The following is a 113,417-nucleotide window of genomic DNA, read 5'->3' on the forward strand; positions in this document are numbered from 1 at the left end:
ACCGCGTCGCGGTCGCCGAGCCAGATGTTGTCGCCCATGCCGATCTCGTCGCCGTAGTAGAGGATCGGGCTGCCGGGCAGGGAGAGCAGCAGGGCAGTGAACAGCTCGATCTGGTTGCGGTCGTTGTCGAGCAGGGTGGCGAGGCGGCGGCGGATGCCGATGTTGGCGCGCATGCGGGGGTCTTTGGCGTATTCGGCCCACATGTAGTCGCGTTCTTCGTCGGTGACCATTTCGAGGGTGAGCTCGTCGTGGTTGCGCAGGAAGATGCCCCACTGGCAGTTGGTCGGGATGGCGGGGGTCTTGGCGAGGATCTCGGAGACGGGGTAGCGGCTCTCCCTGCGGACGGCCATGAAGATGCGGGGCATGACCGGGAAGTGGAAGGCCATGTGGCACTCGTCGCCGCCCGCGGCGTAGTCGCCGAAGTAGTCGACGACGTCCTCCGGCCACTGGTTCGCCTCCGCCAGCAGCACGGTGTCCGGGAACATCCGGTCGATCTCCTTGCGCACCCGCTTCAGGAAGCCATGGGTCGCGGGGAGGTTCTCGCAGTTGGTGCCCTCCTCGGCGTAGAGGTAGGGCACCGCGTCCAGCCGGAAGCCGTCGATGCCCAGGTCCAGCCAGAAGCGCAGGGCGGCCAGGATCTCCTCCTGCACCGCGGGGCTTTCGTAGTTGAGGTCCGGCTGGTGGGAGAAGAACCGGTGGAAGTAGTACTGGCCGCGGACCGGGTCGAAGGTCCAGTTGGAGGTCTCGGTGTCGACGAAGATGATGCGGGCGTCCGGATAGCCCTTGTCGTCGTCGGCCCATACGTAGAAGTCGCCGTAGGGGCCGTCGGGGTCCTTGCGCGACTGCTGGAACCACGGGTGCTGGTCGCTGGTGTGGTTCATCACGAAGTCGATGATCACGCGCATGCCGCGCTGGTGGGCGGCGTCGACGAACTCGACGAAGTCGGCCAGGTCGCCGAACTCCGGGAGCACCGCCGTGTAGTCGGAGACGTCGTAACCGCCGTCCTTGAGCGGGGACTTGAAGAACGGCGGCAGCCACAGGCAGTCGACGCCGAGCCACTGGAGGTAGTCGAGCCTGGCGGTCAGGCCCTTCAGGTCGCCGACGCCGTCGCCGTTGCTGTCCTGGAAGGAGCGGACGAGGACCTCGTAGAACACGGCACGCTTGAACCACTCCGGGTCCCGGTCCCTGGCCGGGGCGTCCTCGAAGATGTCAGGGACGGGCTCGTTGACAGTCATGGCGCTGGGGGCCCTCCGATCTCGGACGAGGTGGACGATCGCTGGACATGGAGCACGTGCGCGGGCCGTTCGCCCGGTTGCAGGCGTACGTAGTTGGCCCTGCCCCAGTGGTAGGTCTCGCCGGTGAGCTCGTCGCGCACCGGCATCGACTCGTGCCAGTCCAGGCCGAGTTGCGGCATGTCCAACGAGACCGTGGCCTCCTGGGTGTGGTGGGGGTCGAGGTTGGCGACCACGACGACCGTGTCCGGCCCCTCGCTCTTGCTGTACGCGATCACGGCATCGTTGTCGGTCGCGTGGAAACGCAGGTTGCGCAGGCGCTGCAGCGCGGGGTGGCGTCGGCGGATGTCGTTGAGCTTGGTGATGAGGGGGGCGATGGTGCGGCCCTCGCGTGCGGCGGCCGCCCAGTCGCGGGGTTTGAGCTGGTACTTCTCCGAGTCGAGGTATTCCTCGCTGCCGGGTTTGAGGGGGGTGTTCTCGCACAGTTCGTAGCCGCTGTAGATGCCCCAGGAGGGGGCGAGGGTGGCGGCCAGGACGGCACGGACCTCGAAGGCGGGACGGCCGCCCTGCTGAAGATAGGCGTGCAGGATGTCGGGGGTGTTGGCGAAGAGGTTCGGCCGCATCCAGGCCGCCGCCTCGCCCGACAGTTCGGTCAGGTACTCGGTGAGCTCCTGCTTGGTGGTGCGCCAGGTGAAGTAGGTGTAGGACTGCTGGAAGCCGATCTGGGCCAGGGTGTGCATCATCGCGGGCCGGGTGAACGCCTCCGCCAGGAAGATCACGTCGGGGTCGGTGGCGTTGACGTCGGCGATCACGCGTTCCCAGAACACCACCGGCTTGGTGTGCGGGTTGTCGACGCGGAAGATCCGCACCCCGTGGTCCATCCAGTGCCGCAGCACCCGCAGGGTCTCGGCGATCAGGCCGTCCATGTCGGCGTCGAAGGCGACGGGGTAGATGTCCTGGTACTTCTTGGGCGGGTTCTCGGCGTAGGCGATGGTGCCGTCGGACCGGTGGTGGAACCACTCGGGGTGCTTGTGCACCCAGGGGTGGTCCGGGGAGCACTGCAGGGCGAAGTCCAGCGCCACCTCCAGGCCCAGCTCCCGGGCGCGGGCGGTGAAGTGGTCGAAGTCCTCCAGGGTGCCCAGGGCGGGGTGGACGGTGTCGTGGCCGCCCTCGGGCGAGCCGATGGCCCAGGGCACGCCGACGTCGTCGGGGCGGGCGTCCAGGGAGTTGTTGCGGCCCTTGCGGAAGGTGGTGCCGATGGGGTGGATCGGCGGGAGGTAGACCACGTCGAAGCCCATCGCGGCGATCGCGGGCAGGCGGCGGGCGGCGGTGCGGAAGGTGCCGTGCGGCTGCTCGGGCGTGCCCTCGGAACGGGGGAAGAACTCGTACCAGGACCCGTACAGCGCCCGCTCCCGCTCCACCAGCAGGCCGAGCGGCTCGGAGGCGGTGACCAGGTCCCGCAGCGGATGCCGGGCCAGGACCTCGTCCACCTCCGGCGTCAACGCCGCCGCCAGCCGGGTCATCACCGGAAGCGCGTCGTCCTGGAGGGCCGCCACGGCGGCGAGGACGGTGTCCCGCTCGGGGCCCTCGGGCACTCCCGCTGCCGCCCGGGTGTGCAGGGCGGCCCCCTCCTCCAGCACGAGACCGGCGTCGATGCCGGCCGGGACCTTGATCTGCGCGTGGTGCCGCCAGGTGGTGACCGGGTCCGCCCAGGCCTCCACCTGGTACGTCCAGCGGCCGGGCGCGCCCGGAGTGACCTCGGCGCCCCAGCGGTCGCTGCCGGGGGCCAGTTCACGCATCGGGGTCCACGGGCCGGCCCGGCCCTCCGGATCGCGCAGGACGACGTTCGCGGCCACCGCGTCATGGCCCTCACGGAACACGGTGGCGGTGACAGGGAACGTCTCTCCCGCGACCGCCTTGGCCGCTCGCCTGCCGCCCTCGACGGCCGGACGGACGTCCCGCACCGGGATGCGGCCGATCGCCGGGGCCGTCCTGAAGGCGGGACTCGGGGCCGTACTCGGGACGGGACCTGAGGCCTTGCTCGCGGTCGAACTCATGGGTGTCACCTCCACCGTGCTCGAGGCCGGGCTCGCGCCCGGCCGGGGATCGGGTCGCACCGGACGGTGGCCTACCGCCCGGCGCGGGAACGCTTCTGCGCCGCCTTCGGCGGGCCCCTGCGGGGGACGGCGCTCCGGTGCGGCCGGCCGCTCTGCTCCCGCAGGTAGGTGACGAGGCTGGTGCACAGATAGCGCTCGGCGGCGTCCGCGGCCTCCCGGGCGCAGCGCTTCCCCATCAGCACGCACAGGGTGTAGCCGGAATCCTCGAAAGTGGACCGCACCCGGCGGTCGTCCGGTGACGCGAGCATCGCGCGTTCCCACGCCCGGTAGCGGCGCAGATGCCGGGCGACTTCGGCTTTGGCGGGTAGCAGCATGGCGCCATTCACCTTTCGGATGCGCTCGATGGGCCCGTTCCCCCGACAGCCGGGGCGGCGACCGCGCACGCGTGGGCAGCGGTCCCGTTGACGGCGCTCGAGACTTCACTCATGGTGCACGTTCAACGACACAGCGTCCTGTTGGATCTTCAACAAGCCTGCTGACCTGGTCGTGTTGCACGAATGGCGTAGCGCGCGCACTGTTGATCCTACTCAGAGGCAACACTCGCTCACGCTTCGTGTTCGGGGCTCCTCGCTCATCATGCGGGAGAGGAGCGTGGGCCTCGCCGGTGAGGAGCCAACGACGATGAAGACCGCAGTGCCCTGTTACTACCACCTCGACGTGGAAGTCAGCCCGGAGCGGGTCGGGCAGGTGAGGCGCATCCTGGCCGCGCACCTGCGCTTGTGGGATCTGGAGGACCTCGTCGAGCCCGTGTGCGGGGGTGCCGAGATGCTGCTGAAGGCCATCGACGAGCACGCCACCGACAAGCGCACCTCCATCGAGATGTGGTGGACCGGCCAGCACCTGATCACCGCCGTCGCGGAGAACAACCACGATCTGCGCCCCGACCAGGACATGCGCGGCTGCCTGGCCCGTATCGCGGCGACCAGCGACGGCTGGGGCTGCTGCGCCGCCGAGACCGGCAGCAAGGTCATCTGGTTCTCGCAGCGGGCCCGCGCCGGGGTGCGCGTCCCGCTGGTCCCGACGGCTCCGGCCCCGACCCTGCGCGAGGGGCTGAGGACGCCGCGCGAACTGCCGGTCACGGCCCTGGCCTCTCCGCTCAGCGGGCCGCAGGCCGTGCTGGAAGCGGCCCCATGAGCGGGCGAAGACGCCGGAAAGGGGTACCCGTCTGGAGCGGGTACCCCTACCCGCTGGGGGCGGTGTACGACGGGAAGGGCACCAACTTCGCGCTGTTCAGCGAGGTCGCCGAGCGCGTCGACCTCGTCCTGGTGGATGACGCGGGCACCCACCGAGGGGTGCAGCTGACCGAGGCCGACGGCTTCGTGTGGCACGGCTATCTGCCCGGTGTCGGGCCGGGGCAGCGCTACGGGTACCGGGTGCACGGGCCCTGGCACCCGTCCGCCGGCCACCGGTGCAACCCGAGGAAACTGCTCCTCGACCCCTATGCCACGGCGGTGGACGGGCAGATCGACAACCACCCCTCGCTCTACGAGCGGGCCGCGCACGGTCCCGACCCGGCCGACAGCGCCGGTCACACCATGCTGGGCGTGGTGACGGACCCGGCCTTCGACTGGGGCGACGACCGCCCGCCGCGGCGGGCGTACTCCGACACCGTGATCTACGAGGCCCATGTACGCGGCCTGACCCGCACCCATCCCGAGGTGCCGCGCGAATTGCGCGGCACCTACGCCGGGTTGGCGCACCCGGCGGTGATCGAGCATCTGACCTCGCTGGGCGTGACGGCGGTGGAGCTGATGCCGGTCCACCAGTTCGTGCACGACGGTGTGCTCCAGGGCCGGGGCCTTTCCAACTACTGGGGCTACAACACCATCGGCTTCTTCGCGCCGCACAACGGCTATGCCGCCGGCGGTACGCGCGGGCAGCAGGTCGCCGAGTTCAAGTCGATGGTCAAGGCACTGCACGCGGCCGGGCTCGAAGTGATCCTCGACGTCGTCTACAACCACACCGCCGAGGGCAACGAGAAGGGCCCGACGCTGTCCTTCCGGGGCATCGACAACGCCTCGTACTACCGCCTGGTCGACGGCGACTGGGCGCATTACTACGACACCACGGGCACCGGCAACAGCCTGCTGATGCGCCACCCCTACGTATTGCAACTGATCATGGACTCGCTGCGGTACTGGGTCACCGAGATGCACGTCGACGGCTTCCGTTTCGACCTCGCGGCCACGCTGGCCCGGCAGTTCCACGAGGTGGACCGGCTGTCGGCGTTCTTCGACCTGATCCAGCAGGACCCCGTGATCAGCCGGGTGAAGCTGATCGCGGAACCGTGGGACGTCGGCGAGGGCGGCTACCAGGTGGGCAACTTCCCGCCGCTGTGGTCGGAGTGGAACGGCCTGTACCGGGACGCCGTACGGGACTTCTGGCGCGGCGAGGAGCACACGCTCGGCGAGTTCGCCTCCCGGCTGACCGGCTCCGCCGACCTGTACGCCCACAACCGGCGCAGACCGCGCGCCAGCGTCAACTTCGTGACCGCGCACGACGGGTTCACGCTGCGGGACCTGGTGTCGTACAACGACAAGCACAACGAGGCCAACGGCGAGGGCAACCGGGACGGTGAGAGCGCCAACCGGTCCTGGAACTGCGGGGCCGAGGGCGACACCGACGACCCCGCCGTCCTGGAACTGAGGGCCCGCCAGCAGCGCAACTTCCTCGCCACACTGCTGCTTTCACAGGGCATCCCGATGCTGTGCCACGGCGACGAGCTGGGCCGCACCCAGGGCGGCAACAACAACGCCTACTGCCAGGACAGCGAGGTCTCCTGGATCGACTGGCCGCTCACCGACGAGCAGCGTGAACTCGCCGACTTCACTCGGTACTTGATCGCTCTGCGCGCCGCCCATCCGGTGCTGCGCCGACGCCGCTTCTTCCAGGGGGAGACGGCGACCCGGTCCGACCAGCCGCTGCCCGACCTGGTGTGGCTGCTGCCGGACGGCGGCGAGATGACGGAGGAGGACTGGCAGCGTTCCGACGCGCACTCCGTCGCGGTCTTCCTCAACGGCGACGCCATCGCCGAACCCGACCGGCAGGGCCGCCCCGTGGTGGACGACTCCTTCCTGCTGCTGCTCAACGGCTACTGGGAACCGGTCGACTTCCGCCTCCCCGGCCCCGCCTACGGCGACCGCTGGACGACCCTCCTCGACACCGCCGCCCCCCTGGATCCCCCGGACGAGACCGAACACAAACCCAGCGCCACCCTCCGGGCGGACCCCCGCAGCCTGATCCTCCTGTCCCGACCCCCGAAGGCCCCTCGCTGACGGGGGGGCCTCCGCGGCAGGCGGGTGCTCGTCGGGACCGGGCCGGCGGCGGCTCCCCGGCGATGCGGTCCGCGCCGGGGGGTTTCGTTCCGCGCCGCCCCGCGCACCGCGCCGGGCGGCGGCCGGGCCTGTTGCCCGTCGGGGCGCCGAGCGCGAGCGCCGGCCGCAGGTCCCGGTCCGCGCCGGTGGTCAAAGCGCGGGTCCCGGGGCCGGGACCCGTCCTCTCGGGGCCTCCCGGCGGCGTCCGCCGGGAGGCCCCGCCTGCCCCCGAGCGCATTCGGCGCGGTCAGGCGTGTGCGGGTCCGGCCGGGCTGGGTCCTGACGTCGCGCCCGTCCTGCGGTCCGCGTCGAGCAGCGGCGCGCGGCTCGCCCAACGTGAGCCCCGCCGTGCTCAGCCCCGACCGGACCGACCCCGTGGCTCACCGCCTGTTCGTGATCGCGCCGCGCCGCGTGGGCGCGCGTCATGGGGGAGCCCGGTACCCGCCTCCGGCGTTCAGGCCTCGCGGCGGGACGTCACCGTGAACTGCGCGCCGTCCGGGTCGCGGAGTACGGCCTCGTCGGGGCCCTCGCGCAGGACACTGCCGCTGTGTGCCTCCGCGGTGCGGGCGCAGGCGGCCACGTCGGCCACGCGGAAGTGGATCTGCCAGTGCGGGCGGATCGTGGGGTCGGGCGCCGCCTCCAGCGCGCCGGACTCGATGCGCGCCACGATCTCGCCGTGGCTGCGGAGCACCACCTCGTCGCCCTCGTAGCGGACCTCGCAGCAGCCGGGCCGCCGTGAGGCCCAGTCCAGGACCTCGCCGTAGAAGATGGCCGCGTCGAAGGCGTCGCGCGTGTGCAGCCTGATGAAGGCCGGCGCGGCCTTGCGCCAGGTCTCCCAGTCCGTGAAGAGGTCACCCTCCCAGATCCCGAAGGTCGCGCCGTCCCGGTCCGCCAGCAGCGCCGCCCGCCCCGGCGGGAAGGAGATCGGCCCGACCGCGGCCGTACCGCCGCGTTCCTGCACCCGCGCGACGGCCTGATCCGCGCTGGGCACGGCGAAGTACGGCGTCCAGGCGACCGCCATCTGCCACATGGCCGCCACCGCGCCGATGCCCGCGACCGGGGCGCCGTCCGCGAGCGCGATGCGGAAGTGGTCGCCGAGTCTGGCCGGCCGCCACTCCCAGCCCAGCACCGCCCGGTAGAAGTCCTCCGTGGCCTGGAGATCGCGGCTGGTCAGGCTCACCCAGCAGGGTGCGCCGCACACCGAGTGCGTGGAGACGACGTCGGGAGAGCTGCCGGAAGGTGTCCTGTCGTGGTTCATGGCCCGTCCTGGTCGAGTCAGACCGGTCTCCACCAGCCTGACACCAGTGTCCGACCGGCGCGCGGAAGACGCCTGCCGAGTACCCGCGGCGCGCCGCCGAAACGGCGCGGACCTGACGGCCCGCGACCGGGCGGCGCGGCGCCGCGCCGCTCAGCCGGCCTCGGTGAGCAGTTCCTCACGCAGATGGGCGAAACACCCGCTGAGCAGGCGCGAGACATGCATCTGCGAGATGCCGAGCTGCTGCGCGATCCGGCTCTGTGTCATGCCCCGGAAGAACCTGAGGTACAGGATGGTCCGCTCGCGTTCGGGCAGCGCCTCCAGACAGGGCCTGACCGCCACCCGGTCCACGACCAGGTCGAACCGCGCGTCGGCCTCGCCCAGCCCGTCGCCGAGCGCGTAGCCGTCCGTACCGGGGACCTCCGCCTCCAGGGACAGCGCGGCGAAGCAGTCCAGGGCCTCCATCCCGGTGTGCACGTCGCTCACGCTCAGGTGCGCGTACTCGGCGATCTCGGCCACGGTCGGCGTCCGGCCGGGCGTGGTCTGCGCCAGCTCCTTCGTGGCGCGGCGCACCCGGTTGCGCAGATCCTGGACCCGGCGCGGCACGTGCAGCGTCCACATGTGGTCGCGGAAGTGCCGCTTGATCTCCCCGGTCACCGTCGGCACGGCGTACGCCTCGAACGCGTAGCCGCGTGCCGGGTCGTAGTGGTCGACGGCCTTGACCAGACCCAGCGCGGCGACCTGGTACAGATCCTCCAGGGCCTCACCGCGCCCGCGGAACCGCACGGCGATCCGCTCGGCCATGGGCAGCCACACCTGAACCAGCTCGTCCCTCAGCGCCTTGCGCTCGGCCCCCTCGGGCATGCGGGAGAGCCGCTCGAACGCCTCGGCGGTGTCGGGGGCGTCGTCATGCGGATGGGTCTTCGTTCTGCCGGTGGTACGCATGCGCTGCGCCTCCCTCAGCAGGTGCTGGATGGACGGACACCTTGGGAGGGGCGGGGCTCGGACCGTGCGGAGATGAACATCGGGGCCCGGCGCGCCGGCTCCCACGGACGTGCCTCCTGTCCGAAGCACTGGACTCGGGATTCCCGAAGTCGGCGATTAGGAAACTGTTCCGGGAATGCGGTGACGATATGCAACCGCATGAATCTCAATTGTTGTCCAGAATCAGGAGTGTCGCCACCGGAGGAAATGCGCGCATTTCCATGGCGGTGCGAATGCGGGTCCGGCCCGGCGGTTCCGCGCCGCGCCGGACCCGTCTCCCGGCTCGCCCCGGCACGCCTTCGCGCGCGCCGGGGCCCCACCTCTGCGCACCGCCCGCCGCATCCTTGACCGGCTCTTGGGGTGATTACCTCTGCTACAGAGGTAATCTGACAGGCGTGACTCCGGAGACCTTCCCCGAAGAGCTGGCCGACGCCCTCGTCGGCGTCCAGCGGCTGATCCGCCGCCGGCTGCGCGCCGGGACGACCCGGCACCGGCCGCGCGGCGCCGAGATCGAGCTGCTGCGCCTGGTCGAGGGCCGCCCCGGCACAGGCGTCTCGGAGGCCGCCAAGGAGCTGCACCTGGCGGGCAACTCCGTGTCGACACTGGTCAACCAGCTCGTCCGGGACGGTCAGTTGATCCGTGAGACGGACCCCGCCGACCGGCGGGCCGTGCGCCTGCTGCTGACGGAGGCCGCCGTGACCCGCCTGCGCGACTGGCGGGAGCGCCGCGCCGCCCTCGTACGCCATCAGGTGGACCGGCTCGACGAGAAGGACCGGGACGCGCTGCGCGCGGCGATCCCCGCCCTGCGCAGACTGGCCGAGAACCTGCACGAGGAGGCCGATCGCCCATGACCCGGAACGCTGCCGCCGAACCCGCCGAGGACGCGGTCGCCTGCACCCGGCTCGCCTACGCCTTCGGCGACACCAACGCCGTCGACGGCGTGGACCTGTCCGTGCGCCCCGGCGAGGTGTTCGGGCTGCTCGGCCCCAACGGCGCCGGGAAGACCACGGCGATCCGCTGCATCACCACCCTGCTGCCGGTCCCCTCCGGCATGGTCCGCGTCTTCGGCCACGACACCGCAACCGAGCGCATGTCGGTGCGCCGCATGCTGGGCTACGTCCCGCAGCAGCTCTCCGCCGACGCCGCCCTCACCGGCCGGGAGAACGTCACCCTGTTCGCCCGCGTCTTCGACGTCCCGCGCCGCGAACGCGCCGCCCGGGTCGCCCAGGCGCTGGCCGCGGTCGGTCTGGCCGACGCCGCCGACCGGCTGGCGAGCACCTACTCCGGCGGCATGGTCCGCCGCCTCGAACTCGCCCAGGCCCTGGTCAGCGCACCCCGTCTGCTGATCCTCGACGAGCCGACGATCGGCCTCGACCCGATCGCCCGCACCGGGGTGTGGGAGCACATCGGCGCCGTGCGCGCCGCCACCGGCATGACGGTCCTGGTGACCACCCACTACATGGACGAGGCCGACATGTACTGCGACCGGGTCGCCCTGATGCACCGCGGCCGCATCCGGGCCCTCGGCACCCCGGCCGAGCTGCGCGAGGGACTCGGCGAACGCCGCCGTGCCCGGGGCGCCCCGGCCACGGACCCGCTGCCCACGCTGGAGGACGTCTTCCGCGACGTGGCCGGCAGCGGCCTCGACGACACCTCAGGAGACTTCCGCGATGTCCGAAGCACCCGCCGCACCGCGCACCGCGTCGGCTGACGCCGTCCGCGCCGACGACATCGACCTGCTGCTGCGGCCGCCGCAGCCCCGAGCCGGCTGGCGGCTGCTGCCCGCCCGGGTCGTCGCCATGTGCGCGGTGGAACTGCAGAAGCTCCGCCACGACCGCACCGAGCTGTACACGCGAGCGGTGCAGCCCGCCCTGTGGCTGCTGATCTTCGGTCAGACCTTCACCCGCATCCGGGCGATCCCGACGGGCGGCATCCCGTACATCGACTTCATGGCCCCGGGCATCATCGCCCAGTCCGCCATGTTCATCGCGATCTTCTACGGCATCCAGATCATCTGGGAACGCGACGCGGGCGTCCTCAACAAGCTCCTGGTCACCCCGACCCCGCGCTCCGCCCTGGTCACCGGCAAGGCCTTCGCGGCCGGGCTGAAGGCACTGATCCAGGCGATCGTGGTGATCGTCATCGCCGCCCTGCTCGGCGTGGCACTCACCTGGAACCCGCTGCGGCTGCTCGGTGTCGTCGCCGCCGTCGTCCTCGGCTCGGCGTTCTTCTCCTGCCTGTCGATGACCATCGCCGGCATCGTGCTCAGCCGCGACCGGCTGATGGGCATCGGGCAGGCGATCACCATGCCGCTGTTCTTCGGTTCCAACGCCCTGTACCCGGTCGCCGTCATGCCCGGCTGGCTCCAGGCCGTCAGCAAGGTCAACCCGCTGAGCTATCAGGTCGACGCCCTGCGCGGGTTGCTGCTCGGCACCCCCGCGCACCTGGCCGCCGACTTCGGCGTCCTCGTGGTGGCCGCCGCGCTCGGCATCACCGCGGCCTCCGCCCTGCTCGGCCGGCTGGCCCGCTGACGGCGCCCGGCGGACGCCGGCAGCGTCGCCCGTCAAAGTGATGTGCGGCACGCTCGGCGGACCGCCCCGACGGCCCGCCGGCGAATTCCCGCTGCCCACGGCTTGATCAGCGATCAAAGACAGTGAATTACCCGGCCACGGCGCATTCCGCACATTTGACAGTGCGCTGAGCGCGCGGATAGGAAGCAGCTCTTGGAAGTCGAGAGGTGCATTGTGTACGAGCCGAACGTGGTCGGTGACTGGCAGGAGTACGAGGAGCATGCCGGTCTGCGAGTCCGCGTCCACCGACTGGAGCGGTCCGAGCCGCCGCGGGGGCGCGACGAGGCCGCCGAGGGGCTGACGTACTTCCGCCTCCGCGTCACCGTCGAGAACCGCGGCACCCGCCGTTTCGGCGTCCACCTGGAGGACGGGCAGATCGACGTGCGGCTCGGCCCCGACGGGGAGGGCGCGTTCGTCGACTGGCGCAACTCGCAGTTCATCGAGGGCTACGACGTCTATCCGCTGCGCCGGGTCACGGCGGTTCTGTACGCGGCGGGGCCGGAGGCGGCCCTGTCCCAGATCGACGCGCAGATCCAGCTGCGGGTCGACGACGAGTGGACCTCCCGCGCACTGTGGACCGGCTGCGTCGACGGGCACGAGGAGTCCGCCGCGACCGGCACGCACACGACCGCCGGGCAGGGCGGACTGGCACACCAGATCAGCACCTTCCTCCGCGACCAGGCGGGCCCGGGCACCACGAACTGACCGAGCCACCGCACCGGGCCCGCGCCGCGTCTCGCTGCCCTGCCGTATTCCGCCGGGCTCGCACGCGGACTGTGCCGCCACGCCGTCCGCCGCGCCGCGCGTGCCGCGCCCGCTGGCGCGCCGGGTTCGCACCGCGCGTGCCGCGCCCGCTGGCGCGCCGGGTTCGCACCGCGCTCCGCTGCGGGGCCGCGCCTGCGCGCACTCCGCTGTCCCGCGGTGCTTGTGCCGTGCCTGCTGTGTTTCGCGGGGCTCGCGCCGAACTCCGCTGTGCCGCCGCGCTCGCGCCGTGTCTCACTGCCCTGCCGGGTTCGCGCCGCGCTCGGCGGCGGTGCCGCGCTCGCGCGCACTCCGCTGCCCCACGGTGCTTGTGCCGTGCCCTGCCGTGTTCCGCGGGGCTCGCACCGAACTCTGCCGCCCTGCCGTATTCCGCCGGGCTCGCGCCGTACTCCGCTGCCCTGTCGCGCTCGCGCCGTGTCCCGCTGCCACGCCGTCCGCCGCGCCGCGCGTGCCGCGCCCGCCGTATCCCGCTGCCCCGCAGGCTCGCACCGCGCTCCGCTGCGGTGCCGCGCCCGCGCGCACTCCGCTGTCCCGCCGCGCTCGCGCCGGGTCCCGCCGCACTCCGCCACGCCCGAGCCGTGCCCTGCCGCCCCCCGGCACACCTCCGCCGTACCCCGCCGCCCCCGCGTCGTACTTCGGGGGCCCCGTCTCCTCAGTGCGGGATGCCGTCGATGATCTCCCGGGCGCCCTGGCGGAGCAGGGCGACGGCGACCGACGTGCCTAGGGTGGCCGGGTCCAGCCGGCCCGCCCACTCGTGGGCGTTCAGCCGGATCTTGCCGTCGGGGGTGAACACACAGGCCCGCATCGACAGTTCCCCCGCGCGGTCGACGTGCGCGTACCCGGCGATCGGGCTGTTGCAGTGCCCCTGGAGCACATGCAGGAACATCCGTTCCGCGGCGGCCGCGCGATGGGTTCCGGGGTCGCCGAGCGGCCCGACCGCCTCGATGAGTTCGCCGTCGTCCTCCCGGCACTGCAGGGCGAGGATGCCCGCGCCGATCGGCGGCATCATCGCCTCCGGGGACAGCACCTCGCTGATGACGTCCGCGCGCCCGATGCGTTCCAGACCGGACGCGGCCAGCAGCAACGCGTCCGCCTCGCCCGCGGCCAGCTTCTCCAGCCGCCGGTTGGCGTTGCCGCGGAACGGCACGCAGTCGAGGTGCGGATGGGTCGCCGCGAGCTGCGCGACGCGGCGCACCGCGGACGTGCCGACGCGGGTTCCGGCCGGGAGCCGGTCCAGGGTGAGCCCGCCGGGGTGGACGAGGGCGTCACGGACGTCGTCCCGCTTCAGGAACGCGGCGAACGTCGTGCCGGCCGGCAGCGGCCGGTCGGCCGGCACGTCCTTCAGGCAGTGCACGGCGAGGTCCGCCTCGCCGGCCAGCAGCGCGGCGTCGACCTCCTTGGTGAAGGCGCCCTTGCCCTCGACCGCGGACAGATCGCCCAGCCACTTGTCGCCGGTGGTCCGCACCGGGACCACCTCGGTGCGCACACCGGGGTGCGCGGCGGCCAGTTCGGCGCGGACGCGTTCCACCTGGGCGAGCGCCATGGGGGAGTCGCGGGAGACGATACGGATCAGTTCGGGGGCGGACATGCGGGACACCATAGACCTCGGCGCGGAGGCACCCGTGCCTTTCCAGACGTTCCGGCGTACCTTCCGGCGTACGGAAATTGACGTACTGTCACCTCTCCGGGTCGGGCGGATCCACCACCGCGGCCTCCTCGGGGGTGAGGTCGGGACGCAGCCGCAGCCAGGACGGCTGGCGCAGCATCCCCGCCCGGGTGCGCACGCTGTAGCGGACCTCGCCGACCAGGCGCGGCAGCACCCAGTGCGCCCCGCGCACCGCCGGTACGGGGTCGAAGGGGCACACGTCGGTCGCCAGGACCGCGAGCAGCGCGGCGAGCCCGGACCGCTCCGCCTCGCTCCAGCCGGTGCCCACACTGCCCACGTAGCGCAGCCGCCCGCCCGCGAACCGGCCCATCAGGACGGCGCCCGGCAGGCCCGTGAGCCGTCCCTTGCCGGGCAGCCAGCCGCCCACGAGGACGTCCTCGCTGCGCATGTTGCGGATCTTGATCCAGGCCCGGGAGCGCACCCCCGGCTCGTACACCGAGTCCAGCCGCTTGCACACCAGGCCCTCAAGACCGTGCTCGCGGGTGGCGGCCAGGGCCTCCGCGCCGTGGCCGACGACCGCGGAGGGAGTCGACCAGTACGGACCGGTCAGACCGAGGCCTTCCAGGTGCTCGCGGCGCCGGAGGTAAGGGAGGGCGAGCAGCGGGCGCGCACCCAGGTGCATCACGTCGAACAGGACGAGGTGGACGGGGATCCGCGCGGCCCGGCGCGCGGCCCGGCCGGGGGCGTGCGCCAGCCCCATGCGTCCCTGGAGCAACTGGAAGCTCGCCCGTCCCCGCTCGTCCAGCGCCAGCACCTCCCCGTCCAGGATCGCGGGCGTGGCGCCGAGCACCCGGCCGAGGGGCCCCAGTTCGGGGTAGGCGGCGGTGATGTCCTCGCCGGAGCGGGCCCGCAGCAGCAGCCCGCCGTCGCCGGGCAGGTAGGCCACCACGCGCTGGCCGTCCTGCTTCGTCTCGTACGCCCACCGCGCGTCCTGGGCGGCCGACGGGAGGGAGCCGGGCGTGGCGAGCATGGGAGGGATCAGCGGCAGGGTCACGGCAGAGATGTCGACGGACCAGCCTGCCGCCACGCGCGTCACCCGCCACTTTCCCCTGAAAGGGTCCCGGCGGCAGCCCGGGGGCGGGCCCGCCGCAGACAGGGGAGGGGAGGGCCCTGTCGCCGGGCACGGAAAACGCTGACACGATCGGCGGTGACCGTTACGACGACCATTTCGGAGCGCGGGGATGACGACGGACACGGGCACAGCGGGCGGGCGGCGGACCGGCGGGATCGAGGTCAGGCCCGTCGCCGGTCACATCGGGGCCGAGATCAGCGGAGTGGATCTGGCCGGGGAGTTCGACGACACCGTGGCCGCGGAGATCCGCGCGGCGGTGCTGCGCTGGAAGGTGGTGTTCTTCCGCGGGCAGCGGCTGGACCATGTCTCCCACGTGGCCCTCGCCCGCCGCTTCGGTGAGCCGGTGGTCCTGCGGCGGCGCGGCGGCGCCTCACCGCCCGACGTGCCCGAGGTGGAGACCACGGCGGACCGGCTGGAGCTGGGCGGGCGGTTCGGCATGGACCACGAGGAGTGGCTGCGGCGCCGCCGGCACACGCTGCTGCGCGGCTGGCACTGCGACCACGGCGCCCGCGTCGACCCGCCGGCCGCGACGATCCTGCGCGCCGAGACCGTACCGCCCTACGGCGGCGACACCACCTGGGCCAACCTGGCCGCCGCGTACGCCGGGCTGTCGGCGCCGGTGCGCGCCTTCGTCGACGGATTGCGCGCCGAGCACCGGCTCGGGGTCGGCTACCAGCCGAGGCCCGGGGACGACGCGTACGTCCGCCACCTGATGGACCACCAGATCGCCACCGTGCACCCACTGGTACGCGTCCACCCCGAGACCGGTGAGCGGGTGCTGTTCGTCAACGGCTACTACGTCGAGCAGATCGAGGGCCTCTCCCGGGTGGAGAGCGCGGCGATCCTGGAGATGCTGCTGGAGCAGGCGGTACGGCCCGAGTACACGGTCCGGTTCCGCTGGGAGCCGGGCAGCGTGGTCTTCTGGGACAACCGCGCCACCATCCACCTGGCGCCCGGCGACAGCGCCCACCTCGGCCACCCGCGGATCATGCACCGGGTGATGCTCGCCGGCGACGTACCGGTCGGCGTGGACGGCGCACCGTCCGAGCCGGTCACCGGCAGCGAGCCGGGCCGCTGGTGACCGGCCGACCGGTGACCGGCCGACCGGTGACCGGCCCGCGCGCGGCCGGTACGCCACCGGTCAGTTCAGGGGGATGACGACCTCGTCCTCGACGGGCGGGTCGATCTCCTGGGCCCGTCCGCCGGTCGCCGCGAAGCAGCGCAGCCGGACCGCCTCCCCGGTGACGTCGAGCCGCAGGAACGACTTGAAGAACGGCGGGCTGAACGTGGCCGAACCCGGCGAGAAGAGCTGGGTGTAGAGCTTGCGCACCGGAAGACGGAAACGGGCCCGGCGCTCCGGGCGGCGGCCGGCGCCGAGCAGACTCGCCACCAGACGGACGCGCCGGGTGACCCGTACGGGCTCGCCCCCGGCACGCACGGACGGGACGCCGAGCCGCTCGGCGACGACGGCCATCGCCTCGGCCTCGCTGAGTGTGAGGAGGCGCCGCAGCCGCAGCCGGCGGGCGTACACCCTGCTGTAGAAGGCCAGGGAGTCGCCGCGCAGCGGGTAGCAGCGGAACTCGGACTCGGTGACGTTCGCGACGGAGACGCGCGGGATGGTGTGCGTGGCGTGCATGAACGCCCCCCCGCCGCCGGAGACGACGTACTGGAGGGTGCGGCCGTCCACGTCGACCGGGTAGCGCTGGTAGTTGTGGATGTCGCCGCCGATCGCGGCCACATAGCGGTGGGCCGGGTCGCGCACGATGTCGTCGACGGTGCCGCCGCCGTCGATGGGGCAGGGATGGTGCTCGCCGTCCACGTACAGCGGCGACCCGGTGAGGAGGATCTTCGGGCGGGGCCCCCGCGAGACCTCCCGCAGCCAGGCGCCCTGTTCGGCGTCGATCGTGCCGAGCAGGCCGGTGTCGATGCCGACGATCCGGACCGGACCCGCGTCGATCGCCCAGTACGGGCCCGGCTGGACGGCCTGTTGACCCGGATGCGACCTCAACTTGCGTGCCTCGGTGAGGCGTTGCTCGTCCACCGGACGCGGCCGGTGCCACAGCAGCGCACGCCACCAGGCGCGGCCCAGCGGCCGGGGTTTCGGCTCGGGCGGCAGCGGCGGGGCGTCGTCGCAGAAGACGCGCATGAAACCGCCGAGGTCCTCGTACCAGTCGTGGTTCCCCGGTATCGCGTAGATCGGGGCCGGATAGTCCTGGTACGGGCGGAAGAACTTGGTGCCGTAGTCGTCGGTGCTCCCGACCGGGTAGATCACATCGCTGGCGATCACGGCGAACGACGTGTCCCGGCCCGCCTTCAGCAAGCCGGGTACGACCGCGTACTGGGAGTCGTCGCCCGCGCCCGTGTCCCCGATGACCAGGAAGGAGAAGCCGTCGCCCTCCGGTCGCCGGATCACCTTGTCCGCAGGGGCGCCGGTCGCCGCCCGCTGCGCCACCCACCGGGACCGGGTACGGCCCGTGGGGTCCCCGAACCAGGAGGCGACCACCCCGTTGCGGGCGGCCCACAGGACGCGTGGGTCGAGCCAGGACAGCTTCCGCACCCTGGCGGGCAGTAACTGCCGGTAGGAGCCGGGTTCGGCGCCCGTCCAGCCGGCGCCTTCGACGGTATCGCGTGAGGAGTCAGACACGCGGTGCACCGTAACAACGATCACGCCCGGCGCACGAAAGGGGTCCGGCGCATCGAGCGCCGGACCCCCCGCGGTCAACTCGCTTTCTAGTTCAGGGGATCGAGGGTCAGGTAGGCCTGCTGCGGATCGCCGTCGTGGACCAGGGACTCCTGGTTGCCGACGTCGTCGAAGGCGAAGGCGTAGGCCTTGGAGTCGGCCATCCGATCATGGATGATCCGCGCGTAGTGGTTGGTCACCGCGTCCTGGTAGAAGTCGGCCGACGAGGTGTCCGGCTGCTCGGAGTTCACCAGGAGCGTGGAGCGGTTGAAAGCGGCGCACAGGGTGCGGGAGATGGGGCCGCGCACGTCGTCGTTCGGCGCGTCCAGCTGCTTGTGGCAGCCGAAGACGCTGTCGGCGTCCGGCTTCGGGAAGCTGGTGACGACGGAGCCCGAGGTGTCGGTGAAGTTCATGACGTCACCCGAGACCCGGCCGTAGTAGCGGATGTCGGGCCGGTCCCCGAAGGGGGTGACGGTGAGCGTGGTTCCGGCGTACTTCTGCCACACCCGGTTGACGTAGTCGTCCATCACGTCGCCCGGCAGGTCGCCGTTCTCCATGCCGTGCCCGGGTGCGAGCACCCGCAGCTCGGTGCCGTCGGACCGGGTCTGGATCAGACCGCCCCAGCCGCCGCCCTGCGCCCGCAGGGCGTCGAACACGGCGTGGTAGCCGCCCGCCTTGAGGCGCCCGGTGGTGAGGGTGCTCCCGTCGGCGCGCCGGACACCCACCGAGTACGGCGCCGAGAACATGTCCACCTGCGTGCTGTTGAGCCACAGCCCGGCGTCGTTCAGCGTGTACTCGGACCAGTTGAAGAGGATGTCGTGGTTGGGGTCGCTCGGGTTCTGCACGGCGGGCTGGACCAGTCCGCCCGTGGTCAGCCTGAAGTCGAGCTTCTGGCCGTAGGAGAAGTAGATCCGGCCGGAGAACTTGGGGATCCGGATGGTCGCCGACTGCCCGGCGGCCGGCCCCGGGATCGAGGCGTCGGGCGCGGGCGTCGGCGGGTTGCCGCCCTCCGGCCAGGCGTGGAAGGTGCCGTCCGCGTCGGCCCAGCCCTGCTGACCGGTCGCCAGGGACGTGCCGATGTCGTAGATGTACAGCTGCTCGCCGCGGCCGGAGTCGTTGGTCACCTCCAGCGGGATCGTGTCGGGCACCGCCGCATCGGCCGTCGTGGGGACGCCGAATCCGAGCAGGGCGCCGACGAGGGCCGTCGCGGCCCCTGCCGACGCGAGCACCTTGAGTCTGCTGAGCACGCTCCACCTCCGTGGGGGATTGGGGGGATACGGAGTTGGTTGGTCCGTACCTGAAGTGAGAGCGCTCTCAGAATTCCGTCCAGGGTGCGTTCATGTCAATCCAAGCCTGTTGTGCACTCCCACCACCGCAGCCACAGCGTGCAGACCCGGGCCCCGCACATCTACCTGCGCTGGCGCAACGCCAACGCCCGCCACCCCGGCGTACTCGCTGCCCAGCACAAGGAACACGCCCGCATCCGCAGCGAGAAGGGCATCCGCTGGGGCGGACAGGCCAGGGCAACCGCAGCCTGATACTGGAGCCGGTCGGCGTCGACAGCGGACGACTAGGGCTCAGACCCGCAGGCGGACCGGTACTCGTCCAAGAGACGGAAGAACACCGTCAGCGGGTCCTCTCCATCGGCATGCCGCTCGATGGCATCAGCCCAGCCATAAGACATTGACCAGCCTCGACGAGCGCGCAGCCACTCGGCGAACGGACCACCGGGCGACAGAGCGAAAGGCTCGTCGACCCCGTGAACGGACAAAGCCGTGGCATAGCCGATCAAGATGTTTTGCAAGTCCCGCAGGCACTCCTGGCGAACCCACATGGACGGACGCAGCCGGATCTGGTCCAGGACGTCCTGGACGTCCCGGCACTGGTCGATTGGTCGCGGACCTTGCCCCTGGTCAACTGACACAGACCGGACTCTACGACCTGACCCGGTGAACCTTCCCGGTCACGGCACTAGATGATCAATTCCAAGGGATACCTGCGGAGGGTGTGGGGTGGGCGGCGGCCATAGCCACCGCGAGACGGTCAGGTGGCGTGCTGCCGGTCCTGGTTGTCGAGGTGGCAGCGGGCAGTCAGGCGTCAGGGTCGACTTCGGGGTGCGTAAACCGCACGGGCTTGCTCAGCGACCGGGCGTAGGCGATTTCGGCTCGGGTGCTGTCTCCGATGTAGTCGCCGACTACGAGCACCTCATCAGCGAGCCGGATCTTCGCCCGGTGCAGATCGTCGAGTCGAACCTTCAGCGCCTCAGCCTCGACAGGATCGGACCAAAGTTCGTGCGGCGACTTCATGTCACAGCCCGGTTTGACGACAATCTTTCCGGCTTTGGTCTCCCGCAGATCGGCCTCGGTCATCTCGGTCATGAAGCGGGTGGAGCCGCAGATCACGACGATATGCGGGAGGCTCAGCTGCTTCTTCGCGTCGGCGAGCTTCTCCTCGGGGGTGAGCAGTTGCGTGTATGACACTGGTTCCTCCTGGTGGTGTGGTCCAAGGGGTGCCTGCGGAGACGAGAACGAGGGTGTCCAAGATCGTTTTAATGACGAACGATGTGGACACCCGTTCATATGTCAGCACCAGCCCTGATGGTTTTGGTGACGAGCCGTCACATGTGGGGCCCGGTGCTGTTGAGCACCCGCCCCGCTGGAGGACTGCAAGCCTCCGGTGAGGCGGGTTATTGCTGTGTGCGGTGCGCCGTTCGATCGCGCAGTAAGAGCCACGTCCTGGTGGGGCCCCGCCCGGTTGGTCGGCTGCGTCCAGGAGCGTGGCGTAGGCGGGCGGGCCTGCTTTCCTACGTGTGCGCTCTTCGTTCGGGACCGGGCCGTGGGCGGGGCGTGTCCGGACGCCCGTAGCCACGGGCCGCCCGCCCCGCGCCCAGCGCTCCCTATTCGAACCGCGAGATGTCGCCCGCGCCCCGCCGTACGATCTCCGCCTCGCCACCGGAGAAGTCGATGACCGTGGTCGGCTCGGTGCCGCAGTCACCGGAGTCGACCACCGCGTCCACCACGTGGTCGAGCCGGTCCTTGATCTCCCAGCCCTGCGTCAACGGCTCCTCCTCGTCCGGCAGCAGCAGCGTGCTGGACAGCAGCGGCTCGCCGAGCTCCGTGAGCAGGGCCTGGGTGACGACGTGGTCGGGGATGCGCACCCCGACGGTCTTCTTCTTGGGATGCTGCAACATGCGCGGCACCTCCCTCGTGGCGGGGAGGATGAAGGTGTAACTGCCGGGCGTGGACGCCTTGATGGACCGGAAGACGTCGTTGTCGATCCGCACGAACTGGCCGAGCTGCGCGAAGTCCTGGCACACCAGGGTGAAGTGGTGCCGGTCGTCCAGGTGCCGGATCGTCCGGATCCGCTCGATACCGTCCCGGCTGCCCAGCCGGCAGCCCAGGGCGTAGCACGAGTCGGTCGGATACGCGATCAGCGCGCCGTCGCGCACGCTGTCCGCGACCTGACGGATCGCGCGCGGCTGCGGATTGTCGGGGTGCACGTCGAAATACTTCGCCATCCGCCGAGCTTAAGCCGAACCGCCCGCACGGCTGCGCAGGGGCCTGCCGATGGCCGGTACGCGCCGCGGAGCCGCTGTGCGGCCACCACGGCACTCGCCCGCGCCGTGTCAACTGCTCGCGCTTGGAATTCACAGGCGTACTTCCCGGATCCGGGGGAAGCAGGGTTCTGGAACCGCTCGGGAGCTGTCCCCCCGGCCTCGGGCGTGCGGCTTCGCCGGTGTTCACCACCCCCCCCGTGAACCGCCGGCGAAGCCGCCTTTCCGTGCGCTTGCCCGATCGTGCGGTGCGCCCTGGTCCGGACCGGAGGGATACCGCCTGGTAACGTCGCCGACCGGAAACACCGAGGTCAAGGCCACGGACATGGGACGGATGAGGAGAGGGCCGACAATGGCCGGGCGAGAGGACGGGACCGACGGGGCCGCCGGAGTGCACGGACGGGCCGACCGGGCGTCCTGGGCCGAGGGACTCCTCGACCAACTGCGGCCGACCGGCCGGGACGTGCGCAAGGTCGTCGCCTGGCTCGCGGCGTCCGTACAAGGAACCGCCTGCCTGCTGGACGGCGGCGGCACCCTGCTGGCGGGGGAGCAGGTGCGCCTGGACGAGGGCGTGGTCGCGGACATCGTCTCCGGCCGGATCGCCTCCGCCGCGTTGGAGGACGGCGGACAGCATGTCCGCCTGGTGCGGGTGGGAGGCCCGCGTCCGCAGTCGGCCCGGACCCGGGTCCTGGCCGTCTGCCGCGCCGAGCCCTTCGACCGGCAGACCGCGGAGATGGTCACCCATACCGCCGGAGTGCTCGAACTCCTGCTGCGGGCCCACGAGTCGACCGTCGCCGGGCACCGGCTCGAAAAGGCGACGGCGGCCCTGCGGCTGGCGATCCTCCAACTGCTGATGGTGGAGGACACCGTCTCCGCCCGCCGGGTGGCCGCGGGTCTGTGGCCCGGACTGCTCGACACGGACGCCGCCTGGGTCTACGTCGTCGAGGCCCACCGCGCCGAACGCGACCGGCTGGCCGCCGAGTGCCTGGACGCCACCGAAGAGCGGGCCCTGGTGGTGCTCTGCCCGGCGGTGGACGAGCACGTGATCGTGGTCGTGCCCGCCGAGGCCGACGGCAGCAACCTGCGCTCACTGGTGGGCACGCGTCCGCGCACGTTCCTGGGCGGCAGCATCCGGCACAGTCTGGCGCGGACCGCGACCGCGTACGGGCAGGCCGTGAGCGCCCTCGCGGTCGCCCGGTTCCGCCCGGAGGGGGCCGCCGTGTACGCCGAGCGCAGTCACCCCGAGCGCCTGATGGACCCCGAGGCGCTGCGCGCCTGGTCAACCCGGCTGCTGCGGCCGCTGGACACGCTGGCGCACCACACGCGCGCGGAACTGCTCGCCACCACCCGGCTGGGCCTGGAGTTCACCGCGGTGAGCGCGGCGAAGGTCCTCGGAGTGAGCCGCAACACGGTACGGGCCCGTATGGAGCGGGTGGAGGGACTGCTCGGCGCGGACTTCGGCAGCCTGACCGCCCGGGCCGCCGTCCACCTCGCCCTGAACACCCAGGCCGGCCTGGACCACCAGCCGGCCGCGGGCCCGGCGCCGCGGACGGGCCCGGTCCGCTTCGGCGACCTGCTGGCCGGACCGGCGCTGCGCACCTGGGCCCGCGAACTCCTCGGCCGGCTGACGGCGGACGCGCGTGACCTGCGCGGCACCCTGCGCACCTGGATCACCGCCGGCGGCAACGCCGAGCGCGCCGCGCAACTGCTCGGCGTGCACGCGCAGACGGTCCGCGAGCACGTCCGCGGTGTGGAACCCGTCCTGGAACGCCAGCTCCTCGCCGCCGGCAGCGACCTGTACGAGGTCGTCCTGGCCCACCTGGCACTGGGCGACCTCGAACCGCCCGCCCTCGGCGCGGAGTAAGACGGGCATTCCGGACTCACTTGTGCACGGGTGAGCCATCCGTCGGACCGAGGGAGCATCGGCGCGATACCCAACCGCTGCCCGGTACACATAGGTTCAACGAGCCGCGGCCACGGGACCGGAACGGGGGACCGGTCCCGTGGCGGCCGGACGCCGGCAATTCTCTTTCGGCGCTCGATGCTTTCACCCGCTCCACCAGCAAGGACGTCCTGTCGGTGCGATGGGAGAGCCTCCGGGCATGAGCTACGACTTGGCTGTATGGGAAGGGGAGCACCCAGCAGACGACAGGACGGCCGCGCGAACGTTCACGGATCTCTACGACCGTTACGTCGACACGGACGTGGAGCATCCGCCGGCCGACCGCATAGCGGCCTACGTCGCCGCGCTCCTGGAACGGTGGTGTGACCTGACCGAGGACGAGGAGGACACCTCTCCATGGTCGACCGGACCGTTGATCGGAGAGGCGCGCGGCCCGCTCGTCTACTTCCCGATGCGGTGGAGCATGGCCGAGGAAGCCTCCGCCTATGCGGCGACCCTCGCGCACTCAATGGGACTGGTCTGCTTCGACCCTCAACAGAACCGGCTCAGGCTCTGAAGTCGAGGGGCACGCTCCTCTCAGTTCCCGTCTCATCCAGCCAAGCAGCACGCTCAGACTGATCGAGCTGACCCCGGCGAACCTTCCCGGTCACAGCACTAGGCAGAGCCCCAAACACCTGCAGCAAGCTTCTAGGCCCTGTCGGCCTGGGCGCCGCGGGCCTGCAACCGCCTTGCGGCCAGCAGGAGTTCGCGCGGCGAGCCGTCCGGTGTGCGCACCAGCATCCGGCCGATCGTCTCGCCCTCGTGGTAAATGACGAGGACCTTGCCTTCGGCGGTCAGACGCAGTGTCCGCCACGGGTGGCTCCACAACTGCGTGGTGCCGTCCCACATCTGCAGCCCGCGGTTCGTCACCCGCAACTCGAAGCGGACGGCGTCATACCGTGACGTGGGCGCGCTCATGTCGTACGGGGACCGCACCTCGTACGCGCTCAGCAGGTGCTCGCGGCGCCCGATCCCCTCGTCGCGGGTTCGGGTGACCCGGCCCGCCCGCGCCGCCCGCCACCCCGCGAACGCGCCGCACACCAGGGCGAACGGGACGACCAGCCACCACCGCAGCGGCGTGACGAACCCCTCCACCAGCAGCTGCGCGACCACCATGCAGCCCACCACCGAACCGCTGCTCACCGCGGCACGCCGAATCCGCCGCCGACGCGCGACCCCCGGATCCCCCACCTGCCCCATACGGCCCCCCTCCGAAGCACTGCGATCGTAAACCGTGGACCTACGCCCTGGGCCTGACCTTGAAGGCGTACGCACACCTCATACCGAGCAGCCGCGAGCGGGCCCGGAAGGCTCTGGGGCGAGCGCTCCGGCCGCAGGATCCGCCGCGCTGCGATCTTGTTCCACTTCGAAGTGCCCGGCGGTAGATGACAGACCGTGATGGTCAGGCCGGTTTCGGCGGCCAGCCGGGCGAGGTGGAGTTTCCAGGCCCGGCTGCGGTAGCCGTTGGAGCCGCCCGCATCGGCAGTGATCAACAGTCGTGAAGCCTGCGGGTAGGCGTCGCGGCCCTGGCCGTGCGGATCGACTCCACCGTGGACGCGGCAGTGTCATGGTCGGTGCCGACTTTGACCCAGCCGGTGTTGGCCGCCAGGTCGTAGATTCCATAAGGGACGGCCTTGCCCAGCTGCGGGTCGGCGAAGTCGTGGACGCGCACTGGCATCGGATCGCCCGTCGGCCGCCAGGAAAGGCCGGGGTTTTTGAAGTCGCCGACCAGTTCCATCTTCTTGGTGTCCACGCTGATCACGGGCTGGCCGGCATCCCGGTGGTCACGTGCTCGCTCGTTGATGTAACGGAACTGGGCATCCCGGTCTGCATGCTGACTGCCCTCGAGCGTCTTGGCATTGGCCTGCAGACGGAAACCCTCCTCCCGCAGCAGACCGGCGACGGTGTCGGCACCGACCCTGTGCCCCTGGCGGGTCAGCTCGGCCGCCAGCATAGCGGGTCGACTTGGTCGTCCACCGCAACGGCGACATCGGATCCCCGCGCTCGTCCGGCTCGACCAGACTCAACAGCGCAGTCCGCAGCCCAGGGTCGAGGTCCGCGACGCGTTTGCGTCCGCCGCCCGGCCGCCGCACCCGCCCCAGCAGGGACTCGCCCGCTTCCAGGTCGGACACACCCTTGCGGACCGTTGTCTCGCTTACCCCGGCCGCCCGAGCCACGGCCCGGACACCGCCATGCGCCAGCCCTCGGGCTTCCGCGGCCATCAGCAGCCGCCGCTGCCGTTCGTCCAGGTGCGGGAGCTAACACTGCGAACTTCACAGCAAGTTGATCACGAGTCGTCCGGGATGCGCATACGACATCAACGAGCCCCAGCCCCGAAAGCAACACCTTGATGATCGGCAAGTCCCTAGGGCATCTCGACGCCTTGTCGATCACGCCCCCCGCGCTGGCTCACCACCATCACGATGAAGCCAGTCAGCACAAGCGCGATGCCGGACAGTGCCCACCACTGCCGAAAGTCGAGGTTGAGGGTGTCGGGGGCACTGAGCACCCAGCCGAAGAACAGCTGCCAGCACAGGCCGAAGGCAACCACCAACTGGCCCCAGGCATAGAGGCGCACGCGGCGAACTCCACGCTGGTACTTGGGGAGCACCAAGCCACCCACTTTCATGGGGATCACCCAGCCACGCGTAATCTCCAGTACGCCGGAGACGGCGAAGATCGACGCCCACAGAACAACAGGTATGGTGAAAGTAGGACAGAAGGGCCGGCTCAGGAGGGGGTTCCCTCGCAAGCCGGCCCTTCGTTCAATGCAGCGCGACGCTCGCCTTGGTGGGGGACAGGTGACGGAGGGGACTCGGGTCGTGCTCCGTCAGCATGACGCGGGCGGGATGCTCTGGTCGTACTGGAAGACGTTGTGCGGGTCGTACTTCGCCTTGATCTTTCGCAGCCGGCTGTAGTTGGACTCCCAGTAGGCGGTCTCCCACTCCTGCATGCCGATGTTCGGCACGTTGACGTAGGCGCCGTCCACGTAGGGGCGCAGTGCCTGGCTGAATTCGGCGATCCAGGCCTGTGCCTGCGGGGTGAGCGGGTCGCAGACGCCCGGCTGGTCACTGCGCTTGCCCCAGCCGGCGCCCGGCTCGGCGTAGAAGAGCGCGTCGCGGTGGGGGAACGCCGTGCCGCCGCGGGGACTCTTCCTGACCGCTCCGCCGAACGCCTGAACGAAGTAGTTGCTCTCGTCCGTGGGGGCGTGCTTGATGAACGAGGAGACCACTTCGATCGCCTTGGTCGGGAACGGCTTCCTGGTGAACTGCGAGTAGAACTTCCAGTTCGCGGGCTCGTTCGCGATCGGGGTCTGGAATCCCGCGTACACGTCACCCCAGTTCCCCACCTGCGTCGAAACCTGGGGGCTGCCGATCGACAGGATCGGGGCCAGCAGCTTCTTCGCCTCCGTGGGTGTTCCCTCCGCGAGGACCCCGAACAGCAGGATCTGGTTACGGTGGGCTTCGAGCTGGGTGCCGAGGCGGTCGTTGGTGTGCGGCGCGGTGCGCTGGTAGGCCTCGAAGATCCTGCGCAGGTCGCGGGTCCCGTCCCACGTGGCCTGCAGATACGTGACGCTCTTCAGTGGGGCCAGTTTGTAGGTGAGTGAGGTGACGATTCCGAAGTTGCCGTTCCCCGCTCCGCGCAGCGCCCAGAGCAGGTCCGGGTTGTGGTTCAGATCGGCCTTGATCACCTTGCCGCACTCGGAGCCTTCCGCGACGACGATCTCGGCGCCGATCAGGCTGTCGCAGGCCATGCCGAGCCAGCGGGTGAGGAAGCCGAAGCCGCCGCCGAGCGTGGCGCCGGACAGGCCCACGCTGCCTTCGGTCCCCGTCGTCACCGCGAAGTTCCGCTTGGCGAGCGTGGTCACCGCTTCCAGCTGGTTGAGTCCGGCGCCGACCGTCGCGACACGAGCGGAGCCGTCGATGTGGACCGACTTCAGCTCGCTGATGTCGATCACGAGGCCGCTGTCGACGTTCGACCAGCCCTCAAGGCAGTGGCGGCCGCTCCGGATCCGCAGCGCAACGTCGTTCTGCCGCGCCCACGTCAGCGCGTTGACCACGTCCTGGGTGTTCTGAGCAAAGACGATCACCAGCGGATAGTGGGAGAAGAGCTGGTCCCAGCCGAGCCGCGCGTCGGTGTACGCGGGGTCGTGGGGGCGGACGATGCGGCCGGTCAGCTTCGCCGGCCGGCACTTCGTCGCGTGCCCTTCGGGCCCGGCAACCGCACCGGGGGCTTCGGCGGCCGCGACGCCCGGCACGACGATCGCGCCGGCACCGGCGACCGCCGTCGCCCTGAGCATTCTGCGACGGGAGAGGTCGTTCATGGTTTGTGTCCTTTCGACCGCCAGTGGGTGCGAATCGGCCCTTTAGGGAGCATTTACGCGAAGCGGACGTTAGCAAGGGTGACCACGGTGGACTGTCTCGACACGCTTGTGACCATGGCCGAGGAGACTGACGCCGCAGGTCCCGGCACGAGCCGGACGCGTGTCGCCTCTCAACGGACGCGGCGATGAGTTTTCCCGGACCGGAGAGTCTCACCACTGTTGTCCGACAACACAGGAGGAATCCGTGGCTCAGCTCTTGAGAGTCCCGAACTTCAACGTCTCGAGTGACGGCATCGGCGCCGGCGAGGACCAGAGCCTTGAGAGACCGTTCGGCCACGTCGATCCCGGGAGGCTGTTCGCATGGGCCGGCGCCACGGCGAGCTGGCCCATGCGCACCGATCCCGGGGGGAGCCGGGGCCTCGACGACTACTTCACACGGGACTACGCACGCGACATCGGTGCCGAGATCATGGGCCGCAACAAGTTCGGGCCCCAGCGCGGGCCCTGGCAGGATCATGAGTGGCGCGGTTGGTGGGGTGACGAGCCGCCGTTCCGCACCCCGGTGTTCGTCATGACGCATTACAAGCGTCCGTCGTTCACGCTCTCCGACACCACGTTCCACTTCGTCGACGGCGACCCGGCCGCGGTCCTCGAAGAGGCGCGGGAGGCGGCGCTGGGCAAGGACGTCCGACTCGGCGGCGGGGTCAGCACCGTCCGGGAGTTCCTCGACGCCGACCTCGTCGACACCATGCATGTGGCGGTCTCGCCGGTGAAGCTCGGATCCGGACTACGGCTCTGGGAGTCACCCGAGGAACTGCTCGACCGGTTCCACCTCGACGTCGTGCCCAGCCCGAGCGGCGTGACGCACCACCTGTTCTGGCGAAAGTGACACAAGGGATGCGGGGACGACGCCGTTCATTGGAGAGCGTGTGCCGCGGCCTGAACGGCTCGGGGCTGGTTGAGCAGATCGGTGCTGTCCGTCCACTGGTCCATGCTTCCCACGAGCGCCGACGTCCGAAGGTCCGGGTCCGTGACCGTCCGAGCGAGCGCCTGCGCGAAACGCTCGGCGCGCAGAACCTGGAACGGGCGCGAGTGGTAGGGCCGCCGCTTCGGGTCCACTGGCGCGTTGAGCCCCGACGCGTTCTGAAGAGCGGCGACAACCTCATAGGCATCGCACAGACGCGCTTCCCGGGTCCGGTAGTCCGTCGCAGCCAGCGCACCCCGAACAGCCGGCTCGAGCGACTTCGCCGCGGGGAGCCGGCCGAAGGCGCTGCCGAGCCACTTGCTGTAGGGGGCGTAGCGGCGCTCCAGCAACAGGCAAAGGCGCATCAGGTCACGTACCAGACGAGCAGCCACGACGGCCGAACCGATGTCGTCACCGACTTCCGCGCAGCGCCCCACGAACGCTTCTTCCTGCGAGACGCGCTGCCACTGGCAAGCCAGCAGATACCGCCATACCTGGTCCGGATACCACGCCAGCCGCCGCCGGACGTCGGTGAGAGTACCGAGCCCGTCATGGAAGACCGCTCCGCCCGTGGTCTCGGCAAGCCGCTGCTGCGGCATCGCCAGCCATGCACGAGTGGTCAACTCCGCACCGGCCGAACGCACTCCGAGCTGCTCCGCCAGCCATCCGTCCACGTCGTGCACGTCTACGCGATGGTTCACCGGGCCGTCTGTCGACCGCATTCGGCCGACCGGGTCCAGCGGATCGTCACTCTCCTCGAAGTGGGTGGGCCAGCCGCGGATTTCCTTCGGCAGCCGTTCAGCCAGGGTGCGGCGGATCGCGGCACCGTGCTGAGCCCGGTCCTCGGCGGTCAGGAAGATCTCCAGCCGCGGGCCCCACTCATGATCTGCCGACCGCGGTGTGTCGAAGCCCAGCACCTCGGAGCCGCTGCCGACCCGGGCAGCCGCGTGACGCAGCCCCGGAAACGCGTCTCGAAGGACCGGCTCCACCGCCTCCTCGTACAGGACCCTGGACAACTCGATGCCAGGCACGAACGGGGCCCCGGGGATCGTCATGGCCCAACTGTGCTGGACCTACTCACCTTGAGGCCAGCGGATATCCGCCGGGGTGTGCCGGCCGAAGGAGCGGCGGTAGGCGGCCGGTGTGGTGTGCAGCAGGGTGTGGAAGCGTCTGCGGAGGTTGGCTGCTGAGGACAGGCCGACCTTGGTCGCGATCGTCTCCACGGGGAGGTCCGTCTCCTCCAGGAGGACGCGAGCCCTTGTGACGCGCTGCTGGACCAGCCATCGGCCGGGGCTGGTGCCGAGCTGGTCGGCGAATCTCCGGGCGAGGGTCCGGGGCGAGAGGTTGGCCTGTGCGGCCAGGTCGTCGACGGTGACGGGTCCGTGTGGCGCGTGCGGGCACGGGCGGTCAGGCCCCGGCGACGTTCCTGCCCGGCATCGGCTCCGCCAGCGCCGTCCGCCACTCAGGTGCGCCGAAGGCGTCCGCGAAGTACTGCGTCTCGTGCACCACCCACCCCTGGGCGAATTCCATGATGCTCACCGAGTAGGCGGGCACCCCGTCGTACGTGATGACGCACTCGCTCACCCACAGATCTCCGCCGCCCATGATGCGGTGGACGGTGAAGTGCCGACTGGCGGGGTGCCCGCCACGCTGCGCCGAAATCGTCGCGCGGCCCCGGAACCGTTCACCCGACTGGGGATAGTCGAGGACGGCGTCCGCAGCGTAGATGGCGTGCTCGGCCTCGGTGTCCCCACGTTCCGATGCCCGCCAGTGTTCCTCGAGGGCGGCCCTGGTCCGGATGTCGGCATCCATCGCACTGTCCCTTCCGCACGCGGCCGGGCGGGTCGCCCGCCGACCGCACGCCCCATGCGCACGCCTCCACGACCCCGCCCGAACCCCCGCGCACCACGACCGCCCCCGGCCTGGCCGGAAGCGCGCTCACCCGCCGGGCGGGTTCCGCCTCCCCGCGCGGAGGACTCTCCGGACCCGGCGACGGCCGCACAGGGACGTACACCCAGGGAACGACCCGCCGACCTCATCGGCAAGGCGGGCGCCGGCCGTGCGACGAAGGGGCGCTCAGGAGCGGGCAATCCGGTGGCGCGCGTTGGCCTACGCTGGGGCGATCCGGCCGGGAGAGGGAGAGCGACGCACGTGGACGAGATCGACCGGGCCATCCTGCGCGAGTTGCAGACCGACGGACGGATCGCGTACGCGGATCTCGGCCCCAGGGTCGGGCTGTCCGCGTCCGCCGCCCGCCAGCGGCTCCAGCGCCTGCTGGACTCCAAGGCCGTCCAGGTGGTCGGCGTGACCGATCCCATGGCCATGGGCGGACAGGCCATGGCTCTGCTCGGCATCGGCGTGGACGGCGACCCGCGGGCCGTCGCCGACGAACTGGCCGGACGCCCCGAGGTGGTCTACTCGGTGCTGACCTCCGGCGGCTTCGACCTGTTCGCCGAGGTGGTCGCGCCCGGCCCGCGGGACCTGCTGGACTTCGTCAACGACGTGGTCCGTCCCATCGAGGGCGTACGGCAGGTCCAGTCGTTCCCGTACTTCGGCATCCACACCCACCGGTTCCTGTGGGACGTGGGCTGACCGGGACCCCGCCGGAATCAGCCGCCCTCCGGGAGGTGGGGCGCGAGCACGAGCATCGTCACGTCGTCGCTGACGGTGCCGCAGTGCGCGAGGAGGTCCGCCATGACCCGGTCGGCGAGCTCGGCCGGATCCACGGCGGAGAGCCGGGGGAGCCGGTCGAGCAGGGGGTAGAACGCGCCGGCCGCGTTCCTGGCCTCGGTGACACCGTCGGACGCGAGGAACAGCACGTCACCGCGGCGCAGGGTCAGGACGTGCCCGCCGGGCCGCGGGACGCCGTCGGACAGACCGAGGCCGAGGGGTGTCCACGGCACCAGGTCGACCTCTTCGGCGTGCCCGTCGCGCAGCAGCACCGGCGGGGGATGGCCGCAGGTCACCAGCCGCACCGACCGCGCGTCCCCGTCGAACTCCAGCAGCACGGCGGTCGCGAACAGCTCCGCGTGGCGCACCTCCTGCGAGTCCACCACGAGGCGGCGGTCCAGGGCGGCGGCCACCCCCGGCAGGTCCTTCCGGTCGAGCACCGCCTCCCGGAAGCTGCCGAGCAGCGCGGCGACCGTGGACACGGCGGCCAGGCCGTGCCCCTGCACATCGCCCATGACCGCCCGCACCCCCTCGGGGCCCCGGCGCACGTCGAAGAAGTCCCCGCCCACCAGCGTGCCGCGCTGCGCGGCCAGGTACAGGCCCGCGCACCGCACCGGACCGACCCGCTCGGGCAGCGGCGGCACGACGGCACGCTGCGCGGCCTCGGCCACCGTGCGCTCCAGGTCGAGCTGCGCGTCCCGGCGGCTGCGTACGTAGGACAGGAACACGCTCAGCACGGCGACGAAGGTGACGGTCTCCAGGTCGGTGTTGCCCGGCCGGTTGAGCTGGAAGGCCGGCACGTTCAGCAGGGTCACCACCGTGCAGCCCAGCAGCGCGGTCGCCACCGGCCCGTACGACAGCACCGCCAGTGGCGGGATGGCGCCGAGCAGGAAGCCGATGTCGAGCGGGCTGGGACTCAGCAGCGTGGCCACGCACACCACGAGAGCCAGTACGACCGGTAGCGCACGCACCCAGCGCGGCGGTGGGGCCCCGCGCAACCAGCCACGCCGATGCGGATCCCGACGCCGGACCGGCCCAAGCAGCTTCACCACATCACCACGCTGCTACGCCGGACCGGCACCCGCACGCCGGAACCCACTTCCGCGGCCGGAATCACGTCCCGTGGGCCCGGACCCGGCCCTGCCCGCCGGAGCCTTCGGCGCCGCTTCCGACCGCGCCGCCCGGGCCGCAGTGGTCACTCCGTGTCGCGGGTCAGTTCCGTCTCCGCTGCCGCGAGTATCTCCGTGACTCGGAGGCCGAACGCGGCGTCGCAGGGGTGGGGGCGGCCGGTGCGGGCGGCGGCGAGCAGTGCGTCCGTCGCACGGGCGCAGGCGGCCACGGCGTCCTCGGATGTCTCGGGAAGCAGGGTCACCCCGGCCTCACCCCGCAGCTCGACGGTGGCGCCGGCGGCCGCCGGGGGAGCGGTGAGACTCAGGGTGAGGGTGCTGGACGCGCCGCCCACGTGGTCGAGGACCGCGTGCACCGTGTCGCCGGGACCGTGCGCGGCGGCCGTCACCCGCCGTACGTCGCCGAGGACCGGCAGCAGTACCGACAGGGCGTGCGGGCCGACGTCCCACAGCGCGCCCTTCTCCCGCCGCCACGGCGAGGCGGCGAACGGGCTGTCACCGGTGAACACCGCCCCCAGCCACTGCGCGCGTGCCGTGAACCAGTCCCCGCGGGCCGCCTGCTCGGCGATCCAGGCCGCCGGTTCGGGCTGGAAGCGGGTGGTGAAGAAGACCACCGAGGCCACACCGGTCTCCCGGACGGCCCCGACGACCGCACGGCCCTGTTCCACCGTCGCGGCGAGCGGCTTGTCGAGCAGCAGGTGGCAGTGCGCCCGCGCGGCCTGCACCGCGAGGTCGGCCTGGACGTGCGGGGGCAGCGCCACGGCGACCGCGTCCACCTCCGCCAGCAGGGCGTCGAGGTCGTCGAAGGCGTGGGTGCCGTGCCGTTCGGCGAGATCCTTCGCGGCGGCCGTACGCCGTCCCCATACGCCGGCGAAGTCCAGCTCGTCGTGTCCGCTCAGGGCGGGGGCGTGCACCATCCGTGCCCAGGGGCCGGTGCCGAGCAGTCCGATGCGCATACCGGTGCCTCTCCACTGTGCAGGACAGGGTGGACGACCGGCCGTACGGGCCGGTCGTCACCGAGCGTGTCACAGGACCCGGGTGCCGGAGCAAGCCCACCGACGAAAGCGGGCACGGAACGGGCCCGGTCTGCGCACGCCCGGCGCACACCGGGCATGCGCACGCCGGCCGGGTGGCACGCCGGCTCAGGCGGCCCGCTGCCGCTCGTCGGTGGCGGTCGGGCCCGATGCGGACGCGACCGGGCCGGCCCCGGAGCCGCGGCGGCCACCCGCCAGCAGCCGCAGATGCCCGCGGCGCCCGGCATGGCGGCCCCGCGCCGGAGCCGGGTCCAGCATGCGCTGCTCCACGCGGTCCATGACCACCAGCAGCACGGACACGAGCGGCAGCAGCAGTACGGCGACGAAGACCATGACACCCCCTTGTCCGACAGAGGATCCGGGTGCTCCGTACCGCGCGGTTGATGGGTGCCCTCCGGTGAAGACTTCGTGAGGATCGGGACAGACCGTGATGCCGTCACGGGCCGTCGTTCGTTCGTGGACTGGTTCGGGAAGACGCCGGTTCCCTAGGATGTACTCTCAGTCGAACCGGCCCAGTTGGCGCGGTGGAAACGGCGAATCTGGGGGACTGATGCCTGCGGAGAACCAGCTGTCCACGAACATCGACGAGAACGTGCCGACGGCTGCGCGTATGTACGACCACTACCTGGGTGGCAAGGACAACTACGCGGCCGACCGGTCCGCGTGCGAGGAACTCGACAAGGTCGTCCCCAGCACCCGCCGGCTCGCCCTCAACAACAGGCGCTTCCTGCAACGGGCCGTCCGCACCCTCGCCGAGGAGCACGGCATCCGGCAGTTCCTCGACCACGGCTCCGGCCTGCCCACCCAGAACAACGTCCACCAGGTCGCCCAGCGCGTCGACCCCGAGTCGTACGTGGTCTACGTCGACAACGACCCCATGGTGCTGGTGCACGGCCGGGCCCTGCTGCAGCAGGACGAGCGCACCGCGGTCATACACGCCGACTTGCGGCAGACCGACGAGATCTTCTCGCACCCCGAGACCAAGCGCCTGATCGACTTCTCGCAGCCGGTGGCCGTGCTGTTCAACTCGGTGTTCCACTGCATCCCGGACAGTGAGACCGACGGCCCGCTCGCCGTGGTGGAGCGCGTGCGGGAACGGCTCGCGCCCGGCAGCCTCATGCTCATGTGCCAGTTGGTCAGCGAGGACCCCGAAGTGCGGGCCTTCGTCACCGACTTCATGGACAAGGCCACGCAGGGCCACTGGGGCCGGGTGCGCCAGGAGAAGGACGTCGCCGCGTTGTTCGAGGGCCTGGAGCTTCTCGAGCCGGGTCTGGTCGAGGTGTCCACCTGGCGGCCGGACACCGAGGTGGCACCCCGCCAACTCACCCACGAATGGGTGGAGTTCGGCGGTATAGGCCTGCTCCGCTGACGCCAGGACGCGAAGAAGCTAGGGCGCGGACGCGTACCGGTCGTTGGCCGTCTTGCGCAGCAGCGCCAGGGACTCCTGCGGCGTGAGGGCCTCGTCGGCCAGCCGGTCCAGGGCGATCCGGTACTCCTCCGTCTCGTCGCGGTCCTCGAGGAAGTTGGCGCTCCTGATGTGTTCGAGGTAGACGACGTCGGGCAGGTCCAGGCCGCCGAACCGGAGATAGGTGATCGGGATGGCGGGCGCGGACGCGTTGGTCACGTCCAGCGGGACGACCTGCAGGGTCACGTTGGGGCGCTGCGCCATGTCGACGAGGTGGTCGAGCTGTTCGCGCATGACCTCACGGCTGCCCAGAACGCGCAGCAGGACCGATTCGTCGATGACCGCCCACAGCTGAGGCGCGTCCTTCCGCAGCAGCAACTCGGCCCGCCGCATGCGCAGTTCGACGCGCCGCTGCACCTCGTTCGCCGAGGCGGTGGGCAGCCCGCGCTCCACCACGGCCCGGGTGTACGCCCCGGTCTGGAGCAGACCGGGTACGTACTGGATCTCGAAGGTGCGGATCGCGGCGGCCGCCTCCTGGAGGCCGACCAGCCGGTCGAACCACTCGGGCATCAGCCGCTTGTCGTAGCGCTGCCACCAGCCCGGCTCGCCCGCCCGCCGCAGCAGCCTGAGCAGGACAGAGGACTCGTACTCGTCGGTGCCGTACAGCTTCAGCAGGGCGCGGACGTCGCCCTCGGCCGGAGGGCGGCGTCCCTTGCCCGACTCGATGCGTGAGAGCTTCGCGGCGCTGAACCCGAGTTCGCGCGCCGACTGCTCCTGGGACATCCCGGCGTCCTCGCGGAAGCCCGCGAGCTGGACGCCGACCAGCATCTTCAGCAGAGTCGGGGCCGGCTCGGACCGGTCCAGATAGGGTTCGAGTCGGGAGATGCGATGTGGCTCGGCGGACATCCTGACTCCCAGTAGACCGGCAGACTGAGACGTCACCGTACCGCACCGTACGGCTGCGGAGGGCACTCGCCGGGGGAAGTCGGCACGTCCCCTCCGCTTCCCGGCGGGCGGCCGCGTTCACAGCAGATGGTCGAACTCGCCGTCCTTGGCACCGGCCAGGAACGCGGCCACCTCGGCGGGGGTGTAGACCAGCGCGGGGCCGTCGGGGTCACGGGAGTTGCGCAGCGCGATGCCGCCGCCGACCAGAGCGGCGACTTCGACGCAGTTGCCTTCGGCGTTGCTGTGCCGGCTCTTGATCCAGCGGGCGTCCAGCGAACTGGCCCGCACTCCGTTCCGCACTGGTGGCATCGCGGTCTCCTTGCTGTTCACGTTCGCACGCCCGCTCGCACTTTCACGAGAAATTTCGCGTGCAATTGCACACGGACGCTGTCAGCGTGGATAATAGCCGGGGCGTCAACCCCTTGTGGACGCCGTTCGGTGACGTCGCATCAGGGAGATGACGTGCCCTCACCAGTGAGCCGAGAGCTCGAAGTGCCGAGCGCGGCCGCCGTGATCGCGCCGTGGGCGGAGGGGACCCCCGGCGCGATCGCGGCCGCGGCACTGCGCATCGACTGCGGCCGGGAGGGATTCGCCCGGGCCCGCGCCTTCACGCGCGAGACCCTGGGCAGATGGTCGCTCGGCCACTGCGCCGACGACGCAGCCCTCGTCGTCACCGAACTCTCGGCCAACGCGGCGACGCACGCGGTGCCGTACGCCCCGCCCGGTGACACGGCCGTGTGGCTCGGGCTCGCCGTCGACGCCGCACAACTGGTCATCACCGTCTCCGACCCCTGCGCCGGTCGGCCCCTGTGCCGCACCCCGGCGGGCTTCGGCCTGCTGGAGCACGGCCGGGGACTGCGCATGGTCGACGCCCTGGCCGAGGACTGGGGCTGGACCCCGAGGCCCCCGGCCGGCAAGTCGGTCTGGGCGAGGCTGTCGACGCGTCCACCCCACTGAACCGCCGTTCCCCCCTTACGACCGCTGTCGGAAAGGACGACGCCATGCGCACCGTACCGACGGAGCAGCCCAGCACGCAGCGCGGTGACCGCGCAATCCCGTTGTCGGGCCTGGGGCAGGTGCCCTGGAGCGACATCAGGGACTCCACCGGCTCCGCGGCCGGCATCCCCCTGTTGCTCCACCAGGTGGCCTCGGGCGACGCCCCGACCGCCGGTGCCGCGCTGGACCAACTGCGCGGACGCATCTGCCAGTACGGCTTCGTGGTGGAGCAGGCCACCGCCGCCACGGTCCCCTTCCTGTGGGAGCTCGCCCGGCTTCCGGGCGTGACCTGCCGTCCGCGGATCATCCAACTGCTCAGGAGCATCGCCGACGCCCGGCAGTGGGAGAGCGTCGCCGCGGTCTACCCCAAGCTGCTCAACCACCCTGAGAACCCGGTGGTGTGGGAGCGCCGGGCGCGGCGGGCCGTGCGGGCCCGGCGCGGCGAGCTGCCGGTGCTGCTGGCCGACCGCGACCGCGAGATCGCCGGGGCCACGGCAGAACTCGCCGACGCGCTCGCCGAGTGAGGGCGGGGCCCGGGGCCCGGGGCCTCCGGGCGACCTGACCGCGCGGACCCACTGCGCGAATTCGGCCACCAGCGCGAAGAATCACTCGCCGAGTGGGCCCGTGGCCGCAGGCTGTCCGTCCTGAGAGGCTCACGGCGGTGTGTTCTCCTGTGCGTCTCCTGCGTGGCGCTGACCCAATCGTGGCCGTGGGGCCGAAAAGCACCTATATTGCGGATACCTCTGCCGGGTCGTGCGGCGCCCTGCTGCCGCAGACGGGAGCTGCCCGGACATGTGCGGCCGAGTGTTCAGCGGAGGTCCCGGTGGGCGTTGTCCGAACGATCGAGAACTGGCGCGAGCGCGGGGCGTGCCGTTTCGAGGATCCCGAGCTGTTCTTCCCGCTCGGGGAGAGCGGTCCGTCCGTGCGTCAGATAGAACAGGCCCGCGCGGTGTGCCACCGGTGCCCTGTGCTGGGCGAGTGCCGGGCCTGGGCCCTGCGCAACAGCGAGTACGACGGTGTCTGGGGCGGCATGACCGCCGGGGAGCGCCGCGCCGCGGCGCGGCGCAGATCAGGGAGCCGCGGCCGGTAGAGCCGGCGGCGCCACGGTGGCGAGCGGTGGCCCCGCCACTGGAAATCGACTGAATTCGGTCAAACATATTGCCCGCGGCCGGTCGCCGTGCATGGCACGGCGTGCCGCGGGCATACGGAGCAAAAATCGAAGAGAGGGGCGCTCCGTGCTGGTTCCGGACCCGAAGGTCGTCAGGACGTTGCTGACCAGGTACGCATCGCTGAAGATCGCTCAGGCGGAGAGGGAGCGGGCCGAGACGGCCCGGGAACTGGAGGACGTCAGCTACACCTTGTGCGTCATGATGGGGGCCACCGGCATCCACGAGGCCATCGGCAAGGCGGACGCCCTGCTGCTCGCCCGGGGGCGGGCGGCGGACGCGGACGTGAGCACCGACGCCGACGGGGACGGCGTCCTGTCCCTGGCGGTCTGAACCCGGCCGCCCGAACCCGGTCGCACGCAACCTTGTTGACCCCACGGCAGACGTACGAGCGGAAGCTCTCCTGGCACGGCGTGCCGTCAAGGAGCCGTCGTACGCCTGCCGTTGGCGTGCTCACGTGCCCGAGGGCCGGGCCGGCCGAGCCACTTGGCGATCGTGCGGGCGATCGGCTGGCCGGTCTCCACCTCGACGAACCCGAACTGGCCGGACTGGTTGCACTCCAGGAACCACCAGGTGCCGTCGGCGTCCTCGGCGAAGTCGAAGGCCCCGTAGGCGAGTTCGGCCTGCCGTAGATAGGTGCGCACCGAAGCGGCCACGCGTGGCGGGACCTCGGCCGGCCGCCACGGCGTCCCGGACGCGGCGAACCGGACGTCCACCTCCTCCGGATCGGCGTCCGCCGCGGTCGCCTTGCGGGCGGCCAGCAGCGTGTCGCCGACCACGGTCAGCCGGATGTCGGCGCGCTTGGCGATCCTGCGCTGCAGCAGGGTCGGTCCGTAGGCCACCGCGCCGAAGTCCGCGTCCGGAGCGACCCGGCTGGTCGGCACCGCCCTCGGCGGCTCCAGCGGATGCGCGCCGGAGACCGGTTTGACCACCAGGTCCGGGAAGCGTTCGGCGAACTCCCGGGCCGCCTGCGGGAACGTGGTGATGAGCGTGGCCGGCACCGGCAGGCCGCTGCGCTGGGCGAGGCGCAGCTGCCAGGGCTTGTGCCGGGCGCGCTCGGCCGCGTCCGGATGGTTCATCCAGCGGGCTCCGCAGCCGCGCAGCATTCCGTACAGGGCCTGTGCGGCCTCCTCGGACAGCCACGCGGACGGCCGGCTCGCCCGGGCCGCCGGAACTCCCGGTCTGCGCACCCAGACCGAGCGCAGGCGGCTCACGCTCACCAGCCGTCCGCCCGCGGACAGATGGCCGTCGAAGGAGCCGTCGGCCCACTCGCCCGACAGGGCGGCGCCCGCGGTCAGATCGGCCGGATCCAGCCGGACCACCGGGGTCGAGGAGGCGTTCAGGTGCATCACCACCATGTCCGCCGTCACGTCCTCCTCGCCCGTGAGGATCAGTACGGTCATCTCCGCGGCCGTGTTCAGTCGTCGAAGTGCGTCTTGGAGCCCGCCGTGGAGGTCGTGGTGCCCAGTTCTCTCAGCAGCGCGTGGTCGGATGCGGCGATCCGTCCGTCCATGAGAACGTTCAACTGCAGCCCGGAATCGTAGGCGTACGGCGTGGCGGCGTCCCGTTCCACTGCCGGACGAGCGTAGTTGAGCGCGAACGGTTGCATCGTCTCTCCCCTGTCGGTGCAGCCGCGACCAAGCGGTATTGCTGCTTGTGGCGTCGCTTGGCCCGCTGACTTCGTTTCGGGTTCCCGAGACTTATACGAATCGAACGGGTGAATGGTTTCCTTACGGAGCGTAGTCTTTGGCGTCCGGATGCCCTCGGCGTCCGAAAAATCCGGGTCGCCGGGCCAGGGCGGGCAGCCGGTCGCCGCCTGCGGCGTGCAGCGAACGCAGGGCCAGCAGCAGCACGCCGATGTCGTCGAGGTACACCGGATCGGGCAGCAGGTCCGTGGGCAGGACGAGATAGACGACCGCACCCCAGAAGACCCAGCGCGGCCCCGTCGGAAGGCCGGCGCGGCGCAGCTCCCGCCGGGTGCGCACCAGACGCCTGAGCAGCATGACGGCCACGGCCAGCACGGCGGCCAGGGCCAGCACGACGGCCGTGACGACGGCGGTCATGAGCAGCACGTTCCCGGTGGAGTCCACGGTCAGGGCCCTTCTCGTCGTGCCGCTCGCGGCGCCTTCCTCTGTCGGATGCCCAGGTTGCCGGACTTCCATGACCGGACGTCACCCCGCTGCGTCGTCCCGGTGGCGCGCCGGGCGGCAGCGCCCTTGTAATGGCGGGGTAAAGGCGTGTCGCGCTTCGGGGGCGCAGGAGCGGCCGCACCCCTGCCATGGAGCCCAGCATGACCACCCGCTCTTCACCATCCCAGTCGAACCAGGCCGTCATCGACCTCACCGACGAGATCCACTGGTCCGGGCCGCCCGGCGGCGTGGTGGAAGGCGCCGCGGACGAGGGCGCGTCCGGTGATCCGGTCGGCGGCCTCGTCCGGGCCGCGGTCGACGACCGCCCCCTGGAGGAGGTCCTCCGGCTCGTCACCCTCCTTGAGGAGGCGCCCGAGCACGCCGAGGCCGTCCGGCACGCCCTGCGCGCGGTCGCCCTGGACCGGCCCGTGGAGGACGTCGCTCGTCTGGTCGCCGAGCTGACCCGGCCGCCGCGGCCGGCCGACAGCGCCGACGACACGATCCGCGCGGCGGTCGGCGGCCGCTGTGTGGAGGACGTCACCCGGCTGGTGGCGCTGCTCCACCGGCCACCGCATCCGCCGCACTGCGGCCGGACGGCGATCCGCGCGGCAGCCGCCGGCCGCACGGTCGAGGAACTGGTGGAGCTGATCGGACGGCTGGCCCGGGAGCGGCACGACGAACCGTACGCCGAACCGTACGATGTGCCGTTCTCCGAGCCGGGCGCGGCCGGGGGCCAGGAGCAGGAGGCCGCGGGCGAGCCGGGGGAGCGGGCCGGGCGGGCCGCCTTCTGGCCGAGCTGGATCGCCGCGGCGGCCCTCGTGGTGTGCGGTGCGGCCTACTTCCCGCTGCGCTGGCAGGGCGTGCCCCTGTTCGTCTGCTTCCTCGCTCTCACCGTGTCGGGGCTGTGCGGGCTGCTGGCCCTGCTGCTGGCCGTGCGCACCGGTGTGGCGGCCCTGGTGGCGGGAGCGGTCGTCCCGGCGGTACCGGCCGCGGTCGGCTACGTCGAGGGCAGGTTCGCCCCGGCGCAGGCCTCCCGCGCCCTGGCGATCACGGTGGCACCGCCGCTGAGCGCCGGACTGACCGCGGTGTGCGCGTCGTTGGCCAGCCTGGCCGCGCTGTCGCTGCTGCTGATGGTGCAGGCGGCCGAGCGGCATCCGCCGCCCCGGCCGGCCGGACTCGGCTCACGGGCTGTCAACCCGCCCGCTCCGTAAGCCGGTTGCCCGGCGCCGGGAAGGGCCCCGTTCGGAAGCGAACGCCGGTGGCCCGACGGCCGGCGCCACCCGCGAGGGAGCCGCACCGCCGCGGCGCGTCCGGGCGGCCTCCCGGACGCGCCGCCGCACGGACCGCGTGTCCGGCCCGCGGCACCCGGCGGTTCCGGGCACCCGACCGCCGCGAACCGGGTTCAGTCCCCGGTCCGCGGATCCGAGCCTCCGGCCGGCGGGGACGTGCCGGCGTCCCCGCCGGCCGGAGTCGTGCCACCGTCGCCGGAGGCGGCCTCGCCGTCCTTCGGCCGCCGGTCCGGGGCACTGCCCTGGCGCAGCGACAGGGCGGTGCCCTTCAGGCGCCCCAGCCCGCGCGCCAGTTGCTGGAGGGGGGACCCCGAGGCCGTACGGGCCTGCTTCCTGGCGGGCAGTACGCCCTGGGCCTCCGTCTCCCGGTACACGGCGAGGGCCTCGTGGGCGCGCTCGGCTGCCTCCTTGTACAGGTCCCGGGACTTCGTCATCGCCGCCAGGGCCTCGGAGTACATGGTGACGAGCTCGCGCGCCCGGGCGAGTTCCTCCTCGAGGGTCAGCAACTGCCAGTCCTCGCGCAGCGCGGTGAGGGCGCGGTCGGCGCCGTCCGGCAGGGGCCTGGGCAGCGCGGCGAAACGGTTGACGGCGTCGATGAGTTCGGCCGGTTCCGTGCCGTCGAGGAAGACGCTGCGCACCGAGAACTCCGCCACGTCGTAGCCGGGCGGCGCCGGACTGCCGGGCAGGACCACCGCCCCGCCGCGGGGGATCCGGACGCCGAAGTCGTCCAGCACCCAGTTCACGGCCCGGAACCGGTGCGGCGCGGCCCGGTGCTCCACGACCCGGTGCCGCAGCCCCTCGGGCAGCACCCGCACCACCGCCGCCCGGCCGCGCTCGTCGGGCGTCATGGCCTCGTGGACGACGACGTGCAGCGCCCAGGTGTCCCGCGCCGCGTGCCGCAGGATCCGCCGGAGATCCTTGTCGTCGTCGGGGAGAGCGGTGACCTCGCCGAGCCGCAGCCCGGTGACGGCCTCCTGCTGCCAGCCGGCGTCGGGCCCCTGCGGCCAGAACATGGTCGCGGGGGAGGGCCACCGCGGATCCCACGGCCGCTCCGCCTCCGCCATCAGCACCCACTCGCGCTCTTGTCCGGCCTGTCCGGATCCGGAGCCGGCGAGGGGCGACAGGGTGAGCCGGGCCCGTACGGTCACCTCGCCGGGCACCAGCCAGCGGGCCTCGAAGACCTTCTCACCGGTGGGGCCGGTGTCGTCCGGTTCGAGGTGGTCGAAGATGACGCCGTCGGCCCTGAGCTGCTTCAGGTGGCGCCGTACGACGTCCTCCGCGGCAGGCCCGGTGTGGCGGCCGCGGGCCGGCCACACCGTGGGCGGTGTCGCGGGACGGGGGGAGGGAGAGTTCGACATGAGCCAATCTGAGAGCGGGGACGGCGTGTGCGTTCAGTATCGCCAAGCCGGATCATGCCCGGTCGCGCGGGGTCGATGCCCGTCGCGCCGCGGCGGCCGCACCGTGCGCCCACGGCCGTGCGTATGACGTGGCGGCGAGTTCTCCGTGGTCAGCCGGTCCGCGTGGCGGCCCGCAGACGTGCGCCGTGAGTCCCCCGCGGGCGACGGCGCGGCGTTGACGCGGGCGCCGGAGAACCGGCAGGCGTTACCGGTGCCGCCTTCCCCGTTCGGAGCACGTCACGCCCTGTGAGGCTGACAGTCCTACTGCATTCGGCGGTGAAACGGTGTTCTGCGGGGCCCGGGACCCTCACCGTGGGAACGCCCGTGTTCTTCGAGCAACAGGAGTTCTCCATGAGGATCAGAATGACGGCTGCCGCCGCCCTGGCCGGTGCGGCCCTGATGACGTGCGCGGGAACGGCCGCGGCCGACGCCAACGCGAACGGTACGGCGAACAACAGCCCCGGGGTGCTCTCCGGCAACGTCATCCAGCTCCCCATCAACCTCGGTCTCAACCTGTGCGGCAACTCGGTCAACGTGGGCGGCCTGCTCAACCCCGCCACCGGGAACGGTTGCGCGAACAGCTAGGGCGCCCCCGGCGGGGCGGTGCGCGCGCCCGCGCGCACCTGTTTCCCGCACAGCGAAACGAGCCGTGCCCCGCGAGGGGCCACGGCTCGTTTCGCTCACCACGTCTGCGGGCGCGCCGGACTACGCGCCGCTCGCGCGGAGCATGTCCTCACGTTCGACGATCTTCACACGCTCACGGCCCTGCGGCTCGCCGAGGGCCTTCTCGGCGGCGTCCAGGCGGTACCAGCCCTCCCAGGTGGTGAAGCGGACGTTCCGCTCGGCGAGGAAGGCGTCGACGGCCTCCGGGGCGGGCGAGGCGGGGGTGTGCAGGCGCCCGTTGGCGAAGTCGTCCAGCAGGTTGGCGACCGTCTCGTTGGCGTCGCCCTTGGTGTGGCCGATGAGGCCCACGGGGCCGCGCCGGATCCAGCCGGTGACGTACAGGGACTGCAGGTGCTCGCCGGACTCGGCGACGATCCGGCCGCCCTCGTCCGGGACCGTGCCCGACTCCAGGTCCCAGGGCAGCTTGGGCAGCTTGTCGGAGAGGTAGCCCACGGCGCGGTAGACGGCCGTGACGTCCCAGTCCTTGAAGGTGCCGGTGCCCTTGACGTTTCCGGTGCCGTCGAGCTCCGTGCGCTCGGTGCGCAGGCCGGCGACCCGGCCGTCCTCGCCGAGGATCTCGGCCGGGGACTCGAAGAAGTGCAGGAACAGCTTGTGCGGCCGGTTGCCGACGTCGCGGATCGCCCAGTTCTCCAGGGTCTTGGCGACCATGTCGGCCTGCTTGTTGCCGCGCCGGGTCGCGATGGAGCCCTCGTCGTAGTCGATGTCCTCGGGGTCGACGACGACCTCGATCGAGGGGGAGTGGTCCAGCTCCCGCAGTTCCATCGGGCTGAACTTGGCCTGCGCCGGGCCCCGGCGGCCGAACACGTGGATCTCCACGGCCTCGTTGGCCTTCAGGCCCTCGTGCACGTTCGGCGGGATCTCGGTCGGCAGCAGCTCGTCGGCCGTCTTGGCCAGGATGCGCGCCACGTCCAGGGCGACGTTGCCGACCCCGAGCACGGCGACCTTCCGTGCCGTCAGCGGCCAGGTGCGCGGCACGTCCGGGTGCCCGTCGTACCAGGAGACGAAGTCCGCGGCGCCGTACGAGCCGTCCAGCTCGATGCCGGGTATGGGCAGCGCCCGGTCGGCCGTCGCGCCGGTGGAGAAGATCACGGCGTCGTAGAACGCGCGCAGGTCGTCCAGGCTGATGTCGCCCGGGTAGTCGACGTTGCCGAAGAGCCGGATCTGCGGTTTGTCGAGCACCTGGTGGAGGGCCGTGACGATGCCCTTGATGCGGGGGTGGTCGGGGGCGACCCCGTAGCGGATCAGGCCGAACGGGGCCGGCATGCGCTCGAAGAGGTCGATGGACACGCCCGGCTCGGTGGCCACGTCGGACTTGAGGAGGGCATCGGCGGCGTAGATCCCGGCGGGGCCGGCTCCGACGATGGCTACCCGCAGGGGGCGGGGCATGATCAGGTTCCCTTCGAGCGAGGACGTTCGACTCGTCGGTAACCCTAAACTAAGGCAAACCTAAGTCGGTATGCGGGTCCCGTCTATGGACTCATAAAGCCGATGTATGACCTGCGCGACCGCAGGACGGCACGGCGCCGGTCGGGCATGGTGGACCTGTGATCGGGTTGGCCGCGTGCTTCGCCGTGATGGGTGCCGCCAGCAACGCCATGGGCACCGCCTTCCAGCGCAAGGCGGCCTCCACCGTCGCGCGCGGCGGCGGGCTGCGGCTGCTGCTCGCCCTGGCGCGCCGCCCCGCCTGGCTCGCGGGCATCGGCGGGGTGATGGGGGCCGCCCTGTTCCAGGCACTCGCGCTGTTGAACGGGCCGATGGCGCTGGTGCAGCCCCTGTTCATCCTGGAACTGCCGTTCGCCCTGCTCATCGCCGCCCCGCTGATGCACCGGGGGCTGCCCCGAGCGGGCTGGTGGGGTGTGGCGGGCATGGTCGGCGGGCTCACGCTGGTCCTGGTCTCGGCCGCTCCCTCCGGGGCCCGGGACCAGGCGCCCATGACACGGTGGATCCCGGCCCTGGCGGTGTGCCTGGGAGCGATGGCGGCGGCGGTGGTCCTCGCCAGGCCCGGCCGCCCCGCCCTGTTCCGGGCCGCCGTGCTGGCCGCGGCCGCCGCCATCGGCAACGCCCTGACCGCCGCCCTGCTGAAGTCCGCGGCCGGCAACCTCGACGCCTCCGGCTTCGCGGCCTTCCTCACCACCTGGCAGACGTACGGGTTCGCCCTCACCGGGATTGGTGCCCTGTTGCTGCTGGAGAACGCCCTTCAGGCCGGCTCCCTGGCCGCCTCCCAGCCGGCGCTGACGGTCGGCGACGCGACGGTGAGCCTGCTGCTCGGCGTCCTGCTCTTCGGCGAACAGGTCCGTACGGGCTGGTGGCTGCTCCCGGAGCTGCTCGGCGCCGGGGCGATCCTGTGGGGCGTCCTGCGCCTCATCCGCGTGGTCCCGCACGCCCAACGGGCCCTTCGCGGCGACGGCCGCCCGGCCGCCCCGGCCACCGACCGGCCTGCCCCACCCGAGCGCGCGGCCGGATCGTAGAACCGGGACCCGGCCGCACCACCGGGCCCGGGCCTCGGCCGCACGGACCGAGGAGCGAGCGGTCAGGGCGGCCGGCCGGCGGACGTTGCCTGTCGGGGCACCGGGCCTCAGCCCGGGAAGCGATCCGTGGAGCGCAGTGTCCAGCGGCGTTCCGCGTAGGCGAGGTCGTCACGCCACAGGCGTCCCGCGGCCGCCCGGATCAGCGGCCGCAGCAGCGGCGCCGCGCGGCGGGCCGCCGTGAAACCCGGGCGGTCGGAGGTGGCCACCACCGCCTCCACGACGGCGGTACGCGGCCGGCCGTACGCGTCGGGGCCCAGTGGCGTGGCGTGCGTCTCCACCACCGAACCCCGCCCCTCGCCCTCGGTGATGCGCATGACCACCGTGCGCGGTCCCGGGGCGGTGAACTCCGCCCGCACGGGCACCACCAGGCGCCCCGCCACCTTGAACGACACGTCCACGGTGAAACCGTCGTCGCCCTCCGTCCCGCCCGGCTGCGCGACCACCCTGAGGTCCACGAACGAGTACGGGTGGAACCAGGCGCCGTGCCAGGGATCCAGCCGGTTGGCGACCACGTCCTCCGGCTCGCAGACGCCGACGCCCAGGTAGACGGCCGACAGCGCGGCGGACCCGGCCGGCCGCCGGGGAACGGACGGCGCGGCGGTGGCCGGCTCACCGCCGACGTCGTCCAGGCGCACCCAGACCAGCACCCCGTCGTCGTGCACGGGCAGCGGCTCCCAGCCGGCGAACGGCGCCCCGTCCAGGGCGAGTCCATGCCAGTGGCAGATCAGCGTGCCGCACCGGACCCGGCTGTCCGCCAGGGGTGCCCCCAGGTGCGGGCAGACACCGGGACCGGCCACCAGCCGGCCGTCGGCGCCGCGCCAGGCGACGACCTCCCGGCCGCCCACGGTCCGTGACAGGGGACGCTCACCGCCCACGTCCCGGGTGGCCCCGACGACGTACCAGTTGCCCGATGGGCGGTCCCGCGCCCGCTTCAACGCCTGCGCGATGACGGCGGGGCGGGCGTCCACCCAGGTCGGGCGCTGGTCCTGCCAGGGCACCGGGCGCGGCCGTACCCGCAGGAGACGGCGCCGGGGACGTCCGGGGGACGGGGATGTCACACGACCTCCTGGCGTGCGGGGGCCTGAGCTGCGGACGGCGCGGTGAGGCGCGTGGGCCGGGGTCGTTCCCTACGGAGCCGGAGGCCGCCGCGGTGCTCGGCGAGGCGGGCCGCGGCCACCCGGACCAGACCGTCCGCGGCGACCACCGCACGGCGCCCACGAGCCACCACGGCCCGCCGCTGCACCGTGCTGTAGCCGGCGTCGGCGACCGCGTCGAGAATGCCCGCGTACAGCACGAAAGCGGTCCGGATGCAGGGACGGGACACCGGGTCGAGCATGGCGATGCCGGGCACGGCCCGACGGTAGACCCGCCGGGTGAGGTCCTCGAAGGCGCGCAGCGCCGCCACGATGCGCCGGTCGGGGCGGCCGCTGTCCCGGCTCCAGCACAGCAGCTCCCGGTCGACCCCGTGCGATCCCAGCAGGTCGGCGGGCAGATAGATCCGGCCGCGGTCCAGGTCCTCGCCCACGTCCCGCAGGAAGTTGGTGAGCTGGAAGGCCACGCCGAGCGCGGCGGCGTGCGGGGCGGCCTCCTCGCGCGGCACCACCGTCCCGAGCACGGGCAGCATCTGCAGCCCGATCACCGCCGCCGAACCGTGCATGTAGGCGCGCAGATCGGCGTAGGTCGCGTAGTCCGTGACCTCCAGATCGCTGCGCATCGAGGCCATGAAGTCGGTGAAGTGGCGGTGGTCGATCGCGTAACGGCGCGCGGTGTCGGCCACGGCCCGCACCGTCGGCTCGCCGCTGAGGCCCTCGCGCAGACCGGCCTCCAGTTCCTCCCGGAGCCGGTCGAGCGCCACGGACCGCGCACTCGCGCTCACCGCCGGGTCCAGGGAATCGACGATGTCGTCCGCCCAGCGCGCGAAGCCGTACAGGGCGTGCACCGCCGGCCGTCGCTCGGCGGTCAGCAGCCGGGTGGCGAGGAAGTACGTCCTGCCGTGGCGGGCGTTCAGCCGACGGCACCGGGCGTACGCCTGGCGCAGCGCCGGATCGGTGATCCCCGCCGCGTCCAGCTCGCGGCCGGTCATGAGCGCGCTCCGTGGGCAGCCGGGCGTGCGGGCCCGCGCGTCCTCGGCCGGGCCGCCGCCCCTCCGGTGATGCGGGCGGCCGCCAGCTTGCCGGACAGCAGGACGGTCGGCACGCCGACGCCGGGTGTGGTCCCGCACCCGGCCAGCACCGCGTTCTCCGTGCCGCGCACCAGGTTGCGGGGCCGGAAGGGACCGGTCTGCGCGAAGGTGTGGGCGGCGGAGAAGGGGGTGCCCGCGGCGTGACCCAGAACCTGCCAGTCGGCGGGCGTGACCAGGCACTGCCGCTCGATCGCCGATCCGATGCCCGTGAGGCCCCTGCGCTCCAGCTCGGTGAGCAGTCCGTCGCGGTAGCGCGGCGCGAGGTCGCCCCACTGCGCGGCCGAGGGCCCCAGGGCCGTATTGGGGCAGGGCGCCAGGATGTAGTGGAGGTGACGGCCGGGCGGGGCAAGCCCGGGGTCGGTGGCCGTGGGGCGGCTGATCAGCAGGGAGGGATCGCTCATGAGCTCGCCGGTCCGGGTCAGTTCATGGAAGGTGCGCCGCCACGCCCGCCCGAACGACAGCGTGTGGTGCGCCAGCTCGGGCCATGTGCGGTCGCATCCGGCGTGCAGGACCACGGCGGACGGCGCATGCGTCAACGGAACCGGACGGCGCGGCGTGCGCCCGAGCAGGCGGTAGGCGACCGGCAGATCCGGTGTGAGGACGACGGCGTCGCACGGGATCCGCTCGTCGGCCGTCACGACCGCGGTGATCCGGCCGCAGAACCGTTCCAGCCGGGTGACGGACCGACCGAACCGCAGGTCGGCGCCCGCGCGGGCGGCGGCGTCCGCCATGGCCCGCGGCAGCGCGTGCATGCCGCCGCGCGGGAAGTACACCCCGGCCACGGTGTCCATGTAGGCGATCACCGCGTACGCGGCCAGCGCCCGGTGCGGGGCGACCCCCGCGTACAGCGACTGGAAGGAGAAGACCCGGCGCAGCCGTTCGTCCCGCAGGTACCGGCCGATGCGCGCATCGAGCCGCCCGAAGCCGCCGAGGACGGCCAGCCGGGCCAGATCGGCGTTGACGAGTTGCAGCGGCGAGTCGAAGTCGGCGTCGATGAACCGGCGCCGCTGCACCCGGTGGAGCTGTTCGAGCCAGCGGCGCAGCCGCCGGTATCCCGCCGCCTCCGTGCCGCCCGCGAAGCGCTCCACCTCGGCCTCCATGGCGGCCGCGTCGGTGTGCACGTCGAGCACGGCCCCGTCGGCGAACCTTGCCCGGTACGCCGGATGCAGCGGGACCAGGTCCACCCGGTCGCCGAGCCGCTCGCCGACCGCGGCGAACGCCTCCTCGGCGATGTCGGGCATGGTCAGCACGGTCGGGCCGGTGTCGATGAGGTAGCCGTCCCGCTCCAGCCGGCCGGCCCGCCCGCCGGGCAGCGGGTCCCGTTCGACGACGGTGACCCGGCGGCCCGCGCCCAGCAGATGCAGTGCGGCCGACAGCCCGGACAGCCCGGCACCGACGACCACCACGTGGTCGGTGCGCCCGGTGAGGGTCCTGGTCATCGGCCGCTCACCCCGCGCCCGTCGCCGCTGCGGGCCCCGGGAGGAGCCTTACGACCCGGTCGGGCACCGGCGGCGGTTCTCCACGCCCGGTGTCCCGTCGCTTGAGTGGAGCGCATGACCCAGTCCTTTCGCGTGGCCGAAGCACGGTTCGGCGAAGCACGGTTCTTCTGAGTCATTCCTCGGCGGCGGCGCCCGCGGATGCGCCGATCGGGGGCAGGTCGCCGGAGAACCACCCTGCCGGGCCCCTCGCGCCCGCCGACACGCCGCGCGCGCTGCGTCCGGACGCCCGGGGCAGCCGGAATGCTTCGGGTGACGCCCGAGTCCGTACGGGCGAGGCGGGAAGGAGCCCTGAGCCGTGCTGGAGGCGGACGTCGCCATCGTGGGAGCGGGAGCCGCGGGTCTGTCCCTGGCCCACTGGCTGGCCCGGAGCCCCGCCGGGACACGCCCCGTGACCGTCGTCCTCCTGGAGGCACCACCGGGCCCGCTGCGCCCGCCCCGCCGCACCTGGTGCTACTGGGAGACGGAGGACGGCCCGTACGACGCGGCCCTCACGACGTCCTGGCGGCGGCTGCGCGTCCACGGAACGGACGGCCACGCCACCGAACGGGACATCGCCCCGCTGCGCTACAAGATGCTCCGCTCGGACGACTTCGAGACGTTCGTCGCCCGCTGGACGGCCGGCAGCCCCGGCACGCGGCGGCTGACGGCCGCGGTCGAGACCGTCGAGCCGGTTCCCGGCGGCGCGGAGGTGCGCGCCCGCACCGCCGACGGGCGGACGGTGGCCGTACGGGCGCGCTGGGTGTTCGACTCCCGCCCGCTGGGCAGCCTCCCGGCGGCCCGGACGACGCTGCTCCAGCACTTCCACGGCTGGTTCGTGCGCCACGACCGGCCGGTCTTCGACCCGGACGCCGTGGAGTTCATGGACTTCCGCACCCCCCAGCCCGCGCACGGGCTGTCATTCGGGTACGTCCTGCCCACCGGGCGGCGGCACGCGCTCGTCGAGTACACCGAGTTCTCCCCGCGGGTCCTGCCGCGCCCGGAGTACGAGGCCGCCCTGCGGCGCTACACCGGAAGCGTGCTGCGGCTCGGCCGCTTCGAGGTCACCGGCACCGAGTCGGGGGTGATCCCCATGACGGACGCCGTGTTCGCCCGGCAGAGCGGTCCCACGGTCTTCCGCATCGGCGTGGCTTCCGGAGCGGCCCGCCCCTCGACCGGATTCACGTTCGCCACCGTGCAGCGCCAGACGCGTGCCGTGGCCGCCGCGCTCCACGCGGGACGCCGTCCCCTGCCGCCGCCCGCGCACCGGGCCCGCGCCCGGGCCATGGACGCCGTCCTGCTGCATGCCCTCGACAGCGGCCGCGTCGACGGGGCGGCCTTCTTCGCCCAGTTGTTCCGGCGGGTTCCGGCACAGCGGCTGCTGCGCTTCCTCGACGGCCGGACCAGGCTCCACGAGGACCTGTCGATCGGCCTGCGCACCCCCGTCCTGCCCATGCTGCGCTCCGCGTTCGAACTGCGCCGCCTGCCCCGTCGGCCCTTCCCCGGCCCCTGACCGCCGCCGCCCCGCCTCCCAGTCTCGCCGTGCGCGAGATCTCCCCGCGCCGTACCCCACGACCTACGGAGACCGCATGCCCGCGCCGCACGACCCCGACCCGACCGCCACGGCCGGTGCCCCGGACGGCCGCGCCCCGTCCTCGCGCCCCAGCCCGGCGGCCCCTGCCCGCCGAGGCCGGGACCGGCGCGCCCGGGTACTGCTGCCGGCCCCGGGCACACCGCGGATCACCGGACCGGTGGCCCCCGCGACGGCCGTCGTCGGCGGCGGCATCGCGGGGCTGGCCGCGGCGACCGCGCTGGCGGAGCGCGGAGTGCGGGTCACGCTGTACGAGCGCGAACCGGTCCTCGGCGGCCGGCTCGCGGGATGGCCCACCACGCTGCGGGACGGTACGGCCGTGACGATGGGCAGGGGATTCCACGCCTTCTTCCGCCAGTACTACAACCTGCGCGGGCTGCTGCGCCGGACCGATCCGCCTCTGGAACGGCTGAACGGCTTGCCGGACTACCCCCTGTGGCACCGGTCCGGGATGCGCGACGGCTTCCGGCACGTGCCGCGGACCCCGCCGTGGAGCGCCCTCGGCTTCGCGGCCCTGAGCCCGTCCTTCCCGCCGCGCGAGCTGACCCGGATGCGCCCGGTCGCGGCACTGCCGCTGCTCGACGTGCGCGTACCCGACGTGTACGACCGCCTCGACCACGTCAGCGCCCACGACCTCCTGGAGTCGGTCCGTTTCCCCGAGGCCGCGCGTCACCTCGCCTTCGAGGTCTTCTCCCGGAGCTTCTTCGCCGACCCGCGGGAGCTGTCGGCCGCCGAGATGGCCCTCATGTTCCACATCTACTTCCTGGGGTCGGCCGAGGGGCTCCTCTTCGACGTCCCGGCCGAGCCGTTCCCGGCCGCCCTGTGGCTCCCCCTGGCCCGCTACCTGCGGCTGCACGGCGCCGAACTGCGCACGTCGGCACCCGTGCACAGCGTCGCACCGGCTCCGCACGGCGGATTCACCGTGGACCTGCCGGACGGACCGCGCCACCATGACGCCGTGGTGCTGGCCCTGGACGTCGCCGGGCTGTGGCGGCTCGTGGCGGACTCCGTGCGGCTCGGCGACCCCGCGTGGCGCGCCGGGATCGGCCGCCTGCGCACCGCGCCGCCCTTCCTCGTCTCCCGCCTCTGGCTGGACCGCCCGGTGGCCCGCGACCGTCCGGGCTTCCTCGGGACCAGCGGGTACGGCATCCTCGACAACGTCAGCGTGATGGACCGCTGGGAGGGCGAGGCCGCCCGCTGGTCCGCGCGCACCGGCGGATCCGTGGTCGAACTGCACGCCTACGCCCTGCCGGAGGACGCGGACCCGGACGCCCAACGGGAGCTGCTCGTAGGGCAGTTGCACCGCGTCTACCCTGAGACGCGGGCGGCGCGCGTCGTGGACGAACGGCACGAGTGGCGGGCGGACTGCCCGCTGTTCCCGGTGGGCGGATACCGTGACCGGCCCACTGTGCGCACGGCCGACCCGCACCTGGTGCTCGCCGGCGACCTGGTCCGTACGGAACTGCCGGTGGCGCTCATGGAACGGGCGGCCACCAGCGGCTTCCTGGCCGCCAACGCCCTGCTGGAGCGCTGGGGCGTGCGCGGGCAGACCCTGTGGACGGTCCCGGACCAGGGGCGCAGCCGCGTACTGCGCGGGCTGGCGCGCCTGGCCCGCCGTCCCTGAACACCGGTCCTCGTACGGCCCGTTGCGACACCGGTCCTCGTACGGCCCGTTGCGACACCGGTCCTCGTACGGCCCGTTGCTCAGCGGGTGGTCAGCAGCCCCTGCCGCAGCCGGCCCAGCAGCCGGCCCAGCAGCCGGGACACATGCATCTGGGAGATGCCCAGACGCTCCCCGATCTGTGCCTGTGTGAGTTCCTCGACGAACCGCATGTGGATGATCAGCCGGTCCCGCTCGTCGAGTTCGGCGAGCAGCGGAGCCAGGCTGTGGATGTCCTCCACGAGCTCCATGCCGGTGTCCTCGGCGCCGATGAAGTCGGCGAGGACGTTCTCGCCCTCCTCGCTGCCGCTGACGGCGGCGTCCAGGGAGGCGGAGGTGTAGCCGTTGGACGCCACCATCGCGTCCACGACCTCCTGCTCGGGCAGGTTCATCAGTTCCGCGAGCTCCGTGGTCGTGGGCTTGCGGCCCAGCCGGCTGCCGAGCTCCTCGGTGGCCTTCGCCAGTTCGACGCGGGCCTCCTGCAGCCGGCGCGGTACGTGCACGGCCCACGAGGTGTCGCGGAAGAAACGCTTGATCTCCCCGACGATGTACGGCACGGCGAAGGACGTGAACTCCACCTCGCGGGCGAGTTCGAACCGGTCGATCGCCTTGATCAGCCCGATCATGCCGACCTGGACGATGTCCTCCATCTCCTGCGGGCCCCGGCTGCGGAAGCGGCCGGCCGCGTAGCGGACCAGGGACATGTTCATCTCGATCAGCGTGTTGCGGGCGTACTGGTGCTCGGGCGTGCCCTCCTCCAGCGTCGTCAGCCGGTCGAAGAACAGCCGTGACAGGGCCCGCGCGTCGGTGGGCGCGACCTTCGAGGGGTCGGCCACCTCCGGCAGCTCCGTACGAGCCCGAGTCGCCTTCGCCTCTGTGGTCACCGCCATGGTGCGGCCCTCCCTCTCAGCCGGAACATCTTCGGTTGCGCGTCCACCTTGATGATCAACGCGGACCCCGCAGCGTCTACCCCGGTGTGTAAACCTCACACCCACATATTTCCCCTTCTCGGGCCGACGCGCCTGTCGAGCCCGGCCGGGAGGGCCCCGGCGAAGGCGCCGGACCGGCTCTCCGCGAGGGGGTCAGCCGACCGTGGGACGGTCGCCGTGGAGCACGACGCGCGCGTGCTGCCCGCGAGGGCAGTGGACCAGCCGGTCCTGAAGGCCGAGCCCGCGAGCCTCGGTCAGGAAGTCGTCGAGCGGGGAGCGGAAGACGGTGTAGTCGTCGTAGTGGACGGGCAGGACGTGCCGGTAGTCGAGACGGCGGGCGAGTTCGGCGCCCTGGGCGGCGTCCATGGTGACCACGAAGCCGCCCGGCAGGGTGGTGCCGCCCAGGTGCAGCACGGCCAGGTCGGCTCCCGGGAAGCGCCGGGCGATCTCGTCCAGGCCGTCGTGGAGGAGCGTGTCGCCCGAGATGTACAGCCGCAGCCGGACCGTCCCGTCGCGCGGGCCGAACTCCAGCATGCTGCCCATCACCGGCGGCAGCAGGCGGCGCAGCGCGGGCTGAAGGGCGTGCCGGCCGGGCAGCGACGTCACCCGGACTCGCGCGTCCCCCTGCTCGAAGACGCAGCTCTCCCAGGTGTGCAGGCCCCCGGCCCGGTGGAAGCCCTGCCAGGTGCGCAGCCGGCGGGCCGCGTGCGGGGTGGTGACGATCGGCACCGAACGGTCCAGGTGCCGCCGCGCCCTGCGGTCCCAGTGGTCGCCGTGCAGGTGGGAGAGCACGACGGCGTCGAGGTGGGGCAGCTCACCGGGGTCCAGGGCCGGCTCGCTCAAGCGGCGGCTGACGAGCCCGTACCCCAGGTGGGCGTGCTCGCCGCGGTGCAGGAAGTTGGGGTCCGTGAGCAGGGTCAGATCGCCGTAGCGCAGCAGAAGCGTCGCGTTGCCGATGAAGTGCAGATCGACGGCGTCGTCGTCGAAGGCAGCCATGGTGGTCCTTGCCGACGGGGAGGGAGCCCGTCTGAGGTCGTACGGGGACTGTGCCGTCCGGACCCGGCCGGAGTACCCCTGCGCGGCACGCGCCATACGCGTCACGGCGGTTGCCGTCCCAGCCCGGTGAGCCGGGAGGCCCCGTACGTCCCCCGGGGGCGGGTCACGGGTTTGATCCGGCGGATCGCGTCAACGGGCACTGTATGGCCCAGTCGAAGCGCGACACAGTACACACCTACGCGGCGCCCGTCGCGGACGACGCGTCCTGGCTGCCCGACCTCACCCCGGTCGACCCGGGAGCCCACCTCGTCGACGGCGGTGTCCGGGACCTCGACGCCGTCTACTACGACACCGACGACCTGCGCCTGACCCGCACCCGCGCGACGCTGCGGCGCAGCACGGGCGACACGGACGCCGGCTGGCATCTCGGACTGCCGCTGCCCGGCGACATCCGTGAGGAGGTGGAGGCCCCCCTGTCCGAGGAGGTTCCGGACGAACTGCGCGACCTGACCCTGTCCCGGACCCGCGGGGACCCGCTGCGGCCGGTGGCCCGGATCCGCACCACACGCTCCGTGCGCCACCTGCTGAACGGCACCGGCGCCGTCGTGGCCGAGCTGCGTCTCGACACGGTACGGGCGCAGTCCCTGCTCGACCGGGGCGGGAACGCCCTGTGGACGGAGCTGGAGGTCGAACTCGCCGAGGACGGCGACCGCGCGCTCCGGGACGCCGTCGAGAAGGCGCTGCGCGACAGGGGCGCCGAGCGGGCCGGGACCCGGTCGGAGGTGGCCCGCGCCCTCACCGGGACGGGCTCGCCCGTGGACCCGTCCCCGGATCCGCGGCCGGCCTCCGCGCCGGGTTCCTCCGGCGAGCACGTCCTCACGTACGTGCGGGGCCTGGTCGCGACCCTGACCGATCTGGACCCGGCGGTACGGCGCGGCAGGCCCGACGCCGTGCACCGGATGCGGGTCGCCTGCCGCCGGCTGCGCGGCTGCCTGCGCACCTACCGCCCCCTCCTGGACCGCTCGGTCACCGACCCCGTCCGCGCGGACCTCAAGTGGCTGGGCGGCGAGCTGGGGGCGGAACGCGACCACGAGGTGCTCGCCGAGCGGCTGGCCACGGGCGTGGGGGAACTGCCCGGCGAACTGGTCCTCGGCCCGGTCACCGCGCGACTGCGCGCCTGGGACGTGGCACGGCGGGCGCAGACCCGCCGCCGCACCCTCGACGCCCTGGCCTCGCCCCGCTACAGGGCCCTGCTGGACTCGCTGCACCGGCTGGTCGCCGAACCTCCGCTGCGGGCCGGGGCCGCCGCGGGCAAGCCCCGCAAGGTCATGGGCAAGGCCCTGCGGAAGGAGGACGGCCGGCTGCGCCGCCGTATGGAACGCGCGCTCAGCCTGCCCCCGGGCGCCGAACGCGACGCGGCGATCCACCACGCCCGCAAGGCGGCCAAACGCGTCCGCTACGCCGCCGAGGCGGCCCGCCCGGCACTGGGCAAGCCCGCCGGACGCCTGCGCCGACGGGCCAAGGCCGTGCAGAAGGCCGGCGGCGGCCACCACGACGCGGTGGTGGCCAGGGACGCCCTGCGCCGTCTGGCCGTATCGGCCCACGCGGCCGGCGAGCCCGGCTTCACCTGGGGCGTGCTGCACGGCCAGGAACGGGCGGCGGCCGGGGCGCGCGAACAGCAACTGTCGCGGATGTGGGGCCGCGCCCCGCAGCCGGGCCCGCGCGGGAAACGCGTCGGCTGACCCACCTCGCCGCGCTCGGCGGTCGCGGGATGGCGCGGAAGGGGTGTTCGACCGTGGGCGGCGGGAACGTGACCGGAGCACACGCAATGCGGCCCCCTGGCGTCGGCATGCGGCGTCGTCGCCCGCCGGGCGGGTGCGCGGACACCGACCTTCGGCCGCGGGCGCGCATGGATGGTCCTGCCGGACGGGCGCACGCGCGAGTGTCGACAACCGGTCGCGGTCGGGCGCGGTTGCCGTCTGCCGGGCGGGTGCGCGATGGCGACCGCCGAGCCGGTTCGCGTTGGATGTCGACGGCCGTCGCGGGAGGGCGGGCTTCTTGCCCGCCAGGCGGGTACGCGTGCGGGTACCGACCCGTCGAGCCGGTGCGCTTGTACATGTCGGCAGTTGGCCGAGGGCGGAGGCGGCGGCCGTCCGCGGGGCGGGTACGCGTGCGGATGCCGACCGTCGAGCCGGAGCACGGGCGGACAGCGACCGCCGGTCGCGGACGGGCGCGGACACGGCCCGTCGAGCCGGGGCAGGTGCGGACATTGACCGCCGGGCCGCGGCTCGTTCGGGAGACGGCCGTCGGTGCCTGCGTCGGCGGGCTGCCCGCCGGGGCGGCCCGGCCAGGCCGCCGACCGGAAGGAGCCTTCGTGAACGAGGAGCCTTCGTGAAGAAGGATGCGCGGCCGGATGCGCGCACCGCCGACGCGGCGGGGCGCGACCCGAGGCGCTGGAAGGCCCTGTGGGTCACGCTCGCCACCGGGTTCATGAGCCTGCTCGACGTGACGATCGTCGCCGTGGCGCTGCCGTCGATGCAGCGGGACCTGAGCGCCTCGCCGGCCTCCGTGCAGTGGGTCGTCTCCGGCTACGCCCTGTCGTTCGCCCTCGCCCTGGTCCCCGCGGGCCGGCTGGGCGACGCGGTGGGACGGCGCAAGATCTTCCTGTGGTCCCTGGCGGGCTTCGTGATCTGCAGCGCCGGAGCGGGCGCCGCGCCCACGATCACCTGGCTCGTCGTGGCCCGGATCGCGCAGGGCGCCTGTGCGGGCTGCCTCGCCCCGCAGAACTCGGCGCTGATCCAGCAGATGTTCCGGGGTGCCGAGCGCGGCCGCGCCTTCGGACTCTTCGGCGCCACGGTGGGCATCTCCAGCGCGGTGGGCCCCGTCACCGGAGGCCTGATCCTGGCGCTGGCGCACGGCACCCAGGGCTGGCGCTGGATCTTCTACGTCAACGTGCCGATCGGGGCCGTCGCGCTGCTGCTCGGCCTCCGGCTGCTGCCCCGCGTGGCGAGGGGCCGCCGGGAACACCTGGACCTGCCCGGTGTGGTCCTGCTGGGCGCCGGGGTGCTGGGCCTGATGCTGCCCCTGGTGTTCGCCGACAGCGGGGGGCTGCGCCGGCTGTGGTGGCTGTTCGTGGTGGGCCTGCTGCTCCTGGTGGCCTTCACCCGCTGGGAGCGGCGGGTCGCGGCGCGCGACGGCGGGCCGCTGCTGGATCCGCGGCTCCTGACGTGCACGCGCGGCTACGCGGCCGGCACCGCGCTGGGCACGCTGTACTTCGTGGGGTTCAGCGGGGTGTGGCTGGTGTTCGCCCTGTTCTTCCAGAACGGCCTCGGCTACGACCCACTGGACTCCGGTCTCGCGGTGACCCCGTTCGCGATCGGCTCGGCGGCCGCGGCGGTGGTCGCGGGCCGGCTCGTCGAGCGGTTCGGACGGCTGCTGACCCTCTGGGGGCTGGTCACGGTCGTCCTCGGGCTGGCGGCCACGGCGCTGATCCTGCGGTCGGCCCCGCCGGACGCCGTGGCGTGGTGGGCCGCGCCCGCCCTGTTCGTGGGCGGCGTGGGCAGCGGCTGCGTCATCTCGCCGAACGTGACGATGACATTGAGTGAGGTGCCGGTGCGGATGGCCGGGGCCGCCGGCGGCGCCCTGCAGACCGGACAGCGGCTCGGGGGAGCGGTGGGCACGGCGGCCCTGCCGGGCCTGTTCTACATGGTGCTCGCGGAGAACGGGAAGGACTACCGCGAGGCCGTGGCCTTCTCCGTCGGCTGCGCCCTGGTGGCCCTGCTGGGCGCCCTGGCGCTCGCCGTCCTCGACTTCCGCCGCGACCGGCGCCCCCGCGGCCGACGCGGTCCCCGCCAGGTCAGCGCCGAGCACACCGGCGCGGGCCACAGCTGACGGCGCCGGTCACCGGCCGTGATCGGCAGCGTGATCGGGAGGTTTGGCCGACGCGCCGCCGAGCACCCGCAAGGTGACACCGACACCGATTCCGCTGGGAGTGAGCGACTGTGGCTGGTGACCAGAAGGGCAAGGCCAAGAAGGAACAGATGAAGGGCAAGGCCAAGGAGACGGTCGGCCGCGCGGTGGGCAACGAGAGGATGACCGCCGAGGGACAGGCCGAGAAGGCCAAGGGCGACGCCCGCCAGGCCAAGGAGAAGACGAAGGACGTCTTCAAGGACTGACGCCGGCCCGGCGAGGACGACGACTTCGAGCGCCCATCACCTGAAAGCGCCCTCAGCGGGACCCCTGCTCGTCGAGCGAGGGTCCCGCCGGCGTCTTGCCGGGCAGCGGAGCCGGCCGCCTGGCCCCTTCCTCGGGCAGCCGGTGACGGCCGCGCAGCGCCGAGGCCACCGCGGAGACGAGGGCCATCGCGGCGGCCACGCCGAAGACGATGGTCAGACCGTCGTGGAACGGCCCGGAGACCAGCTTCGGGAAGAACGTGTGCCCGGTCAGGGCCTGCTGCTGCGCCGCGGACAGCCGGTCGAGCGTCCCGTCCGGACCGAGCAGGTGCTGTACGGGGTTGTCGCCGAGGAACGTGGCGAACAGCGTGCTCACCGGCGGCAGCGAGGCGGCGTGCTGGGCCGCTGCCGCCGGCACGCCGTGCGCCCGCAGCCCATCGCTCAGCGCCGACGGCAGGGAGGACGCGAGCCCCGAGATCATCAGCGAGAAGAACACGCCGATGGACAGGGCGGTGCCGGAGTTCTGGAAGGTGGAGCGCATGCCCGAGGCCACACCCCGGTACTCCGGCGGCACGCTCCCCATGATCGACGAGGTGTTGGGCGCGGAGAACATGCCCTGGCCGAACCCGCTGATCAGCAGCAGCGCCGCGAACGGCCCGTAGGAGAAGTCCACCGGCAGGGCCAGCAGGCCGATGAAGGACGCGGTCACCAGCAGCAGGCCCGTGGTAGAGAACAGCCGGGCGCCGAACCGGTCGGAGAGATGGCCGGAGACGGGACCGGCGAGCAGGAACCCCATCGTCAGCGGGAGCATGAAGATGCCCGCCCACAGCGGGGTGTCCTCGAAGTCGTAGCCGTGCAGGGGCAGCCAGATGCCCTGGAGCCAGATGATGAGCATGAACTGGAGCCCGCCGCGCGCGATCGCGGTCAGCAGCGCGGCCACGTTGCCCGCGGCGAACGCCCGCACCCGGAACAGCGCGAGGTGGAACATGGGCTCGGCGGTGGGGGTCCCCCTTGCTCGAGCGAAGCCGAGAGCTTGGGGGCGCATCTCGATGAAGCAGAACGCGAGCAGCAGGAAGCAGCCGCCCGCCAGCCCGGCGAGCACCAGGGGGTTGCCCCAGCCGGTGGCGTTCCCGCCGTAGGGCTGGATGCCGTAGGTGATCGCGGCGAGCAGGATTCCGGCGCCCGCGGCGAAGGTGAGGTTGCCGGGCCAGTCCATGCGCCCGCGTCGGCCCGGCGCCGTCTCCCGCAGGCTCAGGTAGGACCAGACGGTGCCGCCCACGCTGATCGGGACGCTCACCCAGAACACGGCACGCCAGTCGACGGTGGCGAGCAGCCCGCCCGCGAGCAGGCCGAGGAACTGCCCGGCCAGCGCGGTGATCTGGTTGACTCCCAGGGCCATCCCGCGCTGCCTGGCCGGGAAGGCGTCGGTGAGGATGGCGGCCGAGTTCGCGGTGAGCATGGAGCCGCCGAAGGCCTGCACCACCCGCCACAGGATCAGCCACAGCGCGCCCGCCCCGGCCCTGAACGGGTCGAGCGACAGCGCGACGGACGCGCAGGCGAAGACGAGGAACCCGAGGTTGTAGATGCGTACCCGGCCGAACATGTCGCCGAGCCGGCCGAGCACGACCACGAGCACGGCCGAGACCAGCAGATAGCCCAGGATCATCCACAGCAGATAGCTGATGTTGCCGGGAGCGAGCGGATCGAGCCCGATGCCGCGGAAGATCGCGGGCAGCGAGATGATCACGATGGAGGCGTCCATCGCGGCGATCAGCACGCCGAGGGTGGTGTTCGACAGGGCCACCCACTTGTAGTGGGGGCCCACGGCGGCGGGGGTACGGGGGTTCACAGCCGTTCCGCCAGCCGGTCGAGCAGGGGCAGCGCGGCCGCGAGCGTGCGCTGTTCCCGAGGGGTGAACTCCTCGATGGCGTCGGCGAGCCGGCGTACGGATTCGGTGCGCCGTGCGGCCAGCATCTCGCGCCCCGCCTCGGTGACGGCCAGCACGCAGCGGCGCCGGTCGACGGCGTGCGGGGAGCGCACGACCAGGCCGCGCTGTTCGAGTGCGGCGAGGGTCGCCGCCATCGCCTGGGGCCTGACGCGTTCCAGCTCGGCCAGCGAGCCCGGCGAGTCCGGGCCGTCGGCGGCGAGCCGGGCCAGCACGGACATGCCGGACAGCGACACGTCACCGACCGCGTGCGCCTGCCGCAGCCGTCGCGTGATCCGTGCGACGGTCACGCGCAGCTCGGAGGCGAGGGGAGCCGTGCCGGGTACGGCGTGTTCGACGTCCACGTAATAACAATAGGTTTATCAGTCTGGACTGTTGAACCAAGCGTCGGTAATCGTTGCGTCATGCACGCACTTGGGGGAACGCCCGGCCCCCCAAGTCCACCGGGCGTGGATCAGCGGTCCCGGAAGACCTCAGCGGCCTGGAGCCTGCGCAGGTCCTCGACGACGCGCTGCTGCCGTCCCGCCCGTTCGAGCAGGTCGTCCAGCTGTCGCGGATCCAGGCGCGTGTCCCGGTCGGCGAGCCCGCGCAGCACCTCCCAGGCGCAGGCCTTCCCCCGGATGCCCAACTGGAGCAGCTCCAGCTCCAGCAGGGTGCTCAGCGGGGAACGCCGCACCAGGCCGCCGTTGTTCTTCAGCCGCGCGGCCCGTTCGCCGAGACGCCCCGCGTACACCTTGTAGCGCCGCACGGGGATCCGGAGCCGGCGCATCGTCTCCAGCAGCGTCCTGCGGTCCTCGGCGATCTCGGACGCGATCGGGGCCATCGCCTCGCCGATCTCCGAGCCCCGTGTCGCCATGGCCAGGTGGCGGGAGCGCTCCGTGCCCGCGGTGGCGCCCGCGAGGTGGTCGTTGAGATAGATCCCGAGCAGTTCGTGACCGGACTGCCCGGTGAACACCGGCGGGCGGCTGCCGGCGCGGGCGTGCTCGCTCATCGTGTGTCCTCCCCGTCGCGGAAGCCGCGGCCTTCTTCGTTCATCCGCCGTTGCGGGCGGGCATCCTGGCGCGCAGACCGCCGACCGCGGCGGCCGGGCGTGCCGTCGCCCGTACCGAGCGGCGCACCAGACGCGCCTCGCGCTGCAGTTCGTGGGCCGTGTGCCGGCCGCGCCACAGCAGGGAGGGCGCGCTGCCGGTGTCGTCGGCCGCGATCAGCAGACCGCCCAGCATGGACAGGTTCTTCAGGAAATGGATGCGCTGCTGGACGCGGCCCGCGTCGTCCTCGGCCTCCCAGAAGCGGTGTCCGGCCAGGGTCGTGGGCACCAGCGTCGCGGCCAGCGCCAGGGCCGACAGCCGCGGAAACCGCCCGAGGCCCAGCAGTACGCCGGCCACGACCTGGACGCCGCCGCTGAGGCGTACGACCTGCTCGGTACGGTCCGGCAGCACCGCCACCCGCTCGGTGATCGGCCGTACGACGGGTTCGGCGACCGCGGCCACCTCCTCGGGACTGCGGTAGGAGTTCAGGCCTCCGGCGACGAACATGGAGGCGAGCAGAGGCCGACCGGCCACGCGCAGCAGACTCATGATCCTCTCCAGGGGTGAGCGGTACGGATGCGGCGTTCCCCCGGGTTCCCGGCCCGGGCCGGGACAATCGGCCCACGCGACCCGGAGGACTCGGTGGTGTGCGGTCGCGCGGAAGGGGAACCCGGCGGCGGTCCAGCGGTATGACCTGCAAGGTCCAGCAGCAAGGAGCCCGGCCATGGGACACGGCGGAGACGTCATTCAGGAACTGACCACCGACCACCGCGAAGTGGAGGAGATCTTCGCGCAGATGGAGGCGCTCCCCATGGGGGACGCGCGGCGCAAGGACCTGGCCGACCAGGCCACGATCGAACTGGTCCGCCACTCCGTGGCCGAGGAGGCCTACCTCTACCCGGCGGTGCGTCGCTACGTCCGGGACGGCGACGCGATCGCCGATCGCGAGGTCCAGGATCACGCCGAGGCCGAGCGGACCATGAAGGACCTGGAGGGCCTCGGCGCGGACGACCCCCGGTTCGACGAACTCGTCGGCCGTCTGATGCGGGAGATCCGCGAGCACGTCACCGACGAGGAACAGAACCTCTTCCCCATGCTGCGGGAGGCCACTAAGCCCGAGGATCTGGAGCGGCTCGGCGACCAGGTCCGCTCGGCGAAGAAGACCGCGCCGACCCGGCCGCACCCCGCCGCTCCGGACAAGCCGCCCGCGAACAAGCTCCTCGCGCCCGGCGCCGGACTGGTCGACCGGATCCGCGACGCCGTCACCGGGCGCGGCAAGACCGGCTGAGGTCCGCCGCCGGACCGGCGACGCGCGGACCACCGCTCACGGGGCCGTCGGGACCTCACCGACCGACGGCCCCCGGCCGTGCCCGCACGTCTGGGCCGACGCCGCTCCCAGCGGCGGCCCCCGCAGCACGTCGCACCCCGTGCGGACCCCCGCCGCGCCCGCTACCTTCGTCGAAGGCACGCCGGATCCGCGGGGAGGGCCCGTTCACCCCCAGGGAGGCGATGTGAGCTCGCACCACGCACACGAGCACAGGGGGGACAGGGACACGGGGAAGGGCTCCACGCACGGCCCCGCCCGCAGAAGTTTCCTCTGCCTGTGCGCGGGCGCCGGACTGGGCGTGGCCGCCGTCGCCTGCGACCACACGTCTTCGCACCGGCGGTCCACGGACAGCCGCCGCCCCGAGGCCGACCGGGACCGCACGGGCACCCGGGACTGGCGGATCGGCTCCGTGGGCCCGCCGGACGCGGTGGCCGGCTACACCGACCGGATCAGCGTCGCCCCCGGCCAGGAGTGCGGCCTGCACGTGTCGACCACGGCGTCGTCCTTCCGTGTCTCGGCCTTCCGCGTCGGCTGGTACGGCGGCAGCCACGCCCGGCTCGTGTGGCGCTCCGGACCCGTCCGCGGACGCGCGCGGCCGGCCGCCCGCACGCTGTCGGCGACCCGCACCGTCCGCGCCGACTGGCCCCGCACCCTGGCCTTCAGCACCGAGGGCTGGCCCGAAGGCGCCTACCTGCTGCGCCTCGACGCCGACAACGGCCACCAGCGGTACGTCCCGCTGATCGTGCGCTCCACGAACGGCGCCGGCCGCACCGTGGTCCTGCACGCCCCGGCGACCTGGCAGGCGTACAACAGGTGGGGCGGCTCCAGCCTGTACAACGGCGCCTCCGGCGCGTACGCGACCCGCTCCCTGGCCGTCAGCTTCGACCGGCCCTACGACCTCAACGGCGCCGAGAAGTTCCTGGTGTACGAGTGGGCGGCCGTGGTCCTCGCCGAACGCCTCGGCATACCCCTCGCGTACACCACCGGCACCGACCTGCACCACGACCCCGGCGTGCTGCGCGGCGCCACCGCGCTCGTGTGCCTGGGGCACGACGAATACTGGACGCCCGAGCAGCGCCGCCACGTCGCCGAGGCCCGTGACGCGGGCACCAATCTGGCGTTCCTCGGCGCCAACACCTGCTTCCGCCGCGTCCGTCTGGAAGGGGACGGCGCGGGGGCCGGGCGCACCGTGGTCTGCTACAAGTCCTCCTACCGGGACGACCCCTGCTACCCGTCCCGCCCGGCCCTGGTCACCACCGACTTCCGGCAGGCCCCGGGCGCAGACCCCGAGTCGTCCCTCACCGGCGTCCTCTACGAGGGCTATCCGGTGGACGCCCCGTACGTGGTGCGCGCGGCGGACCACTGGCTGTACGAGGGAACGGGAGCGCGTCCCGGCGAGAGCTTCGACCACCTGGTCGGAGTGGAGTACGACCGGGTCACCCCCGGCTCGCCCGTGCCCGAACCGCTGGAGATCACCGCGCACTCGCCGCTGGTGTGCGCCGGCACCCGCAGCCACAGCGACTCGGCGTACTACACGGTGTCGAGCGGGGCGGGCGTCTTCGCCACCGGCACCATGCGCTGGGTGGAGGCGCTGATGGCCGGCACCCCCGAGGGCGGCCGCGACCACGGCATGGACGCCCGCACCCGGGCCTTCGTCACCCGCGCCACGGAGAACCTGCTGCGCGCCTTCGCCGAGGGCCCCGCGGCCCGGCAACGGCCCGCACCCCGCCCCGACACGCAGCAGGTGTACGGAACGCCGGAGTGACCGGGCCCACGGGTCAGCGGGACGCCAGGGCCGCCTCCAGGGTGGGGTAGCAGGGTATGAGCGTGTCCACGCCGACGAGTTGCAGCACGCGCAGGACCGCCTCCCGCGGTGCGGCCAGCCGCAGTCGGGTGCCGCCCGCCTGCGCGGCCTGGTGGGCGGTGATGAGGGCGTTGATGCCGCTGGAGTCCATGAAGGTCACGTCACCGAGATCGACCACCGTGCCCGGCGCGGTCCCGGGACAGGACAGCAGCGCGTCGCGCAGTTGCGCGCTGCTGTCGAGGTCGACCTCTCCGGAGAGGGCCACGACACAGCTGCCGTCGTCGGCCGTGGTACGGGTGATCAGCAGGCGCTCGGGCACCGCCGGTCCCTCGGTCTCTGCCACACTGCCCTCACTTCTCGTGAACATCCGGCCCTGGCCAGGGGATTGTTGGACATGATGTCAGGGCTTCGTGAAGCCCGGGGCAAGGGGGTGTCCGTGAAGCCCGCCCGGCCTCGCCCCTCCCCGGTCGCGTACACCGGTGCTCACCCCGGTAAAGAATCCGCTCCGGCTGACCAGGCCCGCGGGTCGCTACCCGCCGATGCCCGCCCGCAGTGTTGGGATGAACAAGGCAAAACGGCGGAAAGGGGTAGTGGTGGAAGGCGAGTTGGTGCCGGGCCCCGGGAGCGCCGCGACGGACCGCTTCGCACTGGCCCGGCGTGCGGTCGCCGCGATCGGTACGACCCTCGACGACCGCAGGACGGCGGCCGAACTCGCCGCCTTTCTGGTCGAGGAACTGTGCGACCTGGCGACCGTCGATCTCTACGGTCCGCAGGAGGGCCGCCGCGACGCGGGGGTGTCCCTGCACTCCGCCGCCGTGGCCGGCCGGCGCGAACTCCTCGACAGCCTGGAGAAGGCCCCACGCGACCGGGTCTCCGTCCGCGCCCTCGACGCGGGCCACCCGATCACCGCCTCGTCCACCCACGGCGGCGCGACCCTGGTGACCCTCTCGGTGCCGCTGCTGGCCTGGGACCGGGTCTACGGAGTCGCCCTCGCCCTGCGGGCCGACCGGCCCTTCGACGACGACGAGACCGCGGCCGTCCACTACGCGGCACGGCTGGCCGCCGCGCACATGCGGCAGGCGAAGGAGCAGCGCGAGGCCGGCCCGCGGGTGTGGGACCTGCGGAAGGTACTGCCGGCCGACCCGGAGCGTACGCACCCCGACGTGGAACTGGCGGCGCGTCACGTGCCCTGCGGCACCGGCGGGCGCGTCGGCGGCGACTGGTGCGACACGCTGCACCTGCACTCCGGCCGCGTCCTGCTGGTCGTCGGTGAGGTCATGGGCCACGGCCTGGACGCGGCGGTCGACATGAACGCCTACCGCTCCACGCTGCGGTGCGTCGCCTCCACCGACCTCGCGCCGCACGGCATCCTGCGCCGGCTGGACGCCATGATGTCCGCGGAGAGCGGCCGCCGCCCGGCGACCTGTCTGCTGGCCCTGCTGGACCCGGCGGACGGCACGGCGCAGTTCGCGAGCGCGGGGCACCTGCCGCCGGTCGTCTTCCACGCCGACGGAACGGCCGGGCCGGTCCCGCTGCGGGTGGGGCCCCCGATCGGCACCGGACCCGGCACCGGGCTCGCCGCCCACGAGGCGACGAGGCTGCCCCTCGCCCCCGACGACACGCTGGTCATGTTCACCTACGGGCTGATCGCACGGCGCGGCGAGGACATCGACACCTCGCTCGCCCGGCTCTCCGGCCTGCGGACGGGGCCGGGCGCGGGAGCCGGCGAATTCCTGGAAGGCGTCCTCGGCGGGTTCCTGAGCGACCCGGACCCGGACGCCGCCCGGACGGACGACGACATCGCCGCACTCGCGGCCCGCCTGCGCCCGCGTCCCTGAGGAGCGCGCGCGGCACGGCTGCCGCGCCGGGCCGACGTCTGGCAGAAGCGGGCATGGCCCGGCTGGGCAGGGGCGTCTGTGCTCTCGCCCCAAGGGCCGCCCGCTGGGCCGTTGCCCGGTGCGGGCGGAGACTGGAGGGCATGACCGACGGGCAGGAACGCGCGGTGCGCCCGGTGGGGCGCAGGGCCGTGCTGCTGGGGATGGCGGGGGCGCTGGTCGGGGCGGCGGGCTGCACGGGCGCCACCCCGGAGCCGAAGCAGGCCGCCGCCGCGGGCTCCACCGCTCCACCGTCCCCCACGAACAGCGGGGCGGCCCTCCCGCGCACCACCCCGTGGCGCCCCGGCTCCGGCGAGATCCACCCGGAGGTGAAGCGGCGCGCCGTCGGACTGGTCGCGGCGATCGGCGCCTGGCCCAGCGGCAGGGGCGGGGCGCCCGCGGCCCGGTCCAGAGTGGCCGCCCAGGGCCTGCCCACGGCTCTCGTGGCGCAGGCGGGGCCGCTGCTGCCGTCCGCGGACGAGGCCGTGTTGCAGGTGGTGGACGCCCAGTACGGCGGGATCCTCGCCGACTCGGCGAGCGTGCTGGTGGTGTGCCGGCAGTGGACGCGGCACGGCGGCGCCGTCCGGGCGGGCGGCACGACGGTCGACGTACGGCTCGCCCGGTCCCGCACCGGATGGACGGTCACCGCGCTGCACCCGGCCCGGCCGGGCCCACCCGAGGCCTCGCCGCCGGCCACGGTGCGGCGTGCGCTGGCGGAGTCCCGGATCGTGCTGCCGCCCGCGGCGCGGGCCGACCTGCACAGCGGCCAGGTCCACGACAGCGTGCCCACCGCGATGCTGCGCCTGGCGGGGACGTACCGGATGTACGTCAGCGTGGTCCGCTCGGGGCACCCGCTGGACGTCTTCGGCACCACCCGGCCCAGCGACCACCCGCGCGGACGCGCCTTCGACGTCTGGCAGATCGACGGCCACGCGGTCGTCGACCCGGCCACTCCCCGCTCCCTCGTCGAACGCTTCATGCGCGACGCGGCGGCCGCCGGCTCCTACAACGTCGGCGGCCCCGTCCTGCTCTCGGGCGGCCGCACCCCGGACCAGTTCTTCAGCGACGCCACCCACCACGACCACGTCCACATCGGCTTCCGCACCTGACGAGGGTGGGGCGGCCGGTCAGGACAGGGCCATCATGAGGGCGGCCGCCACGGTGAGGGCGGCCAGCGGGAGCATGATCGGGCGGGCGCGTTCCCACCAGGTGGGCCAGTCGCCGGCCCGGTGCCAGGCGCGGAGCCCGGCGTCCGGGACGGTCAGGGCCCGGCCGGAGCCGAGCAGCGAGCGGCACCAGGGGCATTCGCCGTCCTCCCACGCTTCCATGCCGCACTCAACGACACCCCCGGGACCGGGCAACGCCCACGCCCACCATCGTGATCCCGCCGTCACCGAGCCGTGAGCAAGCGGTGCCCCAGGTGGTCCGGGCCGGGCCCCGGGAAACGGCCCGGCCCCCTCTCCGACCGGACTCACAGGCCCGGCAGCCCACGCGGCACGGGCACGGCCGGAACCGAGGGAGCCACCCGCGCCGCCGCCTCCGGCGGCCTCTCACCGGAGCCGACGCCCCAGGGCCGCAGCAACGGCGCACCGGGCTCCCGTCCCGCGGACGCCTCGCCCGGTGCCGGCGAGCCGGCGTCCGCGAAGGACGCCCACTGGACGACGGACGGTTCGGGCGCACGCCGGCCGGTGACGCGCGGTGGCGCCGGCTCCGCGGCGCGGGACGGGGGGTGGACCGGTGACGGGTCCGACGGCCCGCTGGTCAGTTCCGCGTAGGGCCGTTCCGCGCGGAGGTGGCCGAGCGAGCGCGGTACGGCCCGAGAAGTGCTCTCCATGCCGGAGCAAACGGCACCCGCACCGCCTGGGTACGCCTCGTGCCGCACCCCCTCACCACATCAGGTGAGGACACCGCTCGAACGGCCGCCTCCGCTCATGCGACAAGCAGCCCGGGGCGCCCTCCCGGCCCCGTCAGTTCTTCCCGGGCGTCAGCTCGGCGAGCAGCAGCGTGCGGTCGTCCGTCACCTCGTCGGCGCCGTCGTGACCGGAGCCGGCCAGCAGCCGCCGGCACAGCGACGGCAGCGCGTCCGGGTGCCCGGTGTCCGGCACGTCCCCGGCCCCGGCGTCCAGGGCCCGGGCGAGGCGCGCGATGCCCTGGTCGATGTCATGGCTGCGGGACTCGACCAGACCGTCGCTGTAGAGCAGCAGCAGGGTCGGCTCGGACAGGTGCAGCACGGTCGGCTCGTAGGGCCCCGTGGCCAGCCCCAGGGGGAGACCGGCGGAGGCGAGGGACACCGGCGCCGCCGGGCGGCCGGGACCGCGGATCAGGGGCGGCGGATGGCCGGCGCCGACGAACGTGCAGGTGTGCAGTTCCGCATCCCACTCCGCGTAGATGCAGGTGGCGAAGGAGGCGCCGGGCGTGGTGCCGGCGACGGCGTCCAGCCGGTCCATGAGCTCGGCCGGGGGGATGTCGAGCGCCGCGAGGGTACGGACGGCGGTCCGCAGCTGGATCATGGCCACGGCGGACTCCGGTCCGTGGCCCATGGCGTCGCCCACGATCATGGCCAGCCGCCCGTCCCCCCGCGGCAGCACGTCGTACCAGTCGCCGCCGATGACGTTGTCCTGCCCGGCCGGCCGGTAGCCGTGCGCGACCCGGCAGCTCTCGAAGGCCTGTCCGGTCTCCGGGAGCAGACTGCGCCGGATGGCCAGCGCCGTGCGGCGCTCGCGTTCGTAGCGGCGGGCGTTGTCCAGGGCGACGCAGGCCCGGGCGCCGAGCGACTCCACCGCCACCGCCTCGCCGCGCGTGAAGGGCTCCTTGCCAGGTCCGCGCGTGCAGGCGATGAAACCGACCGCCGCGCCGCGCAGCCGCAGCGGGACGATCAGGAACCCGGCGCTGTGCAGCAGGGCGTCCACGCCGGCGTCGTCCGGGTCGGTGCCGCGCAATCGCTCGAAAGTGTGCCGGTCGACGCCGTCGAGCAACTGGGTCTGCCCGGTCGCCACGGCACGCGCGTACGGCGTGCGGCGGGGGAAGACCAGCACCTCCCCGACCGGCAGCAGGTGCTCCCAGTCCTCCGAGCTGTCCGACCCTATGCGCAGGGCGAGCCGGCGTGCCTCGATCTGCGGCGGGTCGGCCGTCGTGCGCGCGTTCTCCTCCAGCAGCCAGCGCTGGAGCAGGTACACCGAGGCCGCGTCGCAGAAACCCGGCGCGAGCGAGTGCACGACGTGACGGCCGGTCAGGTGCAGGTCCAGCTCGGACCCGATGGCGTCGGCCGCGGGGGAGAAGTACGAACGGCGGCGGAGCGGCGCTGTGGGGGGTGGGCCCTCGGGGTGGCCGCGTTCTGTGTTCCGCAGGATCGTGTGCCTTCCGGGTGGGGGCCGGTGGGCCGGGGGTCCGGTGGGGCGGGGACGGACTGGCCGGTCGGACCGGTCGGGCGGTACGGCGTGGTATGCCGCTGGCAACTATATGATGCACAGTCAAGGTCGTTTAACAGTAGGGGAGTTGGCGAATGCGGGACGGAGACGGGCTGCCGCGGGGCGTCGATCCGGGCAAGGCAAGCGTGGCCCGGATGTACGACGCCATGCTGGGCGGCGAGCACAACTTCGCCATAGACCGGGAGGCGGTGGCCGCCTTCACGGCGATCGACCCCCAGGTGCGCACCCTGGCCCGCGCCAACCGCGCCTTCCTGGGCCGTGCCGTGCGGTTCCTGGTGGACGCCGGGGTGCGCCAGTTCGTCGACCTCGGCTCCGGGATCCCCACCCAGGGCAATGTGCACGAGGTCGCCCAGGCCGCCAGTCCCGGCGCGAAAGTGGTGTACGTCGACAACGACCCGGTCGCGGTCGCGCACAGCGAGGCCCTGCTCGCCGACAACCCGGACGCGGCGATCGTGGCCGCCGACATCCGCGATCCCGCGGGGATACTCTCCGCGCCGCAGGTGCGCAAGCTGATCGACTTCGACGAGCCCGTCGCCGTCCTGATGATCACGATCCTGCACTTCGTCACCCCGCAGGAGGACCCCGGCGGCATCGTGGCCGCCTTCCGGGACGCGCTGCCCGCGGGCAGCTGGCTGGCCCTGACCCACGCCACGGACGAGGACCGCCCCGACACGGCCGCGGCGGTCGGGCAGCTCTACCGCGACCGGGCCACCTCGCCGGTCACGGCACGCTCCCGCGGCGAGATCGAGTCCCTCTTCGACGGGTTCGACCTGGCGGAGCCGGGATTGGTCTACGTCCCGCTGTGGCGTCCGGACCGGGACGAGGAGGTCCCGGAGGACCCGTCCCAGTTCTGGGTGTACGCCGGGGTGGGCCGCAAGAACGCGTGAACGACGGGCGGGAAGGTCCGGGTGACGCCGCCGCGGTCACCCGGGCCTCCCCGCCCGTGACGGCTCAGGCCGGCCGTATCGCGCTGTGGATGGCTCGGGGGCCCGCGAAGAAGATCGACTCCTCGCGTATGGACGCGCCCGGACTCGGGGCGTGCACCATGGTGCCGTTGCCCGCGTACAGGCCCACGTGGCTGACCTCGCCGTAGAAGAAGATCAGGTCCCCCGGCTCCAGTTCGGCGAGCTCGATCGCCGCGCCGGAGCCGACCTGTTCGTGGGTGGTGCGGGGCAGGGCCACGTCCGCGGCCCGCCAGGCGGCCTGGGTGAGACTCGAGCAGTCGTAGGAGCCCGGACCTGTGGCTCCCCACACGCACGGCTTGCCGATCTGCGCGCGGGCGAAGGCCAGCGCCTTGGCGGCCTTCCGCTCGTAGGCCGAGGCCGGGCTCTCGGCGACGGCGGCGCCGGTCGCTGGGCCGGGGGCTCCCGCCTGGCTGGCGTCGAAGAGCGAGTTGCCGTCCAGCGGCGGGGTCGTGTCGAAGAGGCCAGTGGCGTGCTGCTGCCACTGCGCCGCCTCCGGCCGAGGCAGGGGCTCCTCGGCCGGCCGCGCGCTCTGCTGCGCGGCGTGCCGGGCCAGCATCTCGCCGGCCTGCGCGAGCTTGCCCCGCGTCCGCTCCTTGGCGGGCCGCTGCACCGCGGCGGCCTGCCGACGACGCGCGACCGGGACCCCACCCGCAGGCTGCGTGACGGGCCCGTCGGGCGGGGTCGCGACACCCGGGCTCCCGCTGACACCCATCGCCCCGGCCCCGGTGGCCACCGCCGTCCCTGAGGAAAGAGCGCCCAGGGCCCCGGTGGAGGGCACCGCCCGCATGGTGCCGGTCGGGGGAGCCTGCATGCCTCCGGTGGTGCGGTCGGGCAGTACGCCCGTGGTGCCGGTGGTCCGAGCATCCATGGCCCCTGCGGGAGGCGCGCCGCTGATTCCGTTCGGGAGCAGGTTCATGCTGCCGGTGGGTGGTGGCTGCATGGTGCGGTCGGGCAGTACGCCCATGGTGCCGGTGGTCCGAGCATCCATGGTCCCTGCGGGAGGTGCGCCGGTGGTTTCGTTCGGGAGCAGGTTCATGCTGCCGGTGGGTGGCGGCTGCATGGTGCGGTCGGGCAGTACGCCCATGGTGCCGGTGGTCCGAGCATCCATGGCCCCTGCGGGAGGCGCGCCGGTGGTTTCGTTCGGGAGCAGGCTCATGCTGCCGGTGGGGGGCGGCTGCATGGAGCGGCTGGACAGCGCGTCCAGGGTGCCGGTGGGCGGCCGCATGGCCCCGTCGGGCAGTACGCCCATGGTGCCGGTGGTGGGCGGGGGCGGTTGCATGGGGCGGGCGGTCAGTTCCGCCACGGGGGCGGCGGCGGGCAACTCCGGGACGGTCCGTGCCGCGGCCGCGAGTTCGGGTGCCGAGGCCGCCGGGCCGGCGGACAGCTCGGGCCGAGGGGCCCTGCCCGCTTCGAGGGCCAGGCCCTCGCGGGCATCCGCCGGACGCCTGTCCTGCGCCGCGGCGGGGGAGTCGGCCTGTCTCGGCATACGGTCCGGCGGCAGGACCGCAGGCATGGTCGGACCCAACTGGGCGCGCCCCACGTCGAACCACTTCCTGGCCACCCGGTCCACGGCCGGATCGGATCCGCCGGAACCGCTCCAGGAAGCCGAACCCCGCCGCGTACGAGCGCTCTTGCTCATCGCGCGGGTGGCGTTGAAGTTCCCCGTGGCGTTCTCCGCCTGGTCGTAGAGGCTGCTGATCCGCTGCTGGACCTCGGCGCGGCTCGGCCTGTCGTCGCTCGGTCGTTCCGGCGTCAAGAGGGACGCACTCCTCCCATGGGCCGCCTACCGGTTCTGCTCTCGGCATCGGGCGGACGTTCTGCGGAAGGCGTGCCCTACGGCCCTTGTCCCGAGGGACAGTTGGGCCGCTTCACCCCGAGGTTGGTCGGTTCCCCGGCTCCGGCCGCTGCGGGGGCGTACCGGACTCGGCGGAGGTCGCACGATCCGACGCGACTCGCCGGAGGCAATCGTGCGTCCTGGCCGTCAACTTAGCGAACGTGTGTACTCGGTGTGAAGATTGAGGCGTGGAATGTCCGATACGTATTCGTGACCTTCCCGTGAGGTGCCTCACGTTCATGTCCGTCTGCGCGGCATCGTCGAGGTGACCCCGCCGGCGGGCGTGAGGCGCTCCCGCCCCCGGCCCCGCCGCCGTGGCACCCTGGCCCCATGTGCGGTCGCTACGTCTCCACCCGCGGTCCGGAGGACCTGGTCCGGCACTTCCGGGTCACCGAGTGGCGCCCGGAGGAGTCGCTCGCCCCGAGCTGGAACGTCGCCCCGACCGACGAGGTGTGGGCCGTTCTCGAACGCGCGCCGCGCGAGGACCGCACCCCGGCCGCCGTCCGCAGGGAGCTGCGGCCGCTGCGCTGGGGACTGGTCCCGTCCTGGGCGAGGGACGTGAAGGCCGGCGCCCGGATGATCAACGCCCGGGTGGAGACCGTGCACGAGAAGCCGGCCTTCCGCCGCGCCTTCGTCAGGCACCGCTGCCTGCTGCCCGCCGACGGCTTCTACGAATGGCAGCAGATCAAGGCCCAGGACACCGGCAGGACCCACAAGCAGCCGTACTACATCAGCCCCGAGGACGGTGAGCTGATGGCGCTCGCCGGGCTGTACGCGTACTGGCGGGACCCGCACGTGGCGCGGGACGACGACCCCGCCGCCTGGCTGACCACGTGCACCATCATCACCACCGAGGCCACCGACGAGGCCGGCCGGGTCCACCCGAGGATGCCGCTGGCCCTCACCCCGGACCACTACGACGCCTGGCTCGACCCCCGCCATCAGGACCCCGGCGAACTACGGACGCTGCTGAGCCCCCCGGCGGGCGGCAGGCTCGGCGCCCGGCCGGTCTCCCCGGCCGTCAACAACGTGCGCAACAACGGCCCCGAGCTGCTGGACGAGACGCCGCCGTGACGGGCCGGACCGCCCCGGCCCACCCGCGCGGCACCGTGCGCCGCACGTGCACCCGTTCCCCCTGATGCCCCCGATGACCGCCCACCCGGCCGAACTGCACCCCTGCCCCGGCCCGGCCGGACCTTACGGTGCTCAAGAGGGCTCAGGAGGCTCGAGGGGGCCCAGGACGAAGGAGAGGCGCGGTGGCTGCTGCGGGCGCTCCGGCGGGCGGGCCGGGCCGCGGGCGCCGGGCGGCCCGCCGGGTGCCCGGCAGCCGCCCGGCGCCCTCCGTACGCCTCCCGCCGCACGCCCGGACCGCTGCCGCGGTCCGGAAGGCCGAGCGGACCGTGCCCTGGCTGCGGGTCGCCGCCGCCTACGCCTGGCGCCTCATCCTCGTCGGGGTCGTCGTCTACGGCGTCTTCACCGTCCTCGGCCGCTTCCAGCTCATCGCGGTGGCCCTGTTCCTCGGCCTGGTGATCACCTCGATCCTGCGCCCCCTCGCCGACCTGCTGAACCGCTTCCTGCCCAGGCCGCTGTGCGTCGCCGTCGCCCTGGTGGGCAGCATCCTGCTCCTGCTCGCCCTGCTGGCGCTCGTGGGCAACGCGGTGGCGGGGGAGTCGGCGAAGCTCGCGAGTGAGTTCGGCGGCGGCATCCACAGGATCGAGCAGTGGCTCCAGCGCCCGCCGTTCCGGCTCAGCCAGGCCAAACTGGCCGATCTGCAGAAGCAGATCCTGGCCTATCTCTCCGCCCACCGCGCCGGCCTCCTCAGCCGCGCGCTCAGCGGCTTCGGCAGACTCGTCGAACTGGTGACGGGGGTCGCCCTCGCGGTCTTCTCCTCCGTCTTCTTCATCCACTCCGGCGAGAAGCTCTGGCGGTGGGTGCGCGACCAGCTGCTGCCCAGCCGGGCCCGGCCGGTGTGGGACCGGGCCGGGTACGCCGCCTGGCGGACGTTCGCCGGATACACACGCGGCATCATCATCGTGGCGGCCACCAACGCCGTCCTCGTCGGAGTCGTCCTGTTCGTGCTGCGAGTACCGCTCGCGCTGCCGCTGACGCTGCTGGTCTTCTTCGCCACGTTCGTGCCGCTGGTGGGCTCACCGGTCGCGCTGGCCGTCGCCACGGTGGTCGCCCTCGCCGGGCGCGGCCCGCTCACCGCGCTGGCCGTGCTCGCCCTCATCGTCGTCATCGGCCAGCTCGAGGGACACGTGCTGCACCCGGTGGTCATGAGCTGGGCGGTGCGCCTGCACCCGCTCGTCGTCGGCGTCTCCGTCATCGCGGGCGGCATCGTCGCGGGCGTGGTCGGCGCCGTGGTCGCCGTCCCGTTCGTCTCCGTCATCTGGGCGGTGCTGCGGGCGCTGTGGCCTGCCCCGCCCTGACGTCCCCCCTCCGTCGCCGCTTCCGTTCACGGCATGGGGGCTTTTCGGCCGCGGCAGAAAGGGCACGCGTTCGTCGTACGACCCCCGAGCGAGGAACGGTGCCGTCATGGCCGAGTACGAACGTTCACGCACGATGCCCGCTCTGCCCGAGCACGTCTTCGACCAGGCCGCCGACGTCGGCGGGTTCGACGCCTGGCTGCCCGGCGAACTGCACGTGCACGCGGAGCGGCCCCCCGCCGTCACGGTGCACGAGGACCAGGCCGACCGGGACACCGCCGCCCAGCTGCGCGCCGAACGCGACCAGATGCGGATCGAGTGGGGCACCCGCGAGCAGGGCGGATACGCGGGCTGGCTCCAGGTCGCGGGCATCGGCAGCGGGGCCAGCGAGGTGACCGTCCACCTGTCGTTCTTCGACGACCGCCATGACCCGGGCGAGCGCAACGCCTGCGACGCCCTCGACAGCAGCCTGCGCCGCCTGGAGGAGCAGGTACGGCTCCGCACCGACCACACGGGCGGCTGACCACCCCCGGCAGCCGCGAGACCGACGGCCCGAATCCCGCGTTCGCCGGTGGGTAGTTCGCCCCGCAGGCCCCGGACCGCTCCCTCAACGTGTCCCGATGTGCGGCCCCATGACGGGACCGCACACCGTGGCGTCACAGGGCCGGACCGGCGCCCGCCGCGACCGTGGCAGCCCCGCCGGCCCGCGGCTGTGCGTAGCTGCGGCCGTGGTCGTAGGCGGGTGCGCCAAAGCCCGACCTGCCGTACGGCGTGTCGTGCGGACGACCGCGGGCACTGGGAGACCATGGGCGGGCGTCGACACCCGCGAGGTCGGTGCTGGGGACGGAGAGGCCAGGTGGAACAGCAGGTCACGGGGCAGCGAGCGGGCCAGGAGACCGGTGCGGACGCCCGCGGCGCCGGCCCGGCCGGCCAGGGCACGACCGGTCACGGCCGGGCCGTGAGCGACGCCCGGCGGCGGATTCCCCGCACGGACGCCGTCCTGCGGGACGCGCGCCTGACGGACGCGGCGGCGCGGCTCGGACCGGGCCCGGTGAAGGCCGCGGTCCGGCAGGCACAGGAGCGGGCACGGCAGGGCGCCATCGCCCCCGAACAGGTGGCGGACACCGCCGTGGCGCTGCTGCCGCGGTCACCCGGCGGGCTCCGCCCGGTGATCAACGCGACCGGGGTCCTGCTGCACACCAACCTCGGCCGCGCGTCCCTGTCCGCGGCGGCCCGGCAGGCGGTCCAGGACGCCGCCGGGCCCACCGACGTCGAACTCGACCTGCGCACCGGTGTCCGGGCCCGCCGGGGCCGCACCGCCCTGGACGCGCTGCGCGACCGGGTGCCGTCCGCCGCCGCGGCCCACGTCGTCAACAACGGCGCCGCCGCGCTCGTCCTCGCCGCCACCGCGCTCGCCGCCGGCCGGGAGATCGTCATCAGCCGCGGCGAGATGGTGGAGATCGGGGACGGCTTCCGGCTGCCGGACCTGCTGGTCTCCACCGGGGCCCGGCTCCGCGAGGTCGGCACCACGAACCGTACGACCGTCCGGGACTACGCCGACGCGATCGGCCCCGACACGGCGTTCGTCCTGAAGGTCCACCCCTCCAACTTCCGTATCACCGGCTTCACTCGGGCCGCCGGGATCCGCGACCTGGCGGCGCTGGGCGTGCCGGTGGTGGCCGACATCGGCTCCGGACTGCTCGCCCCGCACCCCCTGCTGCCCGAGGAGCCCGACGCCGAGACCCAGTTGAGGTCCGGCGCGGCCCTGGTGACGGCGAGCGGCGACAAACTGCTCGGCGGACCCCAGTGCGGCCTGCTCCTCGGCGACGCGGAACTCCTGCGCGCCCTCACCCGGCACCCCCTGGCCCGCGCCCTGCGGGTGGACAAACTCACCCTGGCCGCGCTGGAGGCGACCCTGACGGGCCCGCCGACCCCGACGGCGGAGTTCCTGACCGCCGACGCCGCCGGGCTCATGCGGCGGGCCGCACACCTCGCCGCCGAGCTGGGCGCCGCCGGGGTCGAGGACGTCCGGGCCGTCGCCGGGACCGCCACCGTCGGCGGCGGCGGGGCGCCGGGCGTGACCCTGCCCAGCGCCGCGCTGTCCCTGCCGGAGTCGTACGCCGGCGTCCTGCGCACCGGGGAGGTGCCCGTGGTGGGGCGCCTGGAGGCCGGGCGGTGCCTCCTCGACCTGCGCGCGGTGCCGCCCGCGGACGACGAACGCCTCGCCGGGGCCGTGCGGTCGGCGGCGGAAAGGTAGGCGCCATGCGAGTGCTGGCCACCGCGGGGCATGTCGACCACGGCAAGTCCGCCCTGGTACGGGCCCTGACCGGGATGGAACCCGACCGCTACGAGGAGGAACGGCGCCGGGGACTCACCCTCGACCTCGGCTTCGTGTGGACACCGCCGGACGCGGAGGGCGAACGCCTCGCCTTCGTCGACGTACCCGGCCACGAGCGGTTCGTCGCCACCATGCTGGCCGGGGTCGGACCGGTGCCCGCCGTGCTGTTCGTGGTCGCCGCCGACCAGGGCTGGCAACCGCAGTCCGAGGAGCACCTCGCGATCCTCGACGCGCTCGGTGTACGGCACGCGGTGCTCGCCGTGACCCGCAGCGACCTGGCCGACCCCGAGCCCGTGCGCGCCGAGGCCGTCAAGCGGCTGGCCCGGACCTCGCTGGGCACCGTGCCGTCCGTCGCGGTCAGCGCGGTGACCGGCGCCGGACTGGACGAACTGCGCGCCGAACTGGCCCGGACGGTCCGCGCCCTGCCCGTGCCGCCCGCCGACGAGGACGTACGGCTCTGGCTGGACCGCGCCTTCACCGTGCGCGGCCACGGCACCGTCGTGACCGGCACGCTCGGCGCGGGCACCCTGCGCGTCGGCGACCGGCTGGTGAGCGGCGCCGGCGCGCAGCCCTTGAGGGTGCGCGGGCTCCAGTGCCTCCAGCAGGACCGGAGCGCGGTGAGCGGGGTGGCGCGGGTCGCGGTCAACGTGCACGGCCCCCTCGCCGGGCAACTGCGGCGGGGAAAGGTGCTGTTGGCGCCGGACCGCTGGCTGTTCACCGACCGGATCGACGTACGCGTCACCGGCGAGCCGGCCGGCGACCTGCCCCGGAACGTCGCCCTGCACATCGGCACGGCGGCCGTCGCGGTGAACGTCCGTCCCCTCGGCGAGGACACCGCCCGGCTCACCCTGCGCCCCCCGCTGCCCCTGCGCGTCGGGGACCGTGCCGTCCTGCGCGAACCCGGCGGCGGGCACAGCCCCTGCGCGGTGACCGTGCTCGACGTGTGCCCGCCGGACCTGACCCGGCGGGGGGCGGGTCGGGCCAGGGCCGCCGTACTGGCCGCGATGACAGGCAGCCCCGACGGAGCGGCGGAGCTGCGGCGCCGCGGACTCGTCCGCCGCTCCCGCCTGCTGGCCATGGGCATCCCCCCGCCCGCCGAACCGGTCACCGGGGACTGGCTGGCCGACGAGGCCCACTGGGCCCGGCTGCGCGAGAGGCTGGTCACCGCGGTCGAGGAGCACGCACGCCTGCACCCCATGGAGCCGGGCCTGCCGGCCGAGGCGGCCCGGCGCCTGCTGGACCTGCCCGACCGGGCGCTGGTGGACGCCCTTGCCGCGACACCGGGGGAGCCGCGCCTGCTGCGCCGCGAAGGACGCCTGTACCGGCCCGGCAGCGCCGGGCCCACCCTGCCGCCACCGGTCCGCGCGGCCGTCGACGCGGTACGGCGCGACCTGGAGAAGACCCCGTTCCGCGCACCCGACGCCGACCGTCTCACCGCCCTGGGCCTCGACCGGAAAGCCCTGGCCGCGGCGGTCTCCGCCGGTGCGCTGCTACGGGTCGGCGAGGGAATCGTCCTGCTCCCCGGCGCGGACGCCGAGGCCACCGCGGCACTGCGCCGCCTGCCTCAGCCCTTCACCCTCAGCGAGGCCCGCAAGGCCCTCGACACCACCCGCAGGGTGGCCGTGCCCCTGCTGGAGTACCTCGACACCCACGGGCACACGGAACGAGTCGACGACCAGCACAGACGCTGCCGACCGGACACGGAGGAGAACGGAGGCGGACGGGAATCGAACCCGCCTGTCCGAGATCCTCGGACACCTCGGTTTTGAAGACCGGGAGGGCCACCAGGCACCCACACGCCTCCACCGGCCGCCAGGCTACCGGAAGGCCGGCCGGGACGGCGCGGGCGCACCGACCGGTCCACCGGGACCGGGAGATCGCCGGACCACCGCGACAGAAGACAGGAGCCCAGCGTGACCGCCACCCATGAAACCCCCGTACGGCTCACCCAGTTCGCCCACGGTGGCGGCTGTGCCTGCAAGATTCCGCCGGGTGAGCTGGAGGACGTGCTCGGCGGGCTGCCGATGGTGCTGCCGGACGCCGGGGACACCCCGCTGCTCGTCGGACTGGCCACCGGCGACGACGCGGCCGTCGTGACGCTGCCGGCGCGGGGCGGCGCCGCGCAGGCGGTGGTGTCCACCGCCGACTTCTTCACCCCCGTCGTCGACGACCCCTACGACTGGGGACGCATCGCCGCGGCCAACGCGCTGTCGGACGTGTACGCGATGGGCGGCCGCCCCGTCCTCGCGGTCAACCTGCTGGCCTGGCCGCGTGACGTGCTGCCCTTCGAGCTGGCCCGCGAGGTGCTGCGCGGCGGTCTCGAGGTGGCCGCCGAGGCCGGCTGCCACGTGGGTGGCGGGCACAGCGTCGACGACCCCGAACCCAAGTACGGCATGGCCGTCACCGGCCTGGCCGACCCCGCGCGGCTGCTGCGCAACGACGCGGGCAGGGCCGGACTGCCCCTGACCCTGACCAAACCGCTCGGCCTCGGCGTGCTGAACAACCGCCACAAGGCCACCGGCGAGCGGTTCGAGCAGGCCGTGGCCACCATGGTCGCCCTCAACCGGGACGCCTGCGCCGCCGCCCTCGCCGCCGGGGCCTCCTGCGGCACCGACGTGACCGGCTTCGGCCTCCTGGGCCACCTGCACAAGCTCGCCCGCGCCTCGGACGTGACGGCGGTGGTCGACACCGCCGCCGTGCCCTACCTGGACGGCGCACGCGAGGCCGTACGCGACGGCTACGTCAGCGGCGGCACCCGGCGCAACCTGGCCTGGGTGGAGCCGTTCACCGACTTCGGTGACGCCGACACCGACACGCGCCTCCTGCTCGCCGACGCCCAGACCTCCGGCGGCCTCCTGATCGCCGGGGAGGTCCCCGGCTTTCCGGTGGTCGGCGAACTCGTCCCGCGCGGGGCCCACTCCGTCGTCCTGAGGTGAGCCCCGCACTGGACGCCGGTCAGGGCTGGGTTCCGGTGTGCTCGTCGATGCCCGCCCGCGCCTGGTAGGAGCGCACCAGTTCCACCGCGGCCGGTCCCCTCGGGCGGCGGCCCGGGCGGATGTCGACGCCGAACGCCTTGGCCTCCTGGATATGGACGTTGGAGTCGAGGGAGAGGTGGAGCAGTTCGTTGGCGGCGTCGCCGGTGCTGTAGCCGTTGGGGCCCCAGTGGTAGGGCAGGCCCACCTGATGCAGGGTGCGGCCGTGCACGGTCAGCGGCGGCATCCGGTCGGTGACAAGCACCCGTGCCTCGATGACGGCCCGGGCACTGACGATCGTGGCCCAGCCTGTGTGCTCGAGACCGCGCTCGGCGGCCAGTTCCGGCGACACCTCGCAGAAGAACTCCGGTTGCAGCTCCGCCAGATACGGCAGCCAGCGCGACATGCCGCCCGCGGTGTGGTGCTCGGTGAGCCGGTAGGTGGTGGCCACGAACGGGAACACCTCCGAACCCGGCTCGCCGGCACTGGGCCCGTAGCGGTTGTCCGGACGCGACCGCGTCACGTACCGCGCCGGATTGCGCTGCTGCCCGTACAGCAGGTTCGGGAACGGCGACTCCTGCGGCTCGTAGTGCGTCGGCAGCGGCCCGTCGGTGAGCCCGGACGGCGCGTACAGCCAGGCCTTGCCGTCGGCCTGCATCACGAAGGGGTCGATGCCCGACAGGGCCTGGGGCCCGGTCGCGTCCGGCGGCGGCCGGTGGTACGGGGACTTCTCCTTGGCGAAGTCGGCGATGTCGTGGCCGGTCCACTGCGCCTGCTCCTCGTCCCACCACACCAGCGCCTTGCGCTCGCTCCACGGCTTGCCGTCGGGGTCGGCCGAGGCCCGGTTGTACAGGATCCGCCGGTTGGCGGGCCATGCCCAGCCCCACTGGTTGGCGACCCAGTTCTGTTCCTTGCCCGGCTTGCGGCGCGCGGCCTGGTTGACGCCGTCGGCGTACACACCGCAGTAGATCCAGCAGCCGCACGCCGTGGAACCGTCCGGCTTCAGCTGCTCGTAGGACGCCAGTGGGCGGCCCTCGGCGTCGAAGCCGTTGACCTCGGCGAGCACCGCCTCCGCCTCCGGCTCGGCGAGCTCGCCCTTCGTGGGGTAGTCCCAGGTCAGGTCGAGCAACGGCCGGTCCATCGGGTCGGCCGAACCGGCGAGCTTGCGCCGGATGATCCGGCCGAGGTGGAAGGTGAACCACAGGTCGCTGCGCGCCTCGCCGGGCGGTTCGACGGCCTGGTGGTGCCACTGCAGCAGCCGCTGCGTGTTGGTGAAACTGCCGTCCTTCTCGGTGTGCGCGGCGGCCGGCAGGAAGAACACCTCGGTGCGGATGTCCTCCGTGCGCAGCTCTCCGCTCTCGATCTCCGGGCCGTCCTTCCACCAGGTGGCCGACTCGATGAGGGAGAAGTCGCGTACCACCAGCCAGTCCAGGTTGGCCATGCCCAGGCGCTGCGACTTGGCGTTGGCGGAGCCCACCGCGGGGTTCTCGCCGAGCAGGAAGTAGCCCTTGCAGACGCCTTCCATCTGGGCGGTCACCGTCTCGTAGGTGGAGTGGGTGCCCGTGAGCCGCGGCAGGTAGTCGAAGCAGAAGTCGTTGTCGGTTGTCGCCGCCTCACCCCAGTACGCCTTGAGCAGGCTCACCAGGTAGGACCGCATGTTGCCCCAGTAGCCGTTGCGCGCCGCCTCGCCCTGGACGAAGGAGTCCAGGTCGTCGTTCAGATGAGCGTGCGGCATCGGGATGTAGCCGGGCAGCAGGTCGAACAGGGTGGGGATGTCCGTCGACCCCTGAATGGAGGCGTGCCCGCGCAGGGCCATGATGCCGCCGCCCGGCCGGCCGATGTTGCCGAGCAGGGTCTGCAGCACGGCGGCTGCGCGGATGTACTGCACCCCCACGGTGTGCTGGGTCCAGCCCACCGCGTAGGCGAACGCGGTGGTCCGTTCGCGCCCGGAGTTCTCGGTCACGAGCTCGCACACCTGGCGGAACAGGTCCTGCGGCACCCCGCAGATCCGCTCGACCATCTCCGGCGTGTAGCGGGCGTAGTGCCGTTTGAGCACCTGGAACACGCACCGCGGGTGGGTCATCGTCTCGTCGCGCTCGGGTTGGCCCTCGCCGATGTCCGCGCCGCCCGACCCGTGCGCCTCGCCCCGTGCCGACTCGGTCACCATGCTGCGGCGGCCGGTGCGCTTCTCGTACTCCAGGTCGCGCTTGCCGGAGGCCGCCTGCATCTCCATGCCCTCGTACTGCCAGCTCGTGTTGTCGTACGAGCCGGTCTCGGGGTCGAAGCCGGAGAACACGCCGTCGAGGTCCTCGGTGTCCCGGAAGTCCTCGCCCAGCAGCACGGGCCCGTTGGTGTAGGCCACCACGTAGTCACGGAAGTACTTGTCGTTGCTCAGGACGTAGTTGATGATCCCGCCGAGGAAGGCGATGTCCGAGCCGGCGCGCAGCGGCACGTGGACGTCCGCCAGCGCGCTGGTGCGCGTGAACCGCGGGTCGACGTGGACCAGCTTCGCGCCACGCGCCTTCGCCTCCATCACCCACTGGAACCCGACCGGATGGCACTCGGCCATGTTCGAACCCTGGATGACGATGCAGTCCGAGTTCTGCAGGTCCTGCTGGAAGGTGGTCGCGCCGCCGCGGCCGAACGAGGTTCCCAGACTGGGAACGGTGGAGGAGTGTCAAACACGGGCCTGGTTCTCGATCTGGATCGCGCCCAGCGCCGTGAAGAGCTTCTTGATCAGGTAGTTCTCCTCGTTGTCCAGCGTCGCCCCGCCCAGGCTGGCGATGCCCATCGTGCGCCGGGTGCGGGTGTCGTCGACCTCCCACTGCCAGCCGGCGCGACGGGCCTCGATCACGCGGTCGGCGATCATGTCCATCGCCGTGTCGAGGTCGAGCCGTTCCCACCGGGTGCCGTGCGGGCGCCGGTAGAGGACGTGGTGCTCACGGGCACTGCCCGTGGTGAGCTGAAGGCTCGCCGCGCCCTTGGGGCACAGCCTGCCGCGGGAGATGGGGGAGTCCGGGTCGCCCTCGATCTGCGTGACCCGGTCGTCCTCGACGTACACGTTCTGGCCGCAGCCGACGGCGCAGTACGGACAGATCGACTTCACCACCCGGTCGGCGGAGGCGACCCGGGGAGTGAGCCGTGCGCTCGGCCCGCTCTTGGCGGCCGCCCCGCGGCCCAGCGGGTCGGTGCCCTTGAGCTGGCGGTAGACCGGCCAGGAGTCGATCCATGTGCGTACACCCATGAGAGGGATCCCTTTCGGTACTGCTGCTCGTGCCGTCAGTCCTGCCGCCCGTGCGGGTGCGGTACGTCCGGCGCGCTGTGCCAGGTCTCGACGACCTCGGCCCCCAGCCGCTCGCGGTCCTCCTGCGGAAGATTCTCCCGCAGCCGGACGAAGACGGCATCCTCGAACGCCACATGCCGGCGCACCTGGCTCTCCAGTTGTTCGGCCAGCTCGTCGAACTCCTCGCTGTCCGCGGAGGTCTCCCGGAGGGCCGTCAGTGTGCCGATGCCCTCGTGTTCCTGCCGGAGTGCCTCGTCGGCCAGCCGGTCACCGGTGCCGAGCGCCGCGCGCACGGCCGGCCACAGATGGCGCTGTTCGGCCGGTTCGTGGCTCTCCAGCGCCTGCGCGATCAGGGCGACGACGAACTCGCGGCGCGCCAGGTCGGCCCCGGTGCCGCCCTTCGTCGCCCCGGGAAGCGCCTTGAGCTGCTTCAGCAGGCCGGTGACACGGTCGTGGTCGCGGGTCAGCACGGCGGTCAGCTCGTGCACGTCACCGGGGGCGCGGTCGCCCTTCGGCCGGGCATCCCACTGCTCGGCGGCCTGCCGCATAGGGCGGTCGGTGACGGCCCGATGCCGCAGCCACCGTCGCGTCTCGTCCGTGCAGGTGGGGTTCACGGCGGGCGGGTTGGCCAGGTGCTGGGTGGACTCCCGCGGCATACCGGGACGGTGCTGTTCGGCCGTGGTGAGGGTGTCGCCGCCGTCGGCGGGCAACCCCGTGGCGATCAGGAAGGCCTGACCGGCGGGCACCCCCAGACGGTGTCCGGCCTCCTCGTAGTCGAGGCCCTCCGCCAGCAGACGCTGCACCTGGCTACGGCTGGGCATGGGCCTCTCCCTCCGGTCCGGTCGGGTCGCTGCTCCGAAGTACCCGCGGCACACGGCGTGAAACCGGCCGCCGCCTGCCTGCGGTGTGTCAGCTCGACCCCTACCGGGTGGGTCCGTAATGTCCGGGTGGTTGCGGATTTCGCCGGGCGGAAGGAGCGACCGGATGACGGCGAAGGGGAGGGTGCGGCAATGATCCAGCGCCACGTCTTCGGCACCGTGTTCGCCCTGGAGTCGGCCATCGCCGGGTTCGTGTTCCTGGTCGTTCTCGCCCTGCTCGGCCACGCCGTGGTCCGACGGCGCGCCGGACGCGGTCCGGCGGCTTCCCCACGGCCGGAACGCCCCGTGCTGGAGAGGTACTACGTCGGTGTCCTGACCGCGTTCGCGGTGTTCCTCGTCGCCTGGACCGCCTGGCAGAACCACCAGGAGCACCGGCCGCCGGAGCGCGCCCCCGAGCCCGTGGACGTCATGGGCTTCCAGTGGTGCTGGCAGTTCAGCTATCCGAACTCCCCCGTCAAGCGCAGCGTGACCGGCCTGTGCCGGGGCCGGGACCTGCCCACGCTCGTCGTGCCCACCGGCCGGCCCGTCCAGCTCAGGCTGACCTCCAAGGACGTCATCCACTCGCTGTGGATCCCGGACCTGCGCTACAAGATGGACGCCTTCCCCGACCACGTGAACACCTTCACCCTCACCCTCGACCACGAGGGCCGCTGGCGGGGCAGGTGCGCGGAGTTCTGCGGTGAGCGGCACTACTCGATGGACTTCTGGATCAAGGCCGTTTCCCCCCAGGAGTACGAGCGCTTCCTGCACGGGCAGGCGGTCGGCACCGGGGCAGGGACGGTGACATGACGGTCGCGCCGCCCGCCGGGGGCAGGGAGGGCACGGGCGGGCGTCCGGTCGCCCCGGGCGGCTGGCTCGGCTGGGCGACCTCCACCGACCACAAGCGCATCGGGCTGCTGACCGTCGGCACCTCCCTGGTGCTCTTCCTGCTCATGGGCGTCCTCGCCCTGCTGATGCGCAGCCAGCTCGCCCAGCCGGACCTGCACATCGTGGACCCGAACACCTTCGACCAGCTGTTCACCATGCACGGCTCCGGCATGATCTACATGGTCATCACGCCGTTCGCGATCGGCATGGGCGTCTATCTGGTGCCGCTGCAGATCGGGGCGCCGGGCACCGCCGCGCCCCGTCTGACCCTGCTGGGCTACTGGCTCTACGTGCTCGGCGCGCTGATGACGCTCTCGGGCTTCGCCACTCCCGACGGGGCGCACGCGAGCGGCTGGTTCTCCTATCCGCCGCTGGCGGACAAGGAGCACTCGCCCAGCGTCGGTTCCGACCTGTGGATCGCGGGCGTCGTCCTGGCGACCACCGGCGTCATCATCATGGCCTGGGCGGTGCTGTGGACGGTGCTGCGGCGCCGTACCCACGGCATGACCATGCTGCGCCTGCCCCTCTTCTGCTGGTCGATGATCGCCACCTGTCTGATGGTGATCGGCGCGTTCCCCGCGCTGCTGGCGGCGATGGCCCTGCTCGCCGTGGGCCGCGCCGACGCCTCCGTCTTCGCGTCCAACGCGTGGAACATCGGCTATCAGCACCTGTTCTGGTTCTACGGTCACCCCGTCGTGTACGTGATGTTCTTCCCGTACCTGGCGGCGGTGGCCGAGGTGCTGGCCGTCTTCTCCGGCCGCCGCTTCTTCGGCTACCGGGGCACCGCGCTGTCGCTGCTGGTGTTCGCGGCCCTTTCGATGAGTGTGTGGGGACACCACATGTTCGCCACCGGGCAGGCCACCAACGACTACTACTCCCTGACGTCCATCGCGCTGCTCGTCCCCGCCGGAGTCGAGTACTTCGGCATGCTCGGCACGATCCTGGGGGGACGGCTGCGCTTTCCCACGCCGATGCTGTTCGCCCTGGCCTTCATTCCGCAGTTCCTGATCGGCGGGCTCACCGGCATCATGATCGGCACCCCGGTGATCGACTACCACGTCACCGACAGCTACTTCATCGTGGCCCACCTGCACTACGTGCTGTTCGCCGGCAGCGTGTTCGGCCTGTTCGCCGGCGTCTACTTCTGGTTCCCGAAGGTGACCGGCAGGATGCTGGGCGAGCGGCTGGGCCGGCTGCACTTCTGGCTGCTGGTGATCGGCACCAACGTGACGTTCCTGCCCATGTTCGTCCTCGGCTACCTGGGCATGCCGCGCAGGGTGGCGACGTACGCCTCCTACGACGGCTTCGCGTGGCTGAACCTGCTGGCAAGCATCGGCGCCGCCTTCCTCGCGGCGGCCATGACGGTGTTCGTGGTCAACGTGCTGTGGACCCTGCGCGGGGCGGCGCTGGGGCGGGCGGCGACGGTCCCCGACGATCCCTGGGAGGCGCACACGCTGGAATGGGCCACCTCCTCGCCGCCGCCGCGGCTGAACTTCGCCCCCGACCGCCCGCTGCCGCCGGTCACCAGCTTCGCTCCGCTGCTCGACCTGCGGCAGCGGCAGGCGAGCGAGGCGGCGGCCGACCGGCCGGGGAGCCGGCCGTGAAGCGGCATCTGCCGTTCGTCGTCGTCGCCGGCTGGGGCCTGCTCAACGGCGTACTCCTCGCCGTGCTCGGGATCTACGGCGAGACCTCCCTGGTCTTCTGGCTGTGGGGCGGTGTCGTCGCCCTCCTGGAACTGGCCGGGGTACTGGTCCTCGCCTCCGTGCGCTCCGGGCCGGACCAGCACGTCCGCTACCGGGTGCCGGACCGCGGCGCCGGAGCGGTGCCGGCCGCCGCGTTCGGCTGCGCGCTGGTCGCGCTGGCCTTCGTCTACGGTCTGTGGCTGCTGGCCCTGGCCGTTCCGCTGCTGGCCGTGGCGATCGCGCTGGCCGTGCACGGCACGAGCGCGGGGGAGCGGTGACCCGTGGACCACTCGGCGCACCCGGCGGTGGCGATGGGTCTTTCGGGGCTCGTCCTGGCCGCGGTTGTCCCCGGTGTCGTACGGCTCACCCGGTACTCGCCGCTGTGGCGGCGGTCGAGCGTGCCCGCGGTCGTCGCCCTGCCGCTGCTGGTGGTGCTGCACGCCTGGGTGGTGCTCGGCGACCCTCTCCGGCTGCCGCCCCCGGGCGGCGCGCTGCCGGCCGAGACGGCGCTGGTGGTGGCCGCGGTGCTCTTCTGGCTGCCGGTCCTCGCCGGCACCCGGCACCGCCTGAGCGATCCCGGCCGGTGCCTGTACCTGTTCCTGGCCGCGCCGCTGCTGGACCTGCCCGCGGTCGGCGTCGTCGCGGCGGGCCGTCCGGCGGAGGGGCTCGCCATGATCGTGGGCATGCTGCCGGTCGGCATCGCCGCGGCGGCCGTCACCTGGTCCTGGGCCAACCGGGAGGAACGGTCGGCCGCCGTACTCCCGCCGGATGGAGGCGCGTATGTCCCCTGACGCACGGGGACTCGTCCTCGTCTTCGACGTCAACGAGACCCTCACGGACATGTCCGCGCTCGGGACGCGCCTTGAGGACGCCGGCCTGTCCGCGGATCTGCTGCCGCAGTGGTTCGCCGGAGTGCTGCGCGACGGCATCGCCCTCACCCTGGCCGGTGGCCCCGCGCCCTTCGCGCAGGTCGCCGCGGACGGGCTGCGCACGCTGCTCGCCCGGGGGCGGCCCGGACGGGATCCCGAGCCGCTGGTGGAGCACATCCTGGCCGGGCTGCCGGAACTGCCCGTCCACCCGGACGTACCCGGGGGCGTGCGCGCCCTGCTCGCGGCCGGCCACCGGCTGGCGACCCTGACCAACGGCTCCGCCGACACCACCCGCGCGGTCCTGTCCCGCGCCGGGCTCGCGGACTGCTTCGAGACCCACCTCGACGTCCGGGACGCGGCCGGCCACTGGAAGCCCGCCGAGGCCGCCTACGCCCACGCGCTGCGCACACTCGGCGTACCTGCGGCCTCCGCACTGCTCGTGGCCGTCCACCCGTGGGACATCGACGGCGCGACCCGAGCGGGCCTGCGCACCGCCTGGCTGCACCGGACCCCGACCCCGTACCCCTCCGCCTTCAACCCGCCCGACCTGAAGGCGTCCGGCGTGACGGATCTGGCCCGACACCTGAGCCGTCCGGCGGCCGGGTGAAGGTCGCCGTGAGGCCTGCGGGGACCTGGACGTCCTGGCAGATGGGCGGGACCAACGTGGAGCGCCGGTGCTCCCGGGCGGCTCGCTGAGGTCCGCACGGGTCGCCCGTCCGGCGGCCGGGCGGGAGCGCGCGCGTGCGGAGCCCGGGCCCCCGCCGCGGGGCGCTTCGCGCGGCGCTTGGGCGCCTTGCCGTCGGGCGGCGTTCGCGCGCCGTGCCGGGAAACCCCGGTGCCGCAGGCGGCCCCGGGGTTTTCTGCGCCGGGTGGAGGGCGGCCTCGGGCAGTCAGTCCGTGTCGGCGGCCCGGAGGCGTTCCCGTTGGGGTACGACCGTGTACTTGGGGTCCTCCGCCGAGGCCACGCCCGCGTGGAAGACGCCGAACCTGAGCGCGGCTGAGCCGGACAGCAGGGCCAGGCCGGCCGCCACGGCCAGCGCGCGGCCGCCGCGGCGCCGGCCCGCGGCCACCGCCAGCGCGGTGCCGCCCGCCGTGAGCAGCTCCGCCGCCCGCAGCAGACGCTTGGCATCGCCCTGCTCGAACGGCTCGGCGGCCAGGCCCATCCGGCGTTTCATCAGCTGGAAGGCGCCCATCTCCAGCCCGGCCGCGAGCACCGCCATACGGTGCGCGGGCCCCGCCTGCTCCGCCGGCACGAAGGCCAGCGCCAGCCCGGCGGCCGCACTGGCGCCCGAACCGGCGAACACGAAGGGCATCTCCCGGTAGCCCTCGTGCCACGACGGCACCGCCGTGTCGGAGATCAGCACGGCGGTGTACGTGGCGACCGCCGGACCCAGCACGGCGGCACCCGCCGTCGCACCGGCGCCCAGCAGGCGGTAACGGCGCGCGACATCGGTGGCCGCGGCGACCACCGTCAGCGGCGCGTACCCGGCCAGCAGCCAGGACCCCACGCTCATCGGCGAGGTGGGCTTGAACACGCGCAGCATGTTGACGAAACGGGCGGGCCGCCCGAGGTCGTGCACGAGCGCGACCAGCGAGGCGGAGATCGCGCCCGCCGCGCCCAGCTTCGCCGTCCGGGCCAGCGCAGGCCGCCCCGTGGCCTGCGCCCCCGCCGCCAGCAGCGACGACCCGCCGGCGAGGCCGCCGAGGTAGAGGTAGCCGGCGATGTCGACGGACTTCCAGGTCGGCTTCTTGATGACCGGTTTGCCGTAGTAGGAGGAGAACTGGGCCTCCGGGACCATCGACTGCTCGCCGCGTCCGCGGCGGCGCCGGTGCCGCCCGTGCCCGGCCGCGCCGTCGACCGGGGCGTCCCGGCCGGGCCGCGCCCCCTTCACACCCTCACGGGTGACGTCGGACTCGCTCATCGTGGCCTCCTGACGAAAGCGGCGACGCCCAGTGCCGCGAGCGACACGGCCGCGGTCGCCGCGTGCTTCCACATCGAGGGCAGATCCCGGGTGGTGACCACCGGGTCGGGCGGCAGGCCGTACACCTCGGGCTCGTCCAGCAGCAGGAAGAACGCGCCGTCGCCGCCGACCCCGTCGTCCGGGCTCTCCCCGTACAGCCGGGCGTCGGTGACACCGGCCGCGTGGAGCTGCGCCACCCGCGTGGCGGCCCGTTCGCGCAGTTCGTCCAGCGGGCCGAACTGGATGGAGTCGGTGGGGCACGACTTGGCGCAGGCCGGCTCCATGCCGACGCCGAGCCGGTCGTAGCACAAGGTGCACTTCCAGACCCGGCCGTCCTCCTTGCGCTGGTCGATGACCCCGTACGGGCAGGCGGGCACGCAGTAGCCGCAGCCGTTGCACACGTCCTCCTGGACCACGACGGTGCCGAACTCGGTGCGGAACAGCGCGCCGGTCGGACACACGTCGAGGCAGGCCGCGTGGGTGCAGTGCTTGCACACGTCGGACGACATCAGCCAGCGCAGCTCGGTGCGCCCGTCGGGCGACACCGGGGAGATCACGTCGGCCGGCGCGCCCGCCGGCTCCGACGTGGGGGAGGGCGCGGAACCGAGCTGCCGGGCCGCCTCGAACGCGTCGAAACCGCCTGCGCCCGCCCCCGGCTCCTGACCGCCGCCCACCTGCACGCGCTGCTCGATGAAGGCCACGTGCCGCCAGGTGTCGGCGCCGAGCCCCTGGGTGTTGTCGTAGGACATGCCGGTCAGTTCGAGGCCGTCCTCCGGCACCGCGTTCCACTCCTTGCACGCCACCTCGCAGGCCTTGCAGCCGATGCACACGGAGGTGTCGGTGAAGAAGCCCATCCGGGGCGGTGTGTCGGTGTATCCGGACGCCTGCGCCACGTTCGGCAGCGGCCCGAACCACAGGTTCCGTGACGCCGGCGGATCGCCGCCCGCCGCGTTCGGCGCCGTCGTGTTGCCGTCGGTCATGTCCGGACCTCCTCGCTCAGCTCTCATCCGTGTTCCCGGTGTGCGCCGGACCGGCGCGCGCGACCTTGATCCGCTGCCGCTGGAACTCGGTGGCGGGCAGCTCCACGCGTGGGGCGAAGTACCACCGGCTCAGGGCGTTGCGGATCCGGTGTCCGCGGAACCAGCGCCAGGGCTCGGTCCCCGCCGCGCGGGGCCGTGGTTCGTCGCGCACGAGGATGCGGTACGCCTCCTCGCGCGGCAGCAGGGTCCGCGCCTCCTCGTACCCGCCTCCGGGCCGGCGCCGCACCCGCGCCGTGACCTGTCCCTCCAGCAGCCGCCGCCGGTCGCCCGCCTGAAGCCCGAGGCAGGCCCGCCTCGTCGCGTGGTAGGCCACGAACGGCACCAGGAACAGGGCGACGCGCAGGCAGTACGTCAGCAGCTCGAACGGCACGTGGAACACGTACGACAGCACGTCCTGACCGCCCGCCAGCAGCAGCACCGCGTACACGGAGACGGCCGCCACTCCCAGGGCGGTGCGGGTGGCCTCGTTGCGCGGCCGGTCGCACAGGTGCTGCTCCGGGCGGGGGCCCGTGAGCCACCGCTCGAAGTAGGGATAGGCGTACAGCACGAGGAACAGGACCGTGGGCAGCACCGCGCCCGGCAGGAAGACGTCCCACGCGATCGTGTGCCCGGCGACGTTCGTCTCGGCGGCGGGCATCAGCCTGAGTGCGCCCTCCAGGAAGCCCACGTACCAGTCCGGCTGGGCGTCGAGGGAGACGTGGTCGGGCCGGTAGGGCCCGAAGTCCCAGACCGGGTTGATCTGGACCAGCGCGCCGAGCAGCGCCAGTACGCCCGTCAGGATGAAGAACAGGCCGACCGACTTCGCCGTGTACTGCGGGAAGAGGGGCTTGCCGATCACGTTCCGGTTGGTGTGACCGGGCCGCGCCCACTGGGTGTGCTTGTGGTACACCACGAAGCCCAGGTGGACGCCCACGAGGGCGAGGAGCAGCCCGGGCAGCAGCAGGATGTGGAACACGTACAGGCGCGGAATGATCTCGTGCCCGGGGAACTCGCCGCCGAACACGAAGAACTGGAAGTACGTGCCGACCACCGGGATCGACAGCATGATGCCCTGGGCGGTGCGCAGACCGGTGCCCGACAGCAGGTCGTCGGGGAGCGAGTAGCCGCAGAAACCCTCCAGCAGGCCGGCCCCGAACAGCGTCACCCCGACCATCCAGTTCGCCTCCCGGGGCCGGCGGAAGGCACCCGTGAAGAAGATCCGCAGCAGGTGCACGCCGATCGCGGCGACGAACACCAGCGCGGCCCAGTGGTGGATCTGCCGCAGCAGCAGGCCGCCGCGGACGTCGAAGCTGATGTGCAGCACCGAGGCGTACGCCTGCGACGTGAGCTGTCCGCGCAAGGGCGCGTAGGAGCCGGTGTACGACAGCTCCGTCATGCCCGGGTGGAAGAAGAAGCTCAGCCAGACGCCCGTCAGCACCAGGACCAGCAGGCTGTACAGGGCGATCTCGCCGAGCAGGAACGCCCAGTGGTCGGGGAACGCCTTGCGCAGGAACTCCCGGCCCGCCATGGACAGCGGCAGTCGCTCGTCGACCGCGCGGACCACCCGCTCGGCGCGCGCAGGCGGCCGGGTGGATGCGTGCCCGTCAGCCACCGCCACGCCGTGCCCGCCTTTCTGCCGCCGCGTGAAGCCCGCACCACGGTGCTCGTTTCGAGCCTGGCACGGGTGCCCGGACCGCGCGCGCCCAAAACCGCGCCCGCGGGGCACCGGCGGCCCGCGGCGCGGCGGCTCCCGCCGTGTGGAACCGGCACGCGGAGCGACGGCCGTCCGTGTGACGTCGATCAGCGGACGGTTTGGCCGTGCGGGGGCGGGCTACCCGGTGCCGCGATCCTCGGCTCGTCGCTGCGGGAGGTCCGTGTGGCCGGCGTCAGTGAACTCATCGCCGCACGTCTGCGGGCGTGGCGGGTGGACCGGGTCTTCGGCGTCCCGGGTCCCGAGGTGGACGCCCTGGCCGGGGTGCTCGGGGACGAGCGGGACGGGCCGGAGTTCGTCCGGGCCAGGCACGGGGAGCCGGCCGCGCTCATGGCGTGCGCCCACGCGAAGTTCACCGGGCGGCCCGGCTGCTGCCTGGCCCCGGCCGGCTCCGGCGCCCTCCAACTGCTGAGCGGCCTGTACGACGCGGCGCTGGACCGGCAGCCGGTGCTGGCCGTCGTGGGGCGGGAAGAGCCCGGTCCGTACGGTGGCGCCGGGCGGCATACGGTCCCGGTGACCCGGCTCTTCGACGAGGTGTCCGAGTTCTGCGCGTCGGTGTCCGAGCCGCGGCACGTGCCGGACGCGCTCGACCGGGCCGTGCAGGCCGCGCTCACCGGCCGCGGGGTCGCCACGCTGATCGTGCCGCGCGCGGTCCTGGAGGCCGAGGCCGCCCCGGTTCCGCCGGAGGAGGACCGTACGGCCGGGGCCCCGGCCCGCCTTCGCCCGTCGCTGCTGCGTCCTGAGGAGCGGGACGCCCGGCACGCGGCCGACGTGCTGAACGCCGGCCGCAGGGTCGCGGTCGTCGCCGGGCCCGGTGGGGCCGCGGCCTCCGGCCAGGTCGCGGGGGTGGCCCAACTGCTGGGAGCGGGCGTCGCAAAGACGCCCCTGGCCCGCGACGTCCTGCCCGACGACCTGCCGTGGGTGACCGGTACGGCCGCCCCGTCCGGCAGCACGGTCGCCGCGGCGCTGCTGCGCGAGTGCGACACGCTGCTCCTGGTGGGCGCCGAGGACTTCGACGGAGGTCTGGTCCCCGTGCCGGGCCCCCGCGTGGTGACCGTGGACGCGGACGCAGCCGCCCGTCCGGCGCTGCCCGAAGCCGCCGTGACCGGCCGGCTGACGGGCGAGGTCGCCGCCGCCCTCGACCTCGTCCTCCCGCTGCTGCACCGCCGCGAGGACCTCAGGTGGCGCACGGACGTCGAGCAGGCGGTGCGGGAGTGGCGCGCGCGGGGCCGGGCGAAGGCGTCACTGTTCTTCGGCGGGGTGGTCAACCCCCGTTCCGTCGTCGCCGAGTTGTCCGCGCGCCTGCCCGACCGCTGCGTGGTCGTCGCCGACGCCGGCTCCGCCCTGGACTGGTGGACCCGCCACCTGGAACTGCGCAACGGCATGCGCGCCTCCCTGTCGGGGCACCTGGGCACACCGGGGTCCGCCGTGCCCTACGCGGTGGCCGCCCGGCTGGCCCTCCCCGAGCGTCCGGTCGTCGCGCTGATCGGCGACGGGGCCCTGCAGACGAGCGGGATGAACGAGCTGATCACCGTCCGGCGGCACCTCGAACGCCTGGCGGACGGGCCGCCCCTGGTGTTCTGCGTCCTCAACAACGGCGACATGAACCGGCTGACCTGGCAACGCCGCAGAGCGGCCGGGGACCCGCTGCTCGCCCCCTCCGCCGAGGTGCCCGAGGTGTCCTACACCGCATACGCCCGGCTGCTCGGCCTGCCCGGCGTGCGCTGCGCCCACCCGGGCCAGGTGGCCGCCGTCTGGGAGGGCGCCCTGAGGGCCACCGGGCCGGTCCTGCTGGAATTCGTGGTGGACGGCGAGACCCCGCCCGACTGGGCGGCGGCCATCGGCAGCCGGGACGCGAAACAGCCGTCCCTGTCCCGCATCGGGCGCCGCACCCTGCGGCAGAGGATCGCCGCGTCGGTCGGCGGCGTGTTCGGCTCGACGTGACCGCCGTCGCCACCCGTACCGCCCATGCTCAGGGCGGCGGCTGCCGCCTCCGGCGCGCGTTGTGCCACGCCACGGCACGGCGGATCTCCGGCTCGTGCAGCCCCGTACGGCGGCCGAGCTCCTCCAGCGTGGTGACCTGACCGCCGGTGCCGAGAGCACGGTCGATCTTGGCGGCCCAGAGCTCCTCCGGTACGAAGTCACGGCGCCGGTACTCCTCCCGGACGGCCGCCAAGTGCGCGTCGGAACACGCGGTGACGCGGCGCAGGCCGTCGAACCAGTCGTTGGTGGGATGGACGCTGGAGGAGTCGGGAACCCAACCGCGTTCCGCCTCGTCCTGAGGGAAGGTCGCGCCGCACTGGTCGCACAACTCCAACGGCAGGGGTTCGCGAGCCCGCCGGGCGCGCTCACCGCGCTTCCACATGACGCCTCACTTCCCGTCACCGTGACCACAGGACCCGAGGAAGAGGGGTTGCCTCGGTCGCCGTGTGCCGAAACCTCCCGGTGTCAGCCGGTCAGGTGACGCTGGATCCAGTCGGCGGCGGTCCTGCGGAAGGCGCGGCGGTTGTCCGCGCGCCGGAAGTCGTGCCCGTCGTCGCGCAGGACGAGGAGTTCCGCCTCCACCCCGCGCTCCCGGGCCGCCCGCACGAACTGCTCGGACTCGCCCGGCGGCACGTTGGTGTCGTGTTCACCGTGCACCGCCAGCACCGGAACGCGCAACGCGTCGACACGGCTCATCGGCGACAGCGCGCGCAGCAGCTCACGGTCGCGCTCCGGATGCCCGTACTTGTGCGCGGCCGACTGCGCCAGCCACGGCTCGGTGCCCGCGAAGAACGTCGCGAAGTCCGACATCCCGCACACCGGGACGCCGGTGCGGAACAGCTCCGGATGCCACACGAGGGACGCCATCGTCAGATAGCCGCCGTAGGAATGGCCCATCACGGCCAGCCGGAGCGGGTCGGCCAGGCCCTCCAGGAGGACGTGCGCCGCGCAGTCGGCGACGTCGTCGATCGCGGCGAACCTGCCCCGGCCCAGGTCCGCGTCGACGAAGGAACGGCCGTAACCGGACGAGCCGCGCACATCGGGGGCGAAGACGTCCAGCCCCCGGCCCAGCAGCTCGTGGTACAGCGGGTCGAACACCGGCCGCTCCTGCTCCTCCGGGCCGCCGTGCAGATGCAGGACGCAGGGCGCGGGCTCCAGCGGCGAGCGGCCCGGCGCGCGGTAGTACCAGCCGCCGAGGTTCAGTCCGTCCCGGGCGACGGGGCGCACCGGCACCGGCCGTACGGGACGGTGGACGCCGGGGGCGACGACGTCCTCGTCGCGGGAGGACCACGGGGTGCGCAGCGCGGCGCCCTGCGGGAGCCACCAGACGCCCGGCCGGCGCAGCGATCCCGACAGCGCCACGACGGGCGCGTCCGGGTCCGCGGTGACGGCGACCCGGGTGACGACCTCGTGCGGCAGGGGCACGGCGCGGGACGGACCCAGGGCGGTGCCGGGCACCGGGACCAGTGGGGCCACCTCCAGCTCGCTGACCCCGCGCTCGTTCCAGCACAGCACTGCGCCGCGGCCGTCGCGGTCCACGGCGAGCAACTCCAGGCCGCTCCCGTCGCGTTGGGCGGCCACCGTGAGGCCGAGGCGGCGCCCCCGCCGGTCGAGGGCGACCGCGTACAGGGCGGCGTGCTCACGGTCGTGGTCGCTGCGCAGCCACACCGTACGGCCGTCCGGCGCGAACGTGCCGATCCACGGGTCGCCGTCGGCGACGGGCAGCGCGCAGGTCACCCGCAGATCCCTGGTCCGCACCACCAGGGCCTCCCGCCGTGCCCGCGGTCCCCGGCGCACCAGCGCCAGCCGCCCGTCCCTGCTGATGTCGCACACGCGCAGGGTGGCGGCGTCCCGTTCGCTCGCCACCAGCGCGGGGGCGGCCGACCCGTCGGGGTCGACGAGGTACGCCGACAGGGTCCGGGGCGCGGGTTCGGCCGCGGCCGTACCGCGGTCCGCGGCGGGGAGTCCGTCGACCTCGGGGACGCGCGCCGCCGGGGGCCGGGGGCGGGACGGTGCGCCCAGGAGGGTGGCGCGGCCGTCGCGCGCGGTCCAGCCTTCCGGGTGGACCGTCATGGCGGTGCCGGAGACGAGCGAGCCGGGGGCGGCGGTGCCCGCGCCGGCCTCCGTTCCGGCCGGCGGCGCGAGGTACGTGGGGGCCTCGGCGACGGTCACGGCGAGCGCCGAACCGTCGTGCGTCCAGCAGCCGAGGTACGCCGAACTCCCCGGCTCGCCGCCCGCCAGGACACGTCGCCCGGTGCCGTCGGGCCGTACGCACAACACGCGCGTGTGCTCGCTGCCGCCCGGTGCGGTGGTGTACGCGATCCACCGGCCGTCGGGCGACCAGGCGACCTCGGTCACCGGATCCGGCTCGGTGTCCAGCAGATGCACGTCGTCGCCGTCGACCGGGCCCGCCCACAGCTGGGGCACCCCGCCCCGGTCGCAGATGAACGCGACATTGCGCCCGTCGGGGTCGACGGAGGGGTACCAGCATCCGTGCGAGACGAGCACCCGCGGCACCGCGTCCAGCGGCAGGGCCGCGTCCGGCACCAGCACGACCTCGGGCGCGGCCTGCGCCCCGCCGCGCCCCACCTGCCCGGGAACGGCCGGCGGCGGCTGCCCGGCCGGTCCCTCCGGCCGGTGTGGCACCCACCCCGGCGACGGCGTGCGCACGGGACCCGCGGTGTACTCCGCGTCCGCGGCGCCTCCGTCCACGCCGCGGTCCGCCGATGTCGTACCCGACCGCTGCGCGGCGTTCCCCGCCGCCACGGCCCGGCTGCTCCACGTGGGGGCCGCTGCCTGACCGGCCCGGTCACCCGGCGGGAAGTCCGCCCCGCTCTCGGGCCGGTCGCCCCGGAAGGAGTCCGCGCCGCCGCTGCCCGAGCCGGACCGTGCGCGCTCGCACGCGCTCGCGCCCCGGCCGTCCGGCGCGCCTCCGGCCCGGCGATCCTGCTCGTGGCCGGACGAGTCGCCCGTGGGGCCGGTCTCGCTGTGGTCGGTGGTGGTTCGGGCCCGTCCGTCCGGCGGGGGCTCCGCCTCGCTTTCGGTCCGGTGCCCCGGTGCGGGGTCCGCCGTGCTCGCGGCAGGGCCGCCGGGGGCGGGGTTCGAGCCCCGGCCGGTCTCGTTCAGCGCCCGGCCGTCCGGCGCGGGGCCGCTCGCCGTGCCTCGCGCCCGGCGGTCCTGGCCGGCCGCATCGTCCGTGCGGCCGGTCTCGCTGTGGTCGGTGGTGGTTCGGGCCCGCCCGTCCGGCGGGGGCTCCGCCCCGCTTTCGGTCCGGTGCCCCGGTGCGGGGTCCGCCGTGCTCGCGGCAGGGCCGCCCGGGGCGGGGTCTGCTGTGCTCGCCGCAGGGCCGCCCGGCGCAGGGCTCGGCGGGCTTGCGGCCCGATCAGGGTGTGGCCGCCCCGGCGGGGCGGCCCGCGCGTCACCCGCGTCCCCGGGCGGGAGCGCACCGGGGGGCTCGCCGGTCACTGGATTCCGTGGGTCTGCAGCCATATCTCCAGCAAAGCAACCTGCCACAGCGCGTTCGCCCCGCGCTTGGTGCGGTGGGCGTCCGGCGCGGCGAGCAGTTCGTCGACGTAACTCTGGCGGAACAGACCGCGGGCCCGCGCCTCGGGGGCGTCGAGGGCCTCGCGGACGCGTAGCAGCACCGGCGCGGCCATGTGCTTGATCGCCGGTACGGGGAAGTAGCCCTTGGGCCGGTCGACGACCTCCCGCGGCAGGACCTCGCGGCCCGCCGCCTTCAGGACGCCCTTGCCGCCGTCCGCGAGCTTGAGTCCGGGCGGACAGGCGGCGGCCAGCTCGACCAGCTCGTGGTCGAGGAACGGCACGCGGGCCTCGAGCCCCCAGTCCATGGTCATGTTGTCGACCCGTTTGACGGGGTCGTCGACCATCATCACGTGGGTGTCCAGCCGCAGATCCGCGTCCAGCGCGGTCTCGGCGCCCGGCACGGCCATGTGCGCCCGCACGAAGTCGCCGGAGACGTCGTGGCCGGGCAGCACCGACGGGTCGAGCATCCGCGCGAGGTCGGCGTGCGGCCGGTCGAAGTACGTCTCGGCGTACGCGTCGGCCGCTCGGTGCCGGGGCACGTCCGCCATCGCCGGATACCAGTGGTAGCCGGCGAAGACCTCGTCGGCGCCCTGGCCGCTCTGCACGACCTTGACCTCCTTGGCCACCTGCTCGGACAGCAGGTGGAAGGCGACCACGTCGTGGCTGGTCATGGGCTCGCTCATGGCCAGCACGGCACCCTCCAGGGCCTGCGAGACCCGGTCGGAGGGGACCATCAGCTGGTGGTGGTCGGTGCCGAAGTGCCGTGCCACCAGGTCGGAGTAGTGGAACTCGTCGCCCTCCTCGCCTGCCTCGGACTCGAAGCCGACGCTGAACGTGGCCAGGTCGCACTGCCCCTCGTCGGCCAGCAGCGCCACGATGAGGCTGGAGTCCAGGCCGCCCGACAGCAGCACGCCCACCGGCACGTCGGCGACCATCCGGCGGCGTACGGCCGTGCGCAGCGCCTGAAGGACCGCGTCCGTCCAGTCCTCGTCGCTCAGACCGGCGTACTCGGGGCGGCGCGTGTAGTCCGGCTGCCAGTAGCGGTGGTCGCGGTACGTGCCGTCCGGTTCGACGACCCGGACGGTGGCCGGCGGCAGCTTGCGCACGCCGTTGAGGACGGTGCGGGGCGCGGGCACGGTCGCGTGCCAGCTCAGGTACTGGTGCAGCGCGAAGGGGTCGATGGAGGTGTCGACCCCGCCGGCCGCCAGCAGCGCGGGCAGCGAGGAGGCGAACCGGAGCCGTCCGGGCGACTCCGTGAGGTACAGCGGCTTGATGCCCAGCCGGTCGCGGGCCAGGACCACCCGCCCGCTGTCCTGCTCGACGATCACGAAGGCGAACATGCCGGTGAAGTGCTCGACGCAGGAGGTACCCCACTCCACATACGCCTTCAGGATCACCTCGGTGTCGGACTCCGAGAAGAACTGGTGGCCCCGCGAGGCCAGTTCGCGGCGCAGCTCGCGGTAGTTGTAGACGCATCCGTTGAACACGCCGACGACCCGCGCCCGGGGATCGGCCATCGGCTGACCGCCGCTGTCCGTCAGGTCGATGATCTTCAGCCGCCGGTGTCCGAGGGCGACGGGCCCCTGCGACCACACCCCGCGTCCGTCCGGCCCGCGGGGCGCGAGCCGGTCGGTCATCCGCTCGACCGCGGCCAGGCCCGGCTGCCGCCCGTCGAACCGGACCTCTCCGCTGAGCCCGCACATCAGAAGGCCCTCCCTTCCGCGGCGGCCTCCTCGGCTGCCGCGGGGGGTCTGCCGTCCGTGACCGAGGGGCACGGCCCCCCTGGGGAGGCCGGGACGGCCGGGCAGTCGTCGGTGGCTGCGGGGGTGGGGGCGGGTGACATGGCGCTGACCACTCTCCTGGGACGGTCGTCGGGCGCCGCCGGTGCGGGCGGCTCGCGGGTCGGGCCGGGACGAGAAGGTCCCGTCAGGTTCCGGCGCCGGCGATCGGGCGGGGACGGGGGGCGCGGACGGGGCGGGCCGGTGCGACCGGGCGCGGGCCGGCGGCGCCGCGGGTCTCGGCGACCAGCAGGTCGATGCTGGCGAGCAGGTCCTCCTCCTCGGCCGCCCGCCGCAGCCGGTGCGCGGCACTGCCGCAGGCCAGGGCCCGGGTGAGGAGTTCGTGCACGGCCGCCCAGTCGCCGGACGCCTCAAGCGAGGGGCGGAGCCGGGCCGCCATGGCGCGCAGCACCTCGGGGGCGGGAACCGGGCGCCGGGTGACCGGGTCGACCAGCGTGCCCTCCAGGCCCGAGCGGGCGGCTTGCCAGCCGGCGGCCCGCAGCCACTCGTGGTGGCCGTCGCACCGGCCGCCGTCCCCGCGGGCCAGCCGGTCGCAGGCGTCCCGGACCAGCGCCCGGAACAGCCCCGCGACCAGCACGACCGTCTCCACGCGCGGGCAGGCGTCGCAGATCCGCAGTTCCAGCGTGGGCTGGTGCGCGGAGGGCCGTACGTCGTGGTACATCATGCCGGCGTCGGCGATGACTCCCGAGCGGATCAGGTCCTCCAGGGCGGCGTCGTAGGCGGCGGCGTCGGCGTAGCAGCCGGGTGGTCCGGCGGTCGGCCAGCGCTGCCACAGCATCGTCCGCCAGCTCGCGTAGCCGGTGTCCGCGCCGAGCCAGAACGGCGAACTGGCCGACAGGGCCAGCAGCGGCGGCAGCCATGGCGCGACCAGGCACATGGCGCGTACGGCGGTGTCCCGGTCCGGTATGTCCACGTGCACCTGCGCGCTGCAGATGAGCTGTTCGTCGGCGACCCTCCGGTACTGGTCGGCCATGTGCCGGTAGCGTCGCCCGGGAGTGACGTTGCCGGAACCGACCCGTGCCAGGGGCACGGTGCCGGCGGCCACCGTGGCCAGGCCGAGCGAGGAGGCCGCCGTGTCCAGCAGCCGCCGCGACCGGGCCAGGTCCGCGAGGAGGGCGTCGAGGGTGTCGTGCACCGAGCTGTTGGCCTCCACGACGGACTGCTGGAGCTCGGTGGTGAAACCGGGCCTGCGTAGCCGGTCCAGTACGGCGCCGGCGCGCGGCACCAGCCGGCCGCTCTCCACGTCGAGCACGTGGAACTCTTCCTCTGCCCCGATGCGCAGCGTCACGACACGTTCTCCCCTTGCCTGGGCGATCACCCGGCCGTCGCGCCCGGTCCCACCGGGGACCCCGCGGCTCCGGGACTCCCGAGTGCCCAGAGGGACCCCTTCACAAGCCTTCCGGCCACGGACGAAAAATCCGCGCCGGAAGGTGAGGTCGGTACGCCGCCCCTGTGCTCAGTCCCAGAGGGGATACGTCTCCACCCGGGAGGCACCCTCAGGGCGGGCTGCCGGGAACTCCAGGCTGAGCCGGGTGAAGTGCCGTAGTTCCGGGCGCTTCTTCCAGGGGGCCGGGCTGTCCAGCCGCACGATGACCGGGTAGTCGTGGAACCGCCCGGCCGCGCAGTACGGCTTGCAGTCGTTGACGAGGTTGTAGCCCCTGGCCGTCGCTGACTGGTCGTTCCACTGCGACCACCGCAGGGCGGACAGGACGCTGTTGCCGTCACCGCAGGCGAGGATGAACGCGCCGGGCCGCTGCCGTGGCTTCCACAGGCAGTCGACCAGCACCGGCCCGCCGTCCGTTCGCTTCGCGGCGTGCGGCGAGTTCGTTTTCCCGTGCGGGGCCGCCGGTGCGGCGGCGGAGGCCGTACCCGCGCTCGCCGCGAGCAGCCCCGCGGCGCAGAGCGCGACCGCTGTCCTCATTGTGTGTCTGCCCATGTCCGCTCCCGGCCGACGACGTCCTGGCTCCTTAAAGACGCTACGGCCGAGTCGGGCTACGTACCACTCGTGCGGGGCGACGAGGTACGCGTGTCGAGTGGCGGGTCGTCGTACGCGCCCTGCTGGCAGGTGGCGCACAGTTCGTGGTGTCCGTCATCGGTGACGACGGTCCCCCAGCCCAGGCAGGTCTCGCAGCCGCGGGCCGGGCCCAGATCGGGGTGGGGAGGCGGGGTCGCGTTCTGGTCGGCTCCGTACGACGCCATACCTGGGCGGCTCCTCAAAGCGGTGGTGGGGGGATGCAGTCCATTTTGTCGTGTTTTTTAAATCTGTCCAGACTCTTACCGAATTTTGGACCTCACGGACGCACCGAGTCGATGGCGACGTTCAGATGGCGCGGGCCGCGCAGCACCGCGTTCCGCCGGTAGGGCGGCGGGTCCTCCACCAGGCGGGGGTTGTCCAGTCGGCGGGCCAGCTCGGCCAGCGCGAGCTGCGCCTCCCGCCGTGCCAGCGGCGCGCCGAAGCAGATGTGGATGCCGCTGCCGAAGCCGAGGTGCTCGATGTCCTCGCGGTCGGGGTCGAACCGGTCGGGGTCCGGGAACCGCTCCGGGTCCCGGTTGCCCGCGGCGAGCATCAGCCAGATCCGCGCGCCCTTGGGAATCGTGACCCCGCGCAGCTCGATGTCGGCGACACAGGTGCGCTGCGGCACCATGTGCACCGGAGGCTCGTAACGCAGCAGTTCCTCCACGATCCTGACGGACAGTCCCGGATCCTCGCGCAGCCGGTGCAGGTGCTCCGGGTGGCGCAGCAGGGTGAGCATCCCGTTGGTGATGAGGTTGACCGTCGTCTCGTGGCCCGCGATCAGCAGCAGCACCGCCGTGCTGAGCACCTCCATCATCGACATGGTCCCGTCCGTGCCGTGACTGGCCGCGAGGTCGGACAGCAGGTCGTCGTGGGGCTCCTTGGTGCGCTGCTCGACCAGACCGGCCAGGTACATGCCGAGCTGCATCCGGGCCTCCTGCGCCGCGCGCTGGAAGCCGTCGTCGCCGCTCTGCCGGGTCTCCGGGTCCAGCGCGGCGACGATGGGGTCCACCCAGGCGCGAAAACGCGGCTCGTCCTCGCGCGGCACTCCGAGCAGCCGGCAGATCACCGTCACCGGGAAGGGGTAGGCGAACCGGTCGACGATGTCGATCTGCCGCGCGTCGCCGAAGCCGTCGATGAGCTCGGTGACGATCCCGCCGAGTTCCCCGCTCATGGAGTCGATCCGGTCGGGCCGGTGCGGCGGGCCGAAGGAGCTGTTGGCGATCCGCCGCAGCCGGTCGTGCTCGGGCGGGTCGAGCCTGATGAAACTCGGCGGCAGCCCCGTGGCCTCCGGTCCCGACAACTCGTCCGCGCCGGCGGCGGTGAGGTTGGTGGCGTCCGAGCTGACCCTCGGGTCGTGGAGCAGCCCGAGGATGTCGTAGTACGAGCTGACGGCGTAGGGGCCGTCCTCCTCCTCGTGCAGCACCGGTGTCTTGCGCAGCTCTTCGTAGAGCGGATACGGGTCGGCGCGGTTGGCGTAGTCGGTGATCCGGTGCAGGAGCGGGCCGTGCGTCATGTCGGGTCCTTGGGGCGTGGAGGCCGGAGATCCGGGTCGAGGGCGGGCGCCGGTTCAGTGGCGGGCCGGCGTGAAGACGAGCCGCCGGTCGGTCGGGGAGTAGCCACTGAGAGTCACGGTCGGGCCGTGCGTCGGCAGCGACGGGTCGGGGAAGTCGGCCGGAACCGCCTTGCGGCCCTCGGGCCGGCGGTCCACCGTCGGGAACTCCACAGGGAACGGCGCACCCGTCTCGATGAGCCGCTGGTAGAAGTCCAGCCACCGCGTGTTGTCGAAGCTCACGGCGGCGATCACCCGGCCCTGGTAGCCGTACACCCCGACGAACCGCCGCTCGGTCAGCGACCCCTGGGTGATCATGACCTCCTCGCCCATGGACGGAACGCCCACCGACTTGATGTTCACGCCGAACTGCGAGGACCAGAAGGCGGGCACCCACATGTGCGGTCGCCGGTCGGCGCCGGCGCTGATCATGTTGTGCGCGGCCACCTCCGCCTGGGCGACGGCGTTGCCCCAGTGCTCCAGCGACAGGAACTGGTAGCCGAACAGCGGATGCGGGGATCGGGCGACGTCCCCCGCGACGTAGACGTCGTCGGTGACGATGCCCCGGAAGTCGAAGGCCCGGCAGCCCGCGTCGCAGGCGATGCCGCGCGGTCCCGCGCCGAGACCGGAGCCGGCCAGCCAGTCGGTGTTGCGGGTCGCGCCCAGCGAGACCACCACCACGTCCGTCTCGACGGAACTGCCGTCGGACAGGTGCGCGACCCGCACCCGGCCCGTCGAGTCCCCCTCCAGACCGGTGACCATGACCCCGGTGCGCAGGTCCACCCCGTTCTCCCGCTGCAGCTCCGCGGCCACCGCGCCGACCACCCCGCCGAGCGCGCCCACCAGGGGGGCGTCGGCCCGCTCCGCGACCGTGACCGCGATGCCCTGGTCCCGGCACGCCGAGGCGATCTCCGAACCGGTGAAGCCGGCCCCGATGACCAGCACCCGGCGCGGCGGACCCTTCATACGACGGTGCAGACGGACCGCGTCGTCCCGGGTGCGCAGCACGAACACGCCGTCCAGCTGGGCCTCCTCCTCCTTCGGCCAGGGCCGGGCGCGCACACCGGTCGCGATCAGCAGCCGGTCGTAGGGGACCTCCTCGCCGTCCGCCAGCCGCACCCGCCCGGCCGCCATGTCGAGACCGGCCGCCGCGACCCCGAGCCGCCAGGTCGCGTCGATGTCCCGGCGCCGGGGCAGCTCGGTGTGGTCGGGGGACGCCCTGCCGAGCAGTACCGCCTTGGACAACGGGGGACGGTCGTACGGCTCGTAGGGCTCGTCGCCGATCATGGTGAGCGATCCGGTGAACCCCTCGGCGCGCAGGGTCTCCGCGGCCCGCAGACCCGCAAGCGAGGCACCCACGATCACGATCCGGCCTTCGCGTCTGAGCCACTCGTGGAACGCCTCAGCGGGCATCGGAGGCCTCCCGCCCGGCACCGACCGGCTCCTCGCCCGTGTCGCGCAGCCCCTCGGCCGTGATCGCCTGCACCGGGCATGCCGCGACGGCGCGCGCGACCTTCTCCCGCTGCTCCGTGCCGGGCCGCGGGTTGTAGACCAGCGACTCCTCGCCGTGCATGGTGAACACGCCCGGCGCGAGGAACGCGCACTGCGCGTATCCCTGGCACTTGTTGAGATCGACGACAAGCCTCATTGGCGACCCGCCCTTCCGGCGGCCAGGTCCTCGGGAGCCACCCGCTCGGCGGACACCCTCGGACGGCGGTCATCCCCCGTCAGGATCGAAGCTCCGATGCCCTCTCCGCGCGCCAGGACCCGCCGATGGGGTGACGCCGACCGCACGACGGAGCGGCCTCGCCGGGCCGACGGGGGTACGGCGGGGAGCCGCCGCAGCGCGCTACGGCCGGGACGGGAGTGGCCTTACGCAGTCGTGGCGCCGCTGCTGGGAGTTGCTGCAGGCGGGCGCTGCGGTCCTGCCTGGAGCTGCCTCGTCCGGTCGGAGCGGCCCCGTCGGGAGCCGCCTCGGCGGGCCGACGACGGGGGGGGCGGCGGGGAGCCGCCGCGCCCGGCTGTACGGCCGGGGCGGTAGCGGCCTCGCGCAGCCGCAGCGTCCCACCCGGAGCCGGCTCAGCCGGGTGCTGCGGCCCCACGCGGAGCCGCCTCAGCCGGTCGGAGGGGCCGGCTCCGTCGGGGGCTGTCTCACCCGGCCGACGGGGGCACGGCGGGGGCCGCCCACCTGGCCGTACGGCCCGTCGGAGCGGCCCCGCGTAGCCGGCTTGCCCCTGCCCGGGGCCACTTCACCCGGAGCTGCTTCAGCCCGGCGCTGGGCCTTCGCCGGGACCCGCCTCGCCGGGGCGACGCGATACGGCGGGGAGTCGCCTTACCCGGCCGTACGGCCGGGGCGGGAACGGCCGCGGCTGCCGCGCCCTCCCCGCAGCCGCCTCATCCGGCAGACGCGGCCCCGCCCCGGAGCGGCCACGTTGGGAGACGCCTCGCACAGCCGCCGTGGTGCCCCCGCCCGGTCTACCCGGCCGTCGCCGTGCCGGGGCTTGGGCGGTGGTTGCCGGACAGCAGGATGTGTGTGCTGAGGACCAGCGCCCACGCCGGGAACACCAGCTCGGCCCACGGCACGTTCGACGCGGCGAACAGCAGTACCAGGGCGGTGAGCAGACCGAGCAGCGTCAGCCACCGCGGCAGCACCCCCAGCCGGTGTGCCAGCACCGACAGCGAGCAGGCGAAGACCGCCGCCATCCGCATCGCGTACCCGGTCATCAGCGTGTACGCGAAATGGCGGCCGAAGTCCCAGGCGGCGGGCCCGTCCTGCGCGCCTGGCCGGTGCGCGACCGCGAGCACCGCGTCGGCGGCCGCGGCCGCCCCGAACATCGCGGCCACGAACACCAGCCCGCTGCCCAGGAGGACGGTCGCCAGGAACTTGTCCTCGGCGTCCCCGAAGTGATCGCGGACCACACCGGTGAACCACAGGAAGAAGATGCCGGCGAACGGCACCAGCGCCAGTGCCGCCCGCACCGCACCGCGCCGCGCGGAGTCGGTGGGCCCCCGGAGGGCGACCGCGTCCACGCCCTCGGGGATCCCCAGCCGGATCAGGACCATCGCCGCCGCGAACAGCAGCGCGAACAGCACCCCGGCCAGCCCGGCGGCGCGCGGCGTTCGCAGCGGCCGCTCGGGCACGTCGGTCACTTCAGGTAGCCGAGGATGGTCATCATTCCCGACTCGGAGTGGTACTGGTTGTGGCAGTGCAGCATCCACAGCCCCGGGTTGTCCGCGTAGAAGTCCACCACCAGCCTGTCCTGCGGCAGCACGATCGCGGTGTCCTTGCGGGGGCCGAGCCCGTCCGGGCCGACGAGGGCGAAGGTGTGGCCGTGCAGGTGCAGCGGGTGCCACATGCCGGTGTGGTTGAGGAACGTGATCCGGACCCGCTCGCCCTGACGGACCGGATGCCGCTGCTCGACCGAGTACGGCCGGCGGTCGAAACTCCAGTCGTACCACTTCATGTTGCCGGTCAGCTTGATCTGGATCTCGCGGTCCGGCTCCTCGTCCGGGAACGTCACCGAGTCGTCGGCGGTCAGCTGGTGGGCCAGCAGGAGGCGCCCGTCCAGCTCGTCGGGGTAGGAGGCGGGCGAAGGCAGGTCCCTCGACCTCCCGGTGTTCAGCACGGCGAGGGCGCGCGCGTCCTTGCCCTCGGCCAGCGCGACCAGCGGGAACACCCCGTCCTCGGCGGTGATGACGACGTCGTAACGCTCCGCCATGCCGATGAGCAGCGAGTCCGTCGTGATGTGATCGACCGGGTAGCCGTCCGTATGGGTCACCGTCATCTCGTGATCGCCGATCGCGACCCGGTAGGCGGTGTCGGCGCTCGCGTTGATGAACCGCACCCGGATGCGGTCGCCCGGACGGGCCCGGAAGACCGAGGGATCGTGCGGGACACAGCCGTTGATCAGGTAGTACGGGTAGTCGACGTTGCCGCCCATGCCCTGCAGGATGCGGCTGAGTCCGCGCCGCAGCATGCGGTCCGGGCCGTGGGACGAGCCCTGCGGGGCCGAATGCCCGCCGTGCCCCCCGCCGTGCCCCCCGCCGTGCCCTCCGCCGTGCATGTCCATGCCGCCCATGTGCATGCCGCGCGGAACGGGGCCCTTGACCTTCTGCAACTGCGCGAGCACGGCCTCCGGAGTGGAGCCCTGCAGGCCGTCCAGCCAGTCGTCCAGGACGACCACCCATTCCCTGTCGTAGGACAGGGGCTCCCTGGGGTCGTCGACGATCAGCGGGGCGTACAGACCGCGGTCGAGTTGCATGCCCTCGTGCGAATGCAGCAGATAGGTGCCGGGGTGGGACACGGCGAAGCGGTAGTTGAACTCCGAGCCGGGCCTGATGGTCCTCTGCGTCAGGTCCGGCACGCCGTCCATGTCGCAGCGCAGCCGGACACCGTGCGAGTGCAGCGTCGTCCCCACCGGCAGGCGGTTGTGCAGCGTGAGGTCGAGGATGTCACCAGCGGTGGCCCGGACCAGCTCGCCGGGGATGTCGTCGCCGTACGCCCAGGTCTTCACGGTCTTGCCGGCCAGGTCGAACGACGTCTCCCGTGCGGTGAACCGGTACTTGCGTACCCGCCCGCGCCCGCGCCTGCGTTCGGCAGCCAGGACCTCGGGGTCGGACGGGTTCACGTATCCCTTGGGTCCCTTGGGCACGAACGGGCGGAAGCCGTCGACGGCCCCGGGGCCCCGCGCGGACCCCGAGCTCTGCCCCGAGCCCGGCGCGGAGCCCGAGTGCGGGCCGGGCTCCGTGTGGGAGCCGGCCCCGGAGCAGGCGGTCAGGAGTCCCGAAGCGGCAGCCGTGACCGAGGCACTGAGCAAGGTGCGCCGCGAGTATGTGTGCATGAGTCGAATAACACACGTTTTGCGCCGATATGTGGGAGAACTGGCACGGCGCGTCTGGCGATCTCGGCAACCATTGCCCTGGTGACGGAGTGATACGGGGTCCGGTCCGCGCGGCGACGTGCCGCGGCCGGGCATCTGCGCTATGCTCGATCTTGAGCACGTCGCCGGAACTCCCGGTGACCGGCTGTGCGTTGGTGGTCCAAGGAAAGACGCCCCGCTTCCTGCGGGGAGATGCAGGTGCAAGGCCTGCCCGGCGCTCGTGGACGGGCCCCGCTCCCATCGGGAGTGGGGCTTTCGTCATGCCTGCCGAACGCGCGTTCGCGCCGCCTGTTGATCCACGATGCGCCGCGCCGCCGCCTGTGCGAGCCTCACCGATCGCCGCCCGGGCCCGCGAGACGGGGAAATCCGCGGGGCGTCTGAACATTCCCGGGCCGAACTCCGTATGGGGCGGGGGGAATCGCATTTCCGTCCGGCCACGACGCGTAGGAGAAGTTCGGTGAGACGCAACACGCGCAGACGACCCACGGGCCCACGGCGCGCCACCATCGGTGCGATGGCGCTCATCCTGGGCGGAGGCGGGCTGATGGTCGCCAACGTGTATGCCTCCGCCACCGAAGACACGTCGGCCGTGCAGTCCGTCGGGGACCGCAAGCAGAGCCCGGCGGCGGGAGGCGCCACGATCGACTGCCCGGACGTCGGCGCCGGGCTGACCGAGGTGCCCCAGGACGCGAAGGCGACCGTCGACGAGCAACTCGCGGCCCTGGACCAGCAGATCGCGAGCGCCTACCAGAAGATGCTGGGCTCGGTGCGGGACGGGCGGATCGACGTCGACGCCGTGGACGAGGAGATCGTGAGCCCGCTCGAGGAGGAGCGGACCGCGACGATCGGCGGCATCGCCGACGCGATCGAAGGCGCCGGGGAGCGGCCCGAGGGGCTCGACGACCTCGCGGCCTGCACCCTGCGCACCTCCGGCACCGGCACCGACAGCGGCGACGGCCGGACCGGTCAGGACCAGAGCGGCCAGGACCAGACCGGCCAGGACCAGGGCCCGCCGCAGGACGGGCAGCAGGAGCCGGAGCAGGGCGCCGACGACGGCCAGGCCGGCAACGGGCCCGTGGCCGCGGACTACGTGGACATCAACTCCGTGCAGCCCGACGCCGGCAAGCCGCGTGCGGCGTCGGACGCCGCACGCGGCAGCTTCGTCTCCAGTTGCGGAGTGAACGCGGGCGGCCTGTTCAACTCGGACAACGTCATCGTCGCCCCCGGCGTCACCAACGGCGCCCACCACTTCCACGACTACACCGGCAACCAGGGCAACAACGCCTTCGCCAGTGACGACGACCTCGCGAAGGCCGACACGAGCTGCGCCGACAAGGGCGACAAGTCGACTTACTACTGGCCCGTGCTGCGCCTTCAGGACGGAACCCGGGAGCGGGACGCCGACGCCCCCGGCGGCGGGACCGAGGGCAACGCGGGCAGGATCGTGACGCCGAAGCAGGTGACGCTGTCCTTCGAGGGCAGCCCGCGCGGCAAGGTGACGGCCATGCCGCGCTTCCTGCGCATCATCACCGGAGACGCCAAGGCGTTCGTCAACGGCACCGCCAACGCCAACGCCTCCTGGTCCTGCACCGGGTTCGAGGACCGGCAGCTCAAGGACAAGTACCCGCTCTGTCCCAAGGGCAGCGACGTGGTGCGCACCTTCAGGTTCCAGAGCTGCTGGGACGGCCGGAACGCCGACAGTGCCAACCACCGTACGCACGTGGCGTTCGCCGACGGCGAGGGCAACTGCCCGGAGGGATTCCGGGCGATCCCGCAACTGGTGCAGCGCATCGTCTACGGCGTCGACGCGCCGAGCCTGGACGACGGGGGCGCGACCACCCCGCTGTTCGCCGTGGACTCCTTCCCCGAGCAGCTGCACAAGCCGGTCACGGACCACGGCGACTTCATCAACGTCTTCGACGAGGACCTGATGGGCCGGATGGTCGACTGCATCAACAGCGGCCGCACCTGCGGCGCCGGGGCCGACCAGGGCGGGGAGTTCGGAGCGCAGCCGGAGAAGCCGCAGAAGCCCGAGAAGCCGCAGGAGCCCCAGGAGAAGCCGACCCAGACCTCGGGCGCGCGGCCCGGAGGCGGCGCCGGCACGGGTGCGGACCGGACCGACGACGACGGCGCGACCGGGGCCGGCAAGGGCGGCGCCGGCAAGGGCGGCGCCGGGGCGGAGAAGTCCGCGGACCCGGCGGACGGCGCGGCGGAACCCAAGGCCGACACCTCCCCTCGGGCCGACACCTCCCGTCAGGCCGAGCCGAGCGCCACGGCTGCCGCGAGCGGCGGCGAGGTGGGCACCGCCTACACACCGGCTCCGGGCGGAAACGGCCAGGCGGCGGCCGGCGCGCAGACCGAGCCGCAGGCCGTCAGGGGCAGCCTGGCCGAGACCGGCGCCAAGTTGTGGCCCGCTGCCGCCGGCGCGCTGCTCGTGACCGCGGGCGTCGTGCTGATGCGCCGGATCAGGCGCAGCGCCGTCTGACGACACCACGGGCCGCGAAGGGGGCGGCGGCGGACCGGTCACCTGGTCCCGCCGTCGCCCCCTCGGTGTCTCTCGGCCTCGGTGTCACTCGGCGCGGGCGAGGCCTCTTCTGGCGTTGTTGTAGAGGCGCATGAGGTGCTTGGCCACGGCGCACGGAATGGCGTGCGCATGACATTGTCGGCAGGTCTGCATGTGCTGTTCGTAGTCAGAATGCGCTTGCTGCAGAGCGGCGTCTGGAGACGGCATGGGGATCCTTCGCACGGGGGCGGGCGGCACGGAGCGACCGAGGTGACTCGGAAAAAGCCCGGAGCCAAAGTGGATCATGTTACTTCGGGTAGAGGGAAGTGGCGCCGGACCGCCGTGCGCGCCGGATCGGGCGGGTCCCCGCCTCACGCGCTCCCGGGGCTCTGCCGCGCGGAATACGCCCACCAGCGGCCCTCGTGCCGGCTGACCGCGATGGGACGGCCGAAACACGTGGTGAGCCACGGCCGGTTCAGCACGTCCTCGACGGGCCCCCGGGCCAGGAGCCGCCCTTCGCGCAGCAGCAGGGCGTGACTGACGGCCGGGGAGAGCTCCTCCAGGTGGTGGGTGACCGTCACCGTGGCGAGCCGTGGCCGTCCCTGCGCGAGCCGGTGCATGGCCTCGACCAGATCCTCGCGGGAGGGCAGGTCCAAGGCGTTGAAGGGCTCGTCCAGAAGCAGCAGCGCGGGTTCCGCCATGAGGGCCCGGGCGATGAGGACGCGGGCCCGCTGCCCGCCCGAGCAGACTCCGTAGGGCCGGTCGGCCAGGTCCTTGATGTCCAGCTCGGCCAGCAGTTCGTGGGCCCGCCGCCGCACCTCCTCGTCGTACATCCGCCACAGCGGCTGCACCGTGCCCGTGTGACCGGTCAGCACGACGGTGTGGGCGTCGAGTTCACCGGGCACGCGCTGCGCCGTGGTGACGTGCCCGATGCGCGCGCGCAGTTCCCGTACGTCGACGCGGCCGAGCAGTTCGCCGAGGACCTCGACGCTGCCGGTCGTGGGGTGCATCAGGGCGCCGAGCAGCCGCAGCAGCGTGGTATTCCCGGCGCCGTTGGCGCCCAGCAGTGCCCAGTGCTCTCCCGCGCGCACCGTCCAGTCGACGTCGTCGAGGATCACCTGCCCGGTCGTGTAGCGGCGGACGCCCACCTCGCGGAGGGCGACGACGGTCCCGTGCGCCCGCGTCGTCCGCTCCGCGGTGTCCTCGGCCATGCCGGGCTCCCCTCGACCGTCGAGGCCGTCGCTCGACCGGCACCGCGAACGGTAGATGCATCCGGCACCTTGTCGCCGTCCTGTCCGGTTCGTGGACGCGGCGAGGCCACCGGTGTCGCCCGCCCGGCGGGCCGCTCCGGGCGGGCGGCGGTGTGACGGAGCAGACACGGGGGCCGGATGCGTGCCTGGCCGGAAGAGGGGTATGTGCACGCCGTGAACAGGGTGGTGAAGGCGGTTGGGATGGAATCCGTCCTCCTCGGCGGCGCGGAGCCGGCGCCGGATACCGGCGTGATACGCATGGCGGCGGCCCTCGACGGCGACGGCGCGTGCATCGCCGAGGCACGCCAGCTCGCGGCCGCCTTCCTGAGCCGGGCGCGGACCGGCCACGGACTGACGGTCTCGGACCGGGCGATGGACCTGACGCAGCTGGTGGTCAGCGAACTGGTCACCAACGCCCGCAAGTACGCCTCCGGCCCCATCCTGATGGACCTGCGGATCGTCGGGGACGCCGTGGACATCGCGGTCTGGGACAGCGATCCGGTGCTGCCCGTGGCCCGGGCCGCCGATCCGGGGCGGGTGGGCCAGCACGGTCTGGAGATCGTGATGGCCGTGGTGGAGCGGTTCGAGGTGCGGCGCGAGCCGGTGGGCAAGCGCGTCGTCGTCCGCATAGCCCTGCTCGACGCGGCGCGGCCGTGAGGCGGCGTCGGCCGTCGGCCGCGCCGGGCGGCGTCAGGCCTGGAGGACCGCCCTGTCTCCCATGACCACGACCGGGTGCTGACGCGGGTCGAGGGAGCGCAGCAGGTACCGCATCGCGGACTCGGACAGGGTCACGCACGCGGAGGTGCCGCCGCCGTGGTCCATGTGCAGCCAGATGCTGCCGCCCCTGGACTGCCCTTCCGGGCGGGTGGGGT

Annotated in this window: 101 protein-coding genes, 1 tRNA gene, 4 pseudogenes and 1 riboswitch (1 of these 107 running past the window's edge); of the genes and pseudogenes, 44 read left to right on the forward strand and 62 right to left on the reverse strand. The window is 73.1% G+C overall.

The features are described 5' to 3' along the window. From treS to ACF09J_RS27575, 3 genes are all read right to left on the reverse strand, one after another. On the reverse strand, positions 1-1,235 hold a 1,235-nt coding region (gene treS / locus ACF09J_RS27565), incomplete at its 3' end, for a maltose alpha-D-glucosyltransferase (protein WP_392308151.1). Then, positions 1,232-3,289, reverse strand: a complete 2,058-nt coding sequence (locus ACF09J_RS27570; protein WP_392308152.1) for an alpha-1,4-glucan--maltose-1-phosphate maltosyltransferase — start codon at positions 3,287-3,289, stop codon at positions 1,232-1,234. The genes ACF09J_RS27570 and treS, both read right to left, overlap by 4 nt. A 71-nt stretch (positions 3,290-3,360) precedes the next feature. Next, positions 3,361-3,663: a DUF5133 domain-containing protein gene (locus tag ACF09J_RS27575; protein ID WP_392308153.1), complete on the reverse strand. Its 303-nt coding sequence runs from the start codon at positions 3,661-3,663 to the stop codon at positions 3,361-3,363. A gap of 307 nt (positions 3,664-3,970) precedes the next feature. Here ACF09J_RS27575 and ACF09J_RS27580 point away from each other — a divergent pair, with 307 nt between their 5' ends. Next, positions 3,971-4,483: a pep a2 gene (locus ACF09J_RS27580; RefSeq protein WP_392308154.1), complete on the forward strand. Its 513-nt coding sequence runs from the start codon at positions 3,971-3,973 to the stop codon at positions 4,481-4,483. Further along, positions 4,480-6,624, forward strand: a complete 2,145-nt coding sequence (gene glgX / locus ACF09J_RS27585; RefSeq protein ID WP_392308155.1) for a glycogen debranching protein GlgX — start codon at positions 4,480-4,482, stop codon at positions 6,622-6,624. Before ACF09J_RS27580 ends, glgX begins: the two co-directional genes overlap by 4 nt. Before the next feature lie 493 nt (positions 6,625-7,117). On the opposite strand, the gene ACF09J_RS27590 is transcribed toward glgX, so the two are convergent. Continuing rightward, the gene (locus ACF09J_RS27590) at positions 7,118-7,921 is read right to left on the reverse strand and encodes a VOC family protein (protein WP_392308156.1); all 804 of its coding nucleotides are present in this window, start codon (positions 7,919-7,921) and stop codon (positions 7,118-7,120) included. Positions 7,922-8,071: 150 nt separating this feature from the next. Continuing rightward, a complete protein-coding gene (locus tag ACF09J_RS27595) occupies positions 8,072-8,863 on the reverse strand; it encodes a SigB/SigF/SigG family RNA polymerase sigma factor (protein ID WP_392308157.1) in 792 nt (263 codons plus the stop codon). A 434-nt stretch (positions 8,864-9,297) separates the two neighbouring features. Here ACF09J_RS27595 and ACF09J_RS27600 point away from each other — a divergent pair, with 434 nt between their 5' ends. From ACF09J_RS27600 to ACF09J_RS27615, 4 genes are all read left to right on the forward strand, one after another. Continuing rightward, positions 9,298-9,753, forward strand: a complete 456-nt coding sequence (locus ACF09J_RS27600; RefSeq protein WP_392308158.1) for a MarR family winged helix-turn-helix transcriptional regulator — start codon at positions 9,298-9,300, stop codon at positions 9,751-9,753. After that, positions 9,750-10,613, forward strand: coding sequence for an ATP-binding cassette domain-containing protein (locus ACF09J_RS27605; RefSeq protein WP_392308159.1), 864 nt, complete (start codon positions 9,750-9,752; stop codon positions 10,611-10,613). Before ACF09J_RS27600 ends, ACF09J_RS27605 begins: the two co-directional genes overlap by 4 nt. Further along, positions 10,573-11,433: an ABC transporter permease gene (locus ACF09J_RS27610; protein ID WP_392308160.1), complete on the forward strand. Its 861-nt coding sequence runs from the start codon at positions 10,573-10,575 to the stop codon at positions 11,431-11,433. The genes ACF09J_RS27605 and ACF09J_RS27610 overlap by 41 nt, the downstream gene beginning before the upstream one ends. 213 nt (positions 11,434-11,646) lie before the next feature. Further along, complete coding sequence (locus ACF09J_RS27615; protein WP_392308161.1) at positions 11,647-12,177, forward strand: hypothetical protein; 531 nt, start codon at positions 11,647-11,649, stop codon at positions 12,175-12,177. Between the two features lie 709 nt (positions 12,178-12,886). Here ACF09J_RS27615 and hemC read toward each other — a convergent pair. Both hemC and ACF09J_RS27625 read right to left on the reverse strand, forming a co-directional pair. After that, the gene (gene hemC, locus ACF09J_RS27620) at positions 12,887-13,822 is read right to left on the reverse strand and encodes a hydroxymethylbilane synthase (RefSeq protein ID WP_392308162.1); all 936 of its coding nucleotides are present in this window, start codon (positions 13,820-13,822) and stop codon (positions 12,887-12,889) included. Between the two features lie 88 nt (positions 13,823-13,910). Further along, positions 13,911-14,894 (reverse strand): ATP-dependent DNA ligase, encoded by a 984-nt coding sequence (locus ACF09J_RS27625; RefSeq protein ID WP_392308328.1) that lies wholly within the window; start codon positions 14,892-14,894, stop codon positions 13,911-13,913. Between the two features lie 187 nt (positions 14,895-15,081). Here ACF09J_RS27625 and ACF09J_RS27630 point away from each other — a divergent pair, with 187 nt between their 5' ends. Continuing rightward, a complete protein-coding gene (locus ACF09J_RS27630; RefSeq protein WP_392308163.1) occupies positions 15,082-16,053 on the forward strand; it encodes a TauD/TfdA dioxygenase family protein in 972 nt (323 codons plus the stop codon). A gap of 60 nt (positions 16,054-16,113) precedes the next feature. On the opposite strand, the gene ACF09J_RS27635 is transcribed toward ACF09J_RS27630, so the two are convergent. Both ACF09J_RS27635 and ACF09J_RS27640 read right to left on the reverse strand, forming a co-directional pair. Continuing rightward, the gene (locus ACF09J_RS27635; protein WP_392308164.1) at positions 16,114-17,616 is read right to left on the reverse strand and encodes a metallophosphoesterase family protein; all 1,503 of its coding nucleotides are present in this window, start codon (positions 17,614-17,616) and stop codon (positions 16,114-16,116) included. An 86-nt stretch (positions 17,617-17,702) separates the two neighbouring features. Further along, positions 17,703-18,899, reverse strand: coding sequence for a glycoside hydrolase family 64 protein (locus tag ACF09J_RS27640; protein ID WP_392308165.1), 1,197 nt, complete (start codon positions 18,897-18,899; stop codon positions 17,703-17,705). A gap of 123 nt (positions 18,900-19,022) precedes the next feature. On the opposite strand from ACF09J_RS27640, the pseudogene ACF09J_RS27645 reads away from it, so the two are divergent. After that, positions 19,023-19,190: pseudogene (locus ACF09J_RS27645) on the forward strand (IS630 family transposase); the annotation flags it as partial. Positions 19,191-19,222: 32 nt separating this feature from the next. On the opposite strand, the gene ACF09J_RS27650 reads toward ACF09J_RS27645, so the two are convergent. The 3 genes from ACF09J_RS27650 to ACF09J_RS27660 form a co-directional block, all read right to left on the reverse strand. After that, complete coding sequence (locus ACF09J_RS27650) at positions 19,223-19,576, reverse strand: hypothetical protein (protein WP_392308166.1); 354 nt, start codon at positions 19,574-19,576, stop codon at positions 19,223-19,225. A gap of 166 nt (positions 19,577-19,742) precedes the next feature. Beyond that, the gene (locus ACF09J_RS27655) at positions 19,743-20,132 is read right to left on the reverse strand and encodes a hypothetical protein (RefSeq protein WP_392308167.1); all 390 of its coding nucleotides are present in this window, start codon (positions 20,130-20,132) and stop codon (positions 19,743-19,745) included. Positions 20,133-20,548: 416 nt separating this feature from the next. After that, entirely contained in the window at positions 20,549-21,169 is a 621-nt protein-coding gene (locus ACF09J_RS27660; protein WP_392308168.1) for an L-threonylcarbamoyladenylate synthase, read from the reverse strand. Positions 21,170-21,557: 388 nt separating this feature from the next. Here ACF09J_RS27660 and ACF09J_RS27665 point away from each other — a divergent pair, with 388 nt between their 5' ends. Next, positions 21,558-23,069 carry a helix-turn-helix domain-containing protein gene (locus ACF09J_RS27665; RefSeq protein WP_392308169.1) on the forward strand — a complete coding sequence of 504 codons (1,512 nt, stop codon included), beginning with the start codon at positions 21,558-21,560 and terminating at the stop codon, positions 23,067-23,069. Between the two features lie 238 nt (positions 23,070-23,307). Further along, complete coding sequence (locus ACF09J_RS27670) at positions 23,308-23,664, forward strand: hypothetical protein (RefSeq protein WP_392308170.1); 357 nt, start codon at positions 23,308-23,310, stop codon at positions 23,662-23,664. Between the two features lie 131 nt (positions 23,665-23,795). On the opposite strand, the gene ACF09J_RS27675 is transcribed toward ACF09J_RS27670, so the two are convergent. From ACF09J_RS27675 to ACF09J_RS27690, 4 genes and pseudogenes are all read right to left on the reverse strand, one after another. Continuing rightward, complete coding sequence (locus ACF09J_RS27675; RefSeq protein WP_392308171.1) at positions 23,796-24,263, reverse strand: hypothetical protein; 468 nt, start codon at positions 24,261-24,263, stop codon at positions 23,796-23,798. Positions 24,264-24,490: 227 nt separating this feature from the next. Then, a pseudogene (locus ACF09J_RS27680) lies at positions 24,491-25,458 on the reverse strand (ISAzo13 family transposase); the annotation flags it as partial. Between the two features lie 54 nt (positions 25,459-25,512). After that, a complete protein-coding gene (locus tag ACF09J_RS27685; RefSeq protein ID WP_392308172.1) occupies positions 25,513-25,725 on the reverse strand; it encodes a hypothetical protein in 213 nt (70 codons plus the stop codon). Positions 25,726-25,977: 252 nt separating this feature from the next. Further along, on the reverse strand, positions 25,978-27,471 hold the full coding sequence (locus ACF09J_RS27690) for an FAD-binding oxidoreductase (protein WP_392308173.1): 1,494 nt from the start codon (positions 27,469-27,471) through the stop codon (positions 25,978-25,980). Positions 27,472-27,715: 244 nt separating this feature from the next. Between ACF09J_RS27690 and ACF09J_RS27695 the strand changes: the two genes are divergently transcribed. After that, positions 27,716-28,360, forward strand: a complete 645-nt coding sequence (locus ACF09J_RS27695; protein ID WP_392308174.1) for a dihydrofolate reductase family protein — start codon at positions 27,716-27,718, stop codon at positions 28,358-28,360. Between the two features lie 26 nt (positions 28,361-28,386). On the opposite strand, the gene ACF09J_RS27700 is transcribed toward ACF09J_RS27695, so the two are convergent. The 3 genes and pseudogenes from ACF09J_RS27700 to ACF09J_RS27710 all read right to left on the reverse strand — a co-directional run bounded on the left by ACF09J_RS27700 (position 28,387) and on the right by ACF09J_RS27710 (position 30,247). Further along, positions 28,387-29,490 (reverse strand): DUF4037 domain-containing protein, encoded by a 1,104-nt coding sequence (locus ACF09J_RS27700; protein WP_392308175.1) that lies wholly within the window; start codon positions 29,488-29,490, stop codon positions 28,387-28,389. A gap of 18 nt (positions 29,491-29,508) precedes the next feature. Next, positions 29,509-29,814: pseudogene (locus ACF09J_RS27705) on the reverse strand (helix-turn-helix domain-containing protein); the annotation flags it as partial. A 28-nt stretch (positions 29,815-29,842) separates the two neighbouring features. Further along, the gene (locus ACF09J_RS27710) at positions 29,843-30,247 is read right to left on the reverse strand and encodes a nuclear transport factor 2 family protein (protein WP_392308176.1); all 405 of its coding nucleotides are present in this window, start codon (positions 30,245-30,247) and stop codon (positions 29,843-29,845) included. Positions 30,248-30,586: 339 nt separating this feature from the next. On the opposite strand from ACF09J_RS27710, the gene ACF09J_RS27715 reads away from it, so the two are divergent. After that, on the forward strand, positions 30,587-31,027 hold the full coding sequence (locus tag ACF09J_RS27715; RefSeq protein WP_392308177.1) for an Lrp/AsnC family transcriptional regulator: 441 nt from the start codon (positions 30,587-30,589) through the stop codon (positions 31,025-31,027). Positions 31,028-31,044: 17 nt separating this feature from the next. Here ACF09J_RS27715 and ACF09J_RS27720 read toward each other — a convergent pair whose 3' ends face one another. The 3 genes from ACF09J_RS27720 to ACF09J_RS27730 form a co-directional block, all read right to left on the reverse strand. Continuing rightward, positions 31,045-32,154 (reverse strand): PP2C family protein-serine/threonine phosphatase, encoded by a 1,110-nt coding sequence (locus ACF09J_RS27720; RefSeq protein ID WP_392308329.1) that lies wholly within the window; start codon positions 32,152-32,154, stop codon positions 31,045-31,047. Between the two features lie 146 nt (positions 32,155-32,300). Beyond that, positions 32,301-33,188, reverse strand: a complete 888-nt coding sequence (locus ACF09J_RS27725; protein WP_392308178.1) for a Gfo/Idh/MocA family protein — start codon at positions 33,186-33,188, stop codon at positions 32,301-32,303. A 186-nt stretch (positions 33,189-33,374) separates the two neighbouring features. Further along, positions 33,375-33,599, reverse strand: a complete 225-nt coding sequence (locus ACF09J_RS27730; RefSeq protein WP_392308179.1) for a hypothetical protein — start codon at positions 33,597-33,599, stop codon at positions 33,375-33,377. Positions 33,600-33,816: 217 nt separating this feature from the next. On the opposite strand from ACF09J_RS27730, the gene ACF09J_RS27735 reads away from it, so the two are divergent. After that, entirely contained in the window at positions 33,817-34,635 is an 819-nt protein-coding gene (locus ACF09J_RS27735; protein ID WP_392308180.1) for an SAM-dependent methyltransferase, read from the forward strand. An 18-nt stretch (positions 34,636-34,653) separates the two neighbouring features. On the opposite strand, the gene ACF09J_RS27740 is transcribed toward ACF09J_RS27735, so the two are convergent. Together ACF09J_RS27740 and ACF09J_RS27745 are read right to left on the reverse strand one after the other, a co-directional pair. Continuing rightward, positions 34,654-35,577, reverse strand: a complete 924-nt coding sequence (locus ACF09J_RS27740; RefSeq protein ID WP_392308181.1) for a helix-turn-helix domain-containing protein — start codon at positions 35,575-35,577, stop codon at positions 34,654-34,656. A gap of 117 nt (positions 35,578-35,694) precedes the next feature. Next, positions 35,695-35,925: a DUF397 domain-containing protein gene (locus ACF09J_RS27745; protein WP_392308182.1), complete on the reverse strand. Its 231-nt coding sequence runs from the start codon at positions 35,923-35,925 to the stop codon at positions 35,695-35,697. Positions 35,926-36,078: 153 nt separating this feature from the next. On the opposite strand from ACF09J_RS27745, the gene ACF09J_RS27750 reads away from it, so the two are divergent. The 4 genes from ACF09J_RS27750 to ACF09J_RS27765 all read left to right on the forward strand — a co-directional run bounded on the left by ACF09J_RS27750 (position 36,079) and on the right by ACF09J_RS27765 (position 38,111). After that, positions 36,079-36,573: an ATP-binding protein gene (locus ACF09J_RS27750; RefSeq protein ID WP_392308183.1), complete on the forward strand. Its 495-nt coding sequence runs from the start codon at positions 36,079-36,081 to the stop codon at positions 36,571-36,573. Positions 36,574-36,617: 44 nt separating this feature from the next. Next, positions 36,618-37,136, forward strand: coding sequence for a hypothetical protein (locus tag ACF09J_RS27755; RefSeq protein WP_392308184.1), 519 nt, complete (start codon positions 36,618-36,620; stop codon positions 37,134-37,136). 299 nt (positions 37,137-37,435) lie between these two features. Continuing rightward, positions 37,436-37,702 (forward strand): WhiB family transcriptional regulator, encoded by a 267-nt coding sequence (locus ACF09J_RS27760; RefSeq protein ID WP_392308185.1) that lies wholly within the window; start codon positions 37,436-37,438, stop codon positions 37,700-37,702. 145 nt (positions 37,703-37,847) lie between these two features. Next, positions 37,848-38,111 (forward strand): DUF5133 domain-containing protein, encoded by a 264-nt coding sequence (locus tag ACF09J_RS27765; protein WP_392308186.1) that lies wholly within the window; start codon positions 37,848-37,850, stop codon positions 38,109-38,111. An 86-nt stretch (positions 38,112-38,197) separates the two neighbouring features. Here the strand turns inward: ACF09J_RS27765 and tgmB are convergent, their stop codons facing one another. From tgmB to ACF09J_RS27780, 3 genes are all read right to left on the reverse strand, one after another. Beyond that, positions 38,198-39,181, reverse strand: a complete 984-nt coding sequence (gene tgmB, locus ACF09J_RS27770) for an ATP-grasp ribosomal peptide maturase (protein ID WP_392308187.1) — start codon at positions 39,179-39,181, stop codon at positions 38,198-38,200. A gap of 14 nt (positions 39,182-39,195) precedes the next feature. After that, positions 39,196-39,387, reverse strand: a complete 192-nt coding sequence (gene tgmA, locus ACF09J_RS27775) for a putative ATP-grasp-modified RiPP (RefSeq protein ID WP_141364557.1) — start codon at positions 39,385-39,387, stop codon at positions 39,196-39,198. A gap of 121 nt (positions 39,388-39,508) precedes the next feature. Then, entirely contained in the window at positions 39,509-39,841 is a 333-nt protein-coding gene (locus ACF09J_RS27780) for a DUF1232 domain-containing protein (RefSeq protein WP_392308330.1), read from the reverse strand. 227 nt (positions 39,842-40,068) lie between these two features. On the opposite strand from ACF09J_RS27780, the gene ACF09J_RS27785 reads away from it, so the two are divergent. After that, positions 40,069-41,118, forward strand: a complete 1,050-nt coding sequence (locus ACF09J_RS27785; RefSeq protein WP_392308188.1) for a hypothetical protein — start codon at positions 40,069-40,071, stop codon at positions 41,116-41,118. A gap of 191 nt (positions 41,119-41,309) precedes the next feature. On the opposite strand, the gene ACF09J_RS27790 is transcribed toward ACF09J_RS27785, so the two are convergent. Beyond that, positions 41,310-42,554, reverse strand: a complete 1,245-nt coding sequence (locus ACF09J_RS27790) for a hypothetical protein (RefSeq protein WP_392308189.1) — start codon at positions 42,552-42,554, stop codon at positions 41,310-41,312. Between the two features lie 390 nt (positions 42,555-42,944). Here ACF09J_RS27790 and ACF09J_RS27795 point away from each other — a divergent pair, with 390 nt between their 5' ends. Then, complete coding sequence (locus ACF09J_RS27795; RefSeq protein WP_392308190.1) at positions 42,945-43,178, forward strand: chaplin; 234 nt, start codon at positions 42,945-42,947, stop codon at positions 43,176-43,178. A 120-nt stretch (positions 43,179-43,298) separates the two neighbouring features. Here the strand turns inward: ACF09J_RS27795 and ACF09J_RS27800 are convergent, their stop codons facing one another. Continuing rightward, on the reverse strand, positions 43,299-44,663 hold the full coding sequence (locus ACF09J_RS27800) for an FAD-dependent oxidoreductase (protein WP_392308191.1): 1,365 nt from the start codon (positions 44,661-44,663) through the stop codon (positions 43,299-43,301). Positions 44,664-44,821: 158 nt separating this feature from the next. Here ACF09J_RS27800 and ACF09J_RS27805 point away from each other — a divergent pair, with 158 nt between their 5' ends. Next, positions 44,822-45,745, forward strand: a complete 924-nt coding sequence (locus tag ACF09J_RS27805; RefSeq protein ID WP_392308192.1) for a DMT family transporter — start codon at positions 44,822-44,824, stop codon at positions 45,743-45,745. A gap of 107 nt (positions 45,746-45,852) precedes the next feature. Here the strand turns inward: ACF09J_RS27805 and ACF09J_RS27810 are convergent, their stop codons facing one another. Genes ACF09J_RS27810 through crtI form a run of 3 tightly spaced genes read right to left on the reverse strand, consistent with a single transcriptional unit; the run spans position 45,853 to position 49,426 of the window. Next, a complete protein-coding gene (locus ACF09J_RS27810; RefSeq protein WP_392308193.1) occupies positions 45,853-46,863 on the reverse strand; it encodes a DUF5914 domain-containing protein in 1,011 nt (336 codons plus the stop codon). Further along, a complete protein-coding gene (locus tag ACF09J_RS27815; protein WP_392308194.1) occupies positions 46,860-47,888 on the reverse strand; it encodes a phytoene/squalene synthase family protein in 1,029 nt (342 codons plus the stop codon). The genes ACF09J_RS27810 and ACF09J_RS27815 overlap by 4 nt, the downstream gene beginning before the upstream one ends. Beyond that, complete coding sequence (gene crtI / locus ACF09J_RS27820) at positions 47,885-49,426, reverse strand: phytoene desaturase family protein (RefSeq protein WP_392308195.1); 1,542 nt, start codon at positions 49,424-49,426, stop codon at positions 47,885-47,887. The genes ACF09J_RS27815 and crtI overlap by 4 nt, the downstream gene beginning before the upstream one ends. A 355-nt stretch (positions 49,427-49,781) precedes the next feature. On the opposite strand from crtI, the gene ACF09J_RS27825 reads away from it, so the two are divergent. After that, complete coding sequence (locus ACF09J_RS27825; protein ID WP_392308196.1) at positions 49,782-50,975, forward strand: lycopene cyclase family protein; 1,194 nt, start codon at positions 49,782-49,784, stop codon at positions 50,973-50,975. 76 nt (positions 50,976-51,051) lie between these two features. After that, positions 51,052-52,677, forward strand: coding sequence for an FAD-dependent oxidoreductase (locus ACF09J_RS27830; RefSeq protein WP_392308197.1), 1,626 nt, complete (start codon positions 51,052-51,054; stop codon positions 52,675-52,677). Positions 52,678-52,757: 80 nt separating this feature from the next. Here ACF09J_RS27830 and ACF09J_RS27835 read toward each other — a convergent pair whose 3' ends face one another. After that, positions 52,758-53,603, reverse strand: a complete 846-nt coding sequence (locus tag ACF09J_RS27835; RefSeq protein ID WP_392308198.1) for a SigB/SigF/SigG family RNA polymerase sigma factor — start codon at positions 53,601-53,603, stop codon at positions 52,758-52,760. Between the two features lie 192 nt (positions 53,604-53,795). Next, a complete protein-coding gene (locus ACF09J_RS27840) occupies positions 53,796-54,638 on the reverse strand; it encodes an MBL fold metallo-hydrolase (protein ID WP_392308199.1) in 843 nt (280 codons plus the stop codon). A 203-nt stretch (positions 54,639-54,841) separates the two neighbouring features. On the opposite strand from ACF09J_RS27840, the gene ACF09J_RS27845 reads away from it, so the two are divergent. From ACF09J_RS27845 to ACF09J_RS27855, 3 genes are all read left to right on the forward strand, one after another. Next, positions 54,842-56,380 carry a CHAD domain-containing protein gene (locus tag ACF09J_RS27845; RefSeq protein WP_392308200.1) on the forward strand — a complete coding sequence of 513 codons (1,539 nt, stop codon included), beginning with the start codon at positions 54,842-54,844 and terminating at the stop codon, positions 56,378-56,380. A 649-nt stretch (positions 56,381-57,029) separates the two neighbouring features. Next, complete coding sequence (locus ACF09J_RS27850) at positions 57,030-58,529, forward strand: MFS transporter (RefSeq protein WP_392308201.1); 1,500 nt, start codon at positions 57,030-57,032, stop codon at positions 58,527-58,529. A 110-nt stretch (positions 58,530-58,639) separates the two neighbouring features. Beyond that, the gene (locus ACF09J_RS27855; protein ID WP_392308202.1) at positions 58,640-58,813 is read left to right on the forward strand and encodes a CsbD family protein; all 174 of its coding nucleotides are present in this window, start codon (positions 58,640-58,642) and stop codon (positions 58,811-58,813) included. 52 nt (positions 58,814-58,865) lie between these two features. Here the strand turns inward: ACF09J_RS27855 and ACF09J_RS27860 are convergent, their stop codons facing one another. The 4 genes from ACF09J_RS27860 to ACF09J_RS27875 form a co-directional block, all read right to left on the reverse strand. Next, positions 58,866-60,659 (reverse strand): MFS transporter, encoded by a 1,794-nt coding sequence (locus tag ACF09J_RS27860; protein WP_392308203.1) that lies wholly within the window; start codon positions 60,657-60,659, stop codon positions 58,866-58,868. Beyond that, the gene (locus tag ACF09J_RS27865) at positions 60,656-61,099 is read right to left on the reverse strand and encodes a MarR family winged helix-turn-helix transcriptional regulator (protein ID WP_392308204.1); all 444 of its coding nucleotides are present in this window, start codon (positions 61,097-61,099) and stop codon (positions 60,656-60,658) included. The genes ACF09J_RS27860 and ACF09J_RS27865 overlap by 4 nt, the downstream gene beginning before the upstream one ends. 110 nt (positions 61,100-61,209) lie before the next feature. After that, positions 61,210-61,746, reverse strand: coding sequence for a hypothetical protein (locus ACF09J_RS27870; RefSeq protein ID WP_392308205.1), 537 nt, complete (start codon positions 61,744-61,746; stop codon positions 61,210-61,212). A 40-nt stretch (positions 61,747-61,786) separates the two neighbouring features. Beyond that, complete coding sequence (locus ACF09J_RS27875; RefSeq protein WP_392308206.1) at positions 61,787-62,332, reverse strand: DoxX family membrane protein; 546 nt, start codon at positions 62,330-62,332, stop codon at positions 61,787-61,789. A gap of 175 nt (positions 62,333-62,507) precedes the next feature. Between ACF09J_RS27875 and ACF09J_RS27880 the strand changes: the two genes are divergently transcribed. Beyond that, a complete protein-coding gene (locus tag ACF09J_RS27880; protein ID WP_392308207.1) occupies positions 62,508-63,071 on the forward strand; it encodes a hemerythrin domain-containing protein in 564 nt (187 codons plus the stop codon). Positions 63,072-63,294: 223 nt separating this feature from the next. Next, positions 63,295-64,875, forward strand: coding sequence for a N,N-dimethylformamidase beta subunit family domain-containing protein (locus ACF09J_RS27885; RefSeq protein WP_392308208.1), 1,581 nt, complete (start codon positions 63,295-63,297; stop codon positions 64,873-64,875). A gap of 13 nt (positions 64,876-64,888) precedes the next feature. Here the strand turns inward: ACF09J_RS27885 and ACF09J_RS27890 are convergent, their stop codons facing one another. Further along, a complete protein-coding gene (locus ACF09J_RS27890; protein WP_392308209.1) occupies positions 64,889-65,257 on the reverse strand; it encodes an STAS domain-containing protein in 369 nt (122 codons plus the stop codon). Positions 65,258-65,507: 250 nt separating this feature from the next. Between ACF09J_RS27890 and ACF09J_RS27895 the strand changes: the two genes are divergently transcribed. Next, positions 65,508-66,752 (forward strand): PP2C family protein-serine/threonine phosphatase, encoded by a 1,245-nt coding sequence (locus ACF09J_RS27895; protein WP_392308210.1) that lies wholly within the window; start codon positions 65,508-65,510, stop codon positions 66,750-66,752. Positions 66,753-66,892: 140 nt separating this feature from the next. Continuing rightward, positions 66,893-67,897, forward strand: a complete 1,005-nt coding sequence (locus tag ACF09J_RS27900; protein ID WP_392308211.1) for a hypothetical protein — start codon at positions 66,893-66,895, stop codon at positions 67,895-67,897. Positions 67,898-67,915: 18 nt separating this feature from the next. On the opposite strand, the gene ACF09J_RS27905 is transcribed toward ACF09J_RS27900, so the two are convergent. The 3 genes from ACF09J_RS27905 to ACF09J_RS27915 form a co-directional block, all read right to left on the reverse strand. Beyond that, positions 67,916-68,116, reverse strand: a complete 201-nt coding sequence (locus ACF09J_RS27905; protein ID WP_392308212.1) for a hypothetical protein — start codon at positions 68,114-68,116, stop codon at positions 67,916-67,918. 143 nt (positions 68,117-68,259) lie between these two features. Further along, positions 68,260-68,622, reverse strand: a complete 363-nt coding sequence (locus tag ACF09J_RS27910) for a hypothetical protein (protein ID WP_392308213.1) — start codon at positions 68,620-68,622, stop codon at positions 68,260-68,262. A 133-nt stretch (positions 68,623-68,755) separates the two neighbouring features. Then, complete coding sequence (locus tag ACF09J_RS27915; protein ID WP_392308214.1) at positions 68,756-70,003, reverse strand: PP2C family protein-serine/threonine phosphatase; 1,248 nt, start codon at positions 70,001-70,003, stop codon at positions 68,756-68,758. Positions 70,004-70,290: 287 nt separating this feature from the next. Here ACF09J_RS27915 and ACF09J_RS27920 point away from each other — a divergent pair, with 287 nt between their 5' ends. Then, a complete protein-coding gene (locus tag ACF09J_RS27920; protein WP_392308215.1) occupies positions 70,291-71,103 on the forward strand; it encodes an SAM-dependent methyltransferase in 813 nt (270 codons plus the stop codon). Positions 71,104-71,167: 64 nt separating this feature from the next. Here the strand turns inward: ACF09J_RS27920 and ACF09J_RS27925 are convergent, their stop codons facing one another. After that, positions 71,168-72,937: an NlpC/P60 family protein gene (locus ACF09J_RS27925; RefSeq protein ID WP_392308216.1), complete on the reverse strand. Its 1,770-nt coding sequence runs from the start codon at positions 72,935-72,937 to the stop codon at positions 71,168-71,170. Positions 72,938-72,945: 8 nt separating this feature from the next. Beyond that, a riboswitch (cyclic di-AMP (ydaO/yuaA leader) is annotated at positions 72,946-73,120 on the reverse strand. Positions 73,121-73,345: 225 nt separating this feature from the next. Between ACF09J_RS27925 and ACF09J_RS27930 the strand changes: the two genes are divergently transcribed. The 5 genes and pseudogenes from ACF09J_RS27930 to ACF09J_RS27950 all read left to right on the forward strand — a co-directional run. Further along, positions 73,346-74,089 (forward strand): SOS response-associated peptidase, encoded by a 744-nt coding sequence (locus tag ACF09J_RS27930; RefSeq protein WP_392308217.1) that lies wholly within the window; start codon positions 73,346-73,348, stop codon positions 74,087-74,089. Between the two features lie 182 nt (positions 74,090-74,271). Further along, positions 74,272-75,444 (forward strand): AI-2E family transporter, encoded by a 1,173-nt coding sequence (locus ACF09J_RS27935; RefSeq protein ID WP_392308218.1) that lies wholly within the window; start codon positions 74,272-74,274, stop codon positions 75,442-75,444. Positions 75,445-75,550: 106 nt separating this feature from the next. Next, positions 75,551-75,964, forward strand: a complete 414-nt coding sequence (locus ACF09J_RS27940; protein ID WP_392308219.1) for an SRPBCC family protein — start codon at positions 75,551-75,553, stop codon at positions 75,962-75,964. A 333-nt stretch (positions 75,965-76,297) separates the two neighbouring features. Then, entirely contained in the window at positions 76,298-77,698 is a 1,401-nt protein-coding gene (selA, locus tag ACF09J_RS27945) for an L-seryl-tRNA(Sec) selenium transferase (protein WP_392308220.1), read from the forward strand. A 5-nt stretch (positions 77,699-77,703) separates the two neighbouring features. Beyond that, a pseudogene (locus ACF09J_RS27950) lies at positions 77,704-79,452 on the forward strand (SelB C-terminal domain-containing protein); the annotation flags it as partial. Positions 79,453-79,490: 38 nt separating this feature from the next. Here ACF09J_RS27950 and ACF09J_RS27955 read toward each other — a convergent pair. After that, positions 79,491-79,583: transfer RNA gene (locus ACF09J_RS27955), tRNA-Sec, on the reverse strand. A 109-nt stretch (positions 79,584-79,692) separates the two neighbouring features. Between ACF09J_RS27955 and selD the strand changes: the two genes are divergently transcribed. Next, on the forward strand, positions 79,693-80,715 hold the full coding sequence (gene selD / locus ACF09J_RS27960; RefSeq protein ID WP_392308221.1) for a selenide, water dikinase SelD: 1,023 nt from the start codon (positions 79,693-79,695) through the stop codon (positions 80,713-80,715). 19 nt (positions 80,716-80,734) lie between these two features. Here the strand turns inward: selD and fdh are convergent, their stop codons facing one another. Both fdh and ACF09J_RS27970 read right to left on the reverse strand, forming a co-directional pair. After that, complete coding sequence (fdh, locus tag ACF09J_RS27965; RefSeq protein WP_392308222.1) at positions 80,735-83,995, reverse strand: formate dehydrogenase; 3,261 nt, start codon at positions 83,993-83,995, stop codon at positions 80,735-80,737. Between the two features lie 35 nt (positions 83,996-84,030). Beyond that, positions 84,031-84,855, reverse strand: a complete 825-nt coding sequence (locus ACF09J_RS27970; RefSeq protein ID WP_392308223.1) for a hemerythrin domain-containing protein — start codon at positions 84,853-84,855, stop codon at positions 84,031-84,033. 189 nt (positions 84,856-85,044) lie between these two features. Between ACF09J_RS27970 and ACF09J_RS27975 the strand changes: the two genes are divergently transcribed. Genes ACF09J_RS27975 through ACF09J_RS27995 form a run of 5 tightly spaced genes read left to right on the forward strand, consistent with a single transcriptional unit; the run spans position 85,045 to position 88,937 of the window. Further along, positions 85,045-85,701, forward strand: coding sequence for a cytochrome c oxidase subunit II (locus ACF09J_RS27975; protein WP_392308224.1), 657 nt, complete (start codon positions 85,045-85,047; stop codon positions 85,699-85,701). Then, positions 85,698-87,383 carry a cbb3-type cytochrome c oxidase subunit I gene (locus ACF09J_RS27980; RefSeq protein WP_392308225.1) on the forward strand — a complete coding sequence of 562 codons (1,686 nt, stop codon included), beginning with the start codon at positions 85,698-85,700 and terminating at the stop codon, positions 87,381-87,383. Before ACF09J_RS27975 ends, ACF09J_RS27980 begins: the two co-directional genes overlap by 4 nt. After that, positions 87,380-87,739, forward strand: a complete 360-nt coding sequence (locus ACF09J_RS27985) for a hypothetical protein (protein ID WP_392308226.1) — start codon at positions 87,380-87,382, stop codon at positions 87,737-87,739. The genes ACF09J_RS27980 and ACF09J_RS27985 overlap by 4 nt, the downstream gene beginning before the upstream one ends. Positions 87,740-87,742: 3 nt before the next feature. Beyond that, complete coding sequence (locus ACF09J_RS27990; RefSeq protein WP_392308227.1) at positions 87,743-88,252, forward strand: hypothetical protein; 510 nt, start codon at positions 87,743-87,745, stop codon at positions 88,250-88,252. Then, a complete protein-coding gene (locus ACF09J_RS27995) occupies positions 88,242-88,937 on the forward strand; it encodes a haloacid dehalogenase type II (protein WP_392308228.1) in 696 nt (231 codons plus the stop codon). Before ACF09J_RS27990 ends, ACF09J_RS27995 begins: the two co-directional genes overlap by 11 nt. A gap of 283 nt (positions 88,938-89,220) precedes the next feature. Here ACF09J_RS27995 and nrfD read toward each other — a convergent pair whose 3' ends face one another. From nrfD to ACF09J_RS28010, 3 genes are read right to left on the reverse strand one after another with little or no spacing between them, the layout of a single operon-like run. After that, the gene (nrfD, locus tag ACF09J_RS28000; RefSeq protein ID WP_392308229.1) at positions 89,221-90,252 is read right to left on the reverse strand and encodes an NrfD/PsrC family molybdoenzyme membrane anchor subunit; all 1,032 of its coding nucleotides are present in this window, start codon (positions 90,250-90,252) and stop codon (positions 89,221-89,223) included. Then, positions 90,249-91,271, reverse strand: a complete 1,023-nt coding sequence (locus ACF09J_RS28005) for a 4Fe-4S dicluster domain-containing protein (RefSeq protein WP_392308230.1) — start codon at positions 91,269-91,271, stop codon at positions 90,249-90,251. The genes nrfD and ACF09J_RS28005 overlap by 4 nt, the downstream gene beginning before the upstream one ends. Before the next feature lie 16 nt (positions 91,272-91,287). Then, positions 91,288-92,838 carry a cytochrome bc complex cytochrome b subunit gene (locus ACF09J_RS28010; RefSeq protein WP_392308331.1) on the reverse strand — a complete coding sequence of 517 codons (1,551 nt, stop codon included), beginning with the start codon at positions 92,836-92,838 and terminating at the stop codon, positions 91,288-91,290. 348 nt (positions 92,839-93,186) lie between these two features. On the opposite strand from ACF09J_RS28010, the gene ACF09J_RS28015 reads away from it, so the two are divergent. Continuing rightward, positions 93,187-94,965 (forward strand): thiamine pyrophosphate-binding protein, encoded by a 1,779-nt coding sequence (locus ACF09J_RS28015; RefSeq protein WP_392308231.1) that lies wholly within the window; start codon positions 93,187-93,189, stop codon positions 94,963-94,965. 28 nt (positions 94,966-94,993) lie between these two features. Here ACF09J_RS28015 and ACF09J_RS28020 read toward each other — a convergent pair whose 3' ends face one another. The 11 genes from ACF09J_RS28020 to ACF09J_RS28070 all read right to left on the reverse strand — a co-directional run bounded on the left by ACF09J_RS28020 (position 94,994) and on the right by ACF09J_RS28070 (position 108,753). Then, the gene (locus ACF09J_RS28020) at positions 94,994-95,386 is read right to left on the reverse strand and encodes a hypothetical protein (RefSeq protein ID WP_392308232.1); all 393 of its coding nucleotides are present in this window, start codon (positions 95,384-95,386) and stop codon (positions 94,994-94,996) included. An 83-nt stretch (positions 95,387-95,469) separates the two neighbouring features. Continuing rightward, positions 95,470-97,593: a prolyl oligopeptidase family serine peptidase gene (locus ACF09J_RS28025; RefSeq protein ID WP_392308332.1), complete on the reverse strand. Its 2,124-nt coding sequence runs from the start codon at positions 97,591-97,593 to the stop codon at positions 95,470-95,472. A gap of 872 nt (positions 97,594-98,465) precedes the next feature. Further along, the gene (locus ACF09J_RS28030) at positions 98,466-100,250 is read right to left on the reverse strand and encodes an N-acetylglutaminylglutamine amidotransferase (RefSeq protein ID WP_392308233.1); all 1,785 of its coding nucleotides are present in this window, start codon (positions 100,248-100,250) and stop codon (positions 98,466-98,468) included. A gap of 223 nt (positions 100,251-100,473) precedes the next feature. After that, positions 100,474-101,634, reverse strand: a complete 1,161-nt coding sequence (locus ACF09J_RS28035) for a glutamate--cysteine ligase (protein ID WP_392308234.1) — start codon at positions 101,632-101,634, stop codon at positions 100,474-100,476. A 168-nt stretch (positions 101,635-101,802) separates the two neighbouring features. After that, on the reverse strand, positions 101,803-102,282 hold the full coding sequence (locus tag ACF09J_RS28040) for a hypothetical protein (RefSeq protein WP_392308235.1): 480 nt from the start codon (positions 102,280-102,282) through the stop codon (positions 101,803-101,805). Between the two features lie 56 nt (positions 102,283-102,338). Beyond that, entirely contained in the window at positions 102,339-102,545 is a 207-nt protein-coding gene (locus ACF09J_RS28045; protein ID WP_392308236.1) for a hypothetical protein, read from the reverse strand. A gap of 92 nt (positions 102,546-102,637) precedes the next feature. Next, entirely contained in the window at positions 102,638-103,876 is a 1,239-nt protein-coding gene (locus ACF09J_RS28050; protein WP_392308237.1) for a cytochrome P450, read from the reverse strand. A 54-nt stretch (positions 103,877-103,930) separates the two neighbouring features. Further along, positions 103,931-105,325, reverse strand: a complete 1,395-nt coding sequence (locus tag ACF09J_RS28055) for an NAD(P)/FAD-dependent oxidoreductase (protein ID WP_392308238.1) — start codon at positions 105,323-105,325, stop codon at positions 103,931-103,933. Continuing rightward, on the reverse strand, positions 105,315-105,560 hold the full coding sequence (locus ACF09J_RS28060) for a ferredoxin (protein ID WP_392308239.1): 246 nt from the start codon (positions 105,558-105,560) through the stop codon (positions 105,315-105,317). The genes ACF09J_RS28055 and ACF09J_RS28060 overlap by 11 nt, the downstream gene beginning before the upstream one ends. An 827-nt stretch (positions 105,561-106,387) precedes the next feature. After that, on the reverse strand, positions 106,388-107,062 hold the full coding sequence (locus ACF09J_RS28065; RefSeq protein ID WP_392308240.1) for a hypothetical protein: 675 nt from the start codon (positions 107,060-107,062) through the stop codon (positions 106,388-106,390). After that, on the reverse strand, positions 107,059-108,753 hold the full coding sequence (locus tag ACF09J_RS28070) for a multicopper oxidase family protein (RefSeq protein WP_392308241.1): 1,695 nt from the start codon (positions 108,751-108,753) through the stop codon (positions 107,059-107,061). The genes ACF09J_RS28065 and ACF09J_RS28070 overlap by 4 nt, the downstream gene beginning before the upstream one ends. Positions 108,754-109,306: 553 nt before the next feature. Here ACF09J_RS28070 and ACF09J_RS28075 point away from each other — a divergent pair. Further along, positions 109,307-111,277: a DUF1996 domain-containing protein gene (locus tag ACF09J_RS28075; RefSeq protein WP_392308242.1), complete on the forward strand. Its 1,971-nt coding sequence runs from the start codon at positions 109,307-109,309 to the stop codon at positions 111,275-111,277. A 389-nt stretch (positions 111,278-111,666) separates the two neighbouring features. Here the strand turns inward: ACF09J_RS28075 and ACF09J_RS28080 are convergent, their stop codons facing one another. Then, complete coding sequence (locus ACF09J_RS28080) at positions 111,667-112,506, reverse strand: ABC transporter ATP-binding protein (protein ID WP_392308243.1); 840 nt, start codon at positions 112,504-112,506, stop codon at positions 111,667-111,669. A 240-nt stretch (positions 112,507-112,746) separates the two neighbouring features. Here ACF09J_RS28080 and ACF09J_RS28085 point away from each other — a divergent pair, with 240 nt between their 5' ends. Further along, a complete protein-coding gene (locus tag ACF09J_RS28085) occupies positions 112,747-113,202 on the forward strand; it encodes an ATP-binding protein (protein WP_392308244.1) in 456 nt (151 codons plus the stop codon). Positions 113,203-113,235: 33 nt separating this feature from the next. Here the strand turns inward: ACF09J_RS28085 and ACF09J_RS28090 are convergent, their stop codons facing one another. Next, on the reverse strand, positions 113,236-113,417 hold the 3' end of the coding sequence (locus ACF09J_RS28090) for a L,D-transpeptidase family protein (protein WP_392308245.1). The gene runs 550 nt beyond the window's last position; the window shows 182 of its 732 coding nt (coding positions 551-732); its start codon lies beyond the right edge, outside the window; its stop codon occupies positions 113,236-113,238.

It is taken from the genome of Streptomyces sp. NPDC014889, from assembly GCF_043081205.1.
Taxonomy (GTDB): domain Bacteria; phylum Actinomycetota; class Actinomycetes; order Streptomycetales; family Streptomycetaceae; genus Streptomyces.

Bases quoted from the DNA above. Each gene is read 5' to 3' on its own strand.
- ACF09J_RS27845 (WP_392308200.1), top strand. From the start codon at position 54,842: ATGGCCCAGTCGAAGCGCGACACAGTACACACCTACGCGGCGCCCGTC.
- hemC (WP_392308162.1), bottom strand. From the start codon at position 13,822: ATGTCCGCCCCCGAACTGATCCGTATCGTCTCCCGCGACTCCCCCATG.
- ACF09J_RS27875 (WP_392308206.1), bottom strand. From the start codon at position 62,332: ATGAGTCTGCTGCGCGTGGCCGGTCGGCCTCTGCTCGCCTCCATGTTC.
- ACF09J_RS28010 (WP_392308331.1), bottom strand. From the start codon at position 92,838: ATGGCGGGCCGGGAGTTCCTGCGCAAGGCGTTCCCCGACCACTGGGCG.
- ACF09J_RS27580 (WP_392308154.1), top strand. From the start codon at position 3,971: ATGAAGACCGCAGTGCCCTGTTACTACCACCTCGACGTGGAAGTCAGC.
- ACF09J_RS27575 (WP_392308153.1), bottom strand. From the start codon at position 3,663: ATGCTGCTACCCGCCAAAGCCGAAGTCGCCCGGCATCTGCGCCGCTAC.
- ACF09J_RS27840 (WP_392308199.1), bottom strand. From the start codon at position 54,638: ATGGCTGCCTTCGACGACGACGCCGTCGATCTGCACTTCATCGGCAAC.
- ACF09J_RS27930 (WP_392308217.1), top strand. From the start codon at position 73,346: ATGTGCGGTCGCTACGTCTCCACCCGCGGTCCGGAGGACCTGGTCCGG.
- ACF09J_RS27920 (WP_392308215.1), top strand. From the start codon at position 70,291: ATGCGGGACGGAGACGGGCTGCCGCGGGGCGTCGATCCGGGCAAGGCA.
- ACF09J_RS28005 (WP_392308230.1), bottom strand. From the start codon at position 91,271: ATGACCGACGGCAACACGACGGCGCCGAACGCGGCGGGCGGCGATCCG.
- ACF09J_RS28030 (WP_392308233.1), bottom strand. From the start codon at position 100,250: ATGTGCGGGCTCAGCGGAGAGGTCCGGTTCGACGGGCGGCAGCCGGGC.
- ACF09J_RS27755 (WP_392308184.1), top strand. From the start codon at position 36,618: ATGCGCACCGTACCGACGGAGCAGCCCAGCACGCAGCGCGGTGACCGC.
- ACF09J_RS27710 (WP_392308176.1), bottom strand. From the start codon at position 30,247: ATGGATGCCGACATCCGGACCAGGGCCGCCCTCGAGGAACACTGGCGG.
- ACF09J_RS27670 (WP_392308170.1), top strand. From the start codon at position 23,308: ATGAGCTACGACTTGGCTGTATGGGAAGGGGAGCACCCAGCAGACGAC.
- ACF09J_RS28020 (WP_392308232.1), bottom strand. From the start codon at position 95,386: ATGTGGAAGCGCGGTGAGCGCGCCCGGCGGGCTCGCGAACCCCTGCCG.
- ACF09J_RS27735 (WP_392308180.1), top strand. From the start codon at position 33,817: ATGCCTGCGGAGAACCAGCTGTCCACGAACATCGACGAGAACGTGCCG.
- ACF09J_RS27880 (WP_392308207.1), top strand. From the start codon at position 62,508: ATGGGACACGGCGGAGACGTCATTCAGGAACTGACCACCGACCACCGC.
- ACF09J_RS27605 (WP_392308159.1), top strand. From the start codon at position 9,750: ATGACCCGGAACGCTGCCGCCGAACCCGCCGAGGACGCGGTCGCCTGC.
- tgmB (WP_392308187.1), bottom strand. From the start codon at position 39,181: ATGACCGTACTGATCCTCACGGGCGAGGAGGACGTGACGGCGGACATG.
- ACF09J_RS27910 (WP_392308213.1), bottom strand. From the start codon at position 68,622: ATGGAGAGCACTTCTCGGGCCGTACCGCGCTCGCTCGGCCACCTCCGC.
- ACF09J_RS27800 (WP_392308191.1), bottom strand. From the start codon at position 44,663: ATGCCCCGCCCCCTGCGGGTAGCCATCGTCGGAGCCGGCCCCGCCGGG.
- ACF09J_RS27795 (WP_392308190.1), top strand. From the start codon at position 42,945: ATGAGGATCAGAATGACGGCTGCCGCCGCCCTGGCCGGTGCGGCCCTG.
- ACF09J_RS27675 (WP_392308171.1), bottom strand. From the start codon at position 24,263: ATGGTGGTCGCGCAGCTGCTGGTGGAGGGGTTCGTCACGCCGCTGCGG.
- ACF09J_RS27660 (WP_392308168.1), bottom strand. From the start codon at position 21,169: ATGGCGAAGTATTTCGACGTGCACCCCGACAATCCGCAGCCGCGCGCG.
- ACF09J_RS28085 (WP_392308244.1), top strand. From the start codon at position 112,747: ATGGAATCCGTCCTCCTCGGCGGCGCGGAGCCGGCGCCGGATACCGGC.
- ACF09J_RS27570 (WP_392308152.1), bottom strand. From the start codon at position 3,289: ATGAGTTCGACCGCGAGCAAGGCCTCAGGTCCCGTCCCGAGTACGGCC.
- nrfD (WP_392308229.1), bottom strand. From the start codon at position 90,252: ATGAGCGAGTCCGACGTCACCCGTGAGGGTGTGAAGGGGGCGCGGCCC.
- ACF09J_RS27595 (WP_392308157.1), bottom strand. From the start codon at position 8,863: ATGCGTACCACCGGCAGAACGAAGACCCATCCGCATGACGACGCCCCC.
- crtI (WP_392308195.1), bottom strand. From the start codon at position 49,426: ATGACCAGGACCCTCACCGGGCGCACCGACCACGTGGTGGTCGTCGGT.
- ACF09J_RS27940 (WP_392308219.1), top strand. From the start codon at position 75,551: ATGGCCGAGTACGAACGTTCACGCACGATGCCCGCTCTGCCCGAGCAC.
- ACF09J_RS27745 (WP_392308182.1), bottom strand. From the start codon at position 35,925: ATGCCACCAGTGCGGAACGGAGTGCGGGCCAGTTCGCTGGACGCCCGC.
- ACF09J_RS27995 (WP_392308228.1), top strand. From the start codon at position 88,242: ATGTCCCCTGACGCACGGGGACTCGTCCTCGTCTTCGACGTCAACGAG.
- ACF09J_RS28075 (WP_392308242.1), top strand. From the start codon at position 109,307: ATGGCGCTCATCCTGGGCGGAGGCGGGCTGATGGTCGCCAACGTGTAT.
- glgX (WP_392308155.1), top strand. From the start codon at position 4,480: ATGAGCGGGCGAAGACGCCGGAAAGGGGTACCCGTCTGGAGCGGGTAC.
- ACF09J_RS28040 (WP_392308235.1), bottom strand. From the start codon at position 102,282: ATGGGCAGACACACAATGAGGACAGCGGTCGCGCTCTGCGCCGCGGGG.
- tgmA (WP_141364557.1), bottom strand. From the start codon at position 39,387: ATGCAACCGTTCGCGCTCAACTACGCTCGTCCGGCAGTGGAACGGGAC.
- ACF09J_RS27905 (WP_392308212.1), bottom strand. From the start codon at position 68,116: ATGGAAGCGTGGGAGGACGGCGAATGCCCCTGGTGCCGCTCGCTGCTC.
- ACF09J_RS27780 (WP_392308330.1), bottom strand. From the start codon at position 39,841: ATGACCGCCGTCGTCACGGCCGTCGTGCTGGCCCTGGCCGCCGTGCTG.
- ACF09J_RS28055 (WP_392308238.1), bottom strand. From the start codon at position 105,325: ATGCCCGCTGAGGCGTTCCACGAGTGGCTCAGACGCGAAGGCCGGATC.
- ACF09J_RS27980 (WP_392308225.1), top strand. From the start codon at position 85,698: ATGACGGTCGCGCCGCCCGCCGGGGGCAGGGAGGGCACGGGCGGGCGT.
- ACF09J_RS27690 (WP_392308173.1), bottom strand. From the start codon at position 27,471: ATGAACGACCTCTCCCGTCGCAGAATGCTCAGGGCGACGGCGGTCGCC.
- ACF09J_RS27835 (WP_392308198.1), bottom strand. From the start codon at position 53,603: ATGGCGGTGACCACAGAGGCGAAGGCGACTCGGGCTCGTACGGAGCTG.
- ACF09J_RS27590 (WP_392308156.1), bottom strand. From the start codon at position 7,921: ATGAACCACGACAGGACACCTTCCGGCAGCTCTCCCGACGTCGTCTCC.
- ACF09J_RS27975 (WP_392308224.1), top strand. From the start codon at position 85,045: ATGATCCAGCGCCACGTCTTCGGCACCGTGTTCGCCCTGGAGTCGGCC.
- ACF09J_RS27790 (WP_392308189.1), bottom strand. From the start codon at position 42,554: ATGTCGAACTCTCCCTCCCCCCGTCCCGCGACACCGCCCACGGTGTGG.
- ACF09J_RS28080 (WP_392308243.1), bottom strand. From the start codon at position 112,506: ATGGCCGAGGACACCGCGGAGCGGACGACGCGGGCGCACGGGACCGTC.
- ACF09J_RS28045 (WP_392308236.1), bottom strand. From the start codon at position 102,545: ATGGCGTCGTACGGAGCCGACCAGAACGCGACCCCGCCTCCCCACCCC.
- ACF09J_RS27815 (WP_392308194.1), bottom strand. From the start codon at position 47,888: ATGACCGGCCGCGAGCTGGACGCGGCGGGGATCACCGATCCGGCGCTG.
- ACF09J_RS27740 (WP_392308181.1), bottom strand. From the start codon at position 35,577: ATGTCCGCCGAGCCACATCGCATCTCCCGACTCGAACCCTATCTGGAC.
- ACF09J_RS27830 (WP_392308197.1), top strand. From the start codon at position 51,052: ATGCCCGCGCCGCACGACCCCGACCCGACCGCCACGGCCGGTGCCCCG.
- ACF09J_RS27630 (WP_392308163.1), top strand. From the start codon at position 15,082: ATGACGACGGACACGGGCACAGCGGGCGGGCGGCGGACCGGCGGGATC.
- ACF09J_RS28070 (WP_392308241.1), bottom strand. From the start codon at position 108,753: ATGCACACATACTCGCGGCGCACCTTGCTCAGTGCCTCGGTCACGGCT.
- ACF09J_RS27700 (WP_392308175.1), bottom strand. From the start codon at position 29,490: ATGACGATCCCCGGGGCCCCGTTCGTGCCTGGCATCGAGTTGTCCAGG.
- ACF09J_RS27730 (WP_392308179.1), bottom strand. From the start codon at position 33,599: ATGGTCTTCGTCGCCGTACTGCTGCTGCCGCTCGTGTCCGTGCTGCTG.
- ACF09J_RS28050 (WP_392308237.1), bottom strand. From the start codon at position 103,876: ATGACGCACGGCCCGCTCCTGCACCGGATCACCGACTACGCCAACCGC.
- ACF09J_RS27870 (WP_392308205.1), bottom strand. From the start codon at position 61,746: ATGAGCGAGCACGCCCGCGCCGGCAGCCGCCCGCCGGTGTTCACCGGG.
- ACF09J_RS27785 (WP_392308188.1), top strand. From the start codon at position 40,069: ATGACCACCCGCTCTTCACCATCCCAGTCGAACCAGGCCGTCATCGAC.
- ACF09J_RS27725 (WP_392308178.1), bottom strand. From the start codon at position 33,188: ATGCGCATCGGACTGCTCGGCACCGGCCCCTGGGCACGGATGGTGCAC.
- ACF09J_RS27970 (WP_392308223.1), bottom strand. From the start codon at position 84,855: ATGCCCAGCCGTAGCCAGGTGCAGCGTCTGCTGGCGGAGGGCCTCGAC.
- ACF09J_RS27900 (WP_392308211.1), top strand. From the start codon at position 66,893: ATGACCGACGGGCAGGAACGCGCGGTGCGCCCGGTGGGGCGCAGGGCC.
- ACF09J_RS27665 (WP_392308169.1), top strand. From the start codon at position 21,558: ATGGCCGGGCGAGAGGACGGGACCGACGGGGCCGCCGGAGTGCACGGA.
- ACF09J_RS28060 (WP_392308239.1), bottom strand. From the start codon at position 105,560: ATGAGGCTTGTCGTCGATCTCAACAAGTGCCAGGGATACGCGCAGTGC.
- ACF09J_RS27610 (WP_392308160.1), top strand. From the start codon at position 10,573: ATGTCCGAAGCACCCGCCGCACCGCGCACCGCGTCGGCTGACGCCGTC.